This window comes from Pantoea sp. M_10 (assembly GCF_008631515.1).
GTDB classification, from domain to species: Bacteria; Pseudomonadota; Gammaproteobacteria; order Enterobacterales; family Enterobacteriaceae; genus Pantoea; species Pantoea anthophila.
In genome coordinates, this window is the sequence record NZ_VWUL01000005.1 from 114,365 (window position 1) to 228,948 (window position 114,584).

At 57.1% G+C, this 114,584-nt stretch carries 105 protein-coding genes, 1 tRNA gene and 1 other RNA gene (2 of these 107 running past the window's edge); 37 read left to right on the forward strand and 70 right to left on the reverse strand.

All coding sequences use genetic code 11. The features are described from left to right. Together ptsP and rppH are read right to left on the reverse strand one after the other, a co-directional pair. Positions 1-1,704 carry the 5' portion of a phosphoenolpyruvate--protein phosphotransferase gene (gene ptsP, locus F3I47_RS15340; protein ID WP_009087039.1) on the reverse strand. 543 nt of this gene lie to the left of the window's left edge, so 1,704 of the gene's 2,247 nt are visible here — the first part of the coding sequence; its start codon is at positions 1,702-1,704; its stop codon lies beyond the left edge, outside the window. Positions 1,705-1,716: 12 nt separating this feature from the next. Next, positions 1,717-2,244, reverse strand: a complete 528-nt coding sequence (gene rppH, locus F3I47_RS15345; protein ID WP_009087042.1) for an RNA pyrophosphohydrolase — start codon at positions 2,242-2,244, stop codon at positions 1,717-1,719. Between the two features lie 684 nt (positions 2,245-2,928). On the opposite strand from rppH, the gene mutH reads away from it, so the two are divergent. The 4 genes from mutH to F3I47_RS15370 all read left to right on the forward strand — a co-directional run bounded on the left by mutH (position 2,929) and on the right by F3I47_RS15370 (position 5,945). After that, the gene (gene mutH / locus F3I47_RS15355) at positions 2,929-3,606 is read left to right on the forward strand and encodes a DNA mismatch repair endonuclease MutH (RefSeq protein WP_058958022.1); all 678 of its coding nucleotides are present in this window, start codon (positions 2,929-2,931) and stop codon (positions 3,604-3,606) included. A gap of 99 nt (positions 3,607-3,705) precedes the next feature. Further along, complete coding sequence (locus F3I47_RS15360) at positions 3,706-4,416, forward strand: TerC family protein (protein ID WP_046102486.1); 711 nt, start codon at positions 3,706-3,708, stop codon at positions 4,414-4,416. 118 nt (positions 4,417-4,534) lie between these two features. Next, the gene (locus F3I47_RS15365; RefSeq protein ID WP_009087047.1) at positions 4,535-4,753 is read left to right on the forward strand and encodes a YgdI/YgdR family lipoprotein; all 219 of its coding nucleotides are present in this window, start codon (positions 4,535-4,537) and stop codon (positions 4,751-4,753) included. 151 nt (positions 4,754-4,904) lie between these two features. Further along, positions 4,905-5,945: an NADP(H)-dependent aldo-keto reductase gene (locus F3I47_RS15370; RefSeq protein ID WP_009087049.1), complete on the forward strand. Its 1,041-nt coding sequence runs from the start codon at positions 4,905-4,907 to the stop codon at positions 5,943-5,945. 38 nt (positions 5,946-5,983) lie between these two features. On the opposite strand, the gene F3I47_RS15375 is transcribed toward F3I47_RS15370, so the two are convergent. Continuing rightward, a complete protein-coding gene (locus tag F3I47_RS15375) occupies positions 5,984-6,433 on the reverse strand; it encodes a GNAT family N-acetyltransferase (protein WP_150030168.1) in 450 nt (149 codons plus the stop codon). A 70-nt stretch (positions 6,434-6,503) separates the two neighbouring features. Continuing rightward, on the reverse strand, positions 6,504-7,763 hold the full coding sequence (gene lysA / locus F3I47_RS15380) for a diaminopimelate decarboxylase (RefSeq protein WP_150030167.1): 1,260 nt from the start codon (positions 7,761-7,763) through the stop codon (positions 6,504-6,506). A 102-nt stretch (positions 7,764-7,865) separates the two neighbouring features. On the opposite strand from lysA, the gene F3I47_RS15385 reads away from it, so the two are divergent. Continuing rightward, positions 7,866-8,786 carry a LysR family transcriptional regulator gene (locus tag F3I47_RS15385; protein ID WP_150030166.1) on the forward strand — a complete coding sequence of 307 codons (921 nt, stop codon included), beginning with the start codon at positions 7,866-7,868 and terminating at the stop codon, positions 8,784-8,786. Here F3I47_RS15385 and F3I47_RS15390 read toward each other — a convergent pair. Next, a complete protein-coding gene (locus tag F3I47_RS15390) occupies positions 8,783-9,946 on the reverse strand; it encodes an MFS transporter (protein WP_150030165.1) in 1,164 nt (387 codons plus the stop codon). The two genes, F3I47_RS15385 and F3I47_RS15390, sit on opposite strands and share 4 nt — an antisense overlap. Positions 9,947-10,295: 349 nt before the next feature. On the opposite strand from F3I47_RS15390, the gene F3I47_RS15395 reads away from it, so the two are divergent. Continuing rightward, complete coding sequence (locus tag F3I47_RS15395) at positions 10,296-10,922, forward strand: serine protease (RefSeq protein ID WP_140029499.1); 627 nt, start codon at positions 10,296-10,298, stop codon at positions 10,920-10,922. Positions 10,923-11,184: 262 nt separating this feature from the next. Here the strand turns inward: F3I47_RS15395 and lysS are convergent, their stop codons facing one another. From lysS to xerD, 5 genes are all read right to left on the reverse strand, one after another. Then, positions 11,185-12,705 (reverse strand): lysine--tRNA ligase, encoded by a 1,521-nt coding sequence (lysS, locus tag F3I47_RS15400; protein WP_009087062.1) that lies wholly within the window; start codon positions 12,703-12,705, stop codon positions 11,185-11,187. 9 nt (positions 12,706-12,714) lie between these two features. Then, positions 12,715-13,813 (reverse strand): peptide chain release factor 2 gene (prfB, locus tag F3I47_RS15405; protein WP_111208374.1). Its coding sequence is split into 2 segments (ribosomal slippage): positions 12,715-13,737 and positions 13,739-13,813, totalling 1,098 coding nucleotides; the frame shifts between segments, so codons are not numbered across the junction. A gap of 225 nt (positions 13,814-14,038) precedes the next feature. Further along, positions 14,039-15,775, reverse strand: coding sequence for a single-stranded-DNA-specific exonuclease RecJ (recJ, locus tag F3I47_RS15410; RefSeq protein ID WP_150030164.1), 1,737 nt, complete (start codon positions 15,773-15,775; stop codon positions 14,039-14,041). A gap of 3 nt (positions 15,776-15,778) precedes the next feature. Next, positions 15,779-16,492, reverse strand: coding sequence for a bifunctional protein-disulfide isomerase/oxidoreductase DsbC (dsbC, locus tag F3I47_RS15415; RefSeq protein ID WP_009087068.1), 714 nt, complete (start codon positions 16,490-16,492; stop codon positions 15,779-15,781). 21 nt (positions 16,493-16,513) lie between these two features. Then, a complete protein-coding gene (xerD, locus tag F3I47_RS15420; RefSeq protein WP_009087070.1) occupies positions 16,514-17,407 on the reverse strand; it encodes a site-specific tyrosine recombinase XerD in 894 nt (297 codons plus the stop codon). A gap of 102 nt (positions 17,408-17,509) precedes the next feature. Here xerD and fldB point away from each other — a divergent pair, with 102 nt between their 5' ends. Then, positions 17,510-18,028, forward strand: coding sequence for a flavodoxin FldB (fldB, locus tag F3I47_RS15425; protein ID WP_046102492.1), 519 nt, complete (start codon positions 17,510-17,512; stop codon positions 18,026-18,028). Positions 18,029-18,138: 110 nt separating this feature from the next. On the opposite strand, the gene F3I47_RS15430 is transcribed toward fldB, so the two are convergent. Next, positions 18,139-18,549, reverse strand: a complete 411-nt coding sequence (locus tag F3I47_RS15430) for a protein YgfX (RefSeq protein ID WP_009087076.1) — start codon at positions 18,547-18,549, stop codon at positions 18,139-18,141. Continuing rightward, a complete protein-coding gene (sdhE, locus tag F3I47_RS15435) occupies positions 18,524-18,790 on the reverse strand; it encodes an FAD assembly factor SdhE (protein ID WP_009087078.1) in 267 nt (88 codons plus the stop codon). Before sdhE ends, F3I47_RS15430 begins: the two co-directional genes overlap by 26 nt. A 226-nt stretch (positions 18,791-19,016) precedes the next feature. On the opposite strand from sdhE, the gene ygfZ reads away from it, so the two are divergent. Continuing rightward, positions 19,017-20,003, forward strand: a complete 987-nt coding sequence (ygfZ, locus tag F3I47_RS15440) for a tRNA-modifying protein YgfZ (RefSeq protein ID WP_150030162.1) — start codon at positions 19,017-19,019, stop codon at positions 20,001-20,003. Positions 20,004-20,050: 47 nt separating this feature from the next. Here the strand turns inward: ygfZ and F3I47_RS15445 are convergent, their stop codons facing one another. Beyond that, the gene (locus F3I47_RS15445; protein WP_140029505.1) at positions 20,051-20,716 is read right to left on the reverse strand and encodes a hemolysin III family protein; all 666 of its coding nucleotides are present in this window, start codon (positions 20,714-20,716) and stop codon (positions 20,051-20,053) included. A gap of 168 nt (positions 20,717-20,884) precedes the next feature. Between F3I47_RS15445 and F3I47_RS15450 the strand changes: the two genes are divergently transcribed. Further along, complete coding sequence (locus F3I47_RS15450; RefSeq protein WP_009087083.1) at positions 20,885-21,604, forward strand: MurR/RpiR family transcriptional regulator; 720 nt, start codon at positions 20,885-20,887, stop codon at positions 21,602-21,604. Between the two features lie 115 nt (positions 21,605-21,719). Beyond that, a complete protein-coding gene (locus tag F3I47_RS15455) occupies positions 21,720-23,159 on the forward strand; it encodes a 6-phospho-beta-glucosidase (protein ID WP_111208370.1) in 1,440 nt (479 codons plus the stop codon). 24 nt (positions 23,160-23,183) lie between these two features. Here the strand turns inward: F3I47_RS15455 and F3I47_RS15460 are convergent, their stop codons facing one another. The 8 genes from F3I47_RS15460 to F3I47_RS15495 form a co-directional block, all read right to left on the reverse strand. Continuing rightward, positions 23,184-23,927, reverse strand: a complete 744-nt coding sequence (locus F3I47_RS15460; protein ID WP_058958030.1) for an SDR family oxidoreductase — start codon at positions 23,925-23,927, stop codon at positions 23,184-23,186. Positions 23,928-23,990: 63 nt separating this feature from the next. Continuing rightward, positions 23,991-26,864 carry an aminomethyl-transferring glycine dehydrogenase gene (gcvP, locus tag F3I47_RS15465; RefSeq protein ID WP_150030161.1) on the reverse strand — a complete coding sequence of 958 codons (2,874 nt, stop codon included), beginning with the start codon at positions 26,862-26,864 and terminating at the stop codon, positions 23,991-23,993. Positions 26,865-26,943: 79 nt separating this feature from the next. After that, positions 26,944-27,330 (reverse strand): glycine cleavage system protein GcvH, encoded by a 387-nt coding sequence (gene gcvH / locus F3I47_RS15470; RefSeq protein WP_009087090.1) that lies wholly within the window; start codon positions 27,328-27,330, stop codon positions 26,944-26,946. A gap of 23 nt (positions 27,331-27,353) precedes the next feature. Then, positions 27,354-28,451: a glycine cleavage system aminomethyltransferase GcvT gene (gene gcvT, locus F3I47_RS15475; protein ID WP_058958033.1), complete on the reverse strand. Its 1,098-nt coding sequence runs from the start codon at positions 28,449-28,451 to the stop codon at positions 27,354-27,356. A 432-nt stretch (positions 28,452-28,883) separates the two neighbouring features. After that, complete coding sequence (gene ubiI / locus F3I47_RS15480) at positions 28,884-30,086, reverse strand: FAD-dependent 2-octaprenylphenol hydroxylase (protein WP_058958034.1); 1,203 nt, start codon at positions 30,084-30,086, stop codon at positions 28,884-28,886. A gap of 13 nt (positions 30,087-30,099) precedes the next feature. Further along, complete coding sequence (gene ubiH / locus F3I47_RS15485; protein WP_150030160.1) at positions 30,100-31,278, reverse strand: 2-octaprenyl-6-methoxyphenyl hydroxylase; 1,179 nt, start codon at positions 31,276-31,278, stop codon at positions 30,100-30,102. Next, positions 31,275-32,597: a Xaa-Pro aminopeptidase gene (gene pepP, locus F3I47_RS15490; protein WP_084690459.1), complete on the reverse strand. Its 1,323-nt coding sequence runs from the start codon at positions 32,595-32,597 to the stop codon at positions 31,275-31,277. Before pepP ends, ubiH begins: the two co-directional genes overlap by 4 nt. A gap of 54 nt (positions 32,598-32,651) precedes the next feature. Continuing rightward, positions 32,652-33,230, reverse strand: a complete 579-nt coding sequence (locus F3I47_RS15495; protein WP_009087101.1) for a YecA family protein — start codon at positions 33,228-33,230, stop codon at positions 32,652-32,654. Positions 33,231-33,400: 170 nt separating this feature from the next. Here F3I47_RS15495 and zapA point away from each other — a divergent pair, with 170 nt between their 5' ends. From zapA to F3I47_RS15510, 3 genes are all read left to right on the forward strand, one after another. Beyond that, positions 33,401-33,730 carry a cell division protein ZapA gene (zapA, locus tag F3I47_RS15500; protein WP_009087102.1) on the forward strand — a complete coding sequence of 110 codons (330 nt, stop codon included), beginning with the start codon at positions 33,401-33,403 and terminating at the stop codon, positions 33,728-33,730. Positions 33,731-33,769: 39 nt separating this feature from the next. Next, a non-coding RNA gene (gene ssrS / locus F3I47_RS15505) (6S RNA) lies at positions 33,770-33,953 on the forward strand. A gap of 77 nt (positions 33,954-34,030) precedes the next feature. Next, a complete protein-coding gene (locus F3I47_RS15510; RefSeq protein WP_140924980.1) occupies positions 34,031-34,639 on the forward strand; it encodes a 5-formyltetrahydrofolate cyclo-ligase in 609 nt (202 codons plus the stop codon). A 110-nt stretch (positions 34,640-34,749) separates the two neighbouring features. Here F3I47_RS15510 and serA read toward each other — a convergent pair whose 3' ends face one another. Then, entirely contained in the window at positions 34,750-35,988 is a 1,239-nt protein-coding gene (gene serA / locus F3I47_RS15515; protein ID WP_009087106.1) for a phosphoglycerate dehydrogenase, read from the reverse strand. 279 nt (positions 35,989-36,267) lie between these two features. Further along, on the reverse strand, positions 36,268-36,927 hold the full coding sequence (rpiA, locus tag F3I47_RS15520) for a ribose-5-phosphate isomerase RpiA (protein ID WP_150030159.1): 660 nt from the start codon (positions 36,925-36,927) through the stop codon (positions 36,268-36,270). A gap of 182 nt (positions 36,928-37,109) precedes the next feature. Here rpiA and F3I47_RS15525 point away from each other — a divergent pair, with 182 nt between their 5' ends. Further along, positions 37,110-38,015 (forward strand): LysR family transcriptional regulator ArgP, encoded by a 906-nt coding sequence (locus tag F3I47_RS15525; protein ID WP_009087111.1) that lies wholly within the window; start codon positions 37,110-37,112, stop codon positions 38,013-38,015. A gap of 265 nt (positions 38,016-38,280) precedes the next feature. Here the strand turns inward: F3I47_RS15525 and F3I47_RS15530 are convergent, their stop codons facing one another. The 7 genes from F3I47_RS15530 to tkt form a co-directional block, all read right to left on the reverse strand. Continuing rightward, entirely contained in the window at positions 38,281-39,003 is a 723-nt protein-coding gene (locus F3I47_RS15530; protein ID WP_009087113.1) for an oxidative stress defense protein, read from the reverse strand. Positions 39,004-39,147: 144 nt separating this feature from the next. After that, on the reverse strand, positions 39,148-39,771 hold the full coding sequence (argO, locus tag F3I47_RS15535) for an arginine exporter ArgO (protein ID WP_058958469.1): 624 nt from the start codon (positions 39,769-39,771) through the stop codon (positions 39,148-39,150). A 124-nt stretch (positions 39,772-39,895) separates the two neighbouring features. After that, the gene (gene mscS / locus F3I47_RS15540; protein WP_046102504.1) at positions 39,896-40,792 is read right to left on the reverse strand and encodes a small-conductance mechanosensitive channel MscS; all 897 of its coding nucleotides are present in this window, start codon (positions 40,790-40,792) and stop codon (positions 39,896-39,898) included. 191 nt (positions 40,793-40,983) lie between these two features. Further along, on the reverse strand, positions 40,984-42,063 hold the full coding sequence (gene fbaA, locus F3I47_RS15545; protein WP_009087119.1) for a class II fructose-bisphosphate aldolase: 1,080 nt from the start codon (positions 42,061-42,063) through the stop codon (positions 40,984-40,986). A gap of 105 nt (positions 42,064-42,168) precedes the next feature. Further along, the gene (gene pgk / locus F3I47_RS15550) at positions 42,169-43,332 is read right to left on the reverse strand and encodes a phosphoglycerate kinase (protein WP_009087121.1); all 1,164 of its coding nucleotides are present in this window, start codon (positions 43,330-43,332) and stop codon (positions 42,169-42,171) included. A gap of 51 nt (positions 43,333-43,383) precedes the next feature. Continuing rightward, complete coding sequence (gene epd / locus F3I47_RS15555) at positions 43,384-44,403, reverse strand: erythrose-4-phosphate dehydrogenase (protein WP_009087123.1); 1,020 nt, start codon at positions 44,401-44,403, stop codon at positions 43,384-43,386. A gap of 316 nt (positions 44,404-44,719) precedes the next feature. Next, positions 44,720-46,714 carry a transketolase gene (tkt, locus tag F3I47_RS15560; protein ID WP_150030158.1) on the reverse strand — a complete coding sequence of 665 codons (1,995 nt, stop codon included), beginning with the start codon at positions 46,712-46,714 and terminating at the stop codon, positions 44,720-44,722. Positions 46,715-46,985: 271 nt separating this feature from the next. On the opposite strand from tkt, the gene F3I47_RS15565 reads away from it, so the two are divergent. After that, positions 46,986-47,741 carry a M48 family metallopeptidase gene (locus F3I47_RS15565; protein ID WP_058958125.1) on the forward strand — a complete coding sequence of 252 codons (756 nt, stop codon included), beginning with the start codon at positions 46,986-46,988 and terminating at the stop codon, positions 47,739-47,741. Between the two features lie 62 nt (positions 47,742-47,803). Here F3I47_RS15565 and F3I47_RS15570 read toward each other — a convergent pair whose 3' ends face one another. From F3I47_RS15570 to speA, 3 genes are all read right to left on the reverse strand, one after another. Next, a complete protein-coding gene (locus F3I47_RS15570; protein WP_009087128.1) occupies positions 47,804-48,214 on the reverse strand; it encodes a YidB family protein in 411 nt (136 codons plus the stop codon). A gap of 192 nt (positions 48,215-48,406) precedes the next feature. Continuing rightward, a complete protein-coding gene (gene speB / locus F3I47_RS15575) occupies positions 48,407-49,327 on the reverse strand; it encodes an agmatinase (RefSeq protein ID WP_009087129.1) in 921 nt (306 codons plus the stop codon). 168 nt (positions 49,328-49,495) lie between these two features. After that, a complete protein-coding gene (gene speA, locus F3I47_RS15580) occupies positions 49,496-51,472 on the reverse strand; it encodes a biosynthetic arginine decarboxylase (RefSeq protein ID WP_058958124.1) in 1,977 nt (658 codons plus the stop codon). Positions 51,473-52,315: 843 nt separating this feature from the next. Here speA and metK point away from each other — a divergent pair. Next, complete coding sequence (metK, locus tag F3I47_RS15585; protein ID WP_009087131.1) at positions 52,316-53,467, forward strand: methionine adenosyltransferase; 1,152 nt, start codon at positions 52,316-52,318, stop codon at positions 53,465-53,467. 520 nt (positions 53,468-53,987) lie between these two features. Next, positions 53,988-55,385: a sugar porter family MFS transporter gene (locus tag F3I47_RS15590; protein WP_009087132.1), complete on the forward strand. Its 1,398-nt coding sequence runs from the start codon at positions 53,988-53,990 to the stop codon at positions 55,383-55,385. Positions 55,386-55,454: 69 nt separating this feature from the next. On the opposite strand, the gene F3I47_RS15595 is transcribed toward F3I47_RS15590, so the two are convergent. Continuing rightward, a complete protein-coding gene (locus F3I47_RS15595; protein WP_190311364.1) occupies positions 55,455-56,723 on the reverse strand; it encodes an O-antigen ligase in 1,269 nt (422 codons plus the stop codon). Next, positions 56,713-57,819, reverse strand: coding sequence for a glycosyltransferase (locus F3I47_RS15600; protein WP_190311363.1), 1,107 nt, complete (start codon positions 57,817-57,819; stop codon positions 56,713-56,715). Before F3I47_RS15600 ends, F3I47_RS15595 begins: the two co-directional genes overlap by 11 nt. Before the next feature lie 249 nt (positions 57,820-58,068). Here F3I47_RS15600 and F3I47_RS15605 point away from each other — a divergent pair, with 249 nt between their 5' ends. The 6 genes from F3I47_RS15605 to ruvX all read left to right on the forward strand — a co-directional run bounded on the left by F3I47_RS15605 (position 58,069) and on the right by ruvX (position 62,280). Next, positions 58,069-58,581: a SprT family zinc-dependent metalloprotease gene (locus tag F3I47_RS15605; protein ID WP_009087135.1), complete on the forward strand. Its 513-nt coding sequence runs from the start codon at positions 58,069-58,071 to the stop codon at positions 58,579-58,581. Positions 58,582-58,656: 75 nt separating this feature from the next. Next, positions 58,657-59,361, forward strand: a complete 705-nt coding sequence (gene endA / locus F3I47_RS15610; protein WP_009087136.1) for a deoxyribonuclease I — start codon at positions 58,657-58,659, stop codon at positions 59,359-59,361. Positions 59,362-59,430: 69 nt separating this feature from the next. Beyond that, on the forward strand, positions 59,431-60,162 hold the full coding sequence (gene rsmE / locus F3I47_RS15615) for a 16S rRNA (uracil(1498)-N(3))-methyltransferase (RefSeq protein ID WP_009087137.1): 732 nt from the start codon (positions 59,431-59,433) through the stop codon (positions 60,160-60,162). A 103-nt stretch (positions 60,163-60,265) separates the two neighbouring features. Continuing rightward, the gene (gshB, locus tag F3I47_RS15620) at positions 60,266-61,210 is read left to right on the forward strand and encodes a glutathione synthase (protein ID WP_046102511.1); all 945 of its coding nucleotides are present in this window, start codon (positions 60,266-60,268) and stop codon (positions 61,208-61,210) included. Positions 61,211-61,297: 87 nt separating this feature from the next. Continuing rightward, positions 61,298-61,861 (forward strand): YqgE/AlgH family protein, encoded by a 564-nt coding sequence (locus F3I47_RS15625; protein WP_150030156.1) that lies wholly within the window; start codon positions 61,298-61,300, stop codon positions 61,859-61,861. Further along, entirely contained in the window at positions 61,861-62,280 is a 420-nt protein-coding gene (gene ruvX / locus F3I47_RS15630; protein ID WP_009087141.1) for a Holliday junction resolvase RuvX, read from the forward strand. Before F3I47_RS15625 ends, ruvX begins: the two co-directional genes overlap by 1 nt. On the opposite strand, the gene F3I47_RS15635 is transcribed toward ruvX, so the two are convergent. Continuing rightward, positions 62,274-63,278 carry a type IV pilus twitching motility protein PilT gene (locus F3I47_RS15635; protein ID WP_150030155.1) on the reverse strand — a complete coding sequence of 335 codons (1,005 nt, stop codon included), beginning with the start codon at positions 63,276-63,278 and terminating at the stop codon, positions 62,274-62,276. The genes ruvX and F3I47_RS15635 overlap by 7 nt on opposite strands. A gap of 14 nt (positions 63,279-63,292) precedes the next feature. Between F3I47_RS15635 and F3I47_RS15640 the strand changes: the two genes are divergently transcribed. The 4 genes from F3I47_RS15640 to hemW are packed head-to-tail and all read left to right on the forward strand — an operon-like array spanning position 63,293 to position 66,314. Then, a complete protein-coding gene (locus F3I47_RS15640; RefSeq protein ID WP_009087144.1) occupies positions 63,293-64,000 on the forward strand; it encodes a YggS family pyridoxal phosphate-dependent enzyme in 708 nt (235 codons plus the stop codon). Between the two features lie 12 nt (positions 64,001-64,012). Beyond that, a complete protein-coding gene (locus F3I47_RS15645) occupies positions 64,013-64,567 on the forward strand; it encodes a YggT family protein (RefSeq protein ID WP_009087146.1) in 555 nt (184 codons plus the stop codon). Positions 64,568-64,588: 21 nt separating this feature from the next. Continuing rightward, on the forward strand, positions 64,589-65,182 hold the full coding sequence (locus F3I47_RS15650) for an XTP/dITP diphosphatase (protein ID WP_009087148.1): 594 nt from the start codon (positions 64,589-64,591) through the stop codon (positions 65,180-65,182). Further along, positions 65,175-66,314, forward strand: coding sequence for a radical SAM family heme chaperone HemW (gene hemW, locus F3I47_RS15655; protein WP_046102514.1), 1,140 nt, complete (start codon positions 65,175-65,177; stop codon positions 66,312-66,314). The genes F3I47_RS15650 and hemW overlap by 8 nt, the downstream gene beginning before the upstream one ends. Before the next feature lie 36 nt (positions 66,315-66,350). On the opposite strand, the gene F3I47_RS15660 is transcribed toward hemW, so the two are convergent. The 3 genes from F3I47_RS15660 to trmB all read right to left on the reverse strand — a co-directional run bounded on the left by F3I47_RS15660 (position 66,351) and on the right by trmB (position 68,251). Next, complete coding sequence (locus F3I47_RS15660; protein ID WP_150030154.1) at positions 66,351-67,067, reverse strand: DUF2884 domain-containing protein; 717 nt, start codon at positions 67,065-67,067, stop codon at positions 66,351-66,353. Positions 67,068-67,205: 138 nt separating this feature from the next. Then, complete coding sequence (locus F3I47_RS15665) at positions 67,206-67,532, reverse strand: YggL family protein (protein WP_009087152.1); 327 nt, start codon at positions 67,530-67,532, stop codon at positions 67,206-67,208. Further along, entirely contained in the window at positions 67,532-68,251 is a 720-nt protein-coding gene (gene trmB / locus F3I47_RS15670; protein WP_046102515.1) for a tRNA (guanosine(46)-N7)-methyltransferase TrmB, read from the reverse strand. The genes F3I47_RS15665 and trmB overlap by 1 nt, the downstream gene beginning before the upstream one ends. A gap of 154 nt (positions 68,252-68,405) precedes the next feature. Between trmB and mutY the strand changes: the two genes are divergently transcribed. The 3 genes from mutY to mltC are packed head-to-tail and all read left to right on the forward strand — an operon-like array spanning position 68,406 to position 70,896. After that, entirely contained in the window at positions 68,406-69,494 is a 1,089-nt protein-coding gene (gene mutY / locus F3I47_RS15675; protein ID WP_150030153.1) for an A/G-specific adenine glycosylase, read from the forward strand. Then, positions 69,491-69,763 carry an oxidative damage protection protein gene (locus F3I47_RS15680; protein WP_009087157.1) on the forward strand — a complete coding sequence of 91 codons (273 nt, stop codon included), beginning with the start codon at positions 69,491-69,493 and terminating at the stop codon, positions 69,761-69,763. The genes mutY and F3I47_RS15680 overlap by 4 nt, the downstream gene beginning before the upstream one ends. A gap of 53 nt (positions 69,764-69,816) precedes the next feature. Beyond that, positions 69,817-70,896, forward strand: coding sequence for a membrane-bound lytic murein transglycosylase MltC (gene mltC / locus F3I47_RS15685; RefSeq protein WP_009087159.1), 1,080 nt, complete (start codon positions 69,817-69,819; stop codon positions 70,894-70,896). 817 nt (positions 70,897-71,713) lie between these two features. Here the strand turns inward: mltC and F3I47_RS15690 are convergent. Next, positions 71,714-73,867: an ornithine decarboxylase gene (locus tag F3I47_RS15690; RefSeq protein ID WP_046102516.1), complete on the reverse strand. Its 2,154-nt coding sequence runs from the start codon at positions 73,865-73,867 to the stop codon at positions 71,714-71,716. Between the two features lie 562 nt (positions 73,868-74,429). Between F3I47_RS15690 and F3I47_RS15695 the strand changes: the two genes are divergently transcribed. Beyond that, the gene (locus F3I47_RS15695) at positions 74,430-75,413 is read left to right on the forward strand and encodes an MDR family oxidoreductase (protein ID WP_150030438.1); all 984 of its coding nucleotides are present in this window, start codon (positions 74,430-74,432) and stop codon (positions 75,411-75,413) included. A 27-nt stretch (positions 75,414-75,440) separates the two neighbouring features. Here F3I47_RS15695 and F3I47_RS15700 read toward each other — a convergent pair whose 3' ends face one another. After that, positions 75,441-75,938, reverse strand: a complete 498-nt coding sequence (locus tag F3I47_RS15700; protein WP_140029518.1) for a CinA family protein — start codon at positions 75,936-75,938, stop codon at positions 75,441-75,443. A gap of 522 nt (positions 75,939-76,460) precedes the next feature. Here F3I47_RS15700 and F3I47_RS15705 point away from each other — a divergent pair. Next, positions 76,461-76,757, forward strand: a complete 297-nt coding sequence (locus tag F3I47_RS15705; protein ID WP_009087166.1) for a SelT/SelW/SelH family protein — start codon at positions 76,461-76,463, stop codon at positions 76,755-76,757. 10 nt (positions 76,758-76,767) lie between these two features. On the opposite strand, the gene F3I47_RS15710 is transcribed toward F3I47_RS15705, so the two are convergent. The 8 genes from F3I47_RS15710 to F3I47_RS15745 all read right to left on the reverse strand — a co-directional run bounded on the left by F3I47_RS15710 (position 76,768) and on the right by F3I47_RS15745 (position 83,840). Further along, positions 76,768-77,307, reverse strand: a complete 540-nt coding sequence (locus F3I47_RS15710; protein WP_150030436.1) for a PadR family transcriptional regulator — start codon at positions 77,305-77,307, stop codon at positions 76,768-76,770. A gap of 69 nt (positions 77,308-77,376) precedes the next feature. After that, complete coding sequence (locus F3I47_RS15715) at positions 77,377-78,159, reverse strand: siderophore-interacting protein (protein WP_150030434.1); 783 nt, start codon at positions 78,157-78,159, stop codon at positions 77,377-77,379. 393 nt (positions 78,160-78,552) lie between these two features. Continuing rightward, on the reverse strand, positions 78,553-78,747 hold the full coding sequence (locus F3I47_RS15720) for a hypothetical protein (RefSeq protein ID WP_033736052.1): 195 nt from the start codon (positions 78,745-78,747) through the stop codon (positions 78,553-78,555). A gap of 217 nt (positions 78,748-78,964) precedes the next feature. Next, positions 78,965-79,834 carry a helix-turn-helix domain-containing protein gene (locus F3I47_RS15725; protein ID WP_140924965.1) on the reverse strand — a complete coding sequence of 290 codons (870 nt, stop codon included), beginning with the start codon at positions 79,832-79,834 and terminating at the stop codon, positions 78,965-78,967. A 236-nt stretch (positions 79,835-80,070) separates the two neighbouring features. After that, on the reverse strand, positions 80,071-80,235 hold the full coding sequence (locus F3I47_RS15730; protein WP_370462026.1) for a DUF2474 domain-containing protein: 165 nt from the start codon (positions 80,233-80,235) through the stop codon (positions 80,071-80,073). A 19-nt stretch (positions 80,236-80,254) separates the two neighbouring features. After that, positions 80,255-81,259 carry a cytochrome d ubiquinol oxidase subunit II gene (gene cydB, locus F3I47_RS15735; RefSeq protein ID WP_046102528.1) on the reverse strand — a complete coding sequence of 335 codons (1,005 nt, stop codon included), beginning with the start codon at positions 81,257-81,259 and terminating at the stop codon, positions 80,255-80,257. Position 81,260: 1 nt separating this feature from the next. Then, positions 81,261-82,673, reverse strand: a complete 1,413-nt coding sequence (locus F3I47_RS15740) for a cytochrome ubiquinol oxidase subunit I (RefSeq protein WP_150030432.1) — start codon at positions 82,671-82,673, stop codon at positions 81,261-81,263. 786 nt (positions 82,674-83,459) lie between these two features. Then, positions 83,460-83,840, reverse strand: a complete 381-nt coding sequence (locus F3I47_RS15745) for a helix-turn-helix domain-containing protein (RefSeq protein WP_009087181.1) — start codon at positions 83,838-83,840, stop codon at positions 83,460-83,462. Between the two features lie 98 nt (positions 83,841-83,938). Between F3I47_RS15745 and F3I47_RS15750 the strand changes: the two genes are divergently transcribed. Then, positions 83,939-84,796, forward strand: a complete 858-nt coding sequence (locus tag F3I47_RS15750) for an SDR family oxidoreductase (RefSeq protein WP_150030430.1) — start codon at positions 83,939-83,941, stop codon at positions 84,794-84,796. Positions 84,797-85,126: 330 nt separating this feature from the next. Continuing rightward, positions 85,127-86,806 carry an alpha,alpha-trehalase TreF gene (treF, locus tag F3I47_RS15755; protein WP_009087184.1) on the forward strand — a complete coding sequence of 560 codons (1,680 nt, stop codon included), beginning with the start codon at positions 85,127-85,129 and terminating at the stop codon, positions 86,804-86,806. A 66-nt stretch (positions 86,807-86,872) separates the two neighbouring features. Here treF and F3I47_RS15760 read toward each other — a convergent pair whose 3' ends face one another. The 5 genes from F3I47_RS15760 to F3I47_RS15780 all read right to left on the reverse strand — a co-directional run bounded on the left by F3I47_RS15760 (position 86,873) and on the right by F3I47_RS15780 (position 90,603). Further along, complete coding sequence (locus tag F3I47_RS15760) at positions 86,873-87,379, reverse strand: ferritin-like domain-containing protein (protein WP_009087185.1); 507 nt, start codon at positions 87,377-87,379, stop codon at positions 86,873-86,875. A 10-nt stretch (positions 87,380-87,389) separates the two neighbouring features. After that, positions 87,390-87,872: a ferritin-like domain-containing protein gene (locus F3I47_RS15765; RefSeq protein WP_009087186.1), complete on the reverse strand. Its 483-nt coding sequence runs from the start codon at positions 87,870-87,872 to the stop codon at positions 87,390-87,392. Between the two features lie 502 nt (positions 87,873-88,374). Continuing rightward, positions 88,375-88,539: a general stress protein gene (locus F3I47_RS15770; RefSeq protein WP_004571242.1), complete on the reverse strand. Its 165-nt coding sequence runs from the start codon at positions 88,537-88,539 to the stop codon at positions 88,375-88,377. Between the two features lie 733 nt (positions 88,540-89,272). After that, positions 89,273-90,238, reverse strand: a complete 966-nt coding sequence (locus tag F3I47_RS15775) for a sensor domain-containing diguanylate cyclase (protein WP_009087187.1) — start codon at positions 90,236-90,238, stop codon at positions 89,273-89,275. A gap of 289 nt (positions 90,239-90,527) precedes the next feature. Further along, a tRNA-Phe gene (locus F3I47_RS15780) sits at positions 90,528-90,603 on the reverse strand. 223 nt (positions 90,604-90,826) lie between these two features. On the opposite strand from F3I47_RS15780, the gene F3I47_RS15785 reads away from it, so the two are divergent. Continuing rightward, positions 90,827-92,146 (forward strand): PAS domain-containing methyl-accepting chemotaxis protein, encoded by a 1,320-nt coding sequence (locus tag F3I47_RS15785; protein ID WP_150030428.1) that lies wholly within the window; start codon positions 90,827-90,829, stop codon positions 92,144-92,146. 26 nt (positions 92,147-92,172) lie between these two features. Here F3I47_RS15785 and mrdA read toward each other — a convergent pair whose 3' ends face one another. The 13 genes from mrdA to F3I47_RS15850 all read right to left on the reverse strand — a co-directional run bounded on the left by mrdA (position 92,173) and on the right by F3I47_RS15850 (position 106,024). Continuing rightward, the gene (gene mrdA, locus F3I47_RS15790; RefSeq protein WP_150030426.1) at positions 92,173-94,062 is read right to left on the reverse strand and encodes a penicillin-binding protein 2; all 1,890 of its coding nucleotides are present in this window, start codon (positions 94,060-94,062) and stop codon (positions 92,173-92,175) included. Positions 94,063-94,271: 209 nt separating this feature from the next. Then, positions 94,272-94,985 (reverse strand): purine-nucleoside phosphorylase, encoded by a 714-nt coding sequence (gene deoD, locus F3I47_RS15795; protein ID WP_009087192.1) that lies wholly within the window; start codon positions 94,983-94,985, stop codon positions 94,272-94,274. A 27-nt stretch (positions 94,986-95,012) separates the two neighbouring features. Next, positions 95,013-96,236: a phosphopentomutase gene (deoB, locus tag F3I47_RS15800; RefSeq protein ID WP_009087193.1), complete on the reverse strand. Its 1,224-nt coding sequence runs from the start codon at positions 96,234-96,236 to the stop codon at positions 95,013-95,015. A 95-nt stretch (positions 96,237-96,331) separates the two neighbouring features. After that, positions 96,332-97,660, reverse strand: a complete 1,329-nt coding sequence (gene deoA, locus F3I47_RS15805) for a thymidine phosphorylase (RefSeq protein ID WP_150030424.1) — start codon at positions 97,658-97,660, stop codon at positions 96,332-96,334. 62 nt (positions 97,661-97,722) lie between these two features. Continuing rightward, positions 97,723-98,502: a deoxyribose-phosphate aldolase gene (deoC, locus tag F3I47_RS15810; RefSeq protein ID WP_140924952.1), complete on the reverse strand. Its 780-nt coding sequence runs from the start codon at positions 98,500-98,502 to the stop codon at positions 97,723-97,725. A 209-nt stretch (positions 98,503-98,711) separates the two neighbouring features. Continuing rightward, positions 98,712-99,509 carry a TatD family hydrolase gene (locus tag F3I47_RS15815; RefSeq protein WP_150030422.1) on the reverse strand — a complete coding sequence of 266 codons (798 nt, stop codon included), beginning with the start codon at positions 99,507-99,509 and terminating at the stop codon, positions 98,712-98,714. Then, positions 99,506-100,558 (reverse strand): patatin family protein, encoded by a 1,053-nt coding sequence (locus F3I47_RS15820; RefSeq protein WP_150030420.1) that lies wholly within the window; start codon positions 100,556-100,558, stop codon positions 99,506-99,508. The genes F3I47_RS15815 and F3I47_RS15820 overlap by 4 nt, the downstream gene beginning before the upstream one ends. Positions 100,559-100,777: 219 nt before the next feature. Then, entirely contained in the window at positions 100,778-100,939 is a 162-nt protein-coding gene (locus F3I47_RS15825) for a DUF1328 domain-containing protein (protein WP_003848537.1), read from the reverse strand. Positions 100,940-101,037: 98 nt separating this feature from the next. Then, positions 101,038-101,652: a molecular chaperone OsmY gene (gene osmY, locus F3I47_RS15830; protein WP_046102542.1), complete on the reverse strand. Its 615-nt coding sequence runs from the start codon at positions 101,650-101,652 to the stop codon at positions 101,038-101,040. Positions 101,653-101,910: 258 nt separating this feature from the next. Further along, positions 101,911-103,497, reverse strand: coding sequence for a peptide chain release factor 3 (gene prfC, locus F3I47_RS15835; RefSeq protein ID WP_150030418.1), 1,587 nt, complete (start codon positions 103,495-103,497; stop codon positions 101,911-101,913). A 284-nt stretch (positions 103,498-103,781) separates the two neighbouring features. Then, entirely contained in the window at positions 103,782-104,885 is a 1,104-nt protein-coding gene (locus tag F3I47_RS15840) for a M20 peptidase aminoacylase family protein (protein ID WP_150030416.1), read from the reverse strand. 4 nt (positions 104,886-104,889) lie between these two features. Further along, the gene (locus F3I47_RS15845) at positions 104,890-105,366 is read right to left on the reverse strand and encodes a YjiG family protein (protein WP_009087211.1); all 477 of its coding nucleotides are present in this window, start codon (positions 105,364-105,366) and stop codon (positions 104,890-104,892) included. Then, positions 105,356-106,024, reverse strand: coding sequence for a nucleoside recognition domain-containing protein (locus tag F3I47_RS15850; RefSeq protein ID WP_009087213.1), 669 nt, complete (start codon positions 106,022-106,024; stop codon positions 105,356-105,358). The genes F3I47_RS15845 and F3I47_RS15850 overlap by 11 nt, the downstream gene beginning before the upstream one ends. A gap of 491 nt (positions 106,025-106,515) precedes the next feature. Between F3I47_RS15850 and ftnA the strand changes: the two genes are divergently transcribed. Beyond that, on the forward strand, positions 106,516-107,022 hold the full coding sequence (gene ftnA, locus F3I47_RS15855; RefSeq protein ID WP_009087216.1) for a non-heme ferritin: 507 nt from the start codon (positions 106,516-106,518) through the stop codon (positions 107,020-107,022). A 279-nt stretch (positions 107,023-107,301) separates the two neighbouring features. Here the strand turns inward: ftnA and F3I47_RS15860 are convergent, their stop codons facing one another. Beyond that, complete coding sequence (locus F3I47_RS15860) at positions 107,302-109,665, reverse strand: TIM-barrel domain-containing protein (protein WP_150030414.1); 2,364 nt, start codon at positions 109,663-109,665, stop codon at positions 107,302-107,304. 10 nt (positions 109,666-109,675) lie between these two features. Next, positions 109,676-110,986, reverse strand: a complete 1,311-nt coding sequence (locus F3I47_RS15865; RefSeq protein WP_150030411.1) for an MFS transporter — start codon at positions 110,984-110,986, stop codon at positions 109,676-109,678. 223 nt (positions 110,987-111,209) lie between these two features. Between F3I47_RS15865 and F3I47_RS15875 the strand changes: the two genes are divergently transcribed. Next, the gene (locus tag F3I47_RS15875; RefSeq protein ID WP_058958356.1) at positions 111,210-112,274 is read left to right on the forward strand and encodes a LacI family DNA-binding transcriptional regulator; all 1,065 of its coding nucleotides are present in this window, start codon (positions 111,210-111,212) and stop codon (positions 112,272-112,274) included. On the opposite strand, the gene F3I47_RS15880 is transcribed toward F3I47_RS15875, so the two are convergent. Then, positions 112,265-114,584: the 3' portion of a bifunctional diguanylate cyclase/phosphodiesterase gene (locus F3I47_RS15880; protein ID WP_009087225.1), read on the reverse strand. It continues 536 nt past the right edge of the window; only the last 2,320 of its 2,856 coding nucleotides appear in the window; the start codon falls outside the window, past its right edge — the gene reads right to left on this strand; its stop codon occupies positions 112,265-112,267. The two genes, F3I47_RS15875 and F3I47_RS15880, sit on opposite strands and share 10 nt — an antisense overlap.

The following is a 114,584-nucleotide window of genomic DNA, read 5'->3' on the forward strand; positions in this document are numbered from 1 at the left end:
CGCGTCGTCGATCTCGTCGATGTGACTGATCATCGGCAGCAGAATGCTGAGATTGCCGGATGCCGCATTGGCGCGCAACATGGCGCGCACCTGCACCAGAAAAATTTCTGGCTGATCGAGCGTCAGGCGGATGCCGCGCCAGCCCAGGCAGGGGTTCTCTTCACTGATCGGCATATAGGGCAGCTGCTTATCCGCCCCGACGTCCAGCGTTCGCAGCGTGACCGGCTTGTTGTGAAACAGCTGCAGCATGCCCTGATACTGCGCCACCTGCTCCTCTTCCGACGGGAAACCGTTCTGCAGCATAAACGGAATTTCGGTGCGATAAAGCCCGATGCCATCCACCCAGCTGCCGAGCGCCTGCTCATGCTCCGGGCTTAATCCGGCATTGAGCATCACCTGCACCCGCTCGCCACTTTTCAGTTCGCCCGGCTGATCGACAACCCCTTCTGCCATCCTGCTCAGCGCATTCTCTTCGCTGATCAGGCGCTGATACTCCTGCACCAGCACCGGCTCAGGATCGATCAGCAGCTCACCGCGATAGCCATCGACAATCAGCAGACGTTTGTTGAGCTGATGCGGCTGGATATCCGCGCCCATCACGGTCGGGATCCCCATCGCCCGGGTCAGGATTGCCGCATGGGAGTTGGCTGCACCATCCCGCACCACCACGCCTGCCAGCCGCTCCTGCGGCAGCTCAGCCAGGGTCGTTGCGGTCAGCTCATCGGCCACCAGCACGAAGCGTTCCGGCCAGGCATTGGTGCCGACCAGCGAGTCATCAAGGTGAAACAGCAGACGCTGGCCCAGCACCCGCAGATCGCCTGCGCGTTCACGCAGATAGTTATCCGTCAGGCTGGCGAACTGCTTAGCAAACTTCTCGATCACCTGTCTGACCGCCCACTCGGCGACCGATCCGCGTTCGATCTCATCGAACAGATCTTTCTTCAGCCGGGCATCGGTCAGCAGGTGGGAGTAGAGGTCGAAAATGGCCGCGCTCTCTTTCTGTGCGCTGGCGCTGAACCGTTTACTGAAGCGGCGAAATTCACTCGCGGCTTCGGTCATGGCGATTGACAGTCGCTCGCGCTCACGCTGCACATCCAGCGTGGAGGCGGCGGAAACCTGATCGAGCAGCGGCTGCGTCTCATCGACCCAGCCTGGTGCCACCGCCACGCCAGGCGCGGCCGCAATCGCGCGCACCCGCGTCTGCCGGAACTGACCAAACAGCTGACCCATCTGAGACTGCGACAGCAACGCCGCCATCTGGGTCGCCAGGGTGACCAGAAACGACTCTTCGCTTTCATCAAACTGACGGTGTTCGCGCTGCTGCACCACCAGCACGCCAAGAAGCTGACGACGGCTGATAATGGGCACGCCGAGGAAGGAGCGATAGCGCTCCTCTTTCACTGCGGGGATATATTTGAAGCTGGGGTGACTCTGGGCGTCCGCAAGGTTAATCGGCTCGGCCAGACGGCCCACTAAACCGACGATCCCCTCGTCAAACGCCAGCGTCACAGTGCGGCCACGCGGTTTTTTGAGTCCGCGCGTCGCCATCAGGTAATAGCAGCGACGATCGTGGTCGGCGAGGTAAACGGAACAGACTTCCGTTTCCATCGCCAGACAGATCTCATTGACCAGAATGTCGAGTGCTTCATTGAGACGCGGCGCACTCGCCACTTTTTCTACAATTTCGCGCAACTGAGTGAGCATAAAGGGCGTGGCCTATCCTCTCTTACGTCGATGGGCAGGATTGTTTCGCTGCCCCGCACTCTCCTGCATAGACATCACCACGCCAGCGAATTCCTTCATCACCCGGCGGTAGACGTCGCGTTTAAAGGAGACAACCTGACGCACCGGATACCAGAAACTGACCCAGCGCCAGCCATCGAACTCCGGCGTGCTGCTGTGCTGCACATTGATATCCGCGTCATTACACATTAACTGCAGAAGAAACCACTTTTGTTTCTGGCCGATACATACCGGCTTTGTGTCCCAACGCACCAAACGTTTTGGCAACTTGTAACGCAGCCAGTTACGGGTAGAGGCAAGTATTCGGACATCTTTCCGGTGCAATCCGACCTCTTCAAACAGTTCGCGATACATCGCCTGTTCTGCGGTTTCACCGGGATTGATGCCTCCCTGAGGAAATTGCCAGGAGTGCTGTCCAAAGCGCCTGGCCCATAACACTTGTCCCTGCCGGTTACAGATTACGATACCAACATTCGGGCGGTAGCCATCATCATCGATCACCGGACTACCTCAAAGCAAAATTTGAATAAGCTGATTGTTTCACACTCCTTACAGGCGGTAAACCACTGGATTCATGGGGGGTTGCGCCGTCTCTGTCGGGATAACTCACAGAAAATGGTAAAGTTATGAACAGTAATCAGAAAAATGATCGATCTTATTCACCTTTTCTGTGGATAGCTTTGTGCAGAACACGGGAGTTAACTGAATAACCTTTTCAGCGCACTCTGAACCGCTGAAAAGAGCCCGCATTTTATGCCATTGATTTAAAACATAATAACTTTAAGTTCGCCACGTTAATGCGTTTCCTGGCAGGCGGATAAATTCACGCCCGCTGACAATCGGTTAAAATATCACCACACCGCTTTTTATCCACAGAGAATCGCTCAGGGTTAGGCCAGAGCGACGAAATTATGGTCAGATCGTGAAAAGTCAAGGCTGTAAATGGAACCAGTACCGCATCGGGAAGGGGGTTATCCCATTTTTCTGTGGATAACCGGGCTGGAGATCCTGTTCATTGTTGCGGGTAAGCCGGGATAACCCTGGCAGCCTGAGGGTGACATCCTGTGGATCCACTAAAAAAAGCACGATCTATCATGTTATTATCGAAGCCCGATAGGGTTTATTTCAGCCGCACAGGTTACCCTCTTTTTATTGTTCAAATTTTAACCAGCAAGAGTTATCAACATGAGTCACCCACCAGGCCCGCCTGAAAATGAAGCCAGCCTGCTGGCCCGGGCGCAGGAGTTAGCCGGATTAACACTGGAAACGCTGGCCGCTCGCGCCGGGCTGCCCATGCCTGCCGATCTTAAACGCGATAAAGGCTGGGTCGGGATGCTGCTGGAGTGGCATCTGGGTGCCAGCGCAGGCAGCAAAGCGGAGCAGGACTTTGCCCATCTGGGTATCGAACTGAAAACTATTCCGATTGATGCACAGGGCAAACCGCTGGAAACCACCTTTGTCTGCGTCGCCCCCCTGACCGGTAACAGCGGCGTGACCTGGTCGAACAGCCACGTGCGGCACAAGCTGGCGCGGGTGTTATGGATCCCGGTAGAGGGCGAGCGTGAGATTCCACTGCGGCATCGCCGTGTCGGCGCGCCGCTGTTGTGGAGCCCCGATGCAGAGGAGGAGGAGATGCTGCGTCAGGACTGGGAGGAGCTGATGGATATGATCGTGCTGGGTCGCGTTGAGCAGATCACCGCCCGGCATGGCGCCTGGCTGCAGATTCGACCCAAGGCCGCCAACAGTAAAGCGCTGACGGAGGGCATTGGCGATCAGGGCCAGCCGATCATGACCCTGCCGCGCGGTTTCTATCTGAAGAAAAGTTTCACCGGCCCCCTGCTGGCGCGTCATTTTCTTCTCTGAACTCCCCCGCCCTGGCGGAAATGTCGCAATTTTGTGGGTGATCGGTGCAGCCATTGCGTATAATCGCCGTTTACTTTTCGTTTAGGATTGAATGTCGGTATGTTTGAGTGGATTTCCGATCCCAACGCCTGGCTGGCGCTGGGCACCCTGACCATCCTTGAGGTGGTGCTGGGTATTGATAACATCATTTTCCTGTCACTGGTGGTCGCGAAACTGCCTAAGCACCAGCAGGCCAGCGCCCGTCGCATTGGCCTGATGGGCGCAATGCTGATGCGTCTGGCCTTACTGGCCTCAATCGCATGGGTTGCCCGTCTGACTAATCCGCTGTTTACGCTGCTGGATCACCCCTTCTCGGCGCGCGATCTTATCCTGCTGTTCGGTGGCCTTTTCCTGCTGTGGAAATCGAGCATGGAGATCCATGAAACGATTGAAGGCGGCGAAGGGGAACACAATACCCGCGTTCACTCCTTCCTCGGCGCGATTGTGCAGATCATGATGCTCGACATTATTTTCAGCCTGGACTCCGTTATCACCGCCATCGGCCTCTCCGATCATCTCTTCATTATGATGGCGGCAGTCGTGATCGCGGTGCTGCTGATGATGTTCGCGGCGCGGGTTATCGGTGAGTTTGTCGATCGCCATCCGTCAGTGAAAATGCTGGCCCTCTCTTTCCTGATTCTGGTCGGTTTTACCCTGATTCTGGAGAGTTTTGCGGTCCACGTACCAAAAGGTTACATCTATTTCGCCATGTTCTTCTCAATGGCGGTTGAGTGCCTTAACCTGATGCGCAGTAAGAAAAAGCCCGCCTGATAAAGTCAAGGGCGAGCCTGCTCGCCCGGATACTTTCAGAATTCTGCGATTAATCCTGCCGGCAAAACCATTTATTACTACACTTTTTGCACTTGACGATTTGTGAGGGGAAGGCGTGATGAAAGGGCTGGCAGGATTAGCAGCGGTAGTGATAACCGCAGCGTTATTAAGCGGATGCAGTTCAGATTATGTGATGGCGACCAAAGATGGCCGCATGATTATGACCGAAGGCAAGCCGAGCATTGATAAAGAGACCGGCCTGGTGGAATACACCGATCAGTCAGGTCACGCAGTGCAGATTAACAGCGATGAGGTTTCAACGATCATTGAACGTTAAGTGCCTGATTTAATCATCTGCCACCCATTCTGCGCTGGCAGATGATTTCCCCGATTTTTCCCCCTTCCTTCCCCGCCATGGCTCGCGCTATAGTCCCTCAGGACACAACATTCCATTCGCTCTATTCCCGATAAAGAAAAGGAAGCTGGCAATGCACTATCATCGTATTCCCCACAGCACGCTGGAAGTGAGTCAGCTGGGGTTGGGCACCATGACGTTCGGCGAACAGAACAGCGAAGCTGACGCGCATGCTCAACTGGATTTGGCTATCCGTTCCGGCATCAACTTTATTGATACTGCCGAGATGTATCCGGTGCCACCGCGCCCGGAAACCCAGGGTCTGACCGAACAATACATTGGCAGCTGGCTGAAACAGCGCGGCAGCCGCGACAAAATCATTCTGGCCAGTAAAGTCGCCGGCCCTTCCCGTGGCAACGACGCCTCAATCCGTCCGGACATGGCGCTGGATCGCAAAAACATCCGTGCCGCCCTCGACGCCAGCCTGAAACGGCTGAACACCGACTATCTGGATCTCTACCAGCTGCACTGGCCGCAGCGCCAGACTAACTTTTTTGGCAAGCTCGGCTACCAGTACAGCGAAACCACCGCGCAGGTGACCCTGCTGGAGACCCTGGAGGCGCTGACCGAACAGGTGCGGGCAGGAAAGATTCGCTATATCGGGGTCTCGAACGAAACGGCGTGGGGGGTAATGCGCTATCTGCAACTGGCGGAGAAGCATGAGCTGCCGCGCATCGTCAGCATTCAGAACCCCTACAGTCTGCTGAACCGCAGTTTTGAAGTGGGTCTGGCCGAAATCAGCCAGCATGAGGGCGTTGAACTGCTCGCCTATTCGAGCCTGGCGTTTGGTACGCTGAGCGGTAAATATCTGAATGGCGCGCAGCCTGCGGGCGCACGCAACACCCTGTTCAGCCGCTTCACCCGCTACAGCGGTGAGCAGTCACAGCAGGCAATTGCTGAGTATGTGGCGCTGGCCCGACAGCATCAGATTGACCCGTCGCAGATGGCCCTCGCCTATGTGCGTCAGCAGCCATTTGTCGCCAGCACGCTGCTGGGTGCCACCACCCTTGAGCAGCTGCAGACAAATATCGACAGCTTCAATCTGACCCTGAATGCCGAGATTCTGGAAGGGATTGAGGCGATTCACCGTCGTTTTACCTACCCGGCTCCCTGAGTGCGACTGCCAGCTGCCGCAGAGGCGGCTGGCTTCCCTCATAGCGCGCGGCAGTAGAGCGAGACAGGCTTGTCAGGATACTCCAGCGCCTCTCCCGCCGCCTGCCAGCCAAACCGTTCGTAATACCCTCTGAACGCCGACCAGAGCCACAAGCGTGGAAAGCCCCGCGCCTTTGCATAGCCGATAACGTGCTGCTGCAGCGCCTCGCTGACTCCTCTGCCGCGCGCCGATTCATCCACATAGAGCGCCGCCAGCCAGGGGAAGAGATCCTGACGACTGATCAGATCGCAGCGCCAGAATCCCACTGTACCGATCGCCCTGCCCGCTTCCACGGCCACAAAGGTGACGGGAAACTCTGCCCCCATCAGGCTGCTGTTAACCACGCTGGCGAAGAACGCCCGGCTGCTGGCCTCACCGAATGCCCGCCACTGCCAGTCAGTAACCTGATCGGCAAAGTGGGGCGCGTCGCTGAGCAAGACAATCTCCATCTCCCGCTCTCCTCTGAAAAACGCTGACGCGGTAAGCCCGCGTACAGGCCGTCCGGTCGTACTGTATCGCTTATTCGCCAATCTCTAGTGCCAGCAACGACTGAATGGTCTGCGCACGGCGGATTTCGCGCGGCTGGCCCTGTTCAAACAGCACTTCCGGGATTAACGGACGGCTGTTGTAGTTTGAGGACATCGAGGCACCATAAGCGCCCGTGTCGTGAAACACGAGGTAGTCGCCGACGCTGGCCGCCGGGATCGCACGCGGTTCTACCATACCGCCTTCCAGCTGGGTAAAGACATCGCCCGACTCACACAGCGGCCCCGCGACGACGGTGTCGATCGTCTGCCGATCGTCAATCGCCCGCTCATCACCCGCCATCAGCGAGATGTGGTGATAGCTGCCATACATGGAAGGACGCATCAGGTCACTGAAACCGGCATCGACCAGCACAAAGTGACGGCTGCCCATCGACTTGACCGCCCTCACCTGAGAGACCAGCACACCTGACTCAGCCACCAGGAAACGGCCCGGTTCAATCTCCAGCTTGACCGCGTGCCCCAGATGCTGAGCAATCCGCTGCCGGGCCGCATCCCACAGGCCGAAATAGTGATCGGTGTCGATCGCCTCTTCGCCAAAGCGATAAGGGATAGAGAGGCCGCCGCCCGCAGAGATTGCCGTCAAATCCTGACCGGACGCCATAACCAGTCCGACCATCGCATCGCAGACCTGCTGCAGGTGCGCATAATCGACGCCCGAACCGATATGCATATGGATGCCCACCAGCTGCAGGCCGTGCTGCTCAATGGCGGCCAGCGCCGCGGCTAAATCACCGTGCCAGATACCGTGCTTGCTGTTTTCGCCGCCGGTATTGGTTTTCTGGCTGTGACCATGACCAAAGCCAGGATTGACCCGCAGCCACACTGCGTGACCGGGTGACACTGCGCCAAGCTGATGCAGCATATCGATTGAACCCGCGTTCACCGGAACCTTCAGCGCCGCAACCCGCTCCAGCGTCGGCTGGTCAAACAGATCGGCGGTAAAAACAATCTCATCGCCACCTGGCTGATAGCCTGCCGCCAGCGCACGTTCGATTTCACCCAGCGAAACCGAATCCACTTTGACCCCCGCCGCCCGCATCAGGCGCAGGATATGAATATTTGAGCAGGCTTTCTGCGCAAAACGTATGACGTCAAACGCCTGCAGCTGCGCAATGCGCGCCTGAATAATCTGCGCGTCATAGGCCCAGAAAGGTCCGGCGTAACGGCGGGCCAGCGGCAGCAGATGAGCGGCGTTGAGGGCGGTTTCGGTACTCTGTAAGGAACGTGGCATGACAATTCTCCTGTGGCGATAGTTCCATTAAGCCAGAATCATGCCATAGCGAAAAATATCTGTTTTAATAGCATCTATGCAGAATGGATATAGGATAGCGGCATGGCGAACATCAACTGGCGGCATATTGAAATTTTTCATGCGGTGATGACCAGTGGCAATCTGACTCAGGCCGCCACGCTGCTGCACACCTCTCAGCCGACGGTGAGCCGGGAGCTGGCTCGGCTGGAGCAGCAGCTGGGACTACAGCTGTTTGAACGGGTACGCGGCCGGCTGCAGCCGACGGTGCAGGGATTGCGCCTGTTTGAAGAGGTGCAGCGCTCCTGGTACGGTCTGGATCGCATTCGGGAAGCCGCAGAGGGACTTCGCCAGTTTCGTCAGGGCGAGCTGTCGATTGCCTGCCTGCCGGTTTTTTCTCAGTCGCTGCTGCCGCCGCTGTGCCAGCCCTTTTTAGCACGTTACCCCGATGTGAGCCTCAATGTGATCCCGCAGGAGTCGCCGCTGCTGGAGGAGTGGCTCTCAGCACAGCGCTACGATATCGGTTTAACCGAAACCCAGCACGCCCCGGCCGGTACCGATCGTCTCGCCCTGCTGACCTGTGATGAAGTGTGCGTTCTGCCACAGCACCATCCCCTGAGTCAGCGTGCCGTGCTGACGCCGCAAGATTTCGCTGGCGAGCGATATGTCAGCCTCTCGCGCAGCGACAGCTATCGTCAGCTGCTGGATGCGCTGTTTCAGGAGCAGGGGGTTGAACGGCGGCTGGTGATAGAGACGCACAGCGCAGCCTCGGTGTGCGCCATGGTCAGGGCGGGTACAGGCATTTCGATTGTTAATCCGCTGACGGCGCTGGACTACGCCGACAGCGGATTGGTGATGCGTAAGTTCAGCGTGGCAGTGCCGTTTACCGTCAGCCTGGTCAGGCCGCGGCACCGACCCGCGTCAGCGCTGGTCGATGCCTTTGTCAGCCATCTGCAGGAGCAGGTGACCGCCTTTCCGGCACGTATCGCCGCCCGCCTGGCTTAGGCGCGGACGCTGGCAGCCGAACGGCCTGGTTTGCGGAAGGTCATCAGGCAGACCAGCAGGCCGATGAGCGCCAGCGCAGCCGCCGCGACCGGCACCGCCGTCAGGCCATAACCGCGACCGATGACCGCACCGCCGACCCAGGCACCCAGCGCATTGCCCACGTTAAAGGCCGCAATGTTCAGGGTGGAGACCAGATTAGGAGCCTCTTTACCGTGACGGACCACGTTGATCTGCAGACCCGGTACCGTGGCGAAGGTGGCCATCGCCCAGAGGAACAGGGTGATCTCCGCCAGCCACAGCGCGTGGCTGGTCCAGCTGAAGAGCAGAGAGAAGATGGCGATCAGCGAAAAACTGAGGATCAGGCTGAATGAAACTTTCCAGTCCGCCAGTTTGCCGCCAAGGATATTCCCCACCGTCAGGCCCGCACCAATCAGGAACAGCGTCCAGCTGACGCCGCGGTCGCTGATCCCGGTGATCTCTAACAGCAGAGGCGCGATGTAGCTGAACAGCGCAAACATCGCCGCCGCGAAGCAGACCGTCATCAGCAGAGAGAGCCACAGTTTTCCGTTAGCCAGTGCGCCAATTTCACTCGCCAGATGAACCGGCTTCTCCTGCTTGTTTGTCGGCAGGCTGACAATCAGGGCGATAAAGGCCAGCACACCGATCACCGCCACGCCCCAGAACGTGGCCCGCCAGCCAAACATCTGACCGAAGCTGGTGCCCAGCGGCACGCCCAGCACGTTAGCCAGGGTCAGCCCGGTAAACATCAGGGCGACAGCGGAGGCCTGACGTCCGGCTGGCACCAGACTGGCGGCGACGACCGCACCAATACCGAAGAAAGCCCCGTGACAGAGCGCGGTGACGATACGTGCCAGCATCAGCAGGTTGTAGTTGTACGCCAGCGCGCAGAGCAGGTTGCCGACAATAAAGATCACCATCAGCAGAATCAGCGTTTTTTTACGCGGCAGTCTGGCGGTGAGCAGCGCCATAATCGGCGCACCGATCGCCACGCCCAGCGCATAGCCGCTGATCAGCCAGCCCGCCGACGGAATGGAAACCTGAAGGTCGCGCGCCACGTCAGGCAGCAATCCCATGATGACAAATTCGGTGGTTCCGATGGCGAACGCACTCAACGCCAGCGCCAGTAATGCAACAGGCATAACACTCTCCCAGTCTTATTTGCAGGTGAACCACGCGGACACGCAGCCCCTCGACGCTTATTAAAATTTGATCTGCGTCACAGTGAGTATTACAGCACAGCCCGGATAAGCGACATAGCCTGCGAAGCGCAAAGGATTATTGCCGTTGCCGCAATAATCCTCGCCTCCTGATGCTCTCTCTGGCTATCTGAGGGGCAGCGGCTGCCCTGTCTGCATCGCGTCAGGTTGCCATTTCCCGTTAACCGGTTACCTTTTTTATATGTGATTCATTAATTATTCCGCAACGTTGCCGATATATCCCTAATCAATTGCCAGGTGTAGTTATCAACTTCTGACGCAGGGAGAGAGAATGCAACGACTCATAGCCTTGATGGTCTTTGCTCTGACCGGCTGCTCGGTTGGTCATTATGAGTACAGTAAAGAAGCTGAAAAGCGGGTTGATATGACCGTGACCGGCATTCCGACCATACTGGGTATCGGCACGCTCGGCACCACCATCCCGCTGACGCCGGAGTACAGCCTGACCGCTGCCCATGTGGCGAAGTTTTCGCTTTATCGGGTCAAAGCCTGGCATCCGCAATGCGACCTGGCGGTGGTCTACCACAAAAACAGCGAAGTAAACCTGCCTCCCAGCTTCCGCAACAGCCATATCGGCGACAAGGTGAACCTCTACGGCTACAGCTTTATTTCGGCGATGCCGGTCAGTTCCAGCGGGCAGAACCTGATCAATACCACGCTGGCGAACAGCTGGAACAAGCCAGACTGCGTCGTGGTAGCGGCGAATGCGGGAGTGGTAAAAGGCATGTCAGGCGGTGCGGTTTATAACGCCTCTGACGATACGCTGGCGGGGGTGATTGTGGGCTACAGCAATAACATCGATGACAATGTCACCGGTAAGACGCTCTACAAGAACGTTGCGCTCTATGTGCCCTATTCCCGCTTTCAGACCTGGCTGGATCAGGCGATTAAATCCTGATATCTGCTGAAATTACTGACAACAGCTGGCCCGTTTCGCTATAAGACGGTGCCGGCTCAGGGAGCAGGGTCAGATCGGAAAGACGCAAAAGCCGTCATCCCTGACCGCTCGGCCCGCGCCCTCCCTGGCGCGAGACGCTTTCCTCTTCTGACCCTGCTCCCTGCGCGCTGAGTTTATCTGTTGCTGTCAGACACACGCTGATTCGGCGTTGGCAGCATAAAAAAGGCCGGGATATCCCGGCCTTTTCTGTTAACAGTCAGACTTACTTGCTGCCTGGACGCAGTGCCGGGAACAAGATGACGTCACGGATGGTGTGGCTGTTGGTAAACAGCATCACCATACGGTCGATACCGATACCCAGACCGGCGGTTGGCGGCAGACCATGTTCCAGTGCGGTAACGTAGTCTTCGTCATAGAACATCGCTTCGTCGTCACCGGCATCTTTGGCATTTACCTGCTGCAGGAAACGCTCAGCCTGATCTTCCGCATCGTTCAGCTCCGAGAAGCCGTTACCGATTTCACGACCGCCAATGAAGAACTCAAAGCGATCCGTGATTTCCGGGTTCTCGTCGTTACGACGGGCCAGCGGCGACACTTCTGCCGGGTATTCGGTGATGAAGGTTGGCTGAATCAGATTCGCCTCTGCCGTCTCTTCGAAAATCTCCGTTACGACGCGGCCCAGACCCCAGCTCTTCTCAACTTTGATGTGCAGTGATTGCGCAATCGCCACCGCTTTATCAAAGTCTTCCAGATCGGCCAGATCGGTTTCCGGACGATACTTTTTGATCGCTTCGCGCATGGTCAGTTTTTCAAACGGCTTACCGAAATCAAACTCCTGCTCACCGTAAGGCACCACCGTGCTGCCCAGCACATCCTGCGCCAGCGTGCGGAACAGGCTCTCGGTCAGCTCGATCAGATCTTTGTAATCCGCGTAGGCCATATAGAGTTCCATCATGGTGAACTCTGGGTTATGACGTGGCGAAATCCCTTCGTTACGGAAGTTACGGTTGATCTCGAACACGCGATCGAACCCGCCCACCACCAGACGCTTCAGGTAAAGCTCCGGGGCAATACGCAGATACATGTCGATATCCAGCGCATTGTGATGGGTGATGAAAGGACGCGCAGACGCGCCGCCCGGGATCACCTGCATCATCGGCGTTTCCACTTCCATAAAGTCGCGGCTCACCATGAACTGACGGATACCGGCCATGATCTGCGAACGAATGCGGAAGGTATTGCGCGACTCATCGTTGGCGATGAGGTCGAGATAGCGCTGACGGTAACGGGTTTCCTGATCGGCCAGGCCGTGGAACTTGTCCGGCAATGGACGCAGGGCTTTGGTCAGCAGGCGCAGTTCAGAACAGTGAATCGACAGTTCGCCGGTTTTGGTTTTAAACAGCTTGCCGCGCGCGCCGAGGATATCGCCGAGATCCCACTTTTTGAACTGCTCGTTGTAGATCCCTTCCGCCAGGTCATCACGCGAAACGTACAGCTGAATGCGGCCACCCACATCCTGCAGGGTCACGAAAGAGGCTTTACCCATGATGCGACGGGTCATCATACGACCCGCAACACTCACTTCGATGCCGAGATCTTCAAGCTCTTCGTTGCTCTTCTCGCCATAGCTGGCGTGCAGCTGGTCAGAGAGGCTGTCACGACGGAAATCGTTAGGAAACGCCACGCCATTTGCACGCAGCACGCTCAGCTTTTCGCGACGCGTTTTCAGTTCGTTATTTAACTCAACGGCGGCGTCAGCGCTCTGCGGTTGTTGTTCAGACATGTCGGTTCCTTATAACCCTGCTTTTAAACTAGCTTCAATGAATCGATCCAGATCGCCGTCCAGTACCGCCTGGGTGTTACGCGTCTCTACGCCGGTGCGCAGATCTTTGATGCGGGCATCATCAAGCACGTAAGAACGGATCTGACTTCCCCAGCCGATGTCAGACTTGTTGTCTTCCAGCGCCTGTTTCTCAGCATTTTTCTTCTGCATCTCAAGCTCGTACAGCTTCGCCTTCATCTGCTTCATCGCCTGATCTTTGTTCTTGTGCTGAGAACGGTCGTTCTGACACTGGGTCACCGTTCCGGTCGGAATGTGGGTAATACGCACCGCAGATTCCGTCCGGTTAACGTGCTGACCGCCCGCGCCCGATGCGCGATAGACGTCAATACGCAGATCCGCCGGGTTGATGTCGATATCAATATCGTCATCCACTTCCGGGTAAATAAAGGCGGAGCTGAATGAGGTGTGACGACGGCCGCCGGAGTCGAACGGACTCTTACGCACCAGGCGATGGACGCCGGTTTCCGTGCGCAGCCAGCCGAAGGCGTAGTCGCCTGACACGCGAATAGTCACGGATTTGATGCCCGCGACTTCACCTTCAGACTCTTCGATAATTTCGGTTTTGAAGCCTTTTGCTTCGGCCCAACGCAGATACATACGCATCAGCATGCTGGCCCAGTCCTGCGCTTCGGTGCCGCCGGAACCGGCCTGCAGGTCGATGTAGCAGTCAGCGCTGTCATACTCGCCGGAGAACATGCGGCGGAACTCCAGTTCGCCCAGCTTGCCCTCAAGCACGTCCAGCTCGGCAACCGCTTCGTTGAAAGTCTCTTCGTCTTCCGCTTCGACGGCCAGCTCCAGCAGACCCTGCACATCTTCCAGGCCCTGCGCCATCTGATCCAGCGTCTGCACGATCGCTTCCAGCGAGGCGCGCTCTTTGCCCAGCGCCTGAGCACGCTCAGGTTCGTTCCAGACATCGGGCTGTTCCAGCTCGGCGTTTACTTCTTCGAGGCGTTCTTTCTTGGCATCGTAGTCAAAGATACCCCCGAAGAACGTCGCTGCGCTCACTGAGGTCCTGAATACGGTTTTTGACCGGGTTGATTTCAAACATGGCTTTAGCGTCTTTCTTATGTTCGATGGGACAGGAAATTTAACGCACAAGTTTACCCGAAACTGGCGGCAGTTTGTAGCGTTGAGACAGGGGGGATGCGGGAACGGCGTGACGCGCCGCATTTTCTTCCCGGCTGATGGCGCTGTGGCCCCGTCAGAGGAGACAACGGAAGGCAGTCAGGCATGCGCGCCTGCCATCACCGCAGAGGCGCAAACCTGACAGAACCTAGTTCAGCGGCCAGAGATGGTCGATGATCAGCTGTACCGAGCGGTTACCGCGATACTCGTTGATATCCAGCTTATAAGCCAGTTCGACCTGACGCACGCTGCTGTCGGGCCACAGTGTGGTATCGACATTAAAGGCGATACCGTCGATCAGCGGACCGCCGTCTAGCGGTTCGACCATTACTTTCAGATGCCGCTCGCCCACCAGCCGCTGTTGCAGCAGCTTAAACCGGCCGTCGAAGGCCGGTTCCGGGAACGCCTGGCCCCAGGGGCCCGCCTCACGCAGCATCTCAGCCGTCTGCAGCGAAAAATCCTGCGGTTGCAGCGCACCGTCAGACCAGATGATGCCCTGCAGCGATTCGCCGTCCAGCCACTCACCGACCAGGTCGGCAAAGCGCTGACGAAACTCCTCGTAGCGGTCCGTTTCCAGCGATAAGCCTGCCGCCATCGCGTGGCCACCAAACTTCAGCATCAGGCCGGGGTTCAGGGTATCCAGCCGCTCCAGCGCATCACGCAGATGCAGACCGGCAATCGAACGTCCCGAGCCTTTCAGCGTGCCATCGCCCGCGGGGGCGAAGGCAATGACCGGACGATGAAAACGCTCTTTCAGTCGTGAGGCCAGAATGCCGACGACGCCCTGATGCCACTCGGGATGATAGAAGGCCAGTCCCAGCGGCAAATCGCGCTGCTCACGCTCCAGCGCCTGACACAGCGCCAGCGCCTCGCTCTGCATGCCCTGCTCGATCTCTTTTCGCGTCTGGTTGAGTGCGTCCAGCTCACTGGCTAACATCCGCGCCTGACTCAGGTCGTCAGTCATCAGCAGCGCCACGCCCACCGACATGTCATCGAGCCGCCCCGCGGCATTAAGCCGTGGCCCCAGCGCAAAACCGAGATCGCTGGCCGCCAGCTGACGCGCATCGCGATTCGCAATCTCCAGCAGCGCCCGGATGCCTGGCCGGCATTTTCCGGCCCGGATACGGCTCAGCCCCTGCCATACCAGAATACGGTTGTTAACGTCGAGCGGCACCACATCGGCGACCGTGCCGAGCGCCACCAGGTCCAGCATCCCGGCCAGATTTGGCTCAGCGCGGGTAACGCCGAACCAGCCCTGGGTGCGCAGATGGGCGCGCAGCGCCAGCATCAGATAGAACGCAACGCCAACGCCCGCCAGCGCCCGTGAAGGAAAGTCGCAGTCGGGCAGGTTAGGATTCACGATCGCCTCAGCGGCCGGTAAGGTCTCGCCCGGCAGGTGATGGTCGGTGATCAGCACCGGAATGCCGTGCTGATGCGCGTACTCCACCCCGGCGTGGGAGGAGATGCCGTTATCGACCGTCAGGATCATGGCGGCGCCCCGTGCACGCGCCTGCTCTACCACTTCCGGGCTGAGGCCATACCCATCTTCAAAGCGATTCGGCACCAGATACTGCACGTTACTGCCGCCCATACTGCGCAGCGCCATCACCGTCAGCGCGGTACTGGTCGCGCCATCGGCATCAAAGTCGCCGACCACCATGATACGACGGCCATCCAGCAGCGCCTGATGCAGCAGCGCAACGGCGCTCTCAATCCCGCTTAAGGACTGAAACGGCAGCAGATTTTTTGCACCGCGCTCCAGCTCTGCGGCATCGCGTACACCGCGATGCAGATAGAGTCGCTTCAGCAGCGGCGGCAGGGCCGCCGGCAGCGCATCGTCTACCGTCACCTCACGACGACGGAGTTCCACATCCTGTTTTACCACCGATTAACCACCACGCTTCTGATTGTCCAGCACCTGCTTCAGCTCCTGCGGCGTCTGATAGCCGGGGATCATCATGCCGCTGTCGGTGAGCATGGCCGGGGTGCCCTGAATGCCGAATAGCACGCCCAGTTTGTAGTGCTGAGCAATATCAATTTTGCAGCTGTCGGGCGCAGCCATCTTCGGCGCATTACCTTTCATCGCCTCATCAAAGGCTTTGTTGCGGTCGGCGCTGCACCAGATCGCTTTCATCGCCGGTGCGATCTGACCATTCAGCCCTTCCCGCGGAAACGCCAGGTAGCGCACGGTGATACCCAGTGCGTTGTAGTCCGCCATCTGCTCGTGCAGCTTGTGACAGTAGCCGCAGGTAATGTCGGTAAAGACGGTCACGACATGCTGCTCTTTAGGCGCTTTGTAGACGATCATCTCCGGCACCAGCGCCTCGACCTTTTTGTCGAGCAGCTTATTGGTGACGTTAACCGGCTGAGTGCCGCTGACGTCATACAGCGGACCCTGAATCATATGTTTACCGTCGTCGGTCACGTAGAGCACGCCGCTCTCTGAAAGCACGGTTTTGAACCCTGGCAGCGGGGACGGGCTGATCTCTGTCTGATTCAGCCCGAGCTTTTTCAGGGATTGCTGAATGGCGCTGTCATCGGCCTGAGCAAGACCGGAAAAGGCGCTGGCTAACAGGGCCAGCATGGCAAAATGCTTGTTCATCGTTGTCCTTATGGCCGCGGTTCAGGCTCGCGGATGGTGTTGTTGATGCAACTGACGCAGGCGCTCGGTGGCGACATGCGTATAAATTTGCGTGGTGGAGAGATCGCTATGCCCCAGCAACATCTGTACGACACGTAAATCGGCGCCGTGGTTCAGCAGATGCGTGGCAAAGGCATGGCGCATCACATGGGGTGATAACTTTTCGGCGTCGATGCCCGCCAGCGTGGCGTAATGCTTAATCCGATGCCAGAAGGTCTGCCGCGTCATCTGCTGCGCCCGATTACTGGGAAACATTACGTCCAGCGTCTGACCATTAAGCAGCCACGGGCGACCATGTTCCATATATTGCTCCAGCCAGTAAACCGCTTCTTCACCTAATGGCACCAGCCGCTCTTTATCACCTTTACCGATTACCCGGACGACGCCCTGACGCAGGCTGATGTCGCTGAGCGTCAGCCCCGTCAGTTCGGAGACGCGCAGGCCGGTGGCATAGAGCAGCTCCAGCATCGCCTTATCGCGCAGCTCCAGTGGGATATCGGTATTGGGTGCCTGCAACAGCCGCTCGACCTGCGCCTCAGTGAGATCTTTCGGCAGTCGCTGTGGCAGTTTGGGTGCCGAGAGCAGCGCACTGGGATCGTCGGGGCGCACTTTTTCACGGTACAGATACTGGAACAGGCGACGCATGGCGCTGAGCAGCCGCGCTGAGCTGGTCGCCTTGTAGCCTCCTTCCAGCCGTTCAGCCAGAAACTGCTGCAGATCGGCTGGCGTCACGCTGAGCAGCGTCAGCTGATGATGCGCCAGCCAGCCGGTCAGCGTCTGGAGATCCTGGCGATAGGAGGAGAGCGTGTTCTGCGCCAGATTGCGCTCAATCCAGAGCGCATCAAGAAACTGTTCTGTCAGTTCGCTGTCCTGCACGTTATCTCCGCCGTCTGGTGTAAAATCATGCTCATTATGCCTGATTCAGCAGCGCTTCTGGTACAATTGCGCCAAAGTCAGTATTTACAGAGTGTTATCTGCATGAAAATCGGTCTGTTTTACGGTTCCAGTACCTGTTACACCGAAATCGTGGCGGAGAAAATTCGCGATTTCATCGGCGACGAGCTGGTCACGCTGCATAACGTTAAGGATGATGACCCACGCCTGATGGAGCAGTACGATTTGCTGATCATGGGCATCCCCACCTGGGATTTTGGTGAGTTGCAGGAGGACTGGGAGGCGATCTGGACGCAGCTGCCCGCGCTGAATCTGCAGAATAAGATTGTGGCGCTGTATGGCATGGGCGATCAGATTGGCTACGGTGAATGGTTTCTGGATGCGCTCGGCATGCTGCACGATCTGCTGCAGCCGATGGGGGTACGTTTCGTAGGCTACTGGCCGCTGGAGGGCTATGAGTTCACCAGTCCCCGACCGCTCACTGCCGATGGCACACAGTTTGTCGGCCTGGCGCTGGATGATGTGAATCAGTTTGAAGTGACGGATGAGCGCGTTGAGCAGTGGTGCGAACAGGTGTTAACCGAGACTGCCGGACTGCTGTAACCCTTTTCAGCCGTTGCGGCCGCCAGCCACATACGGAGACGGCGCGGAATGCCTGGCAGAACCTGACCGGCCGCGGGTCAGTCGACATGCGCGCTTATGTCTCTTCGCCGTTAATGTCGCGCCCTGCTGAAGCAGCAGGCGCGCAACGCCCGCCATTCGTCAGGCTGCATAGCGTCCTGCATCAGCCACCAGCGCAGCCTGTCACCCTCTTCGCTCTTCGCCACCAGCAGCACGCCCGCTGGTAACCAGCGCAGTGGCTGAGTGGGACGCCAGCGTTTTCCCTGCCAGATCCAGCAATGGACACTTTCCCGCTCCAGCGTCCCGCGCCGCAGCCTCAGCCGCCGGCAGACACGACCGCCCTCCGCCAGCAACAGCAGGATCATTCCGCTCCGCATCAGCTCCCCACCCACGGGCAGCGCCATCAGCAGCACGCCCGAGATGGCAGCCACCAGCCAGACGCACAGCACCCCGCACGCCAGCCGGGAGGGCCGCAGCTTACATTGCCACCGGGCCGCGCTCATGGTTGCGCTGCTGGATGAGATTGACCATCCGCTTAAGCTCAGGATCCTTTGGCTCGCCGTGATTCATCAGCCAGTTGAACAGATCGGGATCGTCACTCTTCAGCAGCGCGACAAAGACCTGCTTATCGGTGTCGCTCAGCGTGTCATACTCAAATTTGAAGAACGGCATAATCGCCACATCCAGTTCCAGCATGCCGCGACGGCAGGCCCACTGAATACGTGATTTATCATTAATATCCATGCATCAGTTTCCACAGTTCACAACGTGGCGCTTAGTGTAACCTGGTTTACTACGGCTCGCAGGCGCTGCGTCGCATGCTGTGTAACCTGCCACATTTCAGGCGGCCTCTTTGCAGGGCTATCACGCCTTTTGTGCGCCGTTTTCCGTAAACAGGTTGCATTGCCAGGCGGCTCTTTTAACATTGAAGACATTGTTCCGGATGAACCTTCTTACACAGGATATCTCCATGCCCACTTTTACTTTACCGCCGCGCCAGCCTGCCGCGTCGTCCCGTCTGCCGTTAACCCTGATGTCACTGGACAGCTGGGCACTGGTTTCGATTACCGGTGCGGACAGCACTGCCTACCTGCAGGGTCAGTTAACGCTGGATGTCGCGGCGCTGGATGCCAATCATCACTCCCCCGCCGCGCACTGCGACGCCAAAGGCAAAATGTGGAGCAATCTGCGTCTGTTTCATCGCGGTGAAGGGTATGCCTACCTGATCCGGCGCGAGCTGCGCGACGCCCAGCTGGCCGAGCTGAAGAAATATGCGGTGTTTTCAAAAGTCACGATGACGCCCGACGATGAAGCACTTCTGCTGGGTGTGGCTGGTTTCCAGGCGCGTGCTGCCCTGGCTAACCTGTTTGAGGCGTTGCCTGACAGCGAGAAGCCAGTGGTGCATCAGGGTGAAACTACCCTGCTGTGGTTTGCGCATCCGGCCGAACGTTTTCTGATTGTGACATCACCGGCCCAGGCCGACGTGCTGAAGCAGAAACTCAGCGAGGATGCACAGTTCAACGACAGCCAGCAGTGGCTGGCGCTGGATATCGAAGCCGGTATTCCGGTTATCGTTCCCGCCACCAGCGTGCAGTTTATTCCGCAGGCCACCAACCTACAGGCGCTGGATGCCATCAGCTTTAAAAAAGGGTGCTATGCCGGACAGGAGATGGTGGCCCGGGCGAAATATCGCGGTGCTAACAAACGCGCCCTTTACTGGCTGGCGGGTAAGGCAAGCCATCTGCCTGAAGCCAACGCGCCGCTGGAGCTGCAGATGGGTGAGCGCTGGCGTCGTACCGGCAGCGTGCTGGCGGCTGTGCAGCTGGATGATGGCACCAGCTGGATTCAGGTGGTGCTGAACAACGATCTGGAGCCGGACAGCGTGCTGCGGGTTGAAGGCGATGAAGGTGGCCATCTGACGGTGCAGCCCCTGCCCTATTCGCTGGATGAGAGCTGAGTCACCTTCTGGCCCTGACGTCACGTCAGGGCCACATTCGCGAAGCGTCAGCGTACATAGAAGTAGATGGCGCAGAAATGACAGAGTGAGCCGCCCAGTACGAATCCATGCCAGATGGCATGATTGTAGGGAATGCGGCGTGCCACATAGAAAATCACCCCCAGCGAGTAGATTATCCCGCCTGCTGCCAGCAGCCAGATACAGGCTGGCGGCATAATCATGGCCAGCTGATAAACCACGATCAGCGACAGCCACCCCATACAGAGATAGGTCACCAGCGACAGCACTTTAAAGCGATGGGCAATGGTAAGCTTAAACAGAATACCGGCCAGCGCCAGCCCCCAGATTACCGCCATTAATCCATACGCCAGCGGCGTCCTGAGTCCCACCAGCAGAAACGGCGTGTAGGTTCCGGCGATCAGCAGATAGATCGCGCAGTGGTCAAACGTTTTCAGCCAGGGCCGGACCGGGCCATCGGGAATGGCGTGATAGAGCGTCGAAGCCAGAAACAGCAGGATCATACTGCCGCCATAAAGGCTGTAGCTGACAAAGGTCAGGGTATCCGCCTGGCGTTCGATGGCCTGATGAAGCATCAGCACCAGGCCAGCGATGCCTGACAGACAGCCCAGACCATGACTGATACTGTTGGCAATTTCTTCGCCGAACCAGTCGTCCGCTGCGGGTCGTGGTTTGTGAGAAAGTGTGGGGGTCATAAGTGTGTCCTGAACAGCGTAATCGCAGTGATAATATTCTCCAGCCGGGTTGATAACGATTTCAGTGTACACCTGTACGCTAAAATTATCTTATGAAATTCTGTAACCGTTAAACCGGCTGCTGAATCTGATAAACTGACCTCAGGTCAACCGTTCAACGAGTCATCCATGTTTTCGCACCGCGATCTCGCCCGTCTTAACGATCTGGAAATGCAGGTCTATCAGTTCATCATTAAACATCGTGAAGGCGTCAGTTATATGACCATCCGCGAACTGGCTGAGCAGGCGGGAGTCTCCACGACCACCGTGCTGCGCTTCTGCCGTAAGATGCACTGTGAAGGCTGGTCAGAATTTCGCATTCGTCTGCGCTTAGCCGAACAGCAGCATACGCCTCAGCTGAATACCGCCGGGGTGAGCGAGATGCTGAGTTTCTTTAACAGCATTAACAACCCGGCGTTTGAACAGCTCATCGCTCAGGCCGCACAGAAAATTGCTCAGGCTGAGCAGGTTTTCTTTATTGGCGTCGGCACATCAGGCAGCCTGGCGAAATATGGCGCCCGCTTTTTCTCTAACCTCGGTAAATTCAGTCACGCAATTGATGATCCCTATTATCCGATCAGTCCCGACCTCTATCAGAACGCGATTGCGATTATTTTATCCGTCTCCGGTGAAACCGAAGAGATCCTGCGTATTGCCAGCCAGTTCAGCCTGAACAAGTGCAGAATCATTGCGATAACGAATACGGAGAGCAGCTCGCTGGCGAAAATCGGCGATTTTACCCTCTGCTACCATGTGCCGATTATTCGTCTGGCTGACAACACGGATATTACGACACAGGTTCCGGTAACCTATATTATTGAGGCGATCGGCCGCCAGCTGCGAAAATAAAACAGCCTGTTTTTCACAGGTAACAAACGCCATTTCTCGCGCGGTGTTATATCGTGACTTTCATTATTGCCTTGCTACACTCATCGCAATTTCTTTATCCGGAACGGAGTGAAACATGAGTGCAGAATTGCAGTTACCCAAAGATTTTCTCTGGGGTGGCGCGGTGGCAGCGCATCAGGTTGAAGGCGGCTGGGATCAGGGCGGCAAAGGAGTCAGCATTGCAGACGTGCTGACCGGCGGTTCACATGGTGTTGATCGGGTCATTACCGATGGCGTGCAGCCCGGCCATTTCTATCCGAACCATCAGGGCGTGGAGTTCTACTCTCACTATAAAGAGGATGTCGCGCTGTTTGCTGAGATGGGCTTCAGATGTTTCCGCACCTCCATTGCCTGGACCCGCATCTTCCCGAACGGGGATGAGCAGCAGCCCAACGAAGCGGGCCTGCAATTCTATGACGACCTGTTTGATGAACTGCTGAAGTATGGCATTGAACCCGTCATCACCCTCTCTCACTTCGAAATGCCTTATCACCTGGTTAAAGAGTATGGCGGCTGGCATAACCGTAAAGTGGTCGACTTCTTTGTGCGCTTCAGTGAAGTGGTGCTGAAGCGCTATAAAAACAAAGTGAAATACTGGATGACCTTTAACGAGATCAACAACCAGCGCAACTGGCGCTATCCGCTGTTCGGATACTGCTGCTCAGGGGTGATCTTCACTGAACATGAGAAGCCTGAAGAGGCGATGTATCAGGTGATGCACCATCAGTTTGTTGCCAGCGCAAAAGTGGTGAAACTCGGACACGACATCAATCCGGACTTTCAGATTGGCTGCATGATCGCCATGGTGCCGGTCTACCCGTTCTCCTGCCATCCGGATGATGTGGCCCTGGCGCAGGAAGCGATGCATCAGCGCTATGTGTTCAGTGATGTGCAGATGCGCGGATACTATCCGGCCTATACCCTGAAAGAGTGGGCGCGCAAAGGGTATGACATTCAGATGGACGCTGACGATGCCGAAACGCTGCGTCAGGGCTGCGCAGACTACGTTGGCTTCAGCTACTACATGAGCAACGCCGTGAAGACCGATGCCAGCGGCGTTGACGATCCGATTACCGGCTTTGAAGGCGTAGTGAAAAACCCGCATGTGAAAGCCTCCGACTGGGGCTGGCAGATCGACCCGGTTGGCCTGCGCTATGCCCTGAACGACCTTTATGAACGTTATCAGAAGCCGCTGTTTATTGTGGAAAATGGCTTTGGCGCGATCGATAAGCCGGGTGCCGACGGGAAGATTGACGATGATTACCGCATCGACTATCTGCGCGCACACATTGAAGAGATGAAGAAAGCCGTCAGCTATGATGGCGTCGAGTTAATGGGCTACACCCCGTGGGGCTGCCTGGACTGCGTCTCGTTCACCACCGGACAGTACGACAAGCGTTACGGCTTTATTCATGTGAATAAAAACGATGATGGCAGCGGTGACTTTTCCCGTGCGAAGAAGAAGAGCTTCGGCTGGTATCAGCAGGTTATCGCCAGCAATGGCGAAAACCTCTGACGCGCCCCGCCGCCGCGAAACGCCTCAGCGCCCACCGGCAGCGTCAATGATGCTGCCGGTCACGTATGAGGCCGCTTCACTGGCCAGCCAGACGATCGCTTCCGCAATTTCCTCCGCTTCTCCCCCTCGTCCCATCGGAATCGCACTGGCAAGCCGGTCTACTCTGCCCGGCTCGCCGCCGTCGGCATGCATCTCTGTATAGATGAAGCCCGGCCGGACACCGTTTACCCGGATGCCCTGCTGCGCCACTTCCAGCGACAATCCTCTGGTCAGGGTATCCATCGCCCCTTTTGAAGCGGCGTAATCGACATATTCGCCCGGTGCACCGGTGCGTGACGCCGCCGATGAAACGTTCACGATCGCCCCGCCCTGGCCGCCATGATGGGTACCCATCCGCTTAACCGCCTCCCGGCAGCAGAGAAAGGTGCCGATAACATTGGTGGCAAACACCTTTTGCAGACGCGCCGCATCCAGCTGTTCGGTGCGGCACTGCTGAAACAGAATACCGGCGTTGTTCACCAGCAGCGCCAGCGGTTCCGCCTGCTGATCGAGCTGCGCAAACATCGCCTTCACCGCCTCTTCATCCGCGATATCAGCCTGAATCGCAAAGGCTTCCCCGCCCTGCTGCCGGATTTGGCTGACCACCTCCTGCGCTTCTGCCTCGCGCTGGCGATAGTTCACCGCGACCCGATAACCGCGAGCGGCCAGCAGCCGCGACGTTGCCCGTCCGATGCCGCGGCTGCCTCCCGTAACCAGTGCCAGTTTCATACTGTTTCTCCATAAAAAAGGGCCGGAAACCGGCCCCTGGGGATGAGATTCTGCTGCCGCGATTTACTGATAGTCGCTGATCGGTACGCAGGAGCAGAACAGATTGCGGTCGCCAAAGACATCGTCAAGACGCTTAACCGTCGGCCAGTACTTGTTGTGGCTGCCCGCCGGAAAGACCGCCAGTTCACGGCTGTAAGGGTGAGACCACTCACCGACAATTTCCAGCTGGGTGTGCGGTGCATTCACCAGCGGGTTGTCGTCCAGCGGCCATTCACCGTCCGCCACCCGGTCAATCTCGATGCGGATCGCCAGCATCGCATCAATAAAGCGATCCAGTTCGATTTTGCTCTCCGACTCGGTTGGCTCCACCATCAGGGTGCCCGCGACCGGGAAGGACATGGTCGGCGCGTGGAAGCCGTAATCGATCAGGCGCTTGGCAATATCCAGCTCGCTGATGCCGGTCTGCTCTTTCAGCGGACGAATGTCGAGAATACATTCGTGCGCCACGCGGCCGTCGCGGCCGGTATAGAGTACCGGATAGGCGGACTGCAGGCGGCTGGCGATGTAGTTAGCATTGAGGATAGCGACCGAGCTGGCCTGTTTCAGCCCCTCGGCTCCCATCATACGAATGTACATCCAGCTGATAGGCAGGATGGAGGCGCTGCCAAACGGTGCAGCGGAAACCGCGCCCTGCTGCGTCAGCACACCGTCAATCTGCACCACGCTGTGACCCGGCACAAACGGAGCCAGATGCGCCTTGACGCCAATCGGTCCCATACCCGGACCGCCACCGCCGTGCGGGATGCAGAAGGTTTTGTGCAGATTGAGATGCGACACATCCGCGCCGATATATCCCGGCGTGGTGATGCCGACCTGCGCATTCATGTTTGCGCCATCCAGGTAGACCTGACCGCCATACTGATGAACAATCTGGCACACTTCGCGGATGGTCTCTTCGTAGACGCCATGGGTAGAGGGATAAGTCACCATGATGCAGGAGAGTTTATCACCTGCCTGAGCGGCTTTTTCGCGCAGGTCACCCAGATCGATGTTGCCCTGTTTATCACAGGCCACCACCACCACATCCATACCCGCCATCTGAGCAGAGGCCGGGTTAGTGCCGTGGGCCGAGCTGGGGATCAGGCAGAGATGGCGATCCCCCTCGCCGCGACTTTCATGATAGCGGCGGATCGCCAGCAGTCCGGCGTACTCCCCCTGCGCCCCGGAGTTAGGCTGCATACAGAGCGCATCATAGCCGGTGAGTTGCACCAGCCATTGTGAAAGCTGACCGATCATCTGCAGATAACCGGCGGCCTGTTCAGCCGGGCAGAAAGGATGCAGCTCAGCAAACTCCGGCCAGGTGATCGGGATCATCTCCGCCGCGGCATTGAGCTTCATCGTGCAGGAGCCGAGCGGGATCATCGCCTGGTTCAGCGCCAGATCTTTTTTCTCCAGGCTGTGCATGTAGCGCATCATCTCAGTTTCGCTGTGATGACGGTTGAAGACCGGATGAGTCAGAATGTCGCTCTGGCGCAGCAGGCCGGCTGGAATAGCGTGGCCTTCGCTGGCGACTTCGCCGTCGAGTTTGTCCAGGTCCGGACGCTGATCGTCACCCAGCAGAATAGCGAACAGCGTCAGAATATCTTCGCGGCAGGTGGTTTCATCCAGCGTGATACCGACCGCGTTGTGAATATCGCTGCGCAGGTTAACGCCAAAGCTCAGGGCGCGGTTCAGCACGGCGGCTTTATCCGCCACCTCGACCGTTAGCGTATCGAACCAGTGCTGATGGCGCAGCGTCAGGCCGCCCTGCTGCAGGCCGGCTGCCAGAATCGTGGTGAAGCGGTGAATGCGTGAGGCGATACGTTTAAGTCCGGCCGGGCCGTGGAACACCGCGTAGAGACCGGCAATGTTGGCCAGCAGCACCTGTGAAGTACAGATGTTGGAGTTGGCCTTTTCGCGGCGGATATGCTGCTCGCGGGTCTGCATCGCCATGCGCAGCGCCGTGTTGCCTGCGGCATCGCGCGAGACACCAATGATGCGGCCCGGCATAGAGCGTTTATGCTCATCACGGCTGGCGAAGAACGCCGCGTGAGGCCCGCCGTAACCCATAGGCACGCCGAAGCGCTGAGCCGAACCAAACACGATGTCCGCGCCCTGCTTACCTGGCGCTTCCAGCAGGACTAACGACATAAAGTCGGCGGCCACGCTGACGACCACTTTGCGCGCTTTAAGTGCGGCAATCAGAGCGCGGTAGTCGTGCGCTTCACCGGTGGTGCCCACCTGTTGCAGCAGCACGCCAAACAGATCGTCATGCTCAGGCGCTTTCTCTGCACGGTCGATAATCAGTTCAAAGCCGAACGTTTCTGCACGGGTTCGCACCACATCCAGCGTCTGCGGATGAATATCATCGGCAATGAAAAATTTATTCGCGTTTTTGAGCTTGCTGATGCGTTTTGCCATCGCCATCGCTTCGGCGGCGGCGGTCGCTTCATCCAGCAGTGAGGCGGAGGCGATATCCATGCCGGTGAGATCCAGCGTCAGCTGCTGGAAGTTCAGCAGTGCTTCCAGACGGCCCTGCGACACCTCAGGCTGATAAGGGGTGTAAGCGGTGTACCAGCCGGGATTCTCCAGCATGTTACGCAGGATCACCGGCGGGGTGATCACCGCACTGTATCCCATGCCGATCCAGGATTTGTAACGCAGATTCTGGCTGGCGATGGCTTTCAGTTCCGCGAGCGCCTGCTGTTCAGTGGCGGCTTCGCCTACCGCAGGCGGGCCTGGCAGTTGAATGTCGGCAGGCACAATGGTGCCGATTAACGCGTCCAGCGAACGGGCACCAATCGCGTCAAGCATCTGCGCCTGCTGCTCAGGTGAAGGACCGATATGGCGCTCAATAAAGGCACCGTTGTGTTCAAGCTGGCTGAGAGTCTGAGTCATTAGCAGTAAATCCTGAATCGGGCTGGGGAACCGGGGATCAAACAGAAGTCAGCGGCCTCTGCAGGAGGCCGCCTGACGATTACTCGTCGATGGAGGCTTTATAGGCATCCGCATCCAGCAGCGAGTCAAGTTCGGACGCGTCGCTGGCTTTCATTTTGAATAACCAGCCGCCGGCATAAGGCTCGCTGTTAACCTGCTCCGGTGAGTCGGTCAGCGCGTCGTTGACCGCCACAATTTCACCGCTGAGGGGCGCATAAATATCTGAAGCCGCTTTAACGGATTCCGCTACCGCACACTCTTCACCGGCTGCGAACGTCGCGCCCACTTCCGGCAGATCGACAAACACCATGTCGCCCAGTAGCTCCTGCGCATGTTCGGTAATGCCCACGGTGTAGCTGCCATCCTCTTCTTTGCGCACCCATTCGTGGCTGTCGCGGTATTTCAACGTATTCGGCACATTGCTCATTGGCCATTTCTCCTGAATAAAATTTACTGAGCGACCGGCTTACCGGCGCGGACAAAAATGGGACGGGTGACCTGTACCGGCATCTGGCGGTTACGGATCTCAACGATGGCGGCGCTGCCGACGGAAGCGGGGACGCGCGCCAGGGCGATGCTGCAACCCAGGGTCGGTGAGAAAGAACCGCTGGTAATGATCCCTTCCTGCTGCTGTCCCTGCTCATCCGTGAAACGCACCGGCTGCCCGTGACGCAGCACCCCTTTTTCCGTCATGATCAGTCCCACCAGCTTTTCCGTTCCGCGTTCACGCTGTAGCTCCAGGGCTTCCCGGCCGATGAAATCGCGGTCTGCTGGCTCCCAGCAGACGGTCCAGCCCATGTTGGCGGCCAGCGGTGAGACACCTTCATCCATCTCCTGACCATAGAGGTTCATCCCCGCTTCCAGACGCAGGGTGTCGCGCGCGCCCAGTCCGGCCGGTTTCACCCCTGCAGCCAGCAGGCGCTGCCAGAACCCCGCCGCCTCGCCTGCGGGCAGCGCAATCTCATATCCCGCTTCGCCGGTGTAACCCGTTGTAGCGATAAACAGATCGCCCGCCTGCACGCCGAAAAAGGGCTTCATCCCTGCGACGGCCTGACGCTGCTCTTCGCTGAACAGCGTCTGCGCTTTCTGCTGTGCCTGCGGACCCTGCACGGCAATTAGCGCCAGATCATCGCGTTCGGTCAGCGTAATGCCGTAGTGCTGCGCGTGCTGTGCTATCCAGGCGAGATCTTTCTCACGGGTCGCGGAGTTCACGACCAGCCGGAAGAACGTCTCGCTCATAAAGTAAACAATTAAATCGTCAATGACGCCACCCGAGGCATTGAGCATCCCAGTGTAGAGCGCCTTGCCGGGCTGGGTCAGTTTTGCCACATCGTTCGCCAGCAGGTAGCGCAGAAACTCGCGGGTACGCGGACCGGTCAGATCGACAATGGTCATGTGGGAGACATCAAACATGCCGGCGTCACTGCGCACGACATGATGTTCATCCATCTGGGAGCCGTAGTGTAAAGGCATCATCCAGCCATGAAAGTCCACCATGCGGGCACCGCAGGCCTGATGCTGTTCAAACAGAGGTGTTTGCTGAGTCATAACCATCCTGTGCAGAAGCGAATGAGTACAAAAGCGCGCCGTCATACTGTGCCGACGCAAACGTTCTCCTGAGGCTGACGTTACCACCGAATCTGGCGATTAACCATAAGCAAATCGGGGTCGAAAGCAGAGGCACAGACTAACCAGGAATTGGAGGCAACAGGATAATAAACTGCATTTTTGTGATTAATCGCGCAATAAATGCAGGCTATTTAAATATACGCAGCAAATTTATGAGGCACGACGTCCAGGTTGTTAAAAAGATCCCGCCTTAATCGCGCTTCCGGATAAAAAAAAGTAATGCGAAATCTCACGCAAAATTAGAATAAATCAAACGAGGAACCCTGCTGGTGCAGCGTTGCCTTTTTGTGGTGCAGAAGGGGGTTGAGAGATAAAAAAGCCAGCAGAAGCTGGCTTAGCAGAGGGGCAGATTTAGCGAAGCCAGGCGGGCAAATCGGTCAGGCCCATCGCCTGTTTCAGCATCATCGGTTTGACGCCCGGTAAACGGTCCGCCAGCTTCAGACCAACATCACGCAGCAGTTTTTTCGCCGGGTTGTTGCCTGCAAACATTTCGCGGAAGCCCTGCATGCCAGCCAGCATCATGGCGGCGCTGTGTTTACGGCTGCGCTCATAGCGGCGCAGATAGAGGTGCTGACCGATATCTTTGCCCTGCTGATGGAGACGCCGGATCTCACCGATCAGCTCTGCGGCGTCCATGAAGCCCAGGTTAACCCCCTGTCCTGCCAGCGGATGGATGGTGTGAGCCGCATCCCCGACCAGCGCCAGACGGTGCGCCGCGAAGTTGCGGGCGTAGCGTGCCACCAGCGGAAACGTTTTGCGCTCGCTTTCCAACTGGCAGAGGCCGAGGCGCATATCAAACGCCACGGAGAGCTGCTGGTTGAACAGCGCGTCCGGCATGGTTTCCAGGCGGCTGGCTTCCTGAGGCGACAGCGACCAGACGATAGAGCTGAGGTGTGGGTCCTGCATCGGCAGGAACGCCAGTATGCCGTCGCCGTGGAACACCTGACGCGCCACCGCGTCGTGAGGTTGTTCGGTGCGAACGTTAGCCACCAACGCATGGTGGTCGTAATCCCAGAAGGTCAGTGGAATATCCGCTTTGTTGCGCAGCCAGGAGTTTGCGCCATCAGCAGCAATCATTAAGCGCGCGCTTAGCATGCTGCCATCCTGCAGCGTGATAAAGGCTTCGTTGTCACCAAATGCCACCTGCTGCAACTGCGAAGGCGCCATCAGCGTGACGTCACTGCAGGTGCTGGCGCGTTGCCAGAGCGCGCTCTGGATCACCGGATTCTCGATGATATGGCCAAGATGCGACAGGCCCTGCTGCTCATCATCAAACGCGATGGCTCCAAAACTGTCCTTCTCCCACACTTCCATACCGTGATAGGGGCTGGCGCGCAGGGAAAGGATGGTTGACCAGACATCCAGCTTCTGCAGCAGACGCTCACTGGCGGCATTAATTGCCGAAACACGGACGGAGGGTGACGCGCTCAGCGCCAGGGGCGGCTCCGGCGATTTTTCCAGTACGGCGATGCGCAGTCCACTGCCCTGCAAGCCGCAGGCGACAGCCAGCCCCACCATTCCGCCACCGGCAATCACCACATCAAAAGTTTGCATCTGAGCCTCTTTATTAACGCTTAACCCAGCCAAGCGTGCGCTCAGCCAGTTGATTTCGTAGCCACGGCAGATGGTCCATCGCCAGCAGGCCCAGGTTACGTCCTGCCACCAGCGGGGCGTAACGATTGGCAAAGACGCGAACCAGCCCGTCTGTGATGCCAATGGTGGCGGCACGGTCCGACTGCCGGCGTTGCTGATAGTGATTCAGGACCGCATAGCTGCCGGGGTCCTGCTGTTGCCGATGGGCAGCGGCCAGCGTTTCCGCCAGCGACATCACGTCGCGCAGGCCCAGGTTAAAGCCCTGCCCGGCAATCGGATGCAGCGTCTGTGCCGCATTGCCCACCACCGCCACGCGATGCGTTACCGTCTGCACCGCCTGGTGCAGCGCCAGCGGGTAGCATTCGCGCTGACCGGTGTGGGTGAATCTCCCCAGCCGCCAGCCAAAGGCGCGCTGCAACTCGCTGAGGAATTCAGCATCACTCCACTGCACTATTTTTTCGCGCTGCGACGCCGGATGGCACCAGACCAGCGACAGACGGTTCCCGGACATCGGCAACAGCGCCAGCGGGCCATGCTCGGTGAAACGTTCAAATGCCCGGCCCTGATGAGGCAGCGCGGTGGAGACGTTGGCGATAACCGCCAGCTGCTGATACGCCTCAGTCTGCCACTGGATGCCACAGGATGCCGCCAGTGCAGAGCGTGTGCCATCTGCCGCCACCAGCACTTTTCCGCTGAGTTGCTCGCCGTTGTCCAGCGTCACCTCAACCTGCTCATCACTGCGGGTTGCCTGAGTCACACGAGCCGGACAGCGCAACGTCACGCCCGGCGCTTTTTTCAGTTCAGCAAACAGCCGCTGACCGACGTCAAACAGCTCGACAACCTGCCCCAGCGCCGGAATCTCATAGTCAGCCGCCGCCATCGAGACAAAGCCTGCGTGGCCGCGGTCGGAGACATGGATATCAGTAATCGGCGTGGCACAGCTGGCGATGCGCTGCCAGAGGTTAATCGCCGCCAGCTGCTGGCAGGTGCCGGCTGAGAGCGCAATCGCCCGGCCATCAAAGCCGGGGTGCGCCCGGCTGGCAGGCTCGCTGCGCTCGATCAGCGTCACCGGCAGTTTGCCCTGAGTGAGATGGGAGATCGCCAGCGCCAGCGTCGCCCCGGTCATGCCGCCACCGGCAATCAGAATCGTCATGCCTGTTTAGCCGCCGCCATCAGCGCCTCAATCTCATCGGCCTCTTTCACGACGCTGTCGGTGAGATTTTCAATGCCCTCTTCGGTGATCACGATGTCATCTTCGATACGGATACCGATGCCGCGATACGCCACAGGGACATCCGCATCCGGTGCGATGTAGAGGCCCGGTTCAACCGTTAACACCATGCCCGGCTCCAGTATCCGGTCGCGGCTCGGCGTGCCGTAGTGGCCAACATCGTGAACATCCAGCCCCAGCCAGTGGCCCAGACCATGCATGTAGAACTGACGATGCGCCTCTTCGGCAATCAGCGTATCGACGTCACCGTCGAGAATGCCCAGCTCAACCAGGCCGGTGATCATAATGCGTACGACTTCATCGTTGACTTCGCGAATGCTGATGCCAGGCCGGAACATCTCCAGCGCCCGGTTCAGTGAAGCCAGAACGATGTCATAAATCGCGCGCTGCGCCGGGCTGAATTTGCCGTTAACCGGGAAGGTGCGGGTGATATCCCCGGCATAGCCGTGGAACTCGCAGCCGGCATCGATCAGCACCAGATCGCCGTCGCGCATTTCACTTTCATTTTCGGTGTAGTGCAGAATGCAGCCGTTTTCTCCGGCACCGACAATGGTGTTGTAGGCCGGGAAGCGCGCGCCATGACGGGCAAATTCGTGATGAATCTCTCCCTCCAGCTGATACTCAAACATGCCTGGCTGGCAGGCCAGCATGGCACGCGTATGGGCCAGGGCACTGATCTTCCCGGCGCGACGCATCAGCTCGATTTCATCCGCATCCTTGAACAGGCGCATCTCATGCACCCAGGGACGCCAGTCGGTCAGGGTGGCAGGCGCGCTGAGGTTCTGGCGGAACCCACGACGCAGTTTTTCCAGGGCGCTGAATACCAGGGCATCGGCATGGCTGTAGTCACCCTGTGCGTGGTAGATCACATCCAGGCCGTTGAGCAGCAGGTGCAGCTGTTCGCCAATGTCGTCCCAGGGCAAGGCGCGATCCACGCCCAGTTTCGCAGGAGCCGCCTCCTGACCCAGCCGACGGCCAGACCAGATCTCTGCCGTGAGGTCACGCACGCGGTTAAACAGCACGCTGTGGTTGTGATTCTCATCGCTTTTGATCAGGACCAGCAGCGCCTGCGGCTCGTTAAAACCGGTGAAATAGCTGAAATCGCTGCTCTGACGAAACGGATACTCGGTGTCATTACTGCGCGTCACTTCAGGCGCAGCAAAAATTAACGCGGCGCTGCCTGGCGCCATCTTCGCTAACAGCGCCTGACGGCGCTGCAGGAATCGTTCCAGTGAAATCATCTCTGCACTCCCTGTAAACTGACCGGTTAAACTCGTTGACCTGAAACGCCTGACTTAATGCAGCGTCGGCTTTTGCACTTCTGGCGCAGTGGGCTGTGGGCGGGTAAAGGTGTCATGACACAGCAGGGCTGCCACGCGCACATACTCAATCACCTCTTCCAGCGACTGCTCCAGCTCCTCCTGGTCTTCATCCTCTTCATAACCGAGCTGAGCGATGGTGCGCAGGTCATCAATGGCTTCGCCGGTTTCACCGGTGACCTTATCCAGTTTAGGCTGTGTTACGCCCAGGCCGAGCAGAAAATGGTTCACCCAGCCCGCCAGCGCATCGGCACGGTCAAAGACGGTGATGTCATCATCAGCGGGCAGCAGCAGCTGAAACAGAAAGCCTTCATCTTCCAGCGTGGTCGCCGTGTGCGCGTGCAGTTCTGTCAGTGGCACTGCGAGAGAGTGAGAAAACGCCATGCCTTCGTTAGCCAGATCGTGGACCAGCGTCTTCCAGCTGGTGTCCTGGTTACCGCCGCAGAGGATCCCACTCAGCAGGCCGTGCATTTCTGCGGGCGTCATTCCAACACCCTGCTGTGAGAGCACCGCCGCAAGCGCGTTGTAATCGGGGGTTGCGTTCTGTAAGGACATAAGTTTTCATCGTCGTTGGCAGAATAAGTTCGTGTTATGCTACCACTAGCTGCCTCAAGGTTTCCAGAAAAGGGGTTGTATCTTATTTCGTGGGTCTATATAGTTGCCCGCCTCCCAAGCCATTGACTGCTAAGGGAGTTGCGAGCGAAGTAATCAGTCAGGAAGGTGGCATGTCTGCACAACCGGTAGATTTACAAATTTTTGGTCGTTCGTTAAGAGTGAATTGTCCGCCAGAGCAGCAAGATGCGCTCAATAGTGCGGCTGACGATCTCAATCAGCGGTTGCAAGATTTAAAAGTTCGCACTAGAGTCACAAATACAGAGCAACTGGTGTTCATCGCCGCGTTAAACGTCTGCCATGAGCTGGCGCAAGAGAAAGTGAAAACGCGCGATTATGCTGCTAATATGGAACAGCGTATCCGTATGCTGCAGCAGACGATTGAGCAGGCGTTAGTTGAGCAGGGTCGCATAACCGACCGCCAGGATGCGAAGTTCGAATAAAACTTCATGGTTGCTGTGCTACAGTAACGGTGAGGTAAATTTTCTCTGAGATGTTTGCAAGTGGGCCAGTCCCCTGAGCCGATATTTCGAAAAAACAGAATGTGACGCTCTGTAACCTGTGTGCATGCTCGGTCCGTCCGAGAAGCCTGATGGTTACGACGGCATGTTCACCTTGAACCAAGGGTTCAAGGGTTACAGCCTACGGCGGCATCTCGGAGATCTCCCTTTCAGCACTCCTGCTTTTTTCCCCCGACCGACATGTTATAGTCGCTGAACAGCGACTTATCCGGCGGGGAAATCATGTCTGAACCTTCCATCTCTGCACCTTCCATGTTACAGCGTCAGGAAATTCGCCAGCAGGTGCGTCATCTGCGCCGGGCGCTGACGGACGAGCAGCAGGCCCAGGCGGCCGAACAGCTTGCGGAGCTGGCTCTGAACTACGCCCCGCTCACTGCCGCACAAAATATTGCCCTGTTTCTGTCGGTGGATGGGGAGCTCAACACCCGTCCGCTGATTGCCCGGTTGTGGCATCTGAAAAAAACGGTCTGTCTGCCGGTTTTGCACCCCTTCTCTCCCGGTAATTTACTGTTTCTGCGCTATTCGCCCGATACCCCCTTGCAGACCAATAAGCTGCGTATTCCCGAACCGCCGCTGGATATCCGGCAATTGATCACCCTGGATCAGCTGGATCTGATGATGGTGCCGCTGGTGGCGTTTGATCACGCCGGTCAGCGTCTGGGGATGGGCGGAGGCTTCTACGATCGCACGCTGCAGAACTGGCGGCAGCACGGCTTTTTGCCCGTGGGTCTGGCCCACGATTGTCAGCAGGTTGACAGCCTGCCGGTGGCAGAATGGGATGTGCCTTTGCCGGCCGTAATGACGCCGTCAAAGCTGTGGCAGTGGGAGTAGAGGAAGTGGTGTTACGACACTTTCAGACGGCTTAAACCTCTGTCCGGGCGCATCTGTCTGCAATGAAACCTGAAGAGACGCGATTAAGCGCCTCTCCAGACGGGTAGCGCTTAGTAAAGTAAACGCGCGCGGATAGTCCCCGGAATAGCCTTCATCAGCTGCAGAGCTTTCTCAGCCACTTCCGGCTCAGCATCGATATCGATGACCACATAGCCCATAAATGGCGACGTCTGCAGATACTGAGCGGCGATGTTAATGCCCTGCTCGGCGAAAATCTGGTTGATCGCCGTCAGCACGCCCGGACGGTTCTCGTGGATGTGCAGCAGACGGCTGGCGCTGATGCCGTGGATCGGCAGTGAAACTTCCGGGAAGTTGACCGCCGACAGGGTGGAACCGTTGTCGGAGTATTTCGCCAGCTTGCCCGCAACTTCAATACCGATGTTCTCCTGCGCTTCTTCTGTCGAACCGCCAATGTGCGGCGTCAGGATCACGTTGTCGAACTCACTCAGCGGAGAGATAAAGGGATCGCTGTTGGTGGCTGGCTCGACCGGGAAGACGTCGATGGCCGCGCCTCCCACATGCTTGCTGGCCAGTGCCTCGCACAGCGCCGGGATATCCACAACCGTGCCGCGAGAGGCGTTAATCAGCAGCGCGCCAGGCTTCATCTGCGCCAGCTGCTCCGCCCCGATCATATCCTGTGTCGACACGGTTTCCGGTACGTGCAGGCTCACAACGTCGCTCATGTTGAGCAGTTCCGCCAGATGGCGAACCTGAGTGGCGTTACCCAGCGGCAGCTTGTTTTCAATGTCGTAGAAGAAAACGTGCATGCCCAGGCTCTCTGCCAGCACGCCCAGCTGCATCCCGATATGGCCGTAACCGATGATGCCGAGTTTTTTCCCACGCGCTTCGAATGAGCCTTTGGCATTCTTGTTCCAGATACCACGGTGCGCTTTGGCGTTCGCTTCCGGGATACCACGCAGCATCAGCAGCATCTCACCAATCACCAGTTCAGCGACCGAGCGGGTATTGGAGAACGGCGCATTGAAGACCGGAATCCCGCGGCTGGCGGCGGCCTGCAGGTCAACCTGGTTGGTTCCGATACAGAAACAGCCGACAGCGACCAGCTTTTCAGCTGCCGCAAAAATCTCTTCAGTGAGCTGGGAGCGGGAACGGATACCAATGAAGTGCGCATCACGGATGGAGGCTTTTAATGCGTCAGCGTCCAGCGCGCCCTTGTGAAATTCGATGTTGGTGTAGCCTGCAGCCCGCAGGTTGTCCAGCGCGCTCTGATGCACACCCTCCACCAGCAGGAACTTAATCTTATCTTTATCCAGTGATACCTTTGCCATTTCCCGATCCTATTCAGCATTCAATGAGGAGTACCATAAGCCAGCCTTCTGTCAAAATATCAAAAAAATCGCGTCGGGCAATACAAACGATTGCCCGGGAGCCAGCACGGCAACGGCTGGCAGCACCACAATGCCAGACAAAATCACGGGGTCAGGGTTGAAGAGAGAATGAAACCGTTGCGGATAACGGTTATGTGACATAAGTCACCAAATTTCACCCGGGCGAGAAAAGATGATTTGCAGGCAGAAATAAGCGGCGCCGTATCGACGCCGGACAGATCATTTTTTGATGGTTTTCACGCCATCCGGACCGCCAATCAGCGCAATATCGGCGCCGCGTGCGGCAAACAGGCCCACGGTGACCACGCCAGGCAAAGCGTTGATGCTCTTTTCCAGCGCAATCGGATCGAGAATAGTCAGATTATGCACGTCGAGAATGATGTTGCCGTTATCGGTGATGACATTCTGGCGATACTCCGGCAGGCCGCCCATTTTAACCAGCTCACGCGCAACGTAACTGCGCGCCATCGGGATCACCTCGATCGGCAGCGGGAAGCGGCCCAGCACATCGACCTCTTTAGAGGCGTCGGCGATACAGATAAAGGTCTGCGCCACCGCGGCCACGATCTTTTCACGGGTCAGCGCCGCGCCACCGCCTTTGATCATCTGCATCTGCGGGTTGATCTCATCCGCACCATCGACGTAAACCGACAGCAGATCGATCTCGTTCAGGTCAAACACCGGAATGCCCAGGCTTTTCAGTTTCAGGGTCGAGGCATCCGAGCTGGAAACGGCACCTTCGATCTGATGCGTGACTGTGGCAAGCGCATCGATAAAGTGGGCAGCGGTGGATCCGGTGCCTACGCCAACAACCGTACCCGGCTGCACGTACTCAAGTGCAGCCCAGCCAACGGCTTTTTTCAGTTCATCCTGGGTCATGGTATGTTTAAAACCTGTGCGACAACGAAGTGCGCGTAGTATAAAACAAGGCTGGCTGAAAATGCTCGGCTGACCGACGCGGATTTAACGCTTTGGAAGCCAGCCCACAAAAAACAGGTGAGCCATCACAGGCGGCACTTTTGTGGCATAGTGACGTCCACCCTGAAGGAGAGAGAAGAATAATGAAACGCCCGGATTATCGAACGCTTCAGGCGCTGGATTCAGTGATCCGCGAACGCGGATTTGAGCGAGCCGCACAGAAACTCTGCATCACCCAGTCGGCGGTGTCTCAGCGTATCAAGCAGCTGGAGAACCTGTTTGGTCAGCCGCTGCTGGTGCGCACCGTGCCGCCGCGTCCGACCGAACAGGGCCAGAAACTGCTCGCATTACTGCATCAGGTCGAGCTGCTGGAAGAGGAGTGGCTGGGTGATGAGAACAGTGGAACCACGCCGCTGCTGCTGTCGCTGGCGGTCAACGCCGACAGTCTGGCGACCTGGCTGCTGCCCGCCCTGAAAGATGTGCTGGCCGACTCGCCCGTGCGCCTGAATCTGCAGGTGGAAGATGAAACCCGCACCCAGGAGCGTCTGCGCCGCGGTGAGGTGGTGGGCGCGGTCAGTATTCAGCCGCAGCCGCTGCCCAGCTGCCTGGTGGACCAGCTCGGCGCGCTCGACTATCTGTTTGTGGCGTCGCGCGACTTTGCCGATCGCTTCTTCCCCAACGGGGTGACCCGCTCTGCCCTGCTGAAGGCGCCTGCGGTCGCGTTCGACCACCTTGATGATATGCATCAGGCCTTTCTGCAGCAGAATTTCGACCTCTCACCCGGGAGCGTGCCCTGCCACATCGTCAACTCATCGGAAGCCTTTGTGCAGATGGCGCGACAGGGGTCGACCTGCTGTATGATTCCGCATCTGCAGATTGAGCGCGAGCTGGCAAGCGGGGAGCTAATCGATTTGACGCCTGGCCTGTATCAGCGCCGGATGCTCTACTGGCATCGTTTTGCGCCGGAGAGCCGTCTGATGCGTCGGGTCACCGATGCGCTGATAGCGCATGGACATCGGGTGCTGCGTCAGGATGACGTGGCAGCCTGAAAACAAAAACGGGGCGAAAGCCCCGTTTTTGTTGCTGACAAATCGGGATAAAGAAGACCCTTACAACAACAGAAAAGTTAAACGCGCAGGGAGCAGGGTCAGAAGAGGAAAGCGTCCCGCGCCAGGGATGGTGCGGGCCGAGCGGCCAGGGATTGGCCTTAGCGACTTTCCGATCTGACCCTGTTTCCTGTGCAGGCACCGTCTCACAGCGAACCGGGCCAGGTTTTGTCAACAATTTCAAACGGGACATCAGCCCCGTTTTGCATTATGGCGCGTTAGGCTTGAGTTCAAACACCACATCGACCTGATCGTCAAAGTTAATGCTCTGCTGATCGTAGGTTTCCTGGGCTGAGGTATCGGCTGCTGCCGCCGCTTTATACATGCGGTTCATCGGCATCGGCTGATAGTTAGCGACCTGATAGCGGATGCTGTAGATTGGGCCCAGCTTCGCGTTAAAGCCTTCAGCCAGCTGTGAGGCCTGCTGAGTCGCATTTTTAATCGCCGCTTTACGTGCCTGCTCTTTGTAGCTCTCCGGGTTTGCCACGCCTAACTCGACGCTGCGCACCTCGTTCAGACCCGATTTCAGTGCCCCATCCAGCAGATCGTTCAGCTTGTCCAGCTGACGCAGAGTGACCTGAACCTGACGCACCGCACGATAGCCTTTCAGGACAGATTTGCCCTCTTTGGTGTAATCGTACTCTGGCTGGGTACTCAGGTTAGCCGCATCGATATCTTTCTTCTCAATGCCGTTTTTCTGCAGAAAGTCGAAATATTGTGCAACCCGGCTGTCCGCCTGCTTTTTCGCATCGGCGGCATCTTTGGATGAGACATTCACCACGATAGAGAGCGTGGCGATATCGGGACGGGCATCGACTGTTGCCTTGCCTGAGGTCACCACGTGCGGCCCATTTGGTAACTCATCAGCGTGTACGCCAGGCAGTGCTCCGGCGCTCATGATTGCGGCCAGAGCCAATGCTTTCAGTTTCATGAAAGTCCTCCTTGAAAAGGTCACTATGACGGCTTCTAACCGGCGAAGCCCAGCAGCGCATCGGGATGCACCATGCTTTGAGTGGTCATTATGGCAAAAGTTCGCCAGCGGTGCGGCAATAACCGCAGGCTGTTCGCGTTCTGTTCAGAAAGCGGCGATACCCTGGCGCGCCAGTTGCAGGGCAATGAACCACATCACTGCACCGACCAGCAGGTTAATGATGCGCTGTGCCGTCGCGGTGCGCAGACGCGGTGAGAGCCACGCGGCCAGCAGGGCCAGGCCAAAAAACCACAGGACAGAGGCGCTGATGGTTCCCAGCGCGAACCACTGACGCGCCGCGGTGGTCGGCAACTGACCGCCAAGGCTGCCCAGCACCACAAAGGTATCAAGATAGACGTGCGGGTTGAGCCAGGTCACCGCCAGCAGCGTCGCCACGATCCGTCCCCTGCTCTGCCTGCGCGACGTCCCCTCTGCCAGATCGACATCGCCGCGAAAGGCGTGACGCAGCGCGCCCCAGCCGTACCAAAGCAGAAAGGCCACGCCCGCCCAGGTGATTGCCCCCAGCAGCAGCGGAGAGTGACTGAGGAGTGCACTTCCGCCGAAAATACCGCCGCAAATCAGCAGAATATCGCTCAGCGAGCAGAGCGCCGCTGTCATGAGGTGGTACTGCCGCTTTACCCCCTGATTCATGACAAAGGCGTTCTGCGGACCCAGCGGCAGAATCAGTGCGGCACCCAGGGCAAGCCCCTGAAAGTAGAGAGATATCACAGAATTATGTCCTCACATCGTCAGATGTGAAGCAGTATAAGAGGGGGCGATGATTAGCGGAAATTGAAAGAATTAATCTGCGATTAGCAAAATGAATGGGCGACCGGTGTCGCCCATAAAACGATTACTCCGGCTGGGCCTGTGGCGCGATTGTCTCTGGCGCGGCGGTCTCCGGCTTTTTAACACGGTGCAGATGCACATCCATCTGTGGATAAGGAATGCCAATCCCTTTTCCATCCAGCGCACGCTTAAAGTTCTTCAGCAGATCCCAGTAAACATCCTGCAGGTCTCCGCTGTTGCTCCAGCAGCGCACCACAAAGTTCATTGAGGAGGCCGCCAGCTCATTCAGACCCACCTGCACGCCTTTCTCCTGCAGAACACGGCTATCAGCATCAACCACTTCGCGCAGCAGCGTCAGCACCTGATCAACATCCGCATCGTAAGAGACACCAATGATAAATTCATTGCGGCGTATCGGCTCGCGCGAGAAGTTAACGATATTACCGGTGATGATTTTACCGTTAGGCACCACCACCAGCTTGCCGTCAGCCGATTTGAGGGTCGTGGAGAAGATCTGTACGTTCATGACCGTACCCATGATGCCGCCCAGATCGACAAACTCACCGGCCCGGAAGTGGCGGAAAATCACCAGCAGCACACCCGCCGCGAGGTTTGACAGGGAATCTTTTAATGCCAGGCCTACAGCCAGACCGGCTGCACCCAGAATAGCGATGACCGAGGTGGTCTGGACGCCGATACGCCCCAGTGCGGCGATAAGCGTGAACGCGATAATGCCATAGCGTACCAGCGCAGACAGGAAGTCAGCGACCGTGGTATCAATGTGACGCGCGCGCAGCAGACGATTGACCGCATTGGCGATGATGCGCGCAATCATCAGCCCTACCACGATAATCGCAATCGCGGCGACGATGTTTACCGCATAGCTAATCAGGAGTTCCTGATTTCGTATAATCCAGTTTCCCGCGTTGTTGATTTCATCGATCATGCCCGTATCCTGCATGTAACCATCCTGTAATTAAATCCCAAAGGGAATGAGACCACATTGTCAGAACCGCTCTGACAATCCCTGACAAAAGGGTAAACAATAAATGCCGGTGTGCCAAACCTGCATGACCTCTGACATAAATCTGCTGAAAAAAAGGCAAAAAAAAGGCCCTTTCGGGCCTTTTTTATACGGTAACCACCAGGGTGTTACAGTACGTCGACAGCGTTAAGCTCTTTGAAAGCCTGCTCCAGACGGACCACCATAGACGCCTGGGCAGAACGCAGCCAGACGCGTGGGTCGTAGTATTTTTTGTTTGGCTTGTCGTCGCCTTCCGGGTTACCCAGTTGCGACTGCAGATAGCCTTCGTTCTTTTTGTAGTACTGCAGAATGCCGTCCCAGGTTGCCCACTGGGTATCGGTATCGATGTTCATCTTGATCACGCCGTAGCTGATAGACTCTTCGATCTCTGCTGCTGAAGAACCTGAACCGCCGTGGAAAACGAAGTCCAGCGCGTTGTGCGGCAGGCCATGTTTTTCACACACAAACTTCTGCGAATCACGCAGAATGGTCGGGGTCAGTTTCACGTTGCCTGGCTTGTACACGCCGTGGACGTTACCGAATGACGCCGCAATGGTGAAGCGCGGGCTGATCGCATGCAGTTTTTCGTACGCGTAATTCACATCTTCTGGCTGGGTGTAGAGTGCAGATGCGTCCATGTGGCTGTTATCAACGCCATCTTCTTCACCGCCGGTGCAGCCCAGTTCAATCTCCAGGGTCATGTCGAGTTTCGCCATGCGCGCCAGGTATTTGCTGCTGATTTCGATGTTCTCTTCCAGAGACTCTTCTGACAGGTCGATCATGTGAGAAGAGAACAGCGGTTTACCGTTTTTCTGGTAGTACTCTTCACCCGCGTCCAGCAGACCGTCGATCCACGGCAGCAGTTTCTTGGCACAATGGTCAGTGTGCAGAATTACCGGCACGCCATACTGCTCAGCCATCAGGTGAACATGGTGTGCACCCGAGATTGCACCGAAAATAGCGGCGCCCTGTGGTTTATCAGTCTTGAAACCTTTACCCGCGATGAAAGCCGCACCACCGTTGGAGAACTGAATGATGATTGGTGCTTTAACTTTCGCAGCTGCTTCCAGTGCGGCATTGATAGAGTCGGTGCCGACGCAGTTTACGGCTGGCAGTGCGAATTTGTTCTCTTTCGCGACTTTGAAGATCTTCTGTACGTCATCACCAGTGACAACGCCGGGTTTTACGAAATCAAAAATTTTAGACATGATTGTGTCCTGTTTCGTGACCGTTGTTCCCCTTAAGGAACGTCGATTTAAACGCCCAGACGGGCAAGACTTCAGGCGATGCCGCAGGGCATCACCCCCAAAGGTTTACTGCTTCGCACGCTCTTCCAGCATGGCGACGGCAGGCAGTTTCTTGCCTTCCACGAACTCAAGGAACGCGCCGCCACCGGTAGAGATGTAGGAAATTTTGTCTTCGATACCGAACAGGTCGATCGCCGCTAAGGTGTCGCCGCCGCCAGCCACAGAGAACGCCTCACTGTCTGCAATAGCGTTCGCCACGATTTCGGTGCCTTTACGGAAGTTAGGGAACTCGAATACGCCCACCGGGCCATTCCATAGGATGGTTTTCGCATCCTTCAGGATGGCAGCCATCGCCTGTGCGGTTTCGTCACCGAAGTCCATAATCTCTTCGTTATCCGCCACTTCCGAAACCTTTTTCACGGTCGCTGGTGCAGTTTCGGAGAATTCCGTGCCGACACGTGAGTCAGTCGGAACCGGAATACCGTGCTGATCGCGCAGGCCTTTCGCTGCTTCAACGAAGTCTGGCTCATACAGGGATTTACCGACTTTATTGTCGATAGCCACGAAGGTGTTGGCGATGCCGCCGCCGACAATCACGGTGTCCGCGATTTTGACCAGCGACTGCAGCACATCAAATTTGGTTGAAACTTTAGAACCGCCTACGACAGCGACCAGCGGACGCTCAGGGTTGGTCATCACCTTGCCCAGCGCTTCCAGTTCAGCGGAGAGCAGCGGACCGGCACAGGCAACAGGCGCAAATTTGCCGACGCCGTGAGTAGAGGCCTGCGCGCGGTGTGCAGTACCAAATGCATCCATCACGAAGACGTCGCACAGGGCAGCATATTTTTTAGACAGCGCTTCGTCGTCTTTCTTCTCGCCTTTGTTAAAGCGAACGTTTTCCAGCACCACCAGTTCGCCAGCGCCCACTTCCACGCCATCGAGGTAATCTTTTGCCAGGGTCACATTGGTGCCGCTCAGCTTCTCTTTCAGGTAGTTCACGACCGGCAGCAGCGAGAACTCTTCGTTGTATTCACCTTCGGTCGGACGACCCAGGTGAGAGGTAACCATTACTTTCGCGCCCTGTTTCAACGCCGCTTCAATGGTGGGCAGAGAAGCACGGATACGTGCATCAGACGTCACTTTACCTTCTTTAACCGGTACGTTGAGATCGGCACGGATCAGCACGCGTTTGCCAGCCAGATCCAGATCGGTCATCTTAATTACAGACATGGTGAACCCTCTCGTTGATTCTCATAAGTTTTGCCAGACGCAAACCGCGTCTTACCTGAAACCGCTTGCGGCCATGGCTAACGTCGTGTCGAGCATTCGGTTAGCAAAGCCCCATTCGTTGTCACACCAGACCAGGGTCTTGATAAGGTGTTGACCGCTGACCCGCGTTTGCGTTCCGTCCACAATGGCGCTGTGCGGATCATGGTTAAAATCTACTGAGACTAACGGTAATTCCGTATAGTCAACTATACCACGAAATGCCCCCTCTGCCGCGCTTTGCAACAGGGTGTTAACCTCGCACGCCTTCACTGCCTGACGAACAGAAACGCTGAGATCAATAGCCGTCACGTTGATCGTCGGGACGCGAACCGCTATCGCCTCAAAGCGATCGTTGAATTTCGGAAAAATGCGGGTGATGCCCGCCGCCAGCCGGGTGTCGACCGGAATGATCGACTGGCTGGCTGCACGGGTGCGGCGCAGATCGCTGTGATAAGCGTCGATCACCTGCTGATCGTGCATCGCCGAGTGAATCGTGGTGACGGTGCCGGATTCGATGCCAAACGCATCATCCAGCAGTTTAATCACCGGTATAATGCAGTTGGTGGTACAGGAGGCATTGGAGACGATTCGGTCGCTGGCGCTCAGATCCTGCTGATTAACGCCATACACCACGGTCGCGTCGAGATCGTTTCCGCCGGGATGAGAGAACAGCACTTTTTTGGCACCCGCCTGAAGATGCGCTTCGCCATCCGCGCGCGAACCGTAAACGCCGGTGCAGTCCAGTACCACATCAACGTCGAGTTCACGCCACGGCAGATCGGCAATCTCTGCACGGTGCAGAATGCGCAGGGTATCGCCCCCCACCCACATCACATCGCGCTCCTGGCGCACATCAAAAGCAAAACGGCCATGGCTGGTGTCATATTTCAACAGGTGCGCCATCCCGGTGGCTTCCGCCAGCTCGTTGATCGCCACCACCGTAATCTCCGCCCGCCGGCCCGTTTCATATAACGCGCGCAGAACGTTGCGTCCAATCCGGCCAAAACCATTTATTGCTACCCGTACCGTCATTTCTCTCCTGCCACGTCAGACTGAAAAAAACGTGCCGTTAGCCTGAGCGTTTCACTGCATTTTGTACAGGAGATTCTTACCCGGCATTGTCCGAAACCAGGGCAAGAAGCCTGGCGACTGAAACGGTTCAGCTACAATAATAGAAGGAAGGAATAACGGGAATGACTGTGATCAATCTGACTGCTTATATTTAGATCTGCGTCACAAATTGAGGCGAAAACAGGTTATTACTGCAGGAATAAAAGAGCGAGAGGGACGAAAAAGTCGTCCCTCTGCGTTTAGCGCCAGGCGGATTCAGGCCCGCCTGACCGGTTTTTTACGCCAGCAGCGCTTTGGCTTTCGCCACAACGTTGTCGACAGTAAAGCCAAACAGTTCAAACAGCTGATCCGCAGGCGCTGATTCGCCGAAGCTGGTCATGCCGACGATAGCCCCATTCAGACCGGTGTATTTGAACCAGTAATCTGCGATGCCCGCTTCGATAGCCACGCGCGCGCTGACCGCTTTTGGCAGAACGGCTTCGCGATACGCATCGCTCTGCTTGTCGAAGGCATCCGTTGAAGGCATAGAGACGACACGCACCTTACGACCTTCGCTGGTGAGTTTGTCCCACGCACCGACAGCCAGTTCAACTTCTGAACCGGTGGCGATCAGGATCAGCTCAGGCGTGCCGTCGCAATCTTTCAGCACATAGCCGCCGCGCGCCACGTTAGCCAGCTGCTCAGCGTCACGCGCTTGCTGCGCGAGGTTCTGACGGGAGAAGATCAGTGCCGTCGGGCCATCCTGACGTTCAATCGCGTATTTCCACGCCACGGCAGATTCAACCTGGTCACACGGACGCCACAGGCTCATGTTTGGCGTGGTGCGCAGGCTGGCCATCTGTTCAACCGGCTGGTGCGTCGGGCCATCTTCGCCCAGACCGATGGAGTCGTGGGTGTAGACCATGATCTGACGGATCTTCATCAGTGCCGCCATACGCGCAGCGTTACGCGCATACTCAACGAACATCAGGAAGGTGGCCGTGTAAGGCAGGAAGCCGCCGTGCAGCGCCAGGCCATTAGCAATAGCGGTCATACCGAATTCACGCACGCCGTAATGGATGTAGTTACCTGCCGCATCTTCATTGATTGGCTTAGAGCCCGACCAGACAGTCAGGTTGCTCGGCGCCAGGTCAGCTGAACCGCCCAGGTATTCCGGCAGAATTTTACCGAAGGCTTCAATCGCATTCTGTGAGGCTTTACGGCTGGCGATCTTCGCCGGGTTCGCCTGCAGCTGCTCAACAAATTTCTGAGACTCTTCCTGCCAGTTAGCAGGCAGCTCATTGCTGATGCGACGCTTAAATTCAGCGGCCAGTTCCGGGTGAGCCTGCGCGTAAGCCGCGAATTTCTCATCCCAGGCGGACTCTTTCGCCTGACCCGCTTCTTTCGCGTCCCACTCAGCGTAGATCTCTGACGGGATAACGAACGGTGCGTGGTTCCAGCCCAGCTGTTTACGGGTCAGCGCCACTTCGTCATCACCCAGCGGTGCGCCGTGTGAATCATGGGTGCCCGCTTTGTTCGGCGAACCGAAGCCGATGACGGTTTTGCACATCAGCAGTGATGGCTTGTCGCTGACGCTTTTCGCTTCGTCGATCGCTTTAGCAATCGCATCCGCATCGTGACCATCAACGCCGCGCACAACGTGCCAGCCGTAAGCTTCAAAGCGCTTAGCGGTGTCATCGGTGAACCAGCCATCAATGTGACCGTCGATAGAGATACCGTTGTCATCATAGAAGGCCACCAGTTTGCCCAGCTTCAGCGTACCCGCCAGTGAGCAGACTTCGTGCGAGATGCCTTCCATCATGCAGCCATCACCCATGAAGACATAGGTATTGTGGTCTACGATGTCATGACCCGGACGGTTGAACTGCGCGGCCAGGGTGCGCTCAGCGATAGCAAAACCGACCGCATTAGCGATGCCCTGCCCCAGCGGACCGGTGGTGGTTTCAACGCCGGCGGTGTAGCCATATTCCGGGTGACCTGGAGTTTTTGAGTGCAGCTGGCGGAAGTTTTCCAGTTCGCTCATCGGCAGATCGTAGCCGGTGAGGTGCAGCAGGCTATAGATCAGCATGGAGCCGTGACCGTTGGAAAGCACGAAACGGTCGCGGTCAGCCCACTGCGGGTTGGTCGGGTTGTGGTTCAGGTAAACGCGCCAGAGTACTTCAGCGATGTCCGCCATACCCATTGGGGCACCCGGATGTCCCGATTTCGCTTTCTGTACTGCATCCATACTTAACGCACGAATGGCGTTGGCAAGCTCTTTACGAGAGGGCATTTTCTACTCCAGGTCGGATTAATGCTTCGCGCCTTAACTTATTGTTATTAATGAGTTACCGGGCAAAACAAGGAAAAAGTTGCCCATCAATGTACATGAAAATCGGGGCAAAAGTACATGCTGTAAAACGCTAAATGTCACCGCTTCGTATGGCTTTTCCGGCCAACTCTGCTAGCAAAGTGCAGACTGGCAGGCTATAACCAAAACGTTTATTCACCTGGCACGGTTTCAGGTGTTTGTTTTTCTTACCTTGTTATGAATGGGATAGAGCATGAAAATCCAGAAAACGGTATTAGCGCTTGGACTGGCGACGCTGCTGAGCGGCTGTCAGGGGCTGGACAATAACGCGCTGATGCAGTCAGGCGCTCAGGCCTATCAGGCTTACACGCTGAGCGACGATCAGGTTAAGCAACTGAGCGATAAGTCCTGTGAGCAGATGGACAAAGAGAATCAGATCGCGCCGGCTGACAGCCAATATCAGCAGCGTCTGAACAAGATTGCCGCCGCGCTGGGTGACAACATCAATGGCGTCCCGGCTAACTACAAGGTTTACCAGACGAAAGATGTCAACGCCTGGGCGATGGCAAACGGCTGTATCCGTGTCTACAGCGGACTGATGGATATGATGACCGATAATGAAGTCGAAGGGGTACTGGGCCATGAGATGGGTCACGTTGCGCTGGGCCACACCCGTAAAGCGATGCAGCTGGCGTATGCCACCACTGCGGCCCGCACGGCTGCCGCGTCGGTTGGCGGGGTGATCGGTTCGCTGTCGCAGTCGCAGCTGGGCGAGCTGGGTGAGAAACTGGTCAACGCGCAGTTCTCCCAGTCGCAGGAGTCACAGGCGGATGACTACTCCTATGACCTGATGAAGAAGCGCAACATTAACCCGATGGGGCTGGTCACCAGCTTTGAGAAACTGGCAAAGCTGGAACAGGGCCGTCAGAGTTCAATGTTTGACTCCCACCCGGCTTCAGAAGCGCGCGCTCAGCATATCCGCGATCGCATTGCTGCCGACGCGAAATAAGAGACAATCAGGCGCATCATCCTTCAGGGCGATGCGCCTGATACCTTTCGGCTCTGGCTGATTCAGCGCTTGAATATCTGATCCACCATTGAGCCTAAATCGAGTTTATTCTCATGCAGTGACGCCTCATCCATGCGCCCCTGCGGTGACATCCTGTCGATCAGCTGCGGCAGAATCACTGCCAGCGTGCCTGCTGCGCCCTTAACGTCGGTTCCCAGCTTATCCGCCAGTGACTGCAGTTCCGCCTGACCAAACGCCGAGTGGATATCGCTGTGCGCGACCGGCTGATTGCTGCCGGTGCCAATCCACGAGCTAAAGACTTCACCCAGCCCGCCCTGCTGAAATTTTTGCAGCAGCACTTCAATACCGCCCTGCTCCTGTACCCAGTGCCACACCGCCTGCAGCTGGCCGGGCAGGTGCCCGTCACTCTGACTGCCCTGCAGTGAGCCCGCCAGTTCATCAAGAAAGCCCATGATTGCCTCCACGTCGAAAATTGATGTCACTAAGTTTAGTTGCTGATGTGCAGTTGCGCCTGAACCGCATGGCCGAGGCCAGCAGCCGGTCAGACAGGGTATTCGTGGGGAAAACGCAGAGGGGGAATGGCGGGAGACGGCAGCAAAGCCTGCCGGATTATCCCGGCAGACTTGTCAGAGGGGTGCGGCAAATCAGCCTTTGTTGGCCGCCTGAACATGCAGCATATCCAGCGCCAGCGTCGCCGCGGCCAGCGCGGTTAAATCCGCATGGTCATAGCCCGGTGCCACTTCCACCAGATCCATACCCACGATGTTCATGCCCTGCAGGCCACGGATCAGTTTGGTCGCTTTATCGGTGGTCAGGCCGCCAATGACCGGCGTGCCGGTGCCAGGTGCATGAGCCGGGTCCAGACAGTCGATGTCGAAGGTGAGATAGACCGGCAGATCGCCGACGGTGCGTTTTACTTCAGCGAGGATATCGTCAACGCTGCGATCGTTGACCTGCGCCGCATCCAGCACGTTGAAGCCCAGGCTCCGGTCAAATTCGGTACGGATACCGATCTGCACCGAGTGCTGAGGATCGATCAGCCCCTCTTTCGGCGCGGTAAAGAACATGGTGCCGTGGTCAAACGTCGGGCCGTTGGAGTAGGTGTCGGTGTGGGCATCAAAGTGCACCAGCGCCATCTTGCCGAAATGTTTCGCATGCGCGCGCAGCAGCGGCAGCGTCACGTAGTGGTCGCCGCCAAAGGTCATCATGCGCTTGCCACTGGCCAGCAGTTTTTCGGCGTGAGCCTGTAATTTATCGGAGAGATCCTGTGAGTCACCGAAGGCGTAAACCAGATCGCCGCAGTCGACAACGTTCAGACGCTGACGCAGATCGAAATCCCACGGCCAGCGGCAGCCTTCCCAGGCCAGGTTGGTGGAGATCTGGCGGATGGCGCCCGGCCCCAGGCGGCTGCCCGGACGACCAGAGGTGGCAGCATCAAACGGTACACCGGTAATCACCCACTCTGCGTCGCTGTCATAAGGCTGGAAGTTCAGCGGAAAGCGCATGAAGCCGAAGGCGTTAGAGACCAGGGAGTTGTCGTACTGATTGCCAAGCGTGTTATACATAATTGCTCTCTCTATGCGTAAGTCGGGCCAGGCCCGCAAGCCATTAAGATATAGATGAAAAAAATCCCCTCCGCGTCGTTAGGCCCGACGAGGAAGGGATTGAGTGAGTCAGATTATCGGCATAGTCAGCGGCAACTGCAATATACGATTGCGGGCTGAACGATGCGATTACTCATCTTCTAAATAGGTGTATCCGTAGAGGCCGCTCTCAAACTCTTCCAGGAACTGGGCACGAAGCTCTTCGTCGAGATCGGACGCCTGCACCTGATTGCGGAACAGCGACATCAGCTGGTTAGGATCAAGCTGCACATAGCGCAGCATGTCTGCCACGGTGTCACCCTCATCCGACAGCTGCACTTCCACTTCGCCATTTTCGCGTGCGTAGACATCCACCGCCTCGGTGTCACCGAACAGGTTGTGCATGTTGCCCAGAATTTCCTGATAAGCCCCGACCATGAAGAAGCCCAGCATCGGCGGGTTATCCAGGTCATATTCCGGCATCGGCATGGTGGTGGCGATACCGTCGCCATCCACATAGTGATCGATGGTACCGTCAGAGTCACAGGTGATGTCGAGCAGCACAGCGCGGCGTTCCGGCTTCTTATTCAGCCCCTCCAGCGGCAGAACCGGGAAGAGCTGATCGATACCCCATGCATCCGGCATCGACTGGAACAGCGAGAAGTTAACGTAGATCTTATCCGCCATTCGCTCCTGCAGTTCGTCGATGATCGGACGATGCGCACGGTTGCTCGGATCGAGATGCTGCTGAATATAGTGACAGATGCTCAGATAGAGCTGCTCAGCCCATGAACGCTGCTTAAGATCGTAAGCGCCGGAGGAATAGCCAGTGTGGATATCGAACAGGTCCATCTGGCTGTCGTGCAGCCACTCACGCAGCGAACGGCGGGTATCCGGCTCGTGCATCTCCTGCCAGGTTTCCCACATGCTGAGAATCGGGCGCGGCGCATCGGCATCCGGCGTTTCAGGTTCGCTGAACTCGTTGCGCTCCACGCCGATGATGTTAGAAACCAGCACCGTATGGTGTGCGGTCACGGCGCGACCGGACTCGGTGATCACCGTCGGGTGCTCCAGGCCGTGCTCATCACAGGCGGCCCCGATGCCCCAGATCACGTTGTTAGCGTACTCGTTGAGGCCATAGTTGACCGAACAGTCAGACTGCGAGCGCGTGCCTTCATAATCGACACCCAGACCGCCGCCGACATCGAAACATTTGATGTTTACGCCCAGCTTCGCCAGTTCGACATAGAAACGCGCCGACTCACGCACACCGGTGGCGATATCGCGGATATTGGACATCTGTGAACCGAGATGGAAATGCAGCAGCTGCAGGCTGTCGATGCGGCCCGCTTCGCGCATAATCTCAACCAGCTTCAGCACCTGCGTCGCTGACAGGCCAAACTTCGACTTTTCGCCGCCGCTCGACTGCCACTTGCCGGAGCCCTGTGACGCCAGGCGAGCACGGATACCCAGACGCGGCACCACGTTCAGACGCTCCGCCTCTTCCAGCACCAGCCGCACTTCGGTCATTTTTTCCAGCACCAGATAGACCTTGTGGCCCATCTTCTCGCCAATCAGCGCCAGACGAATATATTCCCGGTCTTTATAGCCGTTACAGACGATCACCGTGCGGGTCTGACCCGCATGTGCCAGCACCGCCATCAGCTCCGCTTTCGAGCCAGCCTCCAGGCCCAGCGGTTCACCGCACTGGGTCAGGGATTCAATGACGCGTTTGTGCTGGTTGACTTTAATCGGGTAAACCAGGAAGTAGTCACCGGTATAGCCGTAGGATTCACGCGCACGTTTGAACGCGCCGTTAATAGAGCGCAGACGATGTTGCAGAATCTGCGGGAAGCAGAACAGCGCGGGCAGACGCTGGCCCTGTGCTTCGCGCTCTTTCACCAGCCGGGCTAAATCGACGCGCACATCCGGGCGATCCGGATCCGGGCAGACACTGATGTGGCCCAGTTCGTTGACGTCGTAATAGTTGTTGCCCCACCAGGCGATGTTGTACGTCCGCAACATTTTGCTCGCGTCCTGATCGTTCATTGCAACCTCCTGCATGGAGCGGAGTGCACCCTGTTCGCCAGCTGACGAACCTTTGATATTCTTCATGTCGTCAGACATCGCGAACCTCAATTTTCCGTTGAAAGATGAAACTGTTAACCGGCTTTATGGCCGCTAATCTGAAACGCAGATACCCCATTAAACGTCATGTCCTGTTCACCTGACGTTGCCGTCAGCGCGCTTCACGCATATGAGTTAAGTGTAAAACACCCTGGCCAGATCCGTTTAAACAGAGAACATTTACCCGATCTTTATTGACCATAGATAACCGGTCTCGTTCCACTGCGGGGACGCAGAGAGGAGACAAAGCCCTGAGAACAGAGGTAAAGATTAGCCAGCGCTCGTGTCGGTAAAATTACCGCATCGCAGATATTGTCGGCCGGAAAGAGAAACAGAGGGGAGGCAGGAGCGCGCCAGTGTTGCGCCAGAGCGCAGAGAACCGGGAGAAGAAAAAGCGTGGTTCATTACTTGTATCACCTCCGCATATGCCAGGGGCACATGGAGAACAACCAGGGTGAAAGCCAGAGCGGTGTCTGACGGGCGCGACGCACAAAGTGGCGTCATCCTTGCTGCGGCTAGCGAAGCAGCGGCGTTTTATACCGTTTACGGCGCTAAAAAGCAAAAAGATTATCGGGTAATTCCGTGGAGTGTCAGCAAATTATGCCGATAAAGCTGACAGGTAAAATGCCGAAACAGAAAAAGGGCTGGTAATTGGTTTATCCTCTACCCTAAAATAGCCGTCCAGATGGTTTTCCATCTAAACAGGTTAATATCCAGGCGGTGTTGGCCTGCTGTGCTGACACAACCTCACTGCTCGCGGCTTTGCCTGAAGGGGCGTCAGGTCAGATAACCTCACTGGCGCTATGCAGTCGAATTCAAACCATATTTAAGGTAAAGAACAGAATGGCTAAACACCTTTTTACGTCCGAGTCCGTATCAGAAGGACATCCCGATAAAATCGCCGACCAGATTTCCGATGCCGTGCTGGATGCGATCCTGGAACAGGATCCAAAAGCGCGTGTGGCCTGCGAAACCTACGTTAAAACCGGTATGGTACTGGTTGGTGGTGAAATCACCACCAGCGCCTGGGTCGATATCGAAGAGATCACCCGTAACACCGTTCGCGAAATCGGCTATGTTCATTCCGATATGGGCTTTGATGCCAACTCCTGCGCCGTATTGAGCGCGATTGGCAAACAGTCTCAGGATATCAATCAGGGTGTTGACCGCACCGATCCGCTGGAACAGGGCGCGGGCGACCAGGGCCTGATGTTCGGTTATGCGACCAACGAAACCGACGTTCTGATGCCTGCACCGGTGACCTATGCACACCGTCTGGTTCAGCGTCAGGCAGAAGTGCGTAAAAACGGCGCCCTGCCGTGGCTGCGTCCGGATGCCAAGAGCCAGGTCACTTTCCAGTATGACGATGGCAAAATTGTCGGCATCGATGCGGTCGTGCTGTCAACGCAGCACGCGGAGTCCATCAGCCAGAAAGATCTGCAGGAAGCGGTGATGGAAGAGATCATCAAGCCGGTTCTGCCTGCCGAGTGGCTGAATGCCTCAACCAAATATCACATCAACCCGACCGGCCGCTTTGTGATCGGCGGCCCGATGGGCGATTGCGGTCTGACCGGTCGTAAAATCATCGTCGACACCTACGGCGGCATGGCGCGTCACGGTGGCGGTGCGTTTTCCGGTAAAGATCCGTCAAAAGTTGACCGCTCTGCGGCCTATGCAGCGCGTTATGTGGCGAAAAACATCGTCGCAGCCGGTCTGGCTGACCGTTGTGAAATTCAGGTCTCTTATGCGATTGGCGTTGCTGAACCGACCTCCATCATGGTGGAAACCTTTGGCACCGAGAAAATTGCGACCGAGCAGCTGACGCTGCTGGTGCGTGAATTCTTCGACCTGCGTCCATATGGTCTGATCCAGATGCTGGATCTGCTGCACCCTATCTATAAAGAGACCGCCGCTTACGGTCACTTTGGTCGCGAACATTTCCCATGGGAAAAAACCGATAAAGCCGCCCTGCTGCGTGAAGCGGCTGGCCTGTAAGTTTTCCGGCTGATCATGAAACCCTGCCACGCCGGCAGGGTTTTTTATTGCCTTTTCAGTGGCTTTGCCTTCGTGCAGCACGCGCAGATTGCGCTCTGTTTTGCACTCCCGGCCTGCCCCCTTCTGATCGGATAAAACGCTTCTGCCCGACCTTCCCGCCGCCCCTCAGCAGGTTTCCTAATCTCAGCTACACTTCATTGCGCTTTTTCTGACAACAAAATGTTAACGATTACAAATTGAAATGCTTTGTTTATCTGACATTTAAGATTTAACGCACGTGGTTATTCTGTTCAAAATGCGTTATTTTCAGCGTCGTCTGATAGCCAATAAATAGAGCATTGTCAGAAACTTAATGAGTGCTATACCTCACTGGTTAATTAATCTTTATGGGTAAAATATGCTGAATTTCAGGGTTTCAGCGTGTGTAAGCGATTACACTGATGTGATCAGACTCACTTTTTTCCCGTAAAAGGTTTTTTAACATTGATAAAAACAATGATGGATAAACCTGGAGGCTAAAATGCCTGGCAATACACACAAAAGCAGAACTTCAAATAAGGCGATGACCTTATTTGTCTGCTTTCTGGCAGCCCTTGCGGGTCTGCTGTTCGGTCTGGATATCGGCGTGATTGCCGGTGCCCTGCCGTTTATCGCAAAGGACTTCAACGTTACCGCTCATCAGCAGGAGTGGATCGTCAGTTCCATGATGTTTGGTGCTGCGGTGGGGGCTATCGGCAGCGGCTGGATGTCCTCCCGCCTGGGCCGTAAAAAGAGCCTGATGGCCGGTGCGATTCTGTTCGTTATCGGTTCTCTCTGGTCGGCGATGGCGCCAAACCCGGAAATGCTGATCAGTGCCCGCGTATTGCTGGGTCTGGCAGTCGGTGTCGCCTCTTATACCGCCCCGCTTTATCTTTCTGAAATCGCTCCAGAAAAAATTCGCGGCAGTATGATTTCACTCTATCAGCTGATGATCACCATCGGGATTCTGGGTGCTTACCTGTCTGATACCGCCTTCAGCTTTACCGGCAACTGGCGCTGGATGCTGGGCGTCATCACCATCCCTGCCCTGCTGCTGCTGATCGGTGTCTTCTTCCTGCCAAACAGCCCACGCTGGCTGGCGGCGCGTGGCAACTTCCGCGATGCGCAACGCGTACTGGACCGTCTGCGCGACACCAGTGAGCAGGCAAAACGTGAGCTGGATGAGATTCGTGAAAGCCTGAAGATCAAGCAGTCTGGCTGGGGTCTGTTCACCAGCAGCAGCCACTTCCGTCGTGCCGTCTACCTCGGCATTCTGTTGCAGGTTATGCAGCAGTTTACCGGTATGAACGTCATCATGTACTACGCACCTAAAATCTTTGAAATTGCCGGCTTCGCCAACACCACGCAGCAGATGTGGGGTACGGTCATCGTCGGTCTGGTCAACGTGCTGGCGACCTTTATTGCCATTGGCCTGGTGGATCGCTGGGGCCGTAAACCGACCCTGATTCTGGGCTTTATGGTGATGGCTGCCGGTATGGGCGTGCTGGGAACGATGCTGCACTTTGGCATTACCTCGCCGGGCGCACAGTACTTCGCGGTAGGCATGCTGCTGATGTTCATCGTTGGCTTCGCGATGTCAGCCGGTCCGCTGATCTGGGTACTCTGTTCTGAAATTCAGCCGCTGAAAGGCCGCGATTTCGGTATCACCGTCTCGACCACCACCAACTGGATCGCCAACATGATCGTGGGTGCGACCTTCCTGACGATGCTGAATACCCTGGGCAACGCCAACACCTTCTGGGTCTACGCGCTGCTTAACCTGTTCTTCATTCTGCTGACGCTGATGCTGATTCCGGAAACCAAAAACGTCTCGCTGGAACACATCGAACGTAACCTGATGGCCGGTAAAAAACTGCGCGACATCGGTGCACGCGACTAACCGTTAAGCACTAAAAAAAGGGCGGGGTTTCTCTGGAAACCCCGCCCTTTTTATTGGTTCAGCCCCTTATCATACCGGGGTGAACCGCACGTCCGGCCGGGGCCGCGGCAGGCAGCAGAGCGCCAGCGCCATGATAAAGATGGTGGCAGTCTGGTTATAGGGCAGCACCGAATCGGTCAGCCCGGTGATAAACAGCGCCAGCATCGGCAGCGCCGCCCCGCGCAGATCGCACTTCTTCAGCCAGCCCGCCAGCGTCGTCAGATAGAGCAGCGCCAGCGACAGCGTCCCCAGCCATCCCTGTAACGTCGTCACTTCGAGAAACTCGTTGTGCATGTTGTATTTGACGTTGGTGTAGCCTTCCACATTGAGCGGATAGTGTTTGATGATGAACTGGCGCGCCTCCGTGGTGCGCGCATCCGGCGTTGCGAAGCCGCCGTGATGCTCAATAAAATTCATCGCTCCGCCCCAGATCGCCACGCGCGCACCCAGCGAGGTCGAGCTGTTGGAGCCAAAGTTCTCAATATCCTGCACCCCTTCCACCCAGCGGTTACTGGTCATCAGGATCAGCAGCGCCACGACGCCCACCGCCAGCGTGCCGACGCGCCAGTTAGTGAGCAGCGACAACCGGTAACTCTGCACCACAAACAGCAGGCCTGTGGCGATCAGCGCAATCAGGGTCACGCGGGTTGCACACAGGTAGAGCAGTGCGAAGGTGACAGCCAGCACCACCACATCGGCAACCTTCCAGTAGCGATGCGTCTCAAAACGACTCAGCCATAGCCAGGCGCAGTAGATAAACAGAATCATGTAGGAGGACATCGACGCCGCTTCAGTCGTGAGTTTGATGCGGATGTTCGCGGTGTAGAGATGCTCATGAATACCGAAGCCCAGCGTAATCAGTAGTCCGATCAGAATGAGCACTTTCCCGATACGCAGCGTGGTCAGGGAAACCCGATCGCCATAAATAGCCAGGCTGAGGAGAATAAACGCGCCCAGCAACAGCCGCTTCGCGCCCAGCAGGTAGTTGCCGATATTGGTTATCGCATCGGTTGAGGGGGCGGTCTCAATCCCCTTAACGTGGAGGGCCCAGAACAGACGGATCAGGGCAAAGATAACCAGAACAGCGAACAGCGCGAGATAAAAACCCGCTCCCCTGAAGTCGATCCGTCTGCGCACCAGGCCATAGAGTATGGAGGCAACGGAGAGATAGGAGACGAAGTAGAATATTTTTTGCGGCAGACCGGTAACAAACATATTCAGTGAGAGTGCCAGGCAGAGCGCAATCACGGAGAAATTAACCAGTAACGTTAATCCATTGCGTTCGGTTTTATTCGTCATGCTTAACCTCAGTAAGGCGATTAAGCACGGTCATCAGGTGCTTCATATAATTTTCCTCATAAAAACCGGTGATGCTCGCTTTAATAACCTGATGGTCAGGGAAACGGAAATCCCCGCTCATGGCGTTGAGAATAGCGGCCAGCGCCATGCTGTCATTGACAGGGTAGAGCTGACCATTGTGACCGTTCTGAATAATTTCCGCCGGACCGCTGATGCAGTCGGATGAGACGCAGTAGACGCCGCGCGACATCGCCTCCAGCAGGATCAGCGGGAACCCCTCAAAGTTGGAGGTCATGAGCAGACAGCTGACCTGTCTGATGTGGTGGAGGACATACTCCCAGGCGTTCTCCTGCCAGCCATGCCAGGTGATGCGATCCGCAATCCCAAGCTGCGCCGCGTAGTGCTGGCACTGCGCCAGATCCTCGCCATCTCCCACCATCTCCAGTGTCCAGGGGACGCTGACCTGCTGCAGGGCATCAAACAGATCTTTCAGCTGTTTCTGTCGCTGGAAGTGGATGCGCCCGATATAGAGAAACTTCAGCCCCTTCGGGCGGCCAATGACCACCTCAGTGCGCTTTACCGGGTTATAGATCACATCAACGTCTGTATCACGGGCACCCAGATCCACCAGCTGCTGTTTAATCTGCTGGCTGATGGCGAAATGGTGATCGGCCCGCAGCAGATAGTGGGGACGGTAACGTTCACGCGGGGGCAGATGCATCCAGCTCGACAGCATGATTTTACGGCCGGAGAGGCTGATGGCGCGGCGCGTCATCAGGCAGGGAATCGTATTCAGGGTCAGGACATGATCGGGCTGATAGCGGCGAAAAAAGGCGGCCATTCGCAGCGTATGAATCAGATTTTTTATCTTTTTGTTGCGCAGCGTGCAGACGCTCTCGGCTAAAACAGCGTTGGCGGTCCAGGCACGGGAGTGGCTCTCTTCGCCGCTGTTGATAATAAACAGCCCCGCTTCCGTTCCGGCCTCTGCATTCAGCGCGGTAATCAGCTGACCGGTCACATTCTCCATACCGCCGCGACCTGCCATCAAATCGGTCACCAGCACAATGCGCTGCTTCCTGATGTTATTATTTTTCATTGCGTTGTCCGTACACTGTGCCTGTCGCATCTCATCGGTTCACGCTGCAGTGAACCTTATCAATAGGATATTCTAAAAACGCCGATAACCATATTTAATCCGGAAATTTCCGCCGCTGCCGCGCCTCGTCTGACCACCCTGTGGCCGCCGCCTGCCGTGCCGGAAACGGGGCGGCAGATTATAGCCACGCTGCTGCCATTTTCGCGGGTTATGTTGAGTTCCCGGACAGCGATGATTATCCTGAACGCCATGAAAACACCTCGTCTCCCTATTGCCCTGCAGCAGGCGGTGATGCGCTCGCTGCGCCAGTCGCTTGCGCGTGCCAATCAGGCCCTGAAAACGGACTACCCGGAACCTGCCCTGCTCTACCAGCAGCGCGGCACGGCGGCGGGCACGGCCTGGCTGGCCGCCTGGGAAATCCGCATTAATCCGGTGCTGCTGCTGGAAAATCAGCAGGCGTTTATTGATGAAGTGGTGCCGCATGAGCTGGCGCATCTGCTGGTCTGGAAACAGTTTGGTCGCGTTGCGCCGCACGGCAAAGAGTGGAAGTGGATGATGGAGCAGGTGCTGGGCGTGCCGGCGCGGCGCACCCATCAGTTTGAGATCGCTTCCGTGCGCAGCAAGACCTTTGCCTATCGCTGTCAGTGCCAGCAGCACCAGCTTACGGTGCGGCGCCATAATCGGGTGGTGCGCAAAGAGAGTGAGTATCGCTGCGTGCACTGCGGAAGCCTGCTGACCGCGGGCGAGTTTGTGCCAGCCTGAGACTATTCCCCATTCCGCCCTATTGGACATTCTGTTAACCTGCCGCCCTTTTTTGTACTGAACAGAAGCTGGAATATGTCTCGCATTTTAAGTCTGGCGGTGGCGTTGCTGTTTGCCCCTGCCGCTGACGCTATCAACCTGAATAACTATCATCAGAATAACTTTCAGCAGGCCAAAACCTTTGCTGCGGCGATTAATGCCGATGCACCGGGCTCCTTTTACTGTGGCTGTAAAATTACGTGGCAGGGAAAAAAGGGCATCCCCGATCTCAACAGCTGTGGCTATCAGGTGCGCAAAAATGCGAATCGCGCCGCACGCATTGAGTGGGAACATGTGATGCCTGCGTGGGAGTTTGGACATCAGCGCCAGTGCTGGCAGGACGGTGGCCGCAAAAACTGCAACAAAGACCCCGACTATCGCCGCATCGAAACCGATCTGCACAACCTGCAGCCTGCGGTGGGTGAAGTGAATGGCGACCGCGGCAACTTCGCCTACAGTCAGTGGAACGGCAGCGAGAAGCAGTATGGTCAGTGTGAGATGAAGATCGACTTTAAACTGAAGCAGGCGGAGCCGCCTGCGCGGGCGCGGGGCGCGATTGCCCGCACCTATTTCTATATGCGCGACCAGTACCATCTGCGCATTTCGCGCCAGCAGACGCAGCTGTTTACCGCCTGGGATAAGCTCTATCCTGTCACGCCGTGGGAGTGCGAACGCGACCAGCGGATTGCCAGGGTGCAGGGCAATCACAATCCTTATGTGCAGCAGGCTTGCCAGCGCTAAAATCCCTGCCCTACACTAGCTCTTTTCCCATGACGCCGCTGCAGCGCGGCGTCCGGTCTCAGGAACCTTATGCGCATACCTCGCATCTATCACGCCGCGCCTCTGAACATCGGCAGTGAAATTACTCTGGATGAAGATGCATCCAACCATGTGGGCCGGGTCCTCCGGATGACGGCAGGCCAGCGTCTGGAACTCTTTGATGGCACTAATCTGACTTTTGCAGCAGAGATCACGCATGTTGATAAAAAGCGTGTAAAAGTATCGGTCACAGAGAGCCAGCCGGACGATCGCGAGTCACCTCTGCATCTGCATTTAGGTCAGGTGATGTCGCGCGGTGAAAAAATGGAATTCACTATCCAGAAATCAATTGAACTGGGCGTGAACGTCATTACACCCTTGTTTTCCGAGCGCTGTGGCGTAAAGCTTGATGCTGAACGTCTGGCGAAGAAGATCCAGCAGTGGCAGAAAATTGCGATTGCCGCCTGCGAGCAGTGTGGCCGCAATCGCGTGCCGGAAATTCGTGAAGCGATGACGCTGGAAGCCTGGTGTGCGGAAGCGGACAGCGGTCTGAAGCTCAACCTGCATCCGCGTGCCAGCCAGAGTATCAACACGCTGCCACAGCCTGTGGAGCGGGTCCGGCTGCTGATTGGCCCGGAAGGCGGCCTGTCAGCGGACGAGATTGCGATGACGGCGCAGCACGATTTTACGGACATCCTGCTTGGCCCACGGGTTCTGCGAACCGAAACCACCGCGCTGACCGCCATTACGGCACTTCAGGTGAGGTTTGGCGACCTGGGTTAAGCGATACTTTCGGCGGTGAGAGAGCAGGCATAGTGTCCTGACTGTTCGGCCCACTGCAGACCGAACCGAACGAGGCGATCAACGCCTTACCGAGGAGATAATAATGATTAAGCTTGGCATCGTGATGGACCCTATTTCGTCCATCAATATTAAAAAAGACTCCAGCTTCGCCATGTTGCTGGAAGCACAGCGCCGTGGTTATGAAATTCACTACATGGAGATGCACGATCTCTCGATGCGCGGTGGCGTCGCCTCTGCCCGCACCCGCCTGCTGAGCGTTGAGCAGAATGCGGATAGCTGGTATCAGTTCGGCAGCGAGCAGGAGATCCCGCTGGCTGACCTGAATGTGATCCTGATGCGTAAAGATCCCCCTTTCGACACCGAGTTCATCTATGCGACCTACATTCTGGAGCGCGCAGAAGAGCTGGGAACGCTGATCGTGAACAAACCGCAGAGCCTGCGTGACTGTAACGAAAAGCTCTACACCGCCTGGTTTGCGGAGTTCACGCCTGAGACTCTGGTGACTCGCCGCAAAGAGCAGCTGCGCGCCTTCTGGCAGGAGCATGGCGACATCATCATGAAACCGCTGGATGGCATGGGCGGCGCCTCTATCTTCCGCGTGAAGCAGGACGATCCTAACTTTGGCGTCATCACGGAAACCCTGACCGAGCACGAAAGCCGCTTCTGCATGGCGCAGAACTATATCCCGGCTATCAAAGAGGGTGACAAGCGTGTGCTGGTCGTGGATGGCGAGCCGGTTCCTTACTGCCTGGCGCGTATCCCGCAGGGCGGTGAAACGCGCGGCAATCTCGCCGCCGGTGGGCGCGGTGAAGCCCGCCCACTGAGCGAAAGCGACTGGGAAATTGCGCGCCGTGTTGGCCCGACGCTGAAAGCAAAAGGACTGATTTTTGTCGGTCTCGACATCATCGGTGATAAACTGACTGAAGTTAACGTGACCAGCCCGACCTGCATTCGTGAAATTGAGGCTGCGTTCCCGATCTCCATCACCGGCATGTTGATGGATGCCATTGAGAAACGCCTGGGCTGAGCAAGACGCCGGGGCGAGGCTCCGTGATCAACCCAATACCGGTGCGGCCGTCGCGTGCCGGTTATTTTTTTGGTACATCGTGTGAGAATGAATTTACAACATCACTTTTTGATTGCCATGCCTTCATTGCAGGACCCTTTCTTCAAGCGTTCCGTGGTCTATCTCTGCGAACATAACGAAGAAGGTGCAATGGGACTGATCATCAATAAACCCATGGAAAACCTGACGGTTGAAGGCATTCTGAAGAAGCTGAAAATCTCTGCTGACGATCGCGACCCGGCCATCAGGCTGGATAAGCCGGTTTTCACCGGTGGCCCGCTGGCGGAAGATCGCGGCTTTATTCTGCACTCAGCGCAACGGACTTTTACTTCCAGTATTCGTGTCTCCGACAACACCGTCATCACCACATCCCGTGACGTGCTGGAGTCAATTGGCACCGCCTCTCAGCCCACAAATGTGCTGGTGGCGCTGGGGTACTGCGCCTGGGAAAAAGATCAGCTGGAAAATGAGCTGATGGAAAATGCCTGGCTCACGACCCCTGCCAACAGCCATATCCTGTTCCAGACGCCTATCGCAGAGCGCTGGCGCGAAGCGGCGCGCAGTATCGGCGTCGATATTCACAACATGGCCAGCGACGCCGGACACGCCTGATGTCAACGCAAACACTGTTAGGTTTCGACTTCGGCACCAAAAGCATTGGTGTCGCCGTCGGTCAGCAACTCACCGGCAGCGCCCGCCCCCTGGCGGCGCTGAAAGCCCAGGATGGTACGCCAGACTGGCTGCTCATTGAAAAGCTGCTGAAAGAGTGGCAGCCCGATTTCGTGGTGGTGGGTTTACCCCTCAATATGGATGGCACTGAACAGCCGTTAACGGCCCGGGCGCGAAAATTTGCCAATCGCCTGCACGGTCGGTTTGGCATCCGGGTCGAGCTACAGGATGAGCGCCTCAGCACCGTCGAAGCGCGTGCGGGTCTCTTCGAACGTGGCGGTTATCGTGCGCTCAGCAAAGGGTCGGTGGATTCACAGTCGGCCGCCATCATTTTGCAGGACTGGTTCGAGAACCACTACTGACCTGACGCGATCAGTCCGGCAGCTTCACGTGCCAGCCTGCTCTGCTCAAAGGTTTGCATACCGGCCTGTGCGCCGGTCTGCAACAGAGCAGGGATCTGGTGCATCTTGCCCTCCCGAATCAGATGAGTGATGCCCGGTGTCGCAACCAGGATCTCGAACAGCCCGATGCGCGATCCGGCAACGGAAGGCACCAGCCGCTGCGCAATGACCGCTTTCAGGCTGCCCGCCAGCTGCGTTCGCACCAGCGGTTTCTCCTCCGCCGGAAAGACATCCACCAGCCTGTCCACCGCCTGCGCCGCGCCGCGGGTGTGCAGGGTTGCCAGCACCAGATGCCCCGTTTCCGCCGCCGTCAGCGCCTGACGGATGGTGTCGCTGTCGCGCAGCTCGCCCAGCAGAATCACATCGGGATCTTCCCGCAGCGCCGCTCTGATGCCCAGTGAGAAAGAGGGACAGTGCAGGCCTATTTCACGCTGCTGTATCAGCGACTGCTGGCTGTGGTGGATAAATTCAATGGGATCTTCCAGCGTGATGATATGACGGGCATGCTGGCGATTGAGCGCATCCACCAGCGCCGCCAGCGTGGTGGATTTGCCGCTTCCGGTCGCCCCGGTGACCAGAATCAATCCATCCTGCTGCTCCAGCAGCGTCGGCACCACGGCGGGAAGCTGCAGGCTCTCCAGCGTGGGGCAGACCGCAAAGATAAGGCGCAGCGCCAGCGACAGGCCGTTGCGCTGCATAAACAGACTGGCGCGCAGACGCTGACCGTCGGCGAGGCTCAGGGCGAAATCGATCTGCCCGTCACGCGCCAGCTGCTGGCGCTGGGGTTCACTGAGCCAGCGGGCCATAAACTCCGTCATCCAGGCGGCCGAGAGCGGGCTCTGCTGCGGAATCGCCTCCAGCCTCCCCTGCCGCCGCCAGTAGGGCAAATGTCCGCTGCAAAGGTGCAGATCGGCCGCATTATGCTTTACACTAAGCGCCACCATTTCATCCAGATTCATAATGTCTCCTGACTATGACCTCAATCCAGCACAACCTACAGCAAGTCCGGCAGCGCATTGCGGCCGCTGCCGCGCGTTGCGGCCGCGCACCAGAAGAAATTACCCTGCTTGCCGTCAGTAAAACCAAACCTGCGAGCGCGGTCGAAGAAGCCTTTACCGCGGGTCAGATCGCCTTTGGCGAAAATTACGTGCAGGAAGGGGTTGAAAAGGTTCAGGCGCTGGCCGCACATCCGGAACTGGAGTGGCACTTCATCGGTCCGTTGCAGTCCAATAAAAGCCGGCTGGTGGCGGAAAATTTTGCCTGGTGCCACACCCTTGACCGTCTGCGCATTGCCCAGCGGCTCAACGATCAGCGTCCCGCCTCACTGCCACCGCTGAATGTGTTAATTCAGGTAAATATCAGTGACGAGACGAGTAAATCTGGCATCATGCTGGAGGCCGTTTCCGGGCTGGCAGAGGCGATAGCGGCCCTGCCGCAGCTGCGACTGCGGGGATTAATGGCGATTCCGGCGGCGGAGAGTGACTACACGAAGCAGCTGGCGGTGTGTCAGCAGATGGCGGAAGCATTCCGTCAGCTGCAGCAGCACTATCCGCATATTGACACGCTTTCGCTGGGAATGAGCGATGACATGGAGGCGGCCATCGCCGCAGGCAGTACGATGGTGCGCATCGGCACCGCCATTTTTGGCGCACGCGATTATGCGCACAACTCACAACAATAACAGAGGAACTTCATGTTAACACTGACGTTTTTAGTAAAAACGCTGATCGATCTCTACGTCATGGTGCTGCTGCTGCGCATCTGGATGCAGTGGTCACGCTGCGATTTTTATAATCCCGTGGCGCAGTTCGTCGTCAAAGTCACGCAGCCGATTGTTAAGCCGCTGCGCCGCATCATTCCGGCACTGGGGCCGATTGATACCGCCTCGCTGCTGCTGGCCTTTGTCCTGACCACGCTGAAATACCCGATTTTACTGCTGATTCAGGTGGGCGTGTTCTCGGTTGATCCGACCAACCTGCTGGTCGGCCTGCTGTCGCTGATTAAATCGGCCGGTTATCTGGTCTTCTGGGTGATCATCATTCGCTCACTGATGAGCTGGATCAGCCAGGGTCGCGGCCCGGTCGACTACCTGCTGGTGCAGCTGACCGAACCGATGATGGCACCGATTCGCCGTATTCTGCCTGCCATGGGCGGTATCGATTTCTCCGCGATGATCGTCATCCTGGTGCTGTATGCCCTGAACTTTCTCGGCATGGACCTGTTCCCGGGTCTCTGGTACCTGCTGTAAATGAATCAAACTGGAACTGTTATGCAAAAAGTTGTGCTCGCCACCGGTAATCCCGGCAAAGTGCGTGAACTGGCGGAGCTGCTCTCCGCCTTTGGTCTGGATATCGTCGCTCAGAGTGACCTGGGGGTTGAGTCGGCGGAAGAGACCGGCCTGACCTTTATCGAGAATGCCATTCTCAAAGCGCGTCACGCGGCGCAGATCACCGGACTGCCGGCGATTGCCGACGACTCCGGCCTGGCCGTGGATGCGCTGGGTGGCGCGCCTGGTATCTATTCGGCGCGTTACGCCGGAGAAGATGCCAGCGATCAGCAGAATCTGGAGAAGCTGCTGCAGGCGCTGGAAAACGTGCCGGACGGCCAGCGTCAGGCGCAGTTCCACTGCGTGCTGGTCTATCTGCGTCATGCGGACGATCCTACGCCGCTGGTGTTCCACGGCAGCTGGGAGGGGGAAATTACCCGTTCCGCTGCGGGTGCCGGTGGCTTTGGATATGACCCGATTTTCTCTGTTCCGGCGCTGGGTAAAACGGCCGCTGAACTGAGCAAAGCGGAAAAAGGTGCCGTTTCTCACCGGGGTAAAGCATTGACGCTGCTGCTGGAAGCGATGCGTAATGCCTAATCTGCCGCCGTTAAGTCTCTATATCCATATTCCGTGGTGCGTTCAGAAGTGTCCCTACTGCGATTTTAACTCCCATGCGCTGAAGGATGAGGTGCCGCACGTTGAATACGTGCAGCACCTGCTGCGCGATCTGGAGATCGATCTACCGCTGATTCATGGCCGCGAAGTGCGCACCATCTTCATTGGTGGCGGCACCCCCAGCCTGCTGAGCAGCAGCGCGATGCAGATGCTGATGGATGGGGTGCGGGCGCGTCTGACGCTGGCTCCCGATGCGGAGGTGACCATGGAGGCCAATCCGGGCACCGTGGAAGCCGATCGCTTCAGCGCCTATCAGCGCGCCGGCATTAACCGTATTTCGATTGGCGTTCAGAGTTTCAGTCCGCAGAAGCTGCAGCGCCTCGGCCGCATTCACGGGCCTGACGAGGCGACCCGTGCCGCCCAACTGGCACAGTCGCTGTCGCTGCGCAGCTTCAACCTCGACCTGATGCACGGCCTGCCGGACCAGTCGCTGGAAGAGGCGCTCGACGATTTACGTCAGGCGATTGCGCTCAATCCGCCGCACCTCTCCTGGTATCAGCTGACCATTGAACCCAACACCCTGTTTGGTTCCCGTCCGCCGGTGCTGCCGGATGATGATGCGCTGTGGGACATTTTCGAACAGGGCGATCAGCTGCTGCGGGAGGCGGGTTATCAGCAGTATGAAACCTCCGCCTACGCGAAGCCGGGTTATCGCTGTGAGCACAACCTTAACTACTGGCGTTTCGGCGACTATCTGGGGATCGGCTGTGGCGCACACGGCAAGCTGACGCAACCGGATGGGCGCATTGTACGCACGGTGAAAACCCGTCATCCGCGTGGATTCATGCAGGGAAATTACCGCGAGAAGCAGTATGAGGTGGCCGACAGCGACAAGCCGTTTGAATATTTCATGAACCGCTTTCGCCTGCTGGAAGCAGCACCGCGCGACGAGTTCAGCCGCTACACCGGTCTGTCAGAGCAGGCGATCCGTCCGCAGATGGATGCCGCGATCGCTGCGGGTTATGTGACGGAAACGGCGGATCAGTGGCAGATTACAGAGAAAGGAAAACTGTTTCTGAATTCGCTGCTGGAGCTGTTTCTGGCGGAAGAGTAACAAAGGCGCCTCAGCCCGGCAGGCTGAGGCGTGACACTATTTTTTCAGGGAGCCCGTCAGCTGCTTACGCTGATCTTCCAGCGAAATGACGCGATTACAGACCTCGTGACCGAAGTTCTGGAAATCCTGCTCCTGTTTGCTCCACTCAGCCTGAATCGACTGCTGCAGACCGCCAAGATTTCCCATAATCGCCTGCAGCGGATTGCTGCCGCCACTGCCCTGCTTACTGCCCATCTCATTCAGGCTATCCTGCATGACGCCGCCCAGCGTCGACTGAACCAGCCTCTCCCCTTCCGCGCGCACCTTATCGATCGCCTGATGGTGGAACGTCAGCCCGTCGTCGCGGTGCTCGATGATGCGGTTCATCTGCTGTTTCAGCTGGCCATTCAGCGTGCTCAGGCGATTGCGGACGTTGCTGTCGGTGCCCAGTTTCTCCACGATCACCCGATCCAGTGCCGCACGTCCTTTCTCCAGACGTGAGGTCGCCCCGCTGTCGATCCACGGCAGATCGCGACGCAGCGCGTTCTGGTAATCGATCGCTTTCTGGCGTTCCGCTGTGCTCAGCGACACCTTCTGCCCGTTGAACTGAACGTCGCCCTGCGGCGAGATCTCAAGATTGCCATTGGCACCAACCACCTGCACGCTCTGCGGCTTAATCACCACATCATCCTGCGGCTTAACGCTGCATTCATAGGCTGCCTGAGCCTGGGTCGCTGCTGCCAGCAGCACAGCAAGAAGCGCTTTACGCATCATATCTACTCCCTAACATCTGGTGCGGAACCGTTCAGCGATCGGGCCTCAGCCCGACACCGTGTTTCTTAAAACCGGGCCGGCGGCTTGGCGTTCTGCCCCATCCGGGATGGCAGACCAGCAGCCTGACCGACCTGACCTTTAGTCCCACCAGACGTCGAAGAGTTCCGTCATCTGCACATCCTGCAGCTTGTGATCTTCCAGCCATTTGCGGACCAGAGCGCGATGCTCCTCGGTGCATTTGCCGGTTTTCTGCAGGCAGACCAGACCTTCCCACACCAGGTAACCGCTGCCATCAAAAGCCAGACCGTTAGGATCGATCGCTTCGTTGATGAACTGGTTGAGCGTCTCATCGATTTCACTTTCGCTGGTGCCTTCCGGGAAGCGCCAGGCAACCGAGAAACCCAGCTCCTGAAACTCATCAATGTGCAGTTTTTTGCGTAAACGGCGGCTGCGTTGTGTGGCCATTATTTCACCCTCTCAAACATTAAATCCCATACGCCGTGGCCTAAACGCTGCCCGCGCTGCTCAAACTTGGTCAGTGGACGCGTCTCAGGACGCGGCACATAATTCTGTTGTTCTGACTGGTTACGGTAACCATCAATGCTGTTCATCACTTCCAGCATATGCTCCGCGTAGGCTTCCCAGTCGGTCGCCATGTGGAAAACGCCGCCCAGCTTCAGTTTACGCATCACCAGTTCGGCGAAAGGCACCTGGACGATACGGCGTTTGTTATGACGCGCTTTGTGCCACGGATCGGGGAAAAAGAGCTGAACCATGCGCAGCGAGTTATCCGGGATCATCTTCTCCAGCACTTCCACCGCGTCATGACACATCACCCGCAGGTTCTGTACATCCGCCTCTTTCGCGGCGGCCAGACAGGCTCCCACGCCTGGCGCATGCACTTCAATACCCAGGAAGTTCTGATGCGGCGTGTTCTGCGCCATGGTGACCAGCGACGCGCCCATACCAAAGCCAATCTCCAGCGTCACCGGTGCCTCGCGGCCAAACAGCGCGACTAAATCGATCGGCTCCGGCTGATATTCCACCCCCATGACCGGCCACAGGGTGTCCAGCGCCTGCTGCTGGCCTTTGGTTAAGCGACCCTGGCGGCGCACAAAGCTGCGGATCCGGCGCAATGGCCGCCCGTTCTCATCAAATTCTGGGGTGATGACGTCATTAATCATGTAAAAGCCTGCTGGTTAGCCTGTTCCGGGAAACGGGCATTATGCAAAGTTCATAAGCAGAAGCAAGCCTTTGCAATCTTCCGGTTTACACCCAGGTGCGCATGTGCTGGAATTCCTGCCTGAGTGTAGAGTAAACACGGAAATTTTCCTTCTTATGATGCAAGCGCCGCAGTTCGCGCAACAGGTGCTGGACTGGTATCAGCGCTTTGGCCGCAAAACCCTGCCCTGGCAGCTGGAGAAAACACCTTACAAGGTGTGGCTGTCTGAAGTGATGTTACAGCAGACCCAGGTTGCCACGGTTATTCCCTACTTCGAACGCTTTATGGCGCGCTTCCCCACGGTCAGCGATCTGGCGGCGGCACCGCTGGATGAGGTTCTGCATCTCTGGACCGGCCTCGGCTACTACGCCCGTGCGCGTAACCTGCACAAGGCGGCAAAACAGATTGTCGATGTTCATCAGGGCGAGTTCCCTGTGAATTTCGATGATGTCTCTGCCCTGCCCGGCGTAGGCCGCTCGACGGCGGGGGCGATCCTGTCGCTGTCACTGGGACAGCACTTCCCGATTCTGGATGGCAACGTCAAGCGCGTGCTGGCCCGCTGTTATGCCGTCAGCGGCTGGCCGGGCAAAAAAGAGGTCGAGAAGCGGCTCTGGCAGATCAGCGAAGAGGTCACCCCCGCTGAGGGCGTCAGCCAGTTTAACCAGGCGATGATGGATCTGGGCGCGCTGGTCTGCACCCGCTCGAAACCGAAGTGTGAAATCTGCCCGCTGAACAGCGGCTGTGAAGCCTATGCCAGCAGCAGCTGGGCCAGCTATCCCGGTAAGAAGCCTAAACAGGTGCTGCCGGAGCGCAGCGGCTGGTTCCTGATGATTCAGGATGGCGATGATGTCTGGCTGGAGCAGCGTCCCCCCATGGGTTTATGGGGAGGGCTGTTCTGCTTCCCGCAATTCACCACCGAAGCGGCGCTGAACGACTGGCTGGCGGCACGCGGCATCCACGCCAGACCGCAGCAGATGACGGCCTTTCGTCACACCTTCAGCCATTTCCATCTCGATATTGTGCCAATGTGGCTGGCATGGCCTTCTGTCGGGGCGGCGATGGATGAAGCAGGCGGTCTCTGGTATAACTTAGCGCTGCCACCATCTGTGGGATTAGCTGCACCCGTTGAGCGCCTGCTGCACGAGCTGCGCCATCCCCGACAACTGGCTTTGGACAGTTGTGAGATTAATGAGGAAGAAGAATGAGCCGCACCATCTTTTGTACGTTTTTACAGCGCGACGCGGAAGGACAGGATTTTCAGCTCTATCCGGGCGATTTGGGTAAGCGCATTTACAACGAGATTTCGAAAGAAGCCTGGCAGAAGTGGATGGCGAAGCAGACCATGTTGATCAACGAGAAGAAGCTCAACATGATGAATCCTGAGGATCGTAAAGTCCTGGAGAAGGAGATGGTCAACTTCCTGTTCGAAGGCAAAGACGTTCACATCGAAGGCTATACACCGCCAGAAGCGTAAATTTTCGGGCCTCATCGCTGGGGCCGGTTATCCAGGTCAGGCTTGCATTCCCAATGAATAAAAAATTAATCGCCCTGCTGGTGATAGCACCACTTTTGGTTTCCTGTTCCGGGTCGAAAAAACAGCAGTTCCACGAAGAGTGGGTAAAAGACACTAACGGCTTTGATATTCTGATGGGGCAGTTTGCTCACAATATTGAGAATATCTGGGGTATCAATGAGGTCCTGATCGCCGGGCCCAAAGATTACGTCAAATACAGTGACAACTATTACACCCGCAGCCACATCAACTTTGAAAGCGGTAAGCTGACTATCGAGACGATTTCGGGCACCGATCCCATGGCCAGCCTGCGTCAGGCGATCGTAACCACCCTGCTGATTGGCGACGATCCGGGCAATGTCGATCTCTACTCCGATGCCAACGATATCGTGATCAGTAAAGAGCCACTGCTCTATGGTCAGGTGCTGGATAACACCGGGCAGCCGATTCGCTGGCAGGGCCGCGCTGAAGCCTTTGCTGACTATCTGATCCAGCACAAACTGCAGCGCCGCACGTCGGGGCTGCATGTGATTTACACCATTACAATTCCGATGGTGCCGAACCACCTGGATAAGCGTGCACACAAATACCTGCCGATGGTGCGCAAAGCCGCCGAACAGTATGGTGTGGATGCGTCGCTGATTCTGGCGATTATGCAGACCGAATCGAGCTTTAACCCCTACGCCGTGAGCCACTCCGATGCACTGGGCCTGATGCAGGTGGTGCAGCACACCGCCGGTGTTGACGTGTTCCGCATGAAGGGAAAATGGGGCAAGCCGAGCCGCAGCTATCTGCTGGACCCGGAGAACAATATCGATGCGGGCACCGCCTATCTGTCGCTGTTGCAGCGCAGCTATCTGGGCGGCATTCAGGATCCGCTGTCCCGCCGCTATGCGGTGATCACCGCCTATAACGGTGGTGCAGGCAGCGTTCTGCGCGTCTTCTCCAGCGATAAAGATCGGGCATTCGCGATGATTAACGACCTGCCGCCGAACAGGGTCTATCAGATCCTGACCAGCCAGCATCCGTCGGCGGAGTCGCGCCGTTATCTGTATAAGGTGAGTACCGCACAGCGGAGTTATCGCGGGTTCTGATTGGATCCGGGGGTGTTCGCTGCGCGAGCGGGCTATGAGAAAGTTTCGTTCGCCGGTGGAATCCGGCAGTTTCAGTTTCGCCTCTGCAGGCGACCGACAAGGGGGCGCCAGTCGCCGCGCCCCCTTGACCCCGGGCTCCGGCCTGCCTCACCGCCGCTTCGCGGTCCCTTCGCTTCTTCCGGATTTCTCACGGACCGGCAGGACGCGCCATCCCTGGCGCGAACCCGCCTCTTCGCGACATCCCTGTCGCTCGTCCTGAAATCCCTCATCCGCTCAGCGGCTCAGACGGCCTCCCTCCCCCGCTGTTATCTCTTCTTTTTATGTGGCTCTCTTATTGCGGTGAAAATTGTGTAGGAGCCTTGCGCTTTCAGGCCAGCAGATAGCTCTGCATCCCGGAAAACATAAGATTTCAAAGGCGGGGGTGTGGGAGAGGCATCCGGCGCGCTGAGGAGCAACCGGAGGCCAGGATGAGCCGACAGGACGTCGGCGAGAGGACGGCACGAGCCAGGGATGGCGAGTCCGGACGGTCCGTCGGCCGCAGGGCGTGACGAAGGTACCCCGCAACGCGGGGCGCGGAGGCTGCCGGACGCCGGGATTGTTAAGGGGCGGGCATCCGCCCCTTGACGCGTCCGCCTGCACGGGCAGGCTGAAACTCCCTCACGCCTGGCGGGCGAAACCTTCTCAGTGCCAGCCCACCGCCGGGCAGGCAAACCCCTCTAGAGCCAACCCACCGCCAGGTAATAACTCCCTCACGCCTGGCAGGCGAACCCCTCTCAGTGCCAGCCTGCTGCTAATCCAGCCCCTTCGCGCAGCGAAACTACCCCCTCACCATCATATTGGCCACCAGATATTTACGTCCCTGCTCATCCTCTTCGGTGTAAACGCCCTGCAGCTCTGGCGAGAAGCCTGGCAGCAGGTTCAGCCCCTCTTCCAGGGCCAGGAAATAGCGCTGCACCGCGCCGCCCCAGATCTCTCCCGGCACCACGCAGAGCACGCCCGGCGGATAAGGCAGCGCGCCCTCGGCGGCAATCCGTCCTGCGGCCTCGGCTATCGGCACCAGCTCGACCTCACCGCGAATATACGCCTGATGGGCATCCTGCGGATTCACCCTGACCGGCGGGAACTCCGCGGCGCGGAACATCAGACGCTGCAGATCCTTCACGTTGTGACTGACGTAAAGATCGTGCATCTCCTGACAGAGGCGACGCAGAGTGTAACCGGCATAGCGTTGCGCATTTTTACGGTAGATCGTCGGCAGCACTTCGGCCAGCGGCGCATCATCCCTGACGTGCTGCTCGAACTGCGCCAGCATCGCCACCAGATTCGCCATCTTCTCCGGGCTCTCTGCTGGCGTCAGCAGGAACAGGATCGAGTTGAGGTCGCACTTCTCCGGCACAATGCCGTTTTCGCGCAGATAGTTCGCCAGAATCGTCGCCGGGATACCGAAATCACTGTACTCCCCGCTGGCGGCATCGATCCCCGGCGTGGTCAGCAGCAGCTTGCAGGGATCGACCCGATACTGATCGCGCGCATAACCGGCAAAACCGTGCCACTTTTCCTGTGGTTCGAAGCTGAAGTAGCGCAGATCGCGGGCGATCGTCTCCGTGGGCGCATCCTGCCAGCGCTGCCCGGCCACGCGCTCCGGCACAAACGGCAGGATCATTTCGCAACGCTCCAGGATCGCTTTACGCGCATCGATCCCCAGCGTGACGCACTCATCCCACAGGCGACGCCCCGCCTCGCCCTGATGCATCCGGGCGTTAATATCCAGCGCGGCAAACAGCGGATAAAACGGACTGGTTGAGGCGTGCAGCATAAAGGCGTTATTCAGCCGTTTGTGCGGGCAGAAGCGGCGCTGTCCGCGAATGTGATTATCTTTTTTGTGGATCTGCGAGGTCTGTGAAAAACCCGCCAGCTGCTTGTGCACCGACTGCGTGACAAAAATGCCGGGATCGTTCTCGTTCAGTTCTAACGTCAGCGGCGAACAGCCTTCCATCAGCGGGATAAACTGCTCATAGCCGAGCCATGCGGAATCAAACAGGATGTAATCACACAGATGACCGATGCGATCCACCACCTGACGCGCGTTATAGACCGTGCCGTCGTAGGTGCCCAGCTGGATGATCGCCAGACGGAAAGGCCGCGCCTCTTCTGCGCGCTGCGGAGCAACCGCCGCGATCTGCTCGCGCAGATAGGCCTCATCAAAGCAGTGCGCATCAATGCCGCCAATAAAGCCGAAAGGATTGCGTGCCGCCTCCAGATAAACCGGCGTGGCCCCCGCCTGGATCAGCGCGCCATGGTGGTTCGACTTATGGTTGTTGCGGTCAAACAGCACCAGATCGCCCCGGGTCAGCAGCGCATTGGTCACCACTTTATTGGCGCTTGAGGTGCCGTTAAGCACAAAGTAGGTTTTGTCGGCGTTAAACACCTTTGCCGCATACTTTTGCGCATCTTTAGCCGATCCTTCGTGGATCAGCAGATCGCCCAGTTTGACGTCGGCATTGCACATATCCGAGCGGAAAACATTTTCGCCATAGAAGTCATAGAACTGTTTACCCGCCGGATGTTTCCTGAAGAACGCGCCGCCCTGATGACCGGGACAGGCAAAGGTACTGTTCTGCATATCAACATAGCGGGAGAGCGTCTCAAAAAAGGGCGGCAGCAGCGCCGCTTCATAGGCCTGCGCGGCCGCCTCCAGCGCAATCCACTCCTGCGGATCGCCATTCAGCTCCCCGCTGACGCCGGGCAGGTGCATCACCTCCTCTTCAAAGGCGTTGGCGACAAATACCGGCAGGTCGAACCCGGTATGACGCAGCAGTGTCAGTATGCCGCTGCGGGTATCCGCCAGCGAGACGACAACCGCCGCGACATCGGTAAAGTCGGTGTTATCCAGCGTCACCACGTCGCGCGCGGTGTTCAGAGTCAGACTGGGCGCCACAGCGGCGCTGGCAGCAATTTTCAGTGGAGTCATAAAGCGTCCCTAACGGCAGGGAGGACGTGCCCGTGGCACAATCATGGGGACAGCGCCCCGGCGAAGAATGTCAGTGAAAACCGTCAGAAGGCATTGTGCAGCCGTTGAAGAGCAGATAACCGGCCGCTGCCAGGCTGGCCTCACCGCATGGGGAACCGCAGCGTGTTCAGGAAAGAGGAAAAACCGGTGCGCGCCGGAAAGAGCGAACGGTAATCCGGGCGGGTGCGCGGTGAACCGGACATGGCGACGTCCTCTGTGATGTATAAACAGGGCCAAAAAGTGGCGGTCATGATGTCATCTTTTTTTTACGTGGACAACCCGAGCCAGGCAATTATCCGGCAGACCACAAAAAAGATAACACCCTGTTTTTAATACATAATTTACAGATTAAAATTAACATAACGACTAATTATATGAAATATATGCAGATTTATGCAGAGAGCGATCGACGGCTGACGATGCGCGTGAGCGGGATTCACTGCCCCCTGGCCTGACCCTTGCCCTACCGCATTGCCTCTGCCGGGCGTACACTCATCCTCACTGTCACACTCCTGGAGGATGCATGTTCAAGGCACTGATCATTGAAAATGACGAGCAGGGTTACCGCGCCCTGCTCAAAGATCTCCCCGAATCGCAACTGCCCGACCACGATGTCACGCTAGACGTCAGCTACTCATCCCTGAACTACAAAGATGCCCTGGCTATCTGCAACAAAGGCCCGATTGTGCGCCAGTTCCCGATGGTGCCGGGTATCGACTTTGTGGGCCGGGTCACCGCCAGCCGCCATCCCGACTGGAAAGAGGGAGATATGGCCCTGCTGACAGGCTGGGGGGTGGGCGAAAAACAGTGGGGCGGCCTGGCACAGAAGGCCAGCGTCAGCGGCGACTGGCTGGTGCGCGTTCCCGCCTCTCTCACTCCGCTACAGACGATGGCAATGGGCACGGCGGGACTGACCGCGATGCTCTGTGTGATGGCGCTGGAGAAACAGGGCATCACGCCTGACCACGGGCCGGTGCTGGTGACGGGTGCCAGCGGCGGCGTCGGCAGCTACAGCGTCAGCCTGCTGGCGCGTCTGGGATATGAGGTTATCGCCTCCAGCGGACGCGCCAGCGACCATGCCTACCTGATCGACACCCTGGGGGCGGCCTCAGTCATCGATCGTGATGAGCTGTCGCAGCCAGGCAAGCCGCTGGCAAAAGAGCGCTGGGCTGCCGCGATAGACAGCGTGGGCAGCCACACCCTGGCGAACGTGCTGGCCGCCACCCAGCGGGACGGCGCGGTCGCCGCCTGCGGTATGGCGCAGGGTCTCGACCTGCCTGCCAGCGTCGCCCCCTTTATTCTGCGCGGCGTCACGCTTGCCGGTGTGGACAGCGTGCTCTGCCCGACACCGCTTCGCCAGCAGGCGTGGCAGCGGCTGGGTGAGCTGCTGGATGGCGAACGGCTCAGCCGGCTGAGCCGGGTTATCCCGCTGAGTGAGGCGAAACAGGGTGCGCAGGATCTGCTGGACGGAAAAGTGCAGGGCCGGCTGATTGTCGACTGCCGCTGACGGCTTCTGAAGGCGCGCTTCGCGCCTTCAGAGCGTGCTTTGCTGCAACCGTCTGATAAGCCCCTCCAGCGCGAACTGCGTGCCCTGCTCCATCACCGATTTCGGATCGCCACTGAACCGGTGGCACTCCGCCTCATCCCGGCCGTCGGGCAGGACCCAGCCAAACCAGATGGTGCCTGCCGGGGTTCCATCTTCACCGCCATCCGGCCCGGCATAGCCGGTAATCGACAATCCCACCGGCTCACCCGAGCGTGCGCAGGCCCCCTGAACCATCTCACGCGCCGTCTGTTCGCTTACCGCCGTGTGCTGTTTCAGCGTGGCGGGATGCACGCCCAGCAGACGGATTTTGGCGTTATCGCTGTAGGTCACGAATCCGCTGGTGTAGAAGTCACCGCTGCTTTCCACCGCCGCCAGCGTCATGCTGATGAGCCCGGCGGTACAGGATTCGGCGGTCGCCAGATGCAGTCCGGAAGAGAGTAAAAGTGTGCCCAGTTGTTCAGCCGTTTGCGCTAATGATTTTGCCATTATGGTTTCCTTAATCGTCAGTCCGGAACTCCAGGTATAGCGCAAAATCGGTGAACAAATAGACGCAAGGCAATGTTTTTAAAGCGAAACGGTCAGATTGCCGATCAGAAAACCAGGCGTTCAGTTGATCAAAGCGTCCTTCAGCGAAACAGGATGAGAGTAGTGCAGCAGCCTTCGTAAATCGGTGTTTATTCCTGTCGTGATGTCTCTCAGAGCCGCGATAAATAGCGGCGCGGATGAGCACCTGCTACGCCAGCGTCGTTATCTCCCTCGCCAAAAATGAGGTAACAGAGCAGCGAATCCTTTGATTACTTGTTAGTATTCACTTGCTTGCTGACATGACAAAGACGGCGCTGCATAAAAGCCGCAAAAAAGCAGAACAGCACACTGAGCGAGACTCTGACCCGAGAAGATGGAATTAAGCTACTGTTTTAAATAGCTTTATGAGTTCATAAACAACCACAGCGCACACTTTTTTAACCTGAATGCACTGGCATTTATCAATACGTAAGGAAGAGAGTTATGGCGCAAAAACCTGTGGTAGTTATTCACTACTGTATGCAATGCAACTGGCTGATGCGGTCAGCGTGGATGGCACAGGAACTTCTGCATACCTTTGCTGAGGATCTGGCGGAGGTAACGCTGAAACCCGGCACCGGCGGTGTGTTTGAGATCATGCTGGATGAGCATCTGCTGTGGGAACGTAAGCGGGATGGCGGCTTTCCTGATGCGACCACGCTGAAACAGCGGGTGCGCGACATCTGTTTCCCGGATCGCACGCTGGGTCACATCGATAAAAACAAAACGGAGATCGGCTAAGCTATCCGGCTCAGCTGTGAGTGATTTTCTTTGCCGCGTCGTGCAGGGCCGCAATCAGCGTCTGCAACGCGGCATCAGAGATATCTTCCTGCGCCAGCCGCTGGTTCAGGGCGACTTTCAGTCCGTAAATCGCCTGCTCGACGGCGGGAATGCTGCGATTGTTGACCAGAATCGCCAGCGTGGAGAGACGCGTGATCAGGCGGGAGACCGTTTCGCGGTTATCTGCCAGCAGCGCCTTACCGGCCGCCGTCAGGCGATACGCTTTGCGCGCGGCCTGAGCATCCAGTACCTCAATCGCCTCCATCTCCTCCAGCAGCGTCAGGTTGGGATAGATGATCCCCGGGCTGGGGGTGTACTCCCCTTTTGACAGCTCCTCAACCGACTTAATCAGCTCATAACCGTGCGCCGCATGCTGCGACAGAAAATGCAGCATCAGCAGACGAATCTCACTCGCTTCCAGCATTTTTTCACGGCGTTTTCGCCGCCCGCCACAACCGCCTGTGCGGGCACTCGGGTCGTCAGCGGAAAAGGGCGTGGGATGCTGTTTCATAGTCTGGCCTGCGAAAAAAGGAGCCTGATGGTAGTCTGCCGCCAGGCAAAACTCAATTGTCAGCGCCGGTTACTTCTGGTGCCAGTAGGCCACCGCCCGCACGAAGTCACTGTTGATGCCGCGCTGCATCGTGAAGTAGTCGCACAGCGCCTTCACAAACTCACCTTCACCGGTCAGCCAGATAAAGTAATCCTCCGCCGGGAATGTCACCTGATCCAGCCGGGCAATCAGCTGGCTGAGCTGCGCGGTCTGCATCTGACCGCTGCCGAGCCAGTTCAGCGTCACGCCGGTGGTGTCCGGCAGGTAGTCACGGCCCGTTGCCTCATCGGTAAAGGCGTAGAGATGCAGGGCCTGCGCCCGGGCGTCGCGCTGGCGACGTGAAAAGGCGGGCAGCCCGGTTTCGTCGCAGACATAGAGCTGGAAGGCGTAATCGGTCGGCACCACCAGCGAACCGCGTGGCCCGCCGATCACTAACCGGTCGCCCGGCTTCGCCTGGGTTGCCCAGTCACTGGCGACACCCTGCTGATGAATATAGAAGTCGAGCGTCAGTGACGACTCGCCATCAAATTCCAGCGGCGTGTAGTCGCGGGCCGGTGGACGCTCGCCCTCGGGCCAGACAATCGCTCCATCGGTGATCTGCGGCAGCGCCAGTTCGACCCCTTCTGCCGTCGGGAAGAAGACCTTGATATGGTCATCGAAGCCAGGTGAGGTAAAGCCCGCCAGATCGCTGCCACTGAAGCGGATGCGCCAGAAGTGCCCGGCAATCTGAGTTTTGCTTTCGACCTGAATATGACGGAAACGTAGTTCGTTTCGTACGCGCTGCGGCACGCGCGAATTCGTTGATGCTGGCAAAATGTCTCTCCTGGAACGGGACAGATACCCGTTATTCAAAGGGTTGGTGATGATTAGTTAATAAAAATCATTCTCATCTGAAGCCAGAAGATAAGCGATGATATATCTTGAGCACAATGACGAAAAATGCGATCCGACGGTTTAAGATATATTTTATGCCGACGCGATGAGTGCAGGCCCTGGATTAAATAGAGAGCGGGAGGCGTTAAAAACAAAGGTCAGCTGCAGAGCAAGCCTCCCCGGACGCGCAGCAGAGACGGCCCGGAAACGAAGCGTCAGACGCGGCAGCGGCAAATCAGAGAAGAGCGGGTGTGAACAGAGAGGAGTCAGGCTGTCCGGCTCCTGATGAGCCGGGCAACGTCTACGCCGCCGGGGCTGGCCGCGCATTCACAGTTACAGGGTATCGCCGAATCCGGAGAAGCAGTGATTACTGCTGTTCTGTTCCGGCAGCTCACCATCACCCACAATTTCATGACCGGCGCTCTGAGAGTGCGGATGCAGTCCGGCTGGCGGTGAGAAGGGTTCAGCCTGTTGTGCCATTGCCATAACGGGCAATGCCAGAATCAGTGAGATTATTAAGCGTCGCATAGGTGTCTTCGTTTGTGTTCTGGCCGTGAACGGCCTGAAATGCAGATGATTATTCCAGCCCTGCTACAGATGCACGATGATTAAGGTACAGCAGGGTTTCGGAGGAGAATTTTACGCCAGAACGGGGAGTTATTTTATAAAATCGTGCGGTTTATCACGGTTCACCGCACGAAAGATGCATCCGGCACGCCGCTGGCAGTGTGCCCTGCTCCACTGACTACGCCCGGGTGACCGGAATGGAAAAAACGCCGCTCAGCCAGTCGGGCTGACATTGCGTAAAATCGAGACTCAGCAGATCTTTGCCCTGACGGCGTGACACGCCCAGTCCGGGCAGATGCTGATAGTAGATATCTTCAATAAAACGCGTCAGCTGCTCCGGCCTGCCGCTCCAGCGGATACGCGCATAGAGGCCCCGCTCTTCGCGCCAGCTGACGGTATGCTCGCCCAGTAGCGCCGCATGCTGCGGCTCCAGCGCCTGAAACAGGCTGATATTCTGCTGGTCAGCCGAGCTGTGGCCGGGACCGTACTGAAAGCCTAACCACCCCTGCTTCACATGACTGCCCGCCAGCGCCACCAGCTGCCGCGCCTGATCGGCTACCCGGTGTTCGCGGTCGGCGATGTAATTACCGAACTGACACTCCCACTCCAGCGTCTCGCCGCAGAGAGGCAGTTCTTCCTCTCGCTCCACCAGCGTCGCGCGCTCATCCAGCGAACGCGCCAGTATACGGCCGTGAAAGTTTTTAACCGGCAGATGAGGAAAACGGCGAAACGCGCCGGGCGTCAGCGAGAAGTGCCCTTTGAATACGCGGGTGAAGTTTTGCTGGTTATCGAAGCCAAAGCGAACGGCGATATCAATAAGCGTCATGCGCGTCAGCCGGAGCGCCATGGCGGCCATTGTCAGACGCCGTTTGCGGGTATAGGCCGCCAGCGTCTGTCCGGTCATCTCCTTGAACATGCGCTGCATGTGCCATTTGGAGTAGCCCGATTTCAGGGTGATCTGATCGATATTGAGGTCGTCGGTAAGATTGGCTTCTATCCATTCGACTAAGTCGTGAATGTGCTGTTTTTTGATGGCCTGGCTGAGCATGATGGCGATTTACGACGCGGGTTAAGACTGAGAATTTCGTTACAAAAGAATAACAAAAATCGCGAATCGGTGTAAGGAAAGGGTAAGGCGAACACGCCCGTGCAGGGCGATTTCGCATTAATTGCTTAGGTTACTAACTAAAAAAGGCTGGCTCGCGCCAGCCTCCTGATGATTGAAAAAATCTGCGCCGCACTGAGCCTGCGCGTTAGCAGCACCCACCGCCGTTACCGGGATAATTAATGGCTGCGCATCCCCGCCGCCGTCATCATCATCCGGAACAGAGAGGCAACAACACCCAGCGCCAGTACGCTGGCGGCATAGATAAACACCAGCCACATAACGCGCTTCCACCAGGGCGCTTTCGCGTCATTGTCAGCTTTCGTTTCGTTGTGGTTTTTCATGCTGCTGAGACTTTTCATATCAATGATATCCTGCGTCTGCTTTGATTTTTCCACGGAACACGTAGTAGCTCCAGAAGGTGTAGCCCAGAATCATCGGGATGATCAGCAGGCTACCCACCAGCATAAAGGCCTGACTCTGTGGGGGTGCCGCGGCGGCCCAGATGGTCACTGACGGTGGAATAATGTTTGGCCAGATGCTGATGCCCAGCCCGGAGAAGCCCAGGAAGATCAGCGCCAGCGTCAGCAGGAACGGCGAATAGTGCGCTTCACGTTTGATGGCGCGCACAATGCCCCACGAGCAGAGCAGCACCAGCACCGGAACCGGCAGGAACAGGAAGAGGTTTGGCTTACTGAACCAGCGATGCGCGATGTCGCCATGGGCAAACGGCGTCCACAGGCTGACAATCCCGATAACCACTAACAGGGCGATGACCAGCGGTGTCGCCAGCGCGGACATTTTGCGGTGCAGCTCATTTTCGGTCTTCATGATGAGCCAGGTGCAGCCCAGCAGCGCGTAGGCCACTACCAGACCGACGCCGCAGAACAGCGGGAACGGTGCCAGCCAGTCCATGGCGGAACCGGCGAAACGGCGTCCCTCAACCGGAATACCATCCAGCAACGCGCCCACGGCCACCCCCTGACTGAAGGTAGCGATGATCGAACCGGCAATAAATGACTTGTCCCAGAAGGCACGATGACCTTCGACCGCCTTAAAGCGGAATTCAAAGGCGACGCCGCGGAAAATCAGACCAATCAGCATGGCGGTCAGCGGGATGGTCAGCGCATCGGCAATCACCGCGTAGGCCAGCGGGAACGCGCCGTAGAGGCCTGCACCGCCCAGCACCAGCCAGGTTTCATTACCATCCCAGACCGGCGCGACGGTGTTTACCATCATGTCGCGCTCACCGGCATCTTTATTGAACGGGAAGAGCAGACCGATACCCAGGTCAAAGCCATCCATCACGATATACATCAGGGTTGCGAAGACGATAATCACAAACCAGATAATAGAAAAATCGATCATCTTAGTGGTCTCCATCCTTAAAGGTGGCAGCCGAAAGCGGACGCGCCGGCGTTTTCTTCTGACCAGGTCCACCCTCTTCGGTGATATGACCTTCGCCAGTAACCGGTCCCTGCTTAATCAGACGCATCATGTAGTGGTAGCCCACCCCGAACACCGAGCTGTAGACCAGAATAAAGGCCAGCAGACTGATGCTCATGTGAATGTCACCATGCGCCGACACCGCATTGATGGTGCGCTGCACGCCATAAACCACCCACGGCTGACGACCAATTTCGGTGGTGAACCAGCCAGCCAGGATCGCAATCAGACCCGATGGCCCCATCAGCAGCGCAAACCACAGGAAAGGACGCGACTCATAGAGACGTCCTTTGAAACGCAGCCAGAGGCTGACCACGCCCAGCGTAATCATCAGCAGGCCCAGCGCCACCATCACGCGGAAGGACCAGAAAATGACGGTTGAGTTGGGACGGTCCTCTTTCGGGAACGACTTCAGCGCCGGAACCTGCTTGTCCAGGCTGTGCGTCAGGATCAGGCTGCCAAGGTACGGCACCTCCAGCGCATACTTCGTCCGCTCCTGCTCCATATCGGGAATACCGAACAGAATCAGCGGCGTGGCTTCACCCGGCGGGTTTTCCCAGTGCCCTTCAATCGCTGCAATTTTAGCAGGCTGATGTTCCAGCGTGTTCAGGCCGTGCGCATCACCGATCATCGCCTGAATCGGCGCGACAATCAGTGCCATCCACAGCGCCATCGAGAACATACGGCGGATAGCCGGATTGTTGTTGCCCTTCAGCAGATGCCAGGCCGCCGACGATCCCACGAAAAACGCGCTCGCCAGGAATGCCGCCACCGACATATGGAACAGCCGGTAAGGGAAAGAGGGGTTAAAGACGATTTTGAACCAGTCCTGCGGAATCACGATGCCATTCTGAATGATGTAGCCCTGCGGCGTATGCATCCAGCTGTTAGAGGCGAGGATCCAGAAGGTCGAAATCAATGTTCCGAGGGCAACCATACAGGTGGCAAAGAAGTGCAGACCCGGCCCCACGCGATTCCAGCCAAACAGCATCACGCCCAGGAAACCCGCTTCCAGGAAGAACGCCGTCAGCACCTCATAGGTCAGCAGCGGGCCGGTGATACTCCCGGCAAAAGCCGAGAAGCCACTCCAGTTAGTCCCGAACTGATACGCCATAACCAGCCCTGAGACCACACCCATACCGAAGTTAACGGCAAAGATTTTGGACCAGAAATGGTAGAGATCGCGATAAGACTGATCGCGGGTTTTGAGCCACATACCTTCGAGTACGGCCAGGAAACTGGCGAGACCGATAGTGATGGCGGGAAAGATAATATGGAAGGACACAGTAAATGCGAACTGAATCCTGGCCAGATGAAAGGCATCTAATCCGAACATTGCTTACCTCTTTGCCACATAGAACACCATGTATTTACTTATAATTAACAACTTAAGCCTGATGCGCGGGTTTCTCTGCGCTTATTGAAATTCCCGCCGCAAATTTAAAACTATTTGCGACGCGGAAACAGAAACAGTGGGATGAATGAAAACTATAACAGTATTTGTTGATTCTGATCATTGTTTTTAGCAGGAATTACTTATTTAAAAATAAGGCTTAAAGGTTAATTTAAGCGCACTTATGTGTCGCTAATGTTACAGTAACACCACCCTCAAAAAGAGAGACTGGCCTGAGTCATGCCTGCATGAAAAAGGTCTTCAACAGCCTGTTTTCAGACACTATTTTGTTATAAACCCCACTCAGGTAAAGGTTAAAAATGAGAGAGGGAAGATTAAATCGCTTGGTTTTTTAACAGGTTAAAACCGCAAGCTTTTATCTCTGCCGCTTTGTTTGCTTTTTCGCATAACCCTGCTAATACCGCCATTAAAACCGCATAGAAAAACCGGGAAGAAAGCGATTTAAGCGCAGCTGTAAATGTTAATAAAATGAGTCAAAAAGCAGAGATGAATTAAACGTCACACGCAGGCCGACGATTATTCCGGACCCGCGCGAGAAAAAACGGTTTAATAAGCGGCAACGGGCCGCTGGGGTTATTTGTGCCGCCGTTGCGCTCTGCCGTTTTGGCATCGAAGAGAATCTGTCACAGCGGATGCAGCCGGAGAACTGCGCGAGCGCCTGAAGAGTGAGTCGTCGCGTGGAGACGGAGGCCGGAAAACAGAGGGGAACTACTCTGCGGCGGATTTTTCGCGCTGCGCCAGAATCCGGCTCACGTTCAGCTCCAGCCAGTCAGCCAGCCCGACAACCTGCTCACCGACTTCGCGACCCAGCGGAGTCAGGCAATATTCCACATGCGGCGGCACCACGTCATAGGCGATACGCTGCACGAAGCCATCCTCTTCCAGATAGCGCAGGTTCTGCGCCAGCATCCGCTCACTGACGCCCCCCACCGTCCGGCGCAGCGCGCTGAAGCGCAGCGTCTGACCCTGCAGCGCTAACAGGATCAGTACACTCCAGCGGCTGGTCACGCGCTTCAGCACGTCACGGGACGGGCAGTTAACGTTAAGCAGCTCACCCCGGCTAAATCTTTCACTCAGTTTTTCAGACATTTACTTCGCTCCGTTCAAACTAACAATTCTGTAAGTACTTACTAAAAATTAGTCTATCCCGTAGTCTGATTTTCACCAACCGTCACAGGAGAGATAACATGATTGCCGTAACAGGAGCTACCGGCCAGCTGGGCCGGTTCGTGATCGATGCCTTACTGAAAAAAGTCCCGGCGGGAGAGATCATCGCTGCGGTGCGTACGCCCGCCAGAGCGGCGGATCTTGCGGCGCAGGGTGTCACTGTCCGTGAGGCTGACTACAGTAAGCCAGAGACCCTCAGGGCCGCGTTTTCGGGCGTGGATAAGCTGCTGCTGATCTCCGGCAGTGAAGTGGGCCAGCGTGAAGCGCAGCACAAAGCCGTTATTGAGGCGGCGCAGGCGGTGGGTGTGGGTTTTATCGCTTACACCAGTCTGTTACATGCCGACAGCTCACCGCTGGGGTTAGCGGTTGAGCACCGCGCGACCGAGGCGCTGCTGCAGGCCTCTGGTATTCCCTTTGCGCTGCTGCGCAACGGCTGGTACAGCGAGAACTATGCTGCCAGCATTCCTCCATCGCTGGCGCACCACGCTTTTATCGGTGCGGCAGGCGAAGGCCGTATCGCCTCGGCAGCCCGTCAGGACTATGCGGAAGCGGCGGCAGAAGTCATGATCCGTAACGATCAGGCCGGTAAGGTCTACGAACTGGCCGGTGATGAGAGCTACACCCTGGCGCAGTTCGCTGCGGAGATTGCCGCCCAGAGCGGCGAGAAGGTCGATTACGTCAATCTTTCACAGAGTGACTTCGCCGCAGCGCTGAAAAATGCCGGTCTGCCAGACGGCCTGGCGGAGATGCTGGCAGATTCCGACGCCGGCGCAGAGAAAGGCGGCCTGTTTGATGATTCCCGCCAGCTGAGTCAGCTAATCGGTCGCCCGACGACCACCTGGCAGGCGGTGATTGCCGCGACGCTGGCGAAACAGTAATGTTGATGGCAGGGAGCGGACAGCCTGGTCCGCTCCCTGCCCGTTTCCGTCCTTCTTCCGTTGGGTATGCCACTTTTTGCACCCTGCCAGGGCCTCTGGTTTCTTTACAAAATGTAAACAGACGCCTGTTTTCTTCAGCTTAAATTTTTTTCTTTAGTTACCTAAGAGATTCATCTGAAATGCGTTTTTTGTGAACAGCAGCATATTTGGTTGAATTGTCTGGAATTTATTCAAAAACCTCAATTAATAGACAATTTTTATTACGTTCATAGGCAATCTGCATTGTTGTTCCGCAGATTGAGAGGTCTATAATTTGTCCTTTGTGCAACCATGACCGCTCAGGAGGCCGCTATTAATACTTATCGCCAGCAACAAAATGCACTTGAAGAGGTTCGTGCCGGGGCGGAAGTTGAGTATCAATACGATCCCCATGAACTGAAACTGGATCGCATGCAGGATTCTGAACCGGAACCGGAGCTGATCGAAGGCCTGCCGGCGCCGGATGCGCTGACGCCTGCCGATCGTTATCTGGAACTGTTTGAACATGTCCAGATGTCGCGAATTTTCGAGGACAGTAAAACCTTCCCCGACTGTTCGCCAAAGTACGATCCGCTGGATGTGCTGATGCGCTATCGTCGACAGAAACGCAGCAGTGACTTCGACCTGTCGCGTTTTGTCGCCGATCACTTTTATCTGCCTGGCGTAAATGAAAGCTTCTATGTCTCCAACCCGGATAAAACGCTCAACGAGCATATCGATGACCTGTGGCCGGTTCTGACCAAAATGCCGCAGCAGCATATGCCGCACTCATCGCTGCTGCCGCTGCCTAAACCCTATGTGGTCCCCGGCGGACGCTTTGGTGAAACCTACTACTGGGACTCCTACTTTACGATGCTCGGCCTGGCAGAATCGGGTCGCGACGATCTGCTGCGTCATATGGCGGACAACTTTGCGTGGCTGATCGATAACTACGGTCATGTGCCTAACGGCAACCGCACCTATTACCTGAGCCGCTCTCAGCCGCCGGTATTTGCCCTGATGGTCGAGCTGTTTGAAGAAGATGGCGTGCGCGGTGCCAAACGCTATCAGGAACAGCTGATGAAGGAGTATCAGTTCTGGATGGACGGCGCCGGTTCACTGATGCCGAACCAGGCCTATCGTCATGTGGTGCGCATGCCAAACGGCTCACTGCTCAACCGCTACTGGGATGACCGCGATACGCCGCGTGATGAATCCTGGAGCGAAGACGTGGAAACCGCGCGTGAATCTAAACGTCCGGCCAGCGAGGTCTATCGCGACCTGCGCGCCGGGGCGGAATCGGGCTGGGATTACTCCTCGCGCTGGCTGCGTAACCCGAAACGGCTGTCGAGCATCCGGACGACGCAGTTCATCCCGATCGATCTCAACGCGTTTCTCTACAAGCTGGAACTGATGATCGCCACGCTTTCGCATGCCAAAGGCGAAGAGCTGACGGCGCTGGCGTGGCAGAAAAAAGCGGAAGCGCGTAAACGCGCCATCACCCGCTACCTGTGGGACAGCACCGCAGGCGTTTTCCGCGACTATGACTGGCGGCGTGAGCGTTTCGGGGCCTTTACGGTAGCGTCAGTCGTGCCGCTGTTTGTCGGGCTGGCTACACCGCATCAGGCACATCTGCAGGCGATCTCGCTGCGCCATCTGCTGCTGAGCAACGGCGGTCTGCTGACCTCTATGGTTGAAAGCGGCGAGCAGTGGGACCGTCCAAATGGCTGGGCGCCGATGCAGTGGATGGCCGTGGTTGGCCTGAATAACTATGGCGAAGAGACGCTGGCGAGTGAAGTGGCGGTTAACTGGCTCAACACGGTCAACAACTTTTATCAGCTGCACCATAAGCTGGTCGAGAAATATGACATCAGCGGCGATCGCGCCCGTCCGGGTGGTGGCGGTGAATATCCGCTACAGGATGGCTTTGGCTGGACCAACGGGGTAACCCGCAAGTTGATGACGATGTATGGTCATCTGATGGCAGACTGACACACAGAACAGCATTGACGCAAAAAAGCCGGGGCATCCCGGCTTTTTTATGCAGACTGTTCTGCGCTATTTCTTCGCTTCCGTGCCTGGCTGTGACGCCCGCTGCAGGAACTGCTGCGTCACTTCAGGCAGGTGCTGCAATAGCCACTCCGCCATTGCCACTTCCTGGTCACGGATTTCGCTAAGGATCCGTACACCCTGGGTATCCCCTACCTGTTCTGCCGCCGCAATCAGGCTGGTGTAGCTGGCGATCTCGGCATTCTCAAACACATAGCCGCTGATGGCGCCTTTCACCACTTCATCAGAGTTAAACATGCCGCCCACGGCCTGGCCGGTGGCCGCCATTTTGCCCATCGCATCTTTCATCACGGAATGATCGATACCGTGGCTGTCGAGCAGCTGTTCCAGCAATGTCAGCTGATGTTTTGTCTCATCCAGATGCTGGGCCAGGCGCTGTTCCAGCGCCGGATAATGTTCAAGACGGCCCGACATTTTGCTCAGCATGCTTTCCGCTTGTTTTTCCATGGCATGCGCATCGCGCAGCCAGTCATGATAATGCTCAATTGCAGTCATGTGTCACTCCTTAAGAGACGGTAATCGACTCAGCGACCGAGGTCAGCTTTTCATCCGTTTGTTTCTCTTCATTCAGTGTCGCTTCCAGCAGCTCGGCGGCTTTGGTGTAGCCCAGCTTTAATGCCAGCGCATGCAGGGTGCCGTAAGTCGCAATCTCATAGTGCTCAACTTTCTGCGCTGCCCCGATCAGCCCCTGATCGCGGACTTCTCCCTTCTCGACCGAGTCGATGATCTCCTGCGCTTCCTCAACCAGACCTTCAAGCGCATGGCATTTCATACGTTTAATTTTAACTTCAGGTGTTACCTCTACCAGTTCGTCGAGGCGTTCAATCTGCACCCGGGTCTCTTCCAGGTGTTGATTAAACGCAGCAACAAGCGTTTCGTCACTGGCAGCACGCGCCATTTTAGGCAATGCACGGGTTATCTGTTTCTCAGCGCTGTATACATCGGATAAGTCATGGATGAACAGATCGTTTAACGTTTTCACTGTCATAAGATAGCCTCATTGATTAAAAAGCTGCGTCGGTAATAACGCAACGCCAGTCATATCGTTGACAAATGGAAAGTCTAGTGGAGATTCTTAATATCGCACGCTTCGGTAGTATGAATTTGAGACAAAAGTGGCATGTAAAATGCATTTTCCTTTTTGCAGCAGCATGTTAGCTGAAAAGCATTTTCCACGTTACGGCTTCGCTACCGACATCCGAATTTGTACAAGCGTATAAAACACTGTATACATTTCCGGAATCCGGCGCATAAAAAATGCACCAGGCAAAACTTTACCTGTACAAACTTTTATTAAAACGTATAGCTTTAACGAAACGGAAATAAAAAAACCGGACAGGAAACCCATCCGGTTTAATTAAGGATATCTGTTGCTGCCAGTCATTAAGCAGCGACATAATTCAGGGGGTAATTATCTTTAAGGAAAATTAAAGAGAATCTGTACGGCCCGCTCAACCTGTTAACCTGCTGTGATGACAGCGTTTAAGGGTTTAGCTGCGGCGACTGACCTTACCTCCTTTGCGCCCTGCCTCAATAGCCCGCTCGGGGTCATTCTTAAAGTTCCCGCCGCTTTTCTGGCCGCCTTTGCGCCCGGCTTCAGCCGCACGCTCTTTGTCAGCCGCAAAGTTTCCGGCCCCACCACGATATTGAGTCATTCTGTGTTCCTCTTTGAATTAAAAATCAGAATTTGCACAGTTAATGCTTCATCAGGCCGATTCAGCAATCTAAATGTAGACAGAAAATCGGACCGATCAAGCGAGCCAAATAAAAATCCGCCATCGCTCTGGTTTATTGGTGGCTCTGCCCTCATCCGGATTGATAACGCATTTCAACTATCGCCTTTTCCTATTCAAAAAAGCGCAACGGCGTGTCAAAAATTTATAGCCAAATTCGCCGCGCCCTATTAATCGATCTTTTTCGAAAAATGTCCAATTGAAAAAATCGTAAGCGAAGCGGCTGCAACATAACTTCTTCAATATCAGGTGGTGAAGATGATCAATAAACGATCAATTTCCCTAAGCGAAGCGCGAAATAAATCTTCGCTACATTTTTTCGACGCCATAATTAAGCGAAGCGCATGGCATCACTGGCTGCAGCTTTAAAATGGTGAATTTGATCAATAAATGATCAATTATCGCGATTTAATAAAATTTTTAATTAAGATCACGAGCCATATCCAGCCCTGAAATTAATGAACAAGCGAAGCGGCATAATTTAAGCATGTGGACAGTGAAGGTGAGGCTTTAGGAATAGTACTAAAAAGTGTTTTCTGCGGAGGCTGGCATCAACCCTGCCGCCCGGTGCCACAGGCAGGAGTGTGAGAAGAGAAGATCAGGTGAGGTGTGCCGTTACGCCTGATGAAGAGCGCGCGCAGCCGGGTATATCAGGTCATAATAATCGGGTAATGTCAGGATCAAAAGCCACACCGCGTTTGCCGTTTTTCTTGATGCGGTACATCGCTTCATCCGCGCGCGCCAGCGCGGTGTCGAAATCATCGCTGGCCTGCACCTGGGATACGCCCACAGAAGCCCCGATCATGGCGTGCCCGTTTGCCATCTCAAACGGCGTCAGAACGGCATCCAGGCAGGCATGGGCCAGCGCTCTGACCTGCGGATGAATGATGGCAAAGGGCAGCAACAGGACAAACTCATCCCCACCGAGCCGGCCGGTGATGACCGCTTCCGGAACGCTTTGCGTCAGCCGCTGACTCAGCTCAATGAGTACTTCGTCACCGCTGCGGTGACCCAGCGTGTCATTGACGTGCTTGAAGTTATCCAGGTCAATAAAGACGACACAGAGCGGCCCCTGTGCTTTGAGTTCGCAGAAGGCGCTTTGCAGTGCATGACGATTGTTGAGTAATGTCAGAGGATCGTGCAGCGCCAGCAGCGCGAGCTGCTCTTCATATTGCTTCTCTTTGGTCATGTCGATATGCGTGCCGATCACTTTGACCGGCTGCCCCGCGTCATTCCACTCGCTGACCCGGCCACGATCCAGCACCCAGGCGATGCTGCCGTTTTTGGCGATCATACGATGCAGGGCCTCGTAGTAGGGCGCTTTCCCGGTAATGTGGTCGTAAAACGCGCGTAAAACCTCGTCTGCATCATCGGGATGCAGGCTCTCTTTCCAGGATTCAAACGTGGCGTCAGTCTCTTTCGGCTGGAAGCCCAGCATGGCACCCCAGCGCCGGTTGAAGATCACCAGCTTGCCGCTGGGAATGTCCAGTTGCCACAGAAACAGCCCGGTGCCATCCAGCGCCGCGTTGAGTTTTGTCCGGGCGTCATGCGCTATACGCTTCAGCCGCGCATTATGCTTTTTCAGGTTCTGTATCTGCAGACGCAGCGCTTCTTCTGACATGACCGTAAGACAGGATTGAGAAAGGGGTATTGTGCCTGTCAGAGTGATTCTGTAAAGAGAGGCGTATAAAACACGATTAGTCGCGGCCAATTGCAGGCTGAGCAGCATATCAGGCGGTGGCAGCCTGGCAACACAGCACAGAGGCGAGACGGTAAATTGATTTCGCCGTGAAATCTTTCTGGCGGGTGACCGGATGAGTGAGGGAACGCGGGCAAATCAGTGGAGGGTTATGAGGTAGGATGTGGCGCTAAAAAGCAAAAACCCCCGCCGAAGCGAGGGTTTCAAATTTTGGTGCCCGAACCCGGAATCGAACCAGGGACACGGGGATTTTCAATCCCCTGCTCTACCGACTGAGCTATTCGGGCAACGGGGCGCATTAAACCAAAGCGGCCCGGCAGCGTCAAACGCTTTTCGCCAAAATCAGATCGACTGCCCGCTTTTCCATCAACCCGCCCGCTATGGCTCTCCTGACACCAAAAACGTGACGGTCGTCAGGATAAATTTTAGTCAGCGGACCGGTAAAGACTCCATTGTGCCGCGCGGATGCCGATAAATAAGGCGAATCCCACACTAATAATAAGGATCGCTATGTTTTCCACCATTACATCAGGAATCGCTGCACGTCACAGCTGGCAGAAACGCGCACACTCAGCAGCCACGCTGAGCTCGCTTAACGGATCTATCGCCATGATCGAATTTTCGCCTGACGGCACAATTCTCAGCGCCAACTCGCTGTTTCTGGCGCGGATGGGCTACACGCTGGCAGAGATAGAAGGCCAGCACCACAGCCTGTTCTGCACCGCAGAGCAGTTACAGTCGAAAGATTATCAGGATTTCTGGCTGCGACTGAACCGGGGAGAGAGCTTCAGCGACAAGTTTCTGCGCGTAGCCAAAAACAGCCGCCCTGTGTGGCTCGAAGCCAACTATGTCCCGGTGCTGAACCGACATGGCCGGGTGATCAAAATTGTTAAGCTGGCCACCGACATTACCGGCCATATCAACGACGCCCAGGAGCAGCGCGCCATCACGACCGCCATTGAGCGCTCTATGGCAGTGATCGCCTTTAACCTCAAGGGCGAGGTGCTCAAAGCCAATGATAACTTTCTGAAAACCATGGGCTACCGGCGGGAGGAGATCGAAGGTATCCATCACAGCCACTTCTGCTCGCAGGCGCTGCGCGACAGCCGGGAATACAGCGAATTCTGGCAGCAGCTCAACCGGGGTGAATTTGTCTCCGGTCAGTTTCCCCGCGTCAACAAAGCCGGTGAGACCATCTGGCTGCGCGCAACCTACAACCCGGTGTTTGACGAACAGGGCCGGCTCTACAAAATCGTCAAATTCGCGACGGATGTCACCGCTCAGGTAGAAAAAAATCAGCAGGAGCATGACGCGGCGCAGCAGGCTTACCACACCGCGCTGCAGACGGATGAGAGTACACGGCTGGGTGCCGATGTGATTGCCAGCAGCGTTCAGACCATGAATGCGCTGGCGGGGGAACTGCAGGGCATCTCCGGTGACATTACCGGCCTGAGCGAGTCATCAGATCGTATCGGCGCGATTGTCGAAGGGATCCGGCGCATTGCCGATCAGACCAACCTGCTGGCACTGAATGCCGCCATTGAGGCCGCAAGAGCGGGCAGCCATGGCCGCAGCTTTGCAGTCGTAGCAAACGAAGTGCGCACGCTGGCGGCGAACATCAACCGTGCGACTACTGACATCGAAAACCGGATACAGCAAAACCACGTGCTGGCGAGCCGCGCGCTGAAGGGGATCGAGTCGAACCTGAAGCGCGCGGATCAGGGCGTGCAGCTGGCCCAGGAGGCGGGCGGCGTCATCGCCGAAATCCGCGAAGGCGCAACCGATGTGGTGCGTGCCATCGGCCAGGTCGCCAGAACGCTTAAGGCCTGAGTGGCTGCGGGGGCTGTTGCCCCCTTTTACTGCACGGTCTGCGCGGTCTGGGTGGCGGACACCGTCGCCTCTGGCGCGGGCGGGATAAAGATATGGTCCAGAATATCCCGCATCACCGGCGCAGCCGTCACCCCTTCCCCGCCGCCGTTTTCCAGAATCAGGGCCACCGCGACCTTCGGGTCGTTAAAGGGGGCAAAGGCGGTATAGAAGATATGGTCACGCAACCGGACCGGGATCATCTTCGCGTTATAGGTCTGGTTCTGGCGCAGGCTGAAAACCTGCGAGGTGCCACTTTTCGCGGCGATGCCATAAGGCGCCGTGTGGAAATATTTATAGCCGGTGCCGTTAGGTGAGTTCGCCATGCCAAACATCGCACGGCGCACCAGCGCCCAGTAGGGAGAATGGGGATCGCCAATCTGCGTTTCGCGCAGCGGTGGATGGTAGTTCTCCACCAGGGTGCCGCGCTGGGTTTTCTCCAGCAGATGCGGCGCAATCACCCTGCCGTTGTTGATCAGCGCCACCATCGCTTTCACCATCTGAATCGGCGTCGCGATCCAGTAGCCCTGGCCAATGCCGACGGAGACCGTATCGCCCTGATACCACGGCTTTTTATGCACCTTCTGTTTCCACTCGCGGCTCGGCAGCAGGCCGTTATACTCCTCATTCAGATCGATACCGGTCGATTTGCCATAGCCGAACTGGCTGAGCATGGTATGAATGCGATCGATGCCCATCATAAACGCCACCTGATAAAAAAAGGTGTCGGCAGACTCTTCAATGGCGCGGGTCACATCCAGCATACCGTGGCCCGTCTTTTTCCAGTCGCGATAGCGCCGGTCGGTGCCCGGCAGCGTCCAGGTCGGCGCGCCAAAGAACTGCGTCTGCGGCGTAATCACATGGGTCAGCAGTGCCGACATCGCCATGTAAGGTTTCACCGTCGAGGCGGGCGGATAGAGTCCCTGCGTGACGCGGTTAATCAGCGGCAGATTTTTATCCTGGAGCAGCTTTTTGTAGGCCTGATAGCTGATGCCTTTGACAAACGGATTGGGGTCATAGCTGGGGCTGGAGACCATCGCCAGCACCGAACCGTCGTGCGGATCTTCAATCAGCAGCGCCGCACGCTGCCCCGCCAGGCGGCTTTCCACATACTGCTGCAGATGGAGATCCAGCGTCAGCGTCAGGTTCTTGCCTGCCACCGGCGGCACCTCTTTCAGCACCCGGACAATGCGGCCGTGGTTATCCACTTCCACTTCCTGATAGCCCGGCTTGCCGTGCAGCAGCGCTTCGTAATATCCCTCAATGCCCTGCTTGCCGATATTGTGGTCCGCCGCATAGTTTTCGGCGATCCCCTCTTCATTCAGGCGCTTGTAGTCGCTGTCGTTGATTTTCGAAACATAACCGACCACATGTGCCAGATCGGCCCCGTAGGGATATTCCCGATCCTGATAGGTCTCAAGGCTGGCACCAGTGAAGCGAAACTGATTCACCGCAAAGCGGGCGACCTCCTCTTCGGTCAGCTCCTCTTTCAGCACCACCGGCTTGTAGCGGCTGGTCTGCTTCAGCGCATGGCGGAAGGTGTCGATTTCATCGGGCGTCAGATCCACGAGCGGCGTCAGCTCGCGCAGCGTCGCTTCCATATCGCTGATTTTATACGGCGTCAGCGTGATGGCGTACCAGCTGACGTTACGCACCAGCGGAATGCCGTTGCGGTCATAGATCAATCCGCGCGTCGGCGCGATGGGGATCATCTTGATGTCGTTCTGATTGGAGCGCGTCTGGTAATAGCCGTGATCGCGCACCTGCAGACGGAAAAGGTTCACGCCAAGAATAGTGAAACAGAGACAGACCAGAGCAAAGGCAACTGCAGCACGGCGGGCAAAGAGCTTCTCTTCAGCTTCGAAGTTACGAAAATTCATCAGGGGGCATTATCAGGCGATTAATTATTATCTGTTGTTGCGCACCATAATAAAGCGCGTTCGCGGCGGTGCCAGCACGAAGATGCACAAGCCTCGGCAAAAGTGTGTCATTTGATGTGAATGTTACGGGAAAGCGCGGGGGAGTGAGGCAGATCCTCCGGTTAAAGAGGATCTGAACAGATGGCGGACGACAGCGCCCGCCAGAGGGATTAATCACCCAGCAGGACAGATTCCAGTGCGATCTTAATCATATCGTTGAACGTCGTCTGACGTTCAGCCGCTGTGGTCTGCTCATGCGTGCGGATGTGGTCTGATACTGTGCAGATGGTCAGGGCTTTAGCGCCAAACTCAGCGGCCACACCGTAGATGCCTGCCGCTTCCATCTCAACGCCGAGGATGCCATATTTTTCCATCACGTCGAACATCTGCGGATCCGGGGTGTAGAAAAGGTCGGCAGAGAAGATATTACCGACGCGTGCTTCAACACCCAGGTTTTTCGCCGCATCCACCGCGTTGCGCACCATGTCGAAGTCAGCAATCGCCGCGAAGTCGTGATCTTTGAAACGCATACGGTTCACTTTGGAATCGGTGCAGGCACCCATACCAATCACGATGTCACGCAGTTTGACGTCAGGACGCACGGCACCACAGGAGCCAACACGGATGATCTTCTTCACGCCGAAGTCAGTGATCAGCTCTTTGGTGTAGATGGAGCAGGAAGGGATACCCATTCCGTGACCCATGACAGAGACTTTGCGGCCTTTGTAAGTGCCGGTATAGCCCAGCATGCCACGCACATTGTTCACTTCAACCGGGTTTTCCAGGAAGGTTTCTGCGATGTGCTTTGCACGCAGCGGATCGCCGGGCATCAGAACAACATCGGCAAAATCGCCCATTTCAGCATTGATGTGAGGAGTAGCCATGGTTTAAATCCTTATTAAAGTGCTGATTTACAGCATGTTCTTGCCATAGTCCATGTCGGACAGGCCAAAGTAGTGTGCAATTGTCTGACCAATATCGGCGAACGTCTCGCGGTAGCCCAGTGAGCCTGGCTCCACCTTCGGTCCGTAGATCAGAATCGGAATGTGCTCACGCGTATGCTCGGTGCCTTGCCAGGTCGGGTCACAGCCGTGGTCCGCGGTGAGGATCAGAATGTCATCTTCGCCGACCAGTTCCATCAGCTCAGGCAGGCGACGGTCAAACAGCTCCAGGCCGCCAGCATAACCGGCGACATCGCGGCGATGCCCCCAGGTGGAGTCGAAATCCACGAAGTTGGTGAAAACAATCGCCTGATCCGGCGCCGTTTTCATCTCCTGGATCGTCGCGTCAAACAGCGCATCCAGACCGGTCGCTTTGACCTTTTTGGTAATGCCCTGCTCCGCATAGATATCGGCGATTTTACCCACTGAAATCACATGGCCGCCTTTCTCATCTACCAGCTTTTTCAGCATGGTGGCTGAAGGTGGCTCAACCGCCAGGTCGTGACGGTTACCGGTGCGCTCAAACTGCCCCGCTTTGTCACCCACAAACGGACGGGCAATCACGCGGCCGATGTTATAGCCCCCTTCCGTCAGCTCTTCACGGGCGATTTCACACAGCGCATAGAGGCGGTCGAGGCCAAAGGTCTCTTCATGACAGGCGATCTGGAACACCGAGTCTGCCGAGGTATAGAAAATCGGCTTGCCGGTTTTCATATGCTCTTCACCCAGCTGATCGAGGATCACGGTGCCTGATGAGTGGCAGTTTCCGAGGTAGCCCGGCAGGTCAGCGCGCTCCACCAGCTTGTCCAGCAAATCCTGCGGGAAGCTGTTCTCTTTGTCGCTGAAGTAGCCCCAGTCAAACAGCACCGGCACACCGGCGATTTCCCAGTGGCCTGACGGCGTATCTTTGCCCGAAGACAGCTCGCTGGCGTAGGCGTACGCGCCGGTGATCGTCGCCTCAGGGTCCAGACCGGCCGGGAAGCGACCGGTCGACAGCTCCGCGGCTTTACCCAGACCCAGCGCGGTAAGATTAGGCAGATGCAGAGGACCTTTACGTCCCTTATCTGCTTCACCTTTAAAACAGGCTTCAGCGATGTGACCCAGGGTATCTGAACCCGCGTCACCGAATTTATCGGCATCTTTACTGGAGCCAATTCCAAAGGAATCGAGAACCATAATAAAAGCACGTTTCATGCAAGTCTCCTGCGCATTGGCGCGTGACAAGTCAAAAAAAAGCGATCAGATCAGTATACCTGAATGCATCGCGGCTGGCACGGGTTACGGGCCAGTTAGCGGATATCGCTCACACGGCGATAGACAACCGGTGTCTCAGCCGGGGCGCTGTCCCCCAGCACCAGCGCGGCTTTCACCGCGGCGGCGGCCTGCTGCCACTGCTCTTCGCTGCTGGCGTGAATCATCGCCAGAGGACGCTGTGCGTCGGCCCGTTCGCCCAGGGTGATCATGTCGCTCAGGCCGACGCTGTAATCGATACTGTCGCTGGCACGCTGACGTCCGCCTCCCAGCGCGACCACAGCCAGCCCCAGCGCACGGGTATCCATACGGCTGACGATGCCTGGCTGGTCGGCATATACCGGTCTGCTCAGCATCGCCTGTGGCAGATAGGTGTCGTAGCGTTCGACAAAATCGGCCGGACCCTGCTGAGCCGCGACCATACGCCCGAAGCAGTCGGCCGCGCTGCCGTTGTCCAGCACCGCCATCAGCTTCTGACGCGCTTCGGCGTCGCTGGCAGCCAGTTTACCGGAGATCAGCATTTCACTGCAGAGCGCCAGCGTCACCTCCAGCAGGCGCGGATTGCGCTGCTCGCCGGTGAGGAAACGCACCGCTTCACGCACTTCCAGCGCATTACCTGCGGAGGAGGCGAGCACCTGATTCATGTCGGTCAGCAGGGCTGTGGTCTGACAGCCTGCGCCATTGGCGACGCCCACGATCGACTGCGCCAGCTGCTCAGAGGCGTCATAGGTTGGCATAAACGCGCCAGAGCCGACTTTCACATCCATCACCAGTGCATCCAGTCCCTCGGCCAGCTTCTTCGCCAGAATCGAGGCGGTGATCAGCGGAATGGAATCAACGGTGGCGGTGATGTCACGCGTGGCGTAGAAACGCTTGTCCGCCGGGGCCAGCGAGCTGGTCTGGCCGATAATCGCCACACCCACCTGCTTAATGATCTCGCGAAAACGGTCATCGCTGGGGAAGATGTCGAAGCCCGGAATCGCCTCCAGCTTATCCAGCGTGCCCCCGGTGTGGCCCAATCCGCGCCCGGAGATCATCGGCACATAGCCGCCGCACGCCGCCACCATCGGTCCTAACATCAGTGACGTCACATCGCCAACGCCGCCGGTAGAGTGCTTGTCCACCACCGGGCCGTTGAGATGGAGTGATTGCCAGTTGAGCACCGTACCGGAGTCGCGCATCGCCATCGTCAGCGCCACCCGCTCAGGCAGGGTCATATCGTGAAAATAGATGGTCATTGCCAGCGCAGCAATCTGGCCTTCCGAAACGCTGTTATCGCGCACACCGTTGATGAAGAAGCGAATCTCCTCTTCAGTCAGCGCATAGCCGTCACGTTTTTTACGAATAATTTCTTGTGGCAGGAACACGAAAGCCCCCTGGTTCAGAAAAGATGCGGTGGGGAAAAGGCGGTCAGCGACCGCCAGAAGGATCAGTAACCGGCTTTGCTGGTGTCGCTGTCGTGACCCAGGGTATTCAGCAGGCTCGCCAGCAGGCTGGAGGCACCAAAGCGGAAATGGCGCGCATCGGCCCAGTCGGCGCCCAGCGTCTCTTCCGCCATTTGCAGATAGAGTGCGGCATCTTCCGCGGTGCGCACGCCGCCCGCAGGTTTAAAGCCAACCTGCTCACTGACGCCTTTATCCCGGATCACATTCATCATGATCTGCGCCACTTCGGGCGTCGCGTTGACCGGCACTTTGCCGGTAGAGGTTTTGATAAAGTCGGCACCGGCGTCGATGGCGATTTCTGACGCCTGACGAATCAGCGCTTCCTGCTTCAGCTCACCGGTTTCGATGATCACTTTCAGCAGCACATTCGCTTCCGCACAGGCCGTTTTACAGGCTTTGACCAGATCGAAGCCGACCTGACTGTTCCCGGCGATCAGCGCGCGATAGGGGAACACCACATCCACTTCATCGGCACCGTAGGCGATTGCGGCACGGGTCTCGGCCAGCGCAATGTCGATGTCATCATTGCCGTGCGGGAAGTTCGTCACCGTGGCGATACGAATCTCCGGCGTGCCCTGCTCGCGCAGCGTTTTACGCGCAATCGGAATAAAACGCGGATAGATGCAGATTGCGGCGGTGTTGCCTGCCGGGGATTTGGCCTGATGGCACAGGGCGATCACTTTTGCATCAGTGTCGTCCTCATTCAGGGTGGTCAAATCCATCAGTTTCAGGGCGCGCAGGGCGAGGTGTTTGATATCGGTCATGAGGCTCTCCAAAGAATCGGGGTGCAACCCACCGGCTCGCCGGCGGAATGTTATAATAATAACACTTTGAAGCGGCCTGATATGTGCCAGCAGTCACATAGAAATAAGAAATTGGTGCAAAATTACCACGCAGGCTGTGACAAAAATCGCAGATAACGCGGAATAATGGCCATTATACGTCACGCGATGCGATGTTACTATTATCACATTCAGGGGCGCAGCGCCGGAAAAGTGGGATCGAGCCGGAACAGCTGCTGGCTGTTGTGCCACAGGGCATCGGCAATTTCTTCAGGTGACTCGTCACGCAGGCTGCAGAGCACCTCCCACACCCGACGCGCCCGTTCAGGACGATTGGGCTGGCCCTGAAAGCCCTGCAGCGGCATATCAGGGGCATCGGTTTCCAGCAGCAGCGAAGAGAGCGGCAGCTGCGCCACGGTCTGACGGGTTTTGCTGGCGCGCTCATAGGTGATGGTGCCGCCAACGCCAATCGCATAGCCCAGCCGGATAAAAGCCTGCGCCTGCTGCAGGCTGCCAGCAAAGCCATGCACCACGCCACGGCGCGGCAGATCGTGACGACGCAGGATCTGCGCGAGTTTGTCATGCGTGCGCCGTGAATGCAGGATCACCGGCAGCTGATAGGTTTTCGCCAGCTTAAGCTGCGCCTCAAGAAAGCGCTGCTGCTTATCAAACTGCGGATCGTCGCGATAGAGATCCAGCCCGATCTCGCCGATCGCCACCAGCTTACGCGGTCGCTGTTGCAGCAGCGTTTCAAGCTGGTCGAGATGAGAGGCCTGATGCGCTTCAATCACAATCGGATGCAGCCCCAGCGCGGCATATAAGGCCGGATGCGCCGCGGCCAGCGCAGAGACCCGCTCAAAGCGGCTGGCATCAATCGCCGGAACGATGATCTTCTCCACGCCCGCCTCAGCGGCGCGCGCCAGGCTGGCGGGAATGTCCCCCTCAAACGGCGGAAAGTCGAAGTGGCAGTGCGTGTCGATAAACTTCATGCCAGCGATCCTTTGTCGTAATGCTCATCGTTATCCGCCAGCGGTGGTGTGATAATCTGGCGGGTATCGGGCGCGTTCGCCACCGGGGCAGCGGGCGTGACGATGCGCGGCGAGGTCAGCGATTCCGCATCGCTCAGCCACTGCCCCAGCGTCGCGAGGAAATAGCGGCCGCAGCGCCGTCCCAGATGATAATCCTGATTCAGTGAGCTGATGCGGCTGCCAAGCGCACTGCTGGCCAGCGCATGCGGCGGAAAGATTTCGATGATACGCAAATCATCGGGGGGATTCTCAATGAACTGCTGAATTTCCCGATAGCTCTGCTCGTGCCGGTTGACCACATTCACCATTGGCTGCAACGCGCCGGTGCTGAGCCAGCGCTCCATCCGCCTGAACCATTTCGGCGTGTAGAACATCTGCGACGGTACGGTGCGGATCACCACGATGGTGTCAGCCCCGCGACGGGCCGCCTCCCGCACCGGAATGGCATCGCTGATGCCGCCGTCGAGATAGCTGATCCCCTCCAGATTAACCCCCAGACGGTAAAAGCCGGGGATGGCGCTGGAGGCTTTGATCAGATCCAGCCAGTTGTCGGCAGTGGGCGTGAAGTAGCCAGGGGTGTAATCGTCACTGCGGCAGGCGCACATATAAAATTCGCGGCCGCTGGAGAACATCTGCTCTGCACTGCTCATCGCCAGCGGAAATTCACTGCGGGTAATCTCAATCAGCCAGTCGAGATCGATAAGATTTCCCCCGCGCACAAAGCGCAGCGGATCGAAAAAGAGTTTGCTGGTGGTATATCGGGTAATGACGCGCCGGGCATAGCCGGGCTGACCACAGACATAGGCAGAGAGATTTTGTGCACCGGCAGAGGTGCCAAGCATCAGCTGAAACGGGTTAAATCGGGCGCGCTGAAATTCATCCAGGACACCGGCGGTGAAAATACCGCGCTGACCGCCGCCTTCACATACCAGGGCAATCTTCTGCGATTTAAAGGGGATCAGTGCCAGAGGTTCAATGGCACCAAGTGTGACAGGAATGCGTATACCCACTGTGCGAACCTCAGAAGGTCTCCGGGCAGGCTGGGGGAGCAATCCGCTTGCAGCGGCAGCATTCCGGAGAACCAGTCCTCTATTCCTTTAACCGGTAAACCTGCCAGGCAGGCTTACCACCGTCGCGATATGAAGGTGTCCCTCTCTTCACGTCTGTCGCTGACGATGACTGGTCTCCGCTCTATGCTTTGCGTTGCATTACACTGCAGGACTCATCGGCTAAAGCTTTTTACGGCCGGTAAACAGGCTGATGAGGAACAGGATAATACCAACAACGAAGACAACTTTAGCTGCCCATGCTGCTGTACCCGCTAAACCGCCAAAACCTAACGCTGCAGCAATCAGTGCGATCACCAGAAAAATAATGCCCCAACGAAACATAAGCCTCTCCTTACCCTATTTAAATTCGAACTGCTTATTTCATCCCCGGATGGGTCTCTTTTATTCGTGCGGCCACAACCGTGACCGCACTGCAGCCATTAAGATTTAACCGTCAGGTCATTCTTAACGCTTTTCACGCCTTCAATGGCTTTAGCGATGCTTTCAGCACGGTCTGACTGTGCCTTACTCGCCACATGCCCTGAAAGCTGAACAACGCCGTCGGTGGTTTCAACTTTAACGTTGCGCGACGGAACAATGTCATCCGCTAATAGCTTAGCTTTAATTTCGCTGGTCGTTGCGGCATCGCCCGCATAACCTTTCACAGAAGTGGTTTTGCTGTCTCTGACGTGTAGTTTGTCGCTGACGGATTTAACACCTTCGATTTTCTGCACCACAGCCACAGCCTTTTCAGCCTGATCCTGTGAGGTGACGAAACCGCTTAAGGTCACGACGCCCTGATGCGTTTTTACCGAGATATCCGTGCTTTTAATGGCGTCGTCATCCACCAGTGCCGCTTTGGCTTTGGCGGTGATGCCGCTGTCATCCATATAACCATCGACTTTTTTCATAGAACTATCGATTTTCGAACCCGCGCTGTCGGCAGTCTGAGACGCTTTCTGAGAAAGTGATTCGTCAGCCAGGGCGCTGCCGCTGATCAGTGCTGAGCCAATCATGGCGGCCATCAGGGTTTTAGCAATCTTAGTCTTGTTCATCGATATCTTCCTTCTATCAGTTAACTCACCCAAAACTGTGGGCGAAACAGCAGCACAGGTGCCGCTGCGTTACAGGACGTAAGGACAAGAGAAGTCTCTTTCGCCGTCCGATAGAATAATCATAGTCGGCATTTTGCGATTTGCCTGGCTAACTGGTTGATCGCACGTTAAAACAGCAGAAAAACAGGGTTTTTAGGAGGAGTCTGTAGCGGGGAAAACAGGGCCATTCCCTGCTGGAATGGCCCGGAAACAGCGCGATCAGTGCTCGCGCGTTTTGCGGAAACGAACGTCCGGATAACGTTCCTGGGTAATATTGAGGTTGACCATGGTAGGCGCGATATAGGTCAGATTATCGCCGCCATCGAGCGCCAGGTTAACTTCGTTTTTACGCTGGAAGCCATCAAACTTTTTCACGTCGTCGCACTCAACCCAGCGCGCCGTAGAGACGTTGATCGCTTCGTAGATCGCTTCGACGTTATATTCGCTCTTCAGGCGTGCGACGACCACGTCGAACTGCAGCACCCCGACCGCCCCCACGATCAGATCGTTGTTGTGCACCGGGCGGAACACCTGCACGGCGCCCTCTTCCGACAGCTGAACCAGCCCTTTCAGCAGCTGTTTCTGCTTCAGCGGATCGCGCAGGCGGATACGGCGGAACAGTTCTGGCGCGAAGTTCGGAATCCCGGTGAACTTCATATTTTCACCCTGAGTAAAGGTGTCGCCGATCTGAATGGTGCCGTGGTTATGCAGGCCGATGATGTCGCCAGGATAGGCTTCTTCCACATGGGAACGGTCGCCCGCCATGAAGGTCAGCGCATCGGAGATCATCACATCTTTGCCGGTGCGCACCTGACGCAGCTTCATCCCCTTTTCATACTTCCCGGAAACCACACGCATAAAGGCGACGCGGTCACGGTGTTTCGGGTCCATGTTTGCCTGGATCTTAAAGACAAAGCCGGTGAACTTCTCTTCCTGCGCTTCTACAGTGCGGGTGTCGGTCTGACGTGGCATCGGACGCGGCGCCCAGGAGACCAGGCCATCCAGCATATGATCCACGCCAAAGTTACCCAGCGCGGTCCCGAAGAAGACCGGCGAGAGTTCGCCGCTCAGGAACGCTTCCTGCTCAAACTCGTGCGAGGCACCCTGCACCAGCTCCAGCTCTTCACGCAGCTGCGTCGCCAGATCTTCACCGACGGCGCTGTCAAGTTCCGGGTTATTCAGCCCCTTCACGATGCGCACGTCCTGAATGGTGTGCCCTTTACCGGACTGGTAGAGGTAGGTCTCATCTTTGTAGAGGTGATAAACCCCTTTGAACAGCTTGCCGCAGCCAATCGGCCAGGTGATCGGTGCGCAGGCGATTTTCAGCTCGCTTTCCACCTCATCCAGCAGCTCCATCGGATCGCGGATGTCACGGTCAAGTTTGTTCATAAAGGTCAGGATCGGCGTATCGCGCAGACGGGTGACTTCCATCAGCTTACGGGTACGATCCTCGACGCCTTTCGCGGCATCGATCACCATCAGACAGCAGTCCACGGCGGTCAGGGTGCGGTAGGTGTCTTCCGAGAAATCTTCGTGACCTGGGGTATCCAGCAGGTTCACCAGGCTGTCACGGTAAGGGAACTGCATCACCGAGGTGGTAATGGAGATACCACGCTGTTTCTCCATCTCCATCCAGTCCGACTTAGCGTGCTGGTTAGAGCCGCGGCCTTTAACCGTACCGGCGGTCTGGATAGCCTGTCCGAACAGCAGCACTTTTTCGGTAATCGTGGTTTTACCGGCATCCGGATGCGAAATAATCGCGAAGGTGCGGCGGCGTGCCACCTCTTCTAAAAAGGGATTAGACATGAATTCTTCTCAATGGAGCAGCGCGGGTCACAGGCGCTGCTGATAAATCACGGTGGCCGGCAGAACCTTACCGGCGGGTAAACGGTGCCAGAACGATATTTTATCGCTGGCGGGTCAGCGCGAAGTTACATTGGCGTGAATTCCGGTTACCTGGTCAGCTTTAAGGCGGCATAGCATACAATATTTTGCGCGCGCGGCCTACAGGGGAAGGGGCGGGATTTAGCGGAGATAGCGCGGTGAAGAGTGGCCCAGGGCGGGGCTGACCCGCGCCCGCCCTGTTTTCGTTATCCCAGCACCTTTCTGACGCAGGCTTTGAAGATCTGCACGCCGATCTCCAGCGAGCTGAGGTCAAATCGCATATCGGGATGGTGCAGCCCTGGCGTCAGGTTGGTACCCAGTCCCCAGAACCCCGCTTTCACTCCCGGACGCTTCACCGGATAGTAGAAAAAGTCCTCGCTGCCTGGCGTCGTGCGGGCCGGCAGTGCACCCGCTTCGCCCAGTACCTCAACGATAGCGGCGCGGATCACCGCCGTGGCTTCATCATCGATCTCGGCCGCAGGCATCTCTTTCAGCACCCGGATTTCGGCGCTGGCCCCCAGCGCCGCCACGCTGTGGGTGATGGCGCGCGTCACCTGCTCTTTGAGCTGGGTCATCGGTCCATTCTCCTGAGAGCGCAGATCCCACACCACACGGGCTTCATCCGGCACCGAGTTCGTTACCCCGGCATCGCACAGGAAACGGGTCGCTTTAACGCTCCAGGTCAGGCCGGGAGAGAGATGCAGGGCGTTGACCGCCTGCACCGCCTGAACGGCGGCATCAAGCGCATTCACGCCCAGATGCGGACGCGCCGCGTGGGCAGGCTGGCCTTTAATCGTCGCTTCCAGCGTGCTGCAGGCGGAGTAAAGCACCGCAGGCACCGCCTGCCCCACGACACACTCCTCCAGCGGACGCAGATGGAAGCCCAGAATCATCTCTACATCATCCAGCGCGCCCCCCTCGATCATCGACAGCGCACCGGCGCCCAGCTCCTCGGCGGGCTGAAACAGGATCTTCAGCCGGCCACGTTTCACTGTGCCCTCCTGCAGCAGAGCCGCGGCCGCCGTCAGCACCACCGACGAGTGACCATCGTGACCGCAGGTGTGCCGCGCGCAGGGGACACCATCGATCACGTGTCCCAGTGCATCCATATCCGCCCGCAGCGCCAGCACCGGCCCCGGGACACCGCTGTCAATTTCCGCCACGATACCGGTGGTGTTGTTAATGTTGCGCGTCACCTTCAGGCCCGCTTTCTCCAGCTGGTCAGCGATATAGGCCGAGGTTTTGAACTCCTGAAAACCGAGCTCCGGGATTTCATGCAGCGTGTGATAATGCTCCAGTACCTTAGTCAAAACGTTACTCCTGAATAAACAGACGCATAACAGACATGGCGATCAGCGCGTTGATGATGCTGACCAGCATCAGCAGCGGCCAGTATTTTTTGGGTACATCGGCCACACCCAGCAGCCGTCCCATATATTGCAGTTGCGATCCCATCAGAAAAATCGCCGGCGCCAGGATGGTGATATCTGCCCCGGTCAGCAGCCCTTTGGTCAGCAGGCTGACCGCCACCCCGGTTCCCGCCGACGATGAGAGCCAGGCCGTCAGCAGCACCGTGATCGCTTCACCCGGTAAGCCGAACAGCCCCATCACCGGCGCAAAAACATGGCCAAGGAACTGCATGATGCCCAGCAGATTCAGCACCTCCGCCAGCACATAGGCCATTACCACATTCGGCATCAGGTTGTGGATGGCGATATGAAAACCTTTACGTGCGCCGGTAACAAATACGTCAAACGGATTGCTGCTGGCAGTAACGCTTTTATTTTCCATCGATAAAATCCTTCTTATAAACACTGTTTAGCACAGCGCGCGTGATGGCCGCACCGACAAATTTCAGCGCGAACATGACTAACAGCGGAATGATGATCGGCAGCGTCATTGAGGCAAAGAGTGCGGAACCGATGGCGAAGTAGTTATTGATTAACCCGGCCCCGGAATATTGCCAGGCGCTCATGACCACCACCTCTTTCTTACCGATCTGCTTCTGATCGGCCATCTCTTTCGTTAACGCAGCACCCGCGTCGGTGCTTTGCAGGTCGGTGATGAGTGCCAGCCCGCAATGCCCCGGCAGACCCATCAGGGGTCGGAGTAAGGGCGTCAGCAGCCGGTGCGCCGCCCGAATCGCGCCGTAGTGGGTAAAGATCTCCAGCACGCCCAGCGCCAGCATGACGGTAGGCGTCAGCGACAGGGCGAACAGGAAGCCGGCTTTGGCACTCAGCCCGCCTGCGCCGAGAAAGGTGTTACTGGCGGGATCTTTCATGGTGCCAAAACTGCCGCCCAGCGTGGTGAAATCAAACGCGCCAAGCCATTTCAGACCGTCGACGTTATAAAAGAGCCCGGAAAAAAACAGAATGGCAAAAATTAACGCGACATAACTGCCTCGGGTCGCCGTCATTTTCATCGGTGTAACGCGGGTTTCATCTGACATGATTTTCTCCTGATCACCAGACCAGCCCCTGTTCCCTGTCGGGGCAAGTTTCAATATATGGAACTAAGTTCTAAGCAGGATTTATGCCAGTGCTGACGCAGTCAGCCTTTAATCCTGCCCTGTTTCGCCTCTCCGGCTCTCTCATCCCCGCGATATGTGCGACTGCACGGAAATTTATTTTTGTGTCCGCTGCGGATGCGTGCCTGCTGGCCGTATCCGGTAACCGTGCTCGTATGCCGCCATCAGGGCGATTGCACCAGCAGGATGCTGTACAGGTGCACTAGCGTGGTGCCGTCCCCCTCTGTTTTCAGGCCGATAACCTGTAATACAAAATGAGAATTGGTCGCATTCAAATTGCTGAATAATTCTATTTAAATCAAACAGATAAATTGCCCTGTTTTGCGAAAAAGGCTTCACATTACTAACATATCTGATGCATAATTCGCCGCATCTGCCTGTTTAATTAACATCTTCGTAAAAAGGACTCGGCCATGCTGACTGCTGAAATGACTGGACGTTTAAACGACCAGCTGAACCTGGAATTTTTCTCTGCCAATCTTTATCTGCAAATGAGTGCCTGGTGCTGTGACAAAGGCTTTGAAGGCGCTGCGTCCTTCCTGAAAATGCACTCACGTGAAGAGATGCAGCACATGCAGCGTCTGTTTGACTATCTGAGCGACACCGGCGCAATGCCGGTACTGGGAACCATCGCGGCACCGCCGGTTTCCTTCAACTCACTGAATGAAATCCTGGAGCAGGCGCTGGAGCACGAGCAGCTTATCACCCGTAAAATCAATGAGCTGGCACATGCCGCCATGACCTCGCAGGATTACTCCACCTTCAACTTCCTGCAGTGGTATGTTGCCGAGCAGCACGAAGAAGAGAAGCTGTTCAAAACCGTGCTGGATAAACTGGCGCTGGTCAGCAACAGCGGCAACGGTCTCTTCCTGGTCGACAAAGATCTGGGCCGCATGAGCACCGAGAACCACGCAGAGTAATCTCTTTCAGTCGGTTCAGACTGCTGACACGTCCCTGGTACGCTTTCAGGAAGCCATGATAAAGCTCAGGTAGCAGGGAATACGGTCAGAAGAGGAAAGCGTCCCGCGCCATGGATGGCGCGGGTCGAGCGTGTCATGGATGACGGCTTTTGCGTCTTTCCGATCTGACCGTATTTCCTGCTCAGGCACGATCTCACAGCGAAGCAGGTCCGGTTTTGCTGTTGCCCTTAACGGCCCCGCTTCGGGGCCGGACTTTTCTTCACTGCCACCTCAACACAGCTACTGCAGCCGGTAACTCGCCGCTTTCTCGCCATTCACCCACAGTTCACGATTTTCACCCGCAGGCAGTAACAGCGCGATCTCCCGCCAGGCAGGCTGATAATCACCGCGTTTTTCCACCGTCAGATCGATGCGCGTGGCGCTGCTGCACAACGTCCAGCTGAGCCACAGGGCGTTCCCCTGCTGCCAGCCGTGACTCTCACCATCATCGTCAAAGGTTTGCCCCTGCGTTGTTACCCCTTCAGGGGCAGGCCATATCTGCCACTGCCGCACCGTGTCGCGCCGCGCATTGGTCGTGCTTTCACACTCACCCAGCGGAATAACCGCACCGGCCCGCACCAGCAAAGGCAGCCGATCGAGCGGCGCATCCAGTGTGATCGTCTCGCCGCCCGCAAACGCCCTGCCGCTGTGCCAGTCATACCAGCCACTGGCATGACGGGGCAGATAGACCTGACGGCTGCGCGCGCCCTGCTCCACCACGCTGGCGACCAGCAGATCGCGACCCAGCATAAAATCATCACACTCCTCATAGGTTCGCGGGTCCTGCTCGTGGTCGAGGAAGGTCGGACGCAGCATCGGCTCATCTTCTGAACTGGCCAGCCAGGCCAGCGTGTAGAGATAAGGCATCAGACGATAGCGCAGCCGGATCGCCTCGCGGATCATCGGCGTCACCTCCGGGTACATCCAGGGTTCGTTCACCGTGTGGTCGTCATTCCATGAGTGAATGGTAAAGCGCGGATGCATCACGCCATTCTGTACCCAGCGCACAAACAGCTCGGCATCGGGCTTATCGCCCGAGAATCCGCCGACATCGTGTCCGACGTTAAACAGCCCCGACAGGCTCATGCCCAGCCCCATGCGGATGTTGTAGCGCAGGGTTTGCCAGCTGGTGCGGTTATCCCCGCTCCAGGTCTGCACGTAACGCTGCATCCCGGCGCAGCCGGAACGCGAGATGAGATAGGGACGCTTGTTCGGGGCGAACTGCTGCTGCGCTTCCATGGAGGCGCGCATCATCAGCAGCGGCATCACCGGCCGGATATGCTTGATGGCGATCGGCTGACCAAAGCCGTGACAGCGTGCTTCGCCATCCCACACCTCATATTCGTTATTGTCGTTCCAGGTGGCGTCGATACCCTTTTCCAGCAGCTGTCGGGTGACGTTCTCCTGCCACCAGCGCACCGCCTCCGGATGGGTAAAATCGAGGTGCGAGCCCTCATCATCCCAGAACACCGAACGCTCAGGGCGATCCAGCTCAGAGTCACGAATAAACAGCCCCCGGGCCGCCACTTCCTGATAGCGCGGATGATCCTGCAACAGGCAGGGCTTGATGTTAGCCGCCAGCTTCATCCCGGCATCGTGAAACGCCGCGCTCAGGCCGTCGGGATTCGGGACTTTGTCATAGTTCCAGTGGAACACGTAGCGCTTGTTATTGATCGAGGTATAGCCGGAAGAGAGCTGGAACGAGTCGCAGGGGATCTCATGCTCGTGACACAGGCGAATAAAGGATTGCAGCTGCTGCTGCGCATCCGGCGCGTCGGTGTAGTGCATGGTCGAGCCGCTGTAGCCCAGGCTCCACTTCGGCTGAAACAGTGTCCGTCCGGTCAGGCGGACAAAGGCTTTGGTGACGTCGAGCAGCGTCGGGCCCAGCATCATATAGTAATCAAGGTCGCCCGCCTCAGCGCGGTAACGGCGATAAGGCAGATGATAGTTATCCAGTTCGTTACCGAGATCCAGCCAGCTGCTGCTGAGGTTGTCATAAAACAAACCGAAGCTGACGCCATCGCGCTGCGTCAGGGTAAAGGGAATATGTTTATAGAGCGGGTCGGTGCTGGCGGCGTTGTAGCCCATCGCGTCGAGGTTGCGCATCTCAAAGCGACGGTTGACGCGGTTCAGGTCGCCGCTCTTCTCGCCCAGACCGTAAACCCGATCCTGGGGCTGACGACGCTGATAGTGCTCCACCCCATCCCCGTGCGCGTTGAGCAGATAGGCGCCGGTGTGACGGTCGGCGGTGAGCGGCTGCCAGCTCTCACCATCAAACTGCTCCCAGCTCAGGCAGAGCGGCTGATGCACCGTGACCCGCAGCCGTGACGTGCTGAGGCGCAGCTGCTGGGCATCGTGCTCAACCTGAAAGGGCGGCAGCGTGAAGCCGTCCAGCGCCTCACGATCCCGTCCCTGCCAGGGCACATCCGTGACCGGCGCAATGCTCCAGGTGCGGTCCAGCGCCAGCTCGCCATCGCGCTTCAGCAGAACGCGCATCAGCTTCTCCTCCAGCACGTAAAGCCGCAGGTGATGCCGCTCTTCGACCTTGAGTTCAACAAAGTGGTCGGCCTGCTGATGCAGCGTCCAGTTCTTCAGGGTTTTCATCACGATATCCTTATGGGTTAGCCGGGCGCTGGCGTCGTTCGGCGATCAGCATCACCAGGAAAACGGCACCAATCAGGTCAAAAAAGCCCATCGCCACAAACAGCGGATTAAAGCCGATGGTGTCGGCGGTGACGCCGATAATCAGCGAGAAGATAAAGCTGGCAATCCAGGCGCAGGAGCCGCGCATACCGTTGACCGTCGCCATCTGACGGCGATCGAAACGCTCCACCACCAGCGCACTGAGCATGCAGGAGATGACCTGATGCCCGAAGCCACCGATGGAGATGAGCGCGATAGCCAGCAGGGGATCTTTCACCAGCGTCATCAGCGCCAGCGAAACCATCAACAGCGCGCCCGTCACCGAACTGGCGACAATCGAGTTGACGCGGGTAAAACCGAACCAGCGCACATAAATGCGGGTGAGATAACCGCTGGCGACGCTGCCAAGGTCTGCTGCGAGGAACGGCAGCCAGGCAAACATCACGATCTGCTTCAGATCCATGCCGCGCTCATTGGCGAGGTAGAGCGGCACCCAGAAGCTCAGCACTGCCCAGGCGGGTTCAGCCAGAAAGGCCGGAATCGCAATACCGTAAAACTTCTTCTCTTTACCAATCACTTTCAGCGCTTTGAAGAACGGCAGCTTCTCGCCGATGGCTTCGTTATCCTGATTGATAAAGTCGCGCTCCTCAGCAGAAAGGCGCGGATGGCTCTGCGGAGCGTGATAGCCCCACCACCAGAAGAGCACCCACAGCAGCCCCAGGCCGCCCGTCAGCAGGAAGGCGCCCTGCCAGCCAAAGTTGATGTGGGAAGCGTAGATAATGGGCGGTGCCAGCATCGCCCCGATGGAGAAGCCGACGCCCGCCCAGCCTGCTGCCACCGGCCGCTCTTTTTTCGGGAACCAGTCACCAATCGCTTTGGCGTTAGCTGGCGTGGCGGCCGCTTCAGACGCCCCCATGACAAAGCGCAGCAGCGCCAGATGCAGCCAGCTTCCGGCCCCGGCGTGCAGCAGACAGGTGACCGACCAGACCAGCGCACAGATCAGGAAGCCCATCTTCAGGCCGATCACATCGATCAGCCAACCGCAGACCGGCTGAAACAGGGTGTAGGCCAGCTGGAACGCTGCCACCACCCAGGAGTACTGTTCGGTACTCATGTTGAGGCTGGTTTTGAGTTCCGGTGCCAGAATGCCGAGTGAGTTGCGGGTGATGTAGTTAACGGTCACACCCAGCAGGAACATCCCCAGCATCCACCAGCGTAAATTTTTAATCACGCGCACTGTGCGTGAAGCACTGACGGGTTTGGTTGTCGATTCGAGGCTCATAGTGCCACTCCTGATTTCCATTGATAAATCACACCGCCTGCTGGCGTACCGCGTGTCCTTTTAGCGAACTTAGAAAAGTGCGAAACGTGGGTACAGCCTCTTTTTTGCAACTCTTTTCATGGCAGGCTGATTACCGGCAGGAAATGACACTGAAACGCCCATCTGACGCGATTCAGCAGGTTATGAAAAATTTTTCACTGGCAGATTTGAAGGCGATCACAGAATGAAACAAAGGCTGAAAGTAAGCGAAATTGCGGCGCTGAGCGGCGTTTCGATCAGCACGGTGTCACGGGTACTGGCGGGCAAAGCCAACACCCGCCCCGCCACCCGCGACAAGGTGCTGGCCGTGGCGCAGCAGCAGGGTGTGCTGGATAACCTGCACAGCGGTCGCCTGCTGCTGAATAATCTGATGGTCTTCGCGCCGCCGCGAGCCTTCGACGTGCGCAGTGACATCTTCTACTACAAAGTGATTCAGGGGATCAGCCAGGCGGTGGAGCCGCACGAGGTGCGGCTGCGCTACTCTCCGCTGGAAGAGGTGGAGAGTGACGCGGCGCTGTTTATCGACAAAATGCAGCAGACCGAAGCGGCAATCCTGATCGGCATTGATGATGAGCACATTCATCAGCTGGCGGCGGAGATGAACAAACCCTGCGTGCTGATTAACGCCCGCGATCGCCGTATGCGGCTGCCTTCGGTTTCGCCGGATCATCAGCTGATTGGGGAGTTTTCAGCCCGCTACCTGTTTGAGCAGGGGCACCGGCAGATCCTGTCGCTGCACTGCCTGCGCCGCTACACCATGGAGCAGCGGCTGCAGGGCGTGCGTGACGCCTGGCATGCGATGAATCTGCGCTTTGACAGCCGTCAGCATCTGCTGACGCTGAACAGCTTCAGCAGCAATGAAGCGGCGGAACGGCTCGGTGAATATCTGCGCCACTGCCCGGACGTGCTGCGCCCGACCGCCATTCTGGCCAGCGGTGATTACATTGCCGCAGGTGCGGTCAGCGCGCTGGAGCAGGCGGGCCTGCGGGTGCCGCAGGATATTTCGGTCATGAGCATGGATGGCTTTAACCTGGCCGCCATCCACGATATTCCCCTGACCTCAGTGCAGGTGCCGCGTGATGAGCTGGGGGCCGCCGCCGTGAAAGTGCTGCAGGAGATGCGACTTAATCCTGCCACCCCGGCCGGCACCCTGCTGCTGAATGGCCGGCTGGTGGTGCGCGAATCGGTGCGCCGCATCCGCGACAACCTCAGCCATGCGCCGGTTCAGCAGCATGGCCTTTACGACTGACCCAGCGTTTTCAGCCGCAGTTCCGACGGCTGAGGACGCCCGAACAGGAAGCCCTGGAACAGCGTACAGCCCTCATCGCGCAGCTTCATAAACTGCTCATCGCTCTCCACCCCCTCGGCGGTGATCTGGATATCCAGACTGCGACTCATGCCGGTAATGGCCCGGATAATCGCCAGCGCCTCACGGCTGTCCCCCATGTCGTTAATAAAGGATTTGTCGATTTTGATTTTGTCGAACGGGAAGGATCGCAGATAGCTCAGCGACGAATAGCCGGTACCAAAATCATCCAGCGCAATCTGCACGCCCAGCGCCTTGAGATTCTGCAGGGTACGGATATTCCCCAGCGAATCATCCAGCAGCACCGATTCGGTGATCTCCACCTCCAGCCGCGCCGGATCCAGCCCGGACTCCTGCAGTGCACCCTCCACCACCGGCACCAGTGAGCTGTTTTTAAACTGCAGCGGTGAGAGGTTAACCGACACAGACTGGTTGCCTTCCCAGCTCGCCGCTTCACGACAGGCTTCATAGAGCGCAAACGCGCCCAGCATATGAATCAGGCCGGTCTCTTCCGCAATCGGAATGAAGTCGTTGGGCATGATCAGGCCACGGATCGGATGATGCCAGCGCATCAGCGCTTCATAGCCAATGATGGTGTGGTGGTCGCCATTGGTGATGGGCTGGTAGTAGAGCCGCAGATGCCCGCCGCTGATCGCATCGCGCAGGTCATTTTCAATCAGGCGGCGGCTGCGTGCCACGTCGTCCATCTCCAGCGTGAAGTGCTCAAAGCGGTTACGGCCGTTGCGTTTGGCCTCATACAGCGCCATGTCGGCACAGCGCAGCAGCTGTTCCGGCGTGTTGGTGATGGTGGTGCTGAGCGCAATACCGACGCTGAGCCCGACCGAGAGGTTATGACCTTCGATGTTGACCGGCGGACGAATGGCCTCGATCAGCCGCTGCGCGACCACGCTCGCCTCGTCGCCGCTGGCAACCGACGGCAGCACGATGGCGAACTCATCGCCGCCGATACGCGCCAGGGTATCCTGATCGCGCAGCACGTTGCGCAGCCGCTTCGCCACACTGCGCAGCAGCTCATCGCCAATCTGGTGGCCCAGCGCATCGTTCACATTCTTGAAATTGTCCAGATCCAGGCAGAGCGCGGCGGTCTGACGCGGCGTCTGACCGGCGTTGCGCAGCGCTTCACTCAGGCGCTGGCGGAACAGGATACGGTTCGGCAGGCTGGTGAGGTTGTCATGGTGCGCCATGTGGTGAATGCGGGCATCTGCGGCGCGCTGGTCGGTCACATCTTCCACCAGCAGCATCAGATAGTTACGCCGTGCATCCTGACCATTAATCGCGGTGGCGCGGGTGTGCAGGATGCGCTCACCGCTGGCGGTCATCAGCAGCTGTTCACGCTCATGCATCCCCTCGCTGCGCAGCGCCACATCCGCCAGATTGTTGAAATAGTCGCTTAACTCAGGCGACATGCATTCATGCGGCCGTTTGTTGACGATCAGCGATTTCGACAGGCCAAACAGCTGCTGGGTACGGTCGTTGACCAGCAGAATCTCACGGGTAATGGCATCTTCGACAATCACGCAGGAGGGGATGTTGGCGATGATGTTATCGAGAAAGCGGGAGAGCGCCGTTTTCTGGGTACTCTGGGCTTCCGCCAGATCGCGGGCGCGCAGCACCTGCTGCTCCTGCTCACGGCGCTCCGTCCGGTCGCGGGTAATCTTGGCGAAGCCGATCAGCTTGCCATCATCGTCGTGGATCGCGTCGATCACCACGTGCGCCCAGAAGGCGCTGCCATCTTTGCGGTAGCGCCACCCCTCATCTTCGAAGCGACCGGTCTTCAGCGCAATGCCGAGGTTGGCTTCCGGCGTTCTGTTCAGCCGCTCCTGAGCGCTGTAAAACAGCGAGAAGTGCTGACCCACGACCTCTTCCGCCCGGTAACCTTTGGCGCGCTCGGCACCGGCGTTCCAGTTCACCACCACGCCGTCGATATCCAGCATATAGATGGCGTAATCCGTGACGCCCTCCACCAGCAGCCGGAAGCGTCGCTCCTGTTCGCGCTGCTCATTGCGTACGCGCTGCTGTTCGGTACAGTCGCGGGTGATCTTGGCGTAACCCAGCAGCTTACCCTGATCGTCACGGATCGTGTCGATCACCACATGCGCCCAGAAGGCGCTGCCATCTTTGCGGTAGCGCCAGCCTTCATCTTCAAACCGGCCGGTGCGATAGGCGATCTGCAGGTTCTGACTGGGAACGTGATTCAGACGATCCTGCGCGCTGTAGAAGCGGGAAAAATGC

Excerpts from the sequence above, each read along its gene's own strand:
- mutH (WP_058958022.1), top strand. The coding sequence starts at position 2,929 with ATGAGTCACCCACCAGGCCCGCCTGAAAATGAAGCCAGCCTGCTGGCC.
- F3I47_RS15360 (WP_046102486.1), top strand. The coding sequence starts at position 3,706 with ATGTTTGAGTGGATTTCCGATCCCAACGCCTGGCTGGCGCTGGGCACC.
- F3I47_RS15365 (WP_009087047.1), top strand. The coding sequence starts at position 4,535 with ATGAAAGGGCTGGCAGGATTAGCAGCGGTAGTGATAACCGCAGCGTTA.
- F3I47_RS15370 (WP_009087049.1), top strand. The coding sequence starts at position 4,905 with ATGCACTATCATCGTATTCCCCACAGCACGCTGGAAGTGAGTCAGCTG.
- F3I47_RS15375 (WP_150030168.1), bottom strand. The coding sequence starts at position 6,433 with ATGGAGATTGTCTTGCTCAGCGACGCGCCCCACTTTGCCGATCAGGTT.
- lysA (WP_150030167.1), bottom strand. The coding sequence starts at position 7,763 with ATGCCACGTTCCTTACAGAGTACCGAAACCGCCCTCAACGCCGCTCAT.
- F3I47_RS15385 (WP_150030166.1), top strand. The coding sequence starts at position 7,866 with ATGGCGAACATCAACTGGCGGCATATTGAAATTTTTCATGCGGTGATG.
- F3I47_RS15390 (WP_150030165.1), bottom strand. The coding sequence starts at position 9,946 with ATGCCTGTTGCATTACTGGCGCTGGCGTTGAGTGCGTTCGCCATCGGA.
- F3I47_RS15395 (WP_140029499.1), top strand. The coding sequence starts at position 10,296 with ATGCAACGACTCATAGCCTTGATGGTCTTTGCTCTGACCGGCTGCTCG.
- lysS (WP_009087062.1), bottom strand. The coding sequence starts at position 12,705 with ATGTCTGAACAACAACCGCAGAGCGCTGACGCCGCCGTTGAGTTAAAT.
- dsbC (WP_009087068.1), bottom strand. The coding sequence starts at position 16,492 with ATGAACAAGCATTTTGCCATGCTGGCCCTGTTAGCCAGCGCCTTTTCC.
- fldB (WP_046102492.1), top strand. The coding sequence starts at position 17,510 with ATGAAAATCGGTCTGTTTTACGGTTCCAGTACCTGTTACACCGAAATC.
- F3I47_RS15430 (WP_009087076.1), bottom strand. The coding sequence starts at position 18,549 with ATGAGCGCGGCCCGGTGGCAATGTAAGCTGCGGCCCTCCCGGCTGGCG.
- sdhE (WP_009087078.1), bottom strand. The coding sequence starts at position 18,790 with ATGGATATTAATGATAAATCACGTATTCAGTGGGCCTGCCGTCGCGGC.
- ygfZ (WP_150030162.1), top strand. The coding sequence starts at position 19,017 with ATGCCCACTTTTACTTTACCGCCGCGCCAGCCTGCCGCGTCGTCCCGT.
- F3I47_RS15445 (WP_140029505.1), bottom strand. The coding sequence starts at position 20,716 with ATGACCCCCACACTTTCTCACAAACCACGACCCGCAGCGGACGACTGG.
- F3I47_RS15450 (WP_009087083.1), top strand. The coding sequence starts at position 20,885 with ATGTTTTCGCACCGCGATCTCGCCCGTCTTAACGATCTGGAAATGCAG.
- F3I47_RS15455 (WP_111208370.1), top strand. The coding sequence starts at position 21,720 with ATGAGTGCAGAATTGCAGTTACCCAAAGATTTTCTCTGGGGTGGCGCG.
- F3I47_RS15460 (WP_058958030.1), bottom strand. The coding sequence starts at position 23,927 with ATGAAACTGGCACTGGTTACGGGAGGCAGCCGCGGCATCGGACGGGCA.
- gcvP (WP_150030161.1), bottom strand. The coding sequence starts at position 26,864 with ATGACTCAGACTCTCAGCCAGCTTGAACACAACGGTGCCTTTATTGAG.
- gcvH (WP_009087090.1), bottom strand. The coding sequence starts at position 27,330 with ATGAGCAATGTGCCGAATACGTTGAAATACCGCGACAGCCACGAATGG.
- gcvT (WP_058958033.1), bottom strand. The coding sequence starts at position 28,451 with ATGACTCAGCAAACACCTCTGTTTGAACAGCATCAGGCCTGCGGTGCC.
- ubiI (WP_058958034.1), bottom strand. The coding sequence starts at position 30,086 with ATGCAAACTTTTGATGTGGTGATTGCCGGTGGCGGAATGGTGGGGCTG.
- ubiH (WP_150030160.1), bottom strand. The coding sequence starts at position 31,278 with ATGACGATTCTGATTGCCGGTGGCGGCATGACCGGGGCGACGCTGGCG.
- pepP (WP_084690459.1), bottom strand. The coding sequence starts at position 32,597 with ATGATTTCACTGGAACGATTCCTGCAGCGCCGTCAGGCGCTGTTAGCG.
- F3I47_RS15495 (WP_009087101.1), bottom strand. The coding sequence starts at position 33,230 with ATGTCCTTACAGAACGCAACCCCCGATTACAACGCGCTTGCGGCGGTG.
- zapA (WP_009087102.1), top strand. The coding sequence starts at position 33,401 with ATGTCTGCACAACCGGTAGATTTACAAATTTTTGGTCGTTCGTTAAGA.
- F3I47_RS15510 (WP_140924980.1), top strand. The coding sequence starts at position 34,031 with ATGTCTGAACCTTCCATCTCTGCACCTTCCATGTTACAGCGTCAGGAA.
- serA (WP_009087106.1), bottom strand. The coding sequence starts at position 35,988 with ATGGCAAAGGTATCACTGGATAAAGATAAGATTAAGTTCCTGCTGGTG.
- rpiA (WP_150030159.1), bottom strand. The coding sequence starts at position 36,927 with ATGACCCAGGATGAACTGAAAAAAGCCGTTGGCTGGGCTGCACTTGAG.
- F3I47_RS15525 (WP_009087111.1), top strand. The coding sequence starts at position 37,110 with ATGAAACGCCCGGATTATCGAACGCTTCAGGCGCTGGATTCAGTGATC.
- F3I47_RS15530 (WP_009087113.1), bottom strand. The coding sequence starts at position 39,003 with ATGAAACTGAAAGCATTGGCTCTGGCCGCAATCATGAGCGCCGGAGCA.
- mscS (WP_046102504.1), bottom strand. The coding sequence starts at position 40,792 with ATGCAGGATACGGGCATGATCGATGAAATCAACAACGCGGGAAACTGG.
- fbaA (WP_009087119.1), bottom strand. The coding sequence starts at position 42,063 with ATGTCTAAAATTTTTGATTTCGTAAAACCCGGCGTTGTCACTGGTGAT.
- pgk (WP_009087121.1), bottom strand. The coding sequence starts at position 43,332 with ATGTCTGTAATTAAGATGACCGATCTGGATCTGGCTGGCAAACGCGTG.
- epd (WP_009087123.1), bottom strand. The coding sequence starts at position 44,403 with ATGACGGTACGGGTAGCAATAAATGGTTTTGGCCGGATTGGACGCAAC.
- tkt (WP_150030158.1), bottom strand. The coding sequence starts at position 46,714 with ATGCCCTCTCGTAAAGAGCTTGCCAACGCCATTCGTGCGTTAAGTATG.
- F3I47_RS15565 (WP_058958125.1), top strand. The coding sequence starts at position 46,986 with ATGAAAATCCAGAAAACGGTATTAGCGCTTGGACTGGCGACGCTGCTG.
- F3I47_RS15570 (WP_009087128.1), bottom strand. The coding sequence starts at position 48,214 with ATGGGCTTTCTTGATGAACTGGCGGGCTCACTGCAGGGCAGTCAGAGT.
- speB (WP_009087129.1), bottom strand. The coding sequence starts at position 49,327 with ATGTATAACACGCTTGGCAATCAGTACGACAACTCCCTGGTCTCTAAC.
- speA (WP_058958124.1), bottom strand. The coding sequence starts at position 51,472 with ATGTCTGACGACATGAAGAATATCAAAGGTTCGTCAGCTGGCGAACAG.
- metK (WP_009087131.1), top strand. The coding sequence starts at position 52,316 with ATGGCTAAACACCTTTTTACGTCCGAGTCCGTATCAGAAGGACATCCC.
- F3I47_RS15590 (WP_009087132.1), top strand. The coding sequence starts at position 53,988 with ATGCCTGGCAATACACACAAAAGCAGAACTTCAAATAAGGCGATGACC.
- F3I47_RS15595 (WP_190311364.1), bottom strand. The coding sequence starts at position 56,723 with ATGACGAATAAAACCGAACGCAATGGATTAACGTTACTGGTTAATTTC.
- F3I47_RS15600 (WP_190311363.1), bottom strand. The coding sequence starts at position 57,819 with ATGAAAAATAATAACATCAGGAAGCAGCGCATTGTGCTGGTGACCGAT.
- F3I47_RS15605 (WP_009087135.1), top strand. The coding sequence starts at position 58,069 with ATGAAAACACCTCGTCTCCCTATTGCCCTGCAGCAGGCGGTGATGCGC.
- endA (WP_009087136.1), top strand. The coding sequence starts at position 58,657 with ATGTCTCGCATTTTAAGTCTGGCGGTGGCGTTGCTGTTTGCCCCTGCC.
- rsmE (WP_009087137.1), top strand. The coding sequence starts at position 59,431 with ATGCGCATACCTCGCATCTATCACGCCGCGCCTCTGAACATCGGCAGT.
- gshB (WP_046102511.1), top strand. The coding sequence starts at position 60,266 with ATGATTAAGCTTGGCATCGTGATGGACCCTATTTCGTCCATCAATATT.
- F3I47_RS15625 (WP_150030156.1), top strand. The coding sequence starts at position 61,298 with ATGAATTTACAACATCACTTTTTGATTGCCATGCCTTCATTGCAGGAC.
- ruvX (WP_009087141.1), top strand. The coding sequence starts at position 61,861 with ATGTCAACGCAAACACTGTTAGGTTTCGACTTCGGCACCAAAAGCATT.
- F3I47_RS15635 (WP_150030155.1), bottom strand. The coding sequence starts at position 63,278 with ATGAATCTGGATGAAATGGTGGCGCTTAGTGTAAAGCATAATGCGGCC.
- F3I47_RS15640 (WP_009087144.1), top strand. The coding sequence starts at position 63,293 with ATGACCTCAATCCAGCACAACCTACAGCAAGTCCGGCAGCGCATTGCG.
- F3I47_RS15645 (WP_009087146.1), top strand. The coding sequence starts at position 64,013 with ATGTTAACACTGACGTTTTTAGTAAAAACGCTGATCGATCTCTACGTC.
- F3I47_RS15650 (WP_009087148.1), top strand. The coding sequence starts at position 64,589 with ATGCAAAAAGTTGTGCTCGCCACCGGTAATCCCGGCAAAGTGCGTGAA.
- hemW (WP_046102514.1), top strand. The coding sequence starts at position 65,175 with ATGCCTAATCTGCCGCCGTTAAGTCTCTATATCCATATTCCGTGGTGC.
- F3I47_RS15660 (WP_150030154.1), bottom strand. The coding sequence starts at position 67,067 with ATGATGCGTAAAGCGCTTCTTGCTGTGCTGCTGGCAGCAGCGACCCAG.
- F3I47_RS15665 (WP_009087152.1), bottom strand. The coding sequence starts at position 67,532 with ATGGCCACACAACGCAGCCGCCGTTTACGCAAAAAACTGCACATTGAT.
- trmB (WP_046102515.1), bottom strand. The coding sequence starts at position 68,251 with ATGATTAATGACGTCATCACCCCAGAATTTGATGAGAACGGGCGGCCA.
- mutY (WP_150030153.1), top strand. The coding sequence starts at position 68,406 with ATGATGCAAGCGCCGCAGTTCGCGCAACAGGTGCTGGACTGGTATCAG.
- F3I47_RS15680 (WP_009087157.1), top strand. The coding sequence starts at position 69,491 with ATGAGCCGCACCATCTTTTGTACGTTTTTACAGCGCGACGCGGAAGGA.
- mltC (WP_009087159.1), top strand. The coding sequence starts at position 69,817 with ATGAATAAAAAATTAATCGCCCTGCTGGTGATAGCACCACTTTTGGTT.
- F3I47_RS15690 (WP_046102516.1), bottom strand. The coding sequence starts at position 73,867 with ATGACTCCACTGAAAATTGCTGCCAGCGCCGCTGTGGCGCCCAGTCTG.
- F3I47_RS15695 (WP_150030438.1), top strand. The coding sequence starts at position 74,430 with ATGTTCAAGGCACTGATCATTGAAAATGACGAGCAGGGTTACCGCGCC.
- F3I47_RS15700 (WP_140029518.1), bottom strand. The coding sequence starts at position 75,938 with ATGGCAAAATCATTAGCGCAAACGGCTGAACAACTGGGCACACTTTTA.
- F3I47_RS15705 (WP_009087166.1), top strand. The coding sequence starts at position 76,461 with ATGGCGCAAAAACCTGTGGTAGTTATTCACTACTGTATGCAATGCAAC.
- F3I47_RS15710 (WP_150030436.1), bottom strand. The coding sequence starts at position 77,307 with ATGAAACAGCATCCCACGCCCTTTTCCGCTGACGACCCGAGTGCCCGC.
- F3I47_RS15720 (WP_033736052.1), bottom strand. The coding sequence starts at position 78,747 with ATGCGACGCTTAATAATCTCACTGATTCTGGCATTGCCCGTTATGGCA.
- F3I47_RS15725 (WP_140924965.1), bottom strand. The coding sequence starts at position 79,834 with ATGCTCAGCCAGGCCATCAAAAAACAGCACATTCACGACTTAGTCGAA.
- F3I47_RS15730 (WP_370462026.1), bottom strand. The coding sequence starts at position 80,235 with ATGAAAAACCACAACGAAACGAAAGCTGACAATGACGCGAAAGCGCCC.
- cydB (WP_046102528.1), bottom strand. The coding sequence starts at position 81,259 with ATGATCGATTTTTCTATTATCTGGTTTGTGATTATCGTCTTCGCAACC.
- F3I47_RS15740 (WP_150030432.1), bottom strand. The coding sequence starts at position 82,673 with ATGTTCGGATTAGATGCCTTTCATCTGGCCAGGATTCAGTTCGCATTT.
- F3I47_RS15745 (WP_009087181.1), bottom strand. The coding sequence starts at position 83,840 with ATGTCTGAAAAACTGAGTGAAAGATTTAGCCGGGGTGAGCTGCTTAAC.
- F3I47_RS15750 (WP_150030430.1), top strand. The coding sequence starts at position 83,939 with ATGATTGCCGTAACAGGAGCTACCGGCCAGCTGGGCCGGTTCGTGATC.
- treF (WP_009087184.1), top strand. The coding sequence starts at position 85,127 with ATGACCGCTCAGGAGGCCGCTATTAATACTTATCGCCAGCAACAAAAT.
- F3I47_RS15760 (WP_009087185.1), bottom strand. The coding sequence starts at position 87,379 with ATGACTGCAATTGAGCATTATCATGACTGGCTGCGCGATGCGCATGCC.
- F3I47_RS15765 (WP_009087186.1), bottom strand. The coding sequence starts at position 87,872 with ATGACAGTGAAAACGTTAAACGATCTGTTCATCCATGACTTATCCGAT.
- F3I47_RS15770 (WP_004571242.1), bottom strand. The coding sequence starts at position 88,539 with ATGACTCAATATCGTGGTGGGGCCGGAAACTTTGCGGCTGACAAAGAG.
- F3I47_RS15775 (WP_009087187.1), bottom strand. The coding sequence starts at position 90,238 with ATGTCAGAAGAAGCGCTGCGTCTGCAGATACAGAACCTGAAAAAGCAT.
- F3I47_RS15785 (WP_150030428.1), top strand. The coding sequence starts at position 90,827 with ATGTTTTCCACCATTACATCAGGAATCGCTGCACGTCACAGCTGGCAG.
- mrdA (WP_150030426.1), bottom strand. The coding sequence starts at position 94,062 with ATGAATTTTCGTAACTTCGAAGCTGAAGAGAAGCTCTTTGCCCGCCGT.
- deoD (WP_009087192.1), bottom strand. The coding sequence starts at position 94,985 with ATGGCTACTCCTCACATCAATGCTGAAATGGGCGATTTTGCCGATGTT.
- deoB (WP_009087193.1), bottom strand. The coding sequence starts at position 96,236 with ATGAAACGTGCTTTTATTATGGTTCTCGATTCCTTTGGAATTGGCTCC.
- deoC (WP_140924952.1), bottom strand. The coding sequence starts at position 98,502 with ATGACCGATATCAAACACCTCGCCCTGCGCGCCCTGAAACTGATGGAT.
- F3I47_RS15815 (WP_150030422.1), bottom strand. The coding sequence starts at position 99,509 with ATGAAGTTTATCGACACGCACTGCCACTTCGACTTTCCGCCGTTTGAG.
- F3I47_RS15825 (WP_003848537.1), bottom strand. The coding sequence starts at position 100,939 with ATGTTTCGTTGGGGCATTATTTTTCTGGTGATCGCACTGATTGCTGCA.
- osmY (WP_046102542.1), bottom strand. The coding sequence starts at position 101,652 with ATGAACAAGACTAAGATTGCTAAAACCCTGATGGCCGCCATGATTGGC.
- prfC (WP_150030418.1), bottom strand. The coding sequence starts at position 103,497 with ATGTCTAATCCCTTTTTAGAAGAGGTGGCACGCCGCCGCACCTTCGCG.
- F3I47_RS15845 (WP_009087211.1), bottom strand. The coding sequence starts at position 105,366 with ATGGAAAATAAAAGCGTTACTGCCAGCAGCAATCCGTTTGACGTATTT.
- F3I47_RS15850 (WP_009087213.1), bottom strand. The coding sequence starts at position 106,024 with ATGTCAGATGAAACCCGCGTTACACCGATGAAAATGACGGCGACCCGA.
- ftnA (WP_009087216.1), top strand. The coding sequence starts at position 106,516 with ATGCTGACTGCTGAAATGACTGGACGTTTAAACGACCAGCTGAACCTG.
- F3I47_RS15860 (WP_150030414.1), bottom strand. The coding sequence starts at position 109,665 with ATGAAAACCCTGAAGAACTGGACGCTGCATCAGCAGGCCGACCACTTT.
- F3I47_RS15865 (WP_150030411.1), bottom strand. The coding sequence starts at position 110,986 with ATGAGCCTCGAATCGACAACCAAACCCGTCAGTGCTTCACGCACAGTG.
- F3I47_RS15875 (WP_058958356.1), top strand. The coding sequence starts at position 111,210 with ATGAAACAAAGGCTGAAAGTAAGCGAAATTGCGGCGCTGAGCGGCGTT.